This window comes from Caballeronia novacaledonica, assembly GCF_900258035.1.
Taxonomy (GTDB): Bacteria; Pseudomonadota; Gammaproteobacteria; order Burkholderiales; family Burkholderiaceae; genus Caballeronia; species Caballeronia novacaledonica.
In genome coordinates, this window is sequence record NZ_OGTP01000002.1 from 399,329 (window position 1) to 497,390 (window position 98,062).

87 protein-coding genes and 1 pseudogene (1 of these 88 only partly in view) are annotated in these 98,062 nt (G+C 62.0%); 40 read left to right on the forward strand and 48 right to left on the reverse strand.

All coding sequences use genetic code 11. From position 1 onward, the window contains the following. Nucleotides 1–391: the 3' portion of a LysE family translocator gene (locus NOV72_RS05625; RefSeq protein WP_106853599.1), read on the forward strand. Its footprint begins 257 nt before the window's first position; the window shows 391 of its 648 coding nt (coding positions 258–648); its start codon lies beyond the left edge, outside the window; it ends in the stop codon at nt 389–391. Nucleotides 392–520: 129 nt separating this feature from the next. On the opposite strand, the gene NOV72_RS05630 is transcribed toward NOV72_RS05625, so the two are convergent. Both NOV72_RS05630 and NOV72_RS05635 read right to left on the reverse strand, forming a co-directional pair. Next, the gene (locus NOV72_RS05630) at nt 521–715 is read right to left on the reverse strand and encodes a hypothetical protein (protein WP_106853711.1); all 195 of its coding nucleotides are present in this window, start codon (nt 713–715) and stop codon (nt 521–523) included. 253 nt (nt 716–968) lie between these two features. Further along, nucleotides 969–1,295 carry a hypothetical protein gene (locus tag NOV72_RS05635; RefSeq protein ID WP_106853600.1) on the reverse strand — a complete coding sequence of 109 codons (327 nt, stop codon included), beginning with the start codon at nt 1,293–1,295 and terminating at the stop codon, nt 969–971. 36 nt (nt 1,296–1,331) lie between these two features. Here NOV72_RS05635 and NOV72_RS05640 point away from each other — a divergent pair, with 36 nt between their 5' ends. Then, on the forward strand, nt 1,332–2,381 hold the full coding sequence (locus tag NOV72_RS05640; protein WP_106853601.1) for an FUSC family protein: 1,050 nt from the start codon (nt 1,332–1,334) through the stop codon (nt 2,379–2,381). On the opposite strand, the gene NOV72_RS05645 is transcribed toward NOV72_RS05640, so the two are convergent. From NOV72_RS05645 to NOV72_RS05670, 6 genes are all read right to left on the reverse strand, one after another. Beyond that, nucleotides 2,378–3,526 carry a DSD1 family PLP-dependent enzyme gene (locus NOV72_RS05645; protein ID WP_106853602.1) on the reverse strand — a complete coding sequence of 383 codons (1,149 nt, stop codon included), beginning with the start codon at nt 3,524–3,526 and terminating at the stop codon, nt 2,378–2,380. The genes NOV72_RS05640 and NOV72_RS05645 overlap by 4 nt on opposite strands. A 93-nt stretch (nt 3,527–3,619) precedes the next feature. Further along, nucleotides 3,620–4,858, reverse strand: coding sequence for a CaiB/BaiF CoA transferase family protein (locus tag NOV72_RS05650; protein ID WP_245932910.1), 1,239 nt, complete (start codon nt 4,856–4,858; stop codon nt 3,620–3,622). A gap of 1 nt (nt 4,859) precedes the next feature. Continuing rightward, entirely contained in the window at nt 4,860–5,642 is a 783-nt protein-coding gene (locus NOV72_RS05655; RefSeq protein ID WP_106853603.1) for an enoyl-CoA hydratase/isomerase family protein, read from the reverse strand. A gap of 92 nt (nt 5,643–5,734) precedes the next feature. Continuing rightward, nucleotides 5,735–7,024 (reverse strand): MFS transporter, encoded by a 1,290-nt coding sequence (locus tag NOV72_RS05660; protein WP_106853604.1) that lies wholly within the window; start codon nt 7,022–7,024, stop codon nt 5,735–5,737. A gap of 250 nt (nt 7,025–7,274) precedes the next feature. Further along, nucleotides 7,275–10,313, reverse strand: a complete 3,039-nt coding sequence (locus NOV72_RS05665) for an FAD-binding and (Fe-S)-binding domain-containing protein (RefSeq protein ID WP_106853605.1) — start codon at nt 10,311–10,313, stop codon at nt 7,275–7,277. Nucleotides 10,314–10,411: 98 nt separating this feature from the next. Next, on the reverse strand, nt 10,412–11,611 hold the full coding sequence (locus NOV72_RS05670; RefSeq protein WP_106853606.1) for a pyridoxal-phosphate-dependent aminotransferase family protein: 1,200 nt from the start codon (nt 11,609–11,611) through the stop codon (nt 10,412–10,414). Between the two features lie 164 nt (nt 11,612–11,775). Here NOV72_RS05670 and NOV72_RS05675 point away from each other — a divergent pair, with 164 nt between their 5' ends. Further along, entirely contained in the window at nt 11,776–12,531 is a 756-nt protein-coding gene (locus NOV72_RS05675; RefSeq protein WP_106853607.1) for a GntR family transcriptional regulator, read from the forward strand. An 83-nt stretch (nt 12,532–12,614) separates the two neighbouring features. Continuing rightward, nucleotides 12,615–12,977, forward strand: coding sequence for a hypothetical protein (locus NOV72_RS05680; RefSeq protein ID WP_106853608.1), 363 nt, complete (start codon nt 12,615–12,617; stop codon nt 12,975–12,977). Nucleotides 12,978–12,992: 15 nt separating this feature from the next. Here the strand turns inward: NOV72_RS05680 and NOV72_RS05685 are convergent, their stop codons facing one another. After that, on the reverse strand, nt 12,993–13,160 hold the full coding sequence (locus tag NOV72_RS05685) for a hypothetical protein (protein WP_245932911.1): 168 nt from the start codon (nt 13,158–13,160) through the stop codon (nt 12,993–12,995). Between the two features lie 163 nt (nt 13,161–13,323). Here NOV72_RS05685 and NOV72_RS05690 point away from each other — a divergent pair, with 163 nt between their 5' ends. Both NOV72_RS05690 and NOV72_RS05695 read left to right on the forward strand, forming a co-directional pair. After that, nucleotides 13,324–14,247, forward strand: a complete 924-nt coding sequence (locus NOV72_RS05690; RefSeq protein ID WP_106853714.1) for a DNA-3-methyladenine glycosylase family protein — start codon at nt 13,324–13,326, stop codon at nt 14,245–14,247. 135 nt (nt 14,248–14,382) lie between these two features. After that, a complete protein-coding gene (locus NOV72_RS05695) occupies nt 14,383–16,350 on the forward strand; it encodes an MFS transporter (RefSeq protein ID WP_106853609.1) in 1,968 nt (655 codons plus the stop codon). Nucleotides 16,351–16,358: 8 nt separating this feature from the next. Here NOV72_RS05695 and NOV72_RS05700 read toward each other — a convergent pair whose 3' ends face one another. Beyond that, nucleotides 16,359–17,507: a peptidyl-alpha-hydroxyglycine alpha-amidating lyase family protein gene (locus NOV72_RS05700; RefSeq protein ID WP_106853610.1), complete on the reverse strand. Its 1,149-nt coding sequence runs from the start codon at nt 17,505–17,507 to the stop codon at nt 16,359–16,361. Nucleotides 17,508–17,647: 140 nt separating this feature from the next. Here NOV72_RS05700 and NOV72_RS05705 point away from each other — a divergent pair, with 140 nt between their 5' ends. Together NOV72_RS05705 and NOV72_RS05710 are read left to right on the forward strand one after the other, a co-directional pair. Next, complete coding sequence (locus NOV72_RS05705; RefSeq protein ID WP_106853611.1) at nt 17,648–18,079, forward strand: hypothetical protein; 432 nt, start codon at nt 17,648–17,650, stop codon at nt 18,077–18,079. 56 nt (nt 18,080–18,135) lie between these two features. After that, complete coding sequence (locus tag NOV72_RS05710; protein ID WP_106853612.1) at nt 18,136–18,690, forward strand: TetR/AcrR family transcriptional regulator; 555 nt, start codon at nt 18,136–18,138, stop codon at nt 18,688–18,690. Here NOV72_RS05710 and NOV72_RS05715 read toward each other — a convergent pair. After that, nucleotides 18,685–19,056, reverse strand: a pseudogene (locus NOV72_RS05715) (NAD(P)-dependent oxidoreductase); the annotation flags it as partial. The gene NOV72_RS05710 and the pseudogene NOV72_RS05715 sit on opposite strands and share 6 nt — an antisense overlap. Nucleotides 19,057–19,315: 259 nt before the next feature. Between NOV72_RS05715 and NOV72_RS05720 the strand changes: the two are divergent. The 3 genes from NOV72_RS05720 to NOV72_RS05730 all read left to right on the forward strand — a co-directional run bounded on the left by NOV72_RS05720 (nt 19,316) and on the right by NOV72_RS05730 (nt 23,446). After that, nucleotides 19,316–20,350 carry a hypothetical protein gene (locus NOV72_RS05720; RefSeq protein WP_425428713.1) on the forward strand — a complete coding sequence of 345 codons (1,035 nt, stop codon included), beginning with the start codon at nt 19,316–19,318 and terminating at the stop codon, nt 20,348–20,350. A 169-nt stretch (nt 20,351–20,519) separates the two neighbouring features. Continuing rightward, complete coding sequence (locus NOV72_RS05725) at nt 20,520–21,875, forward strand: TAXI family TRAP transporter solute-binding subunit (RefSeq protein WP_245932912.1); 1,356 nt, start codon at nt 20,520–20,522, stop codon at nt 21,873–21,875. A 14-nt stretch (nt 21,876–21,889) separates the two neighbouring features. Continuing rightward, the gene (locus NOV72_RS05730; RefSeq protein WP_106853614.1) at nt 21,890–23,446 is read left to right on the forward strand and encodes a phospholipase D family protein; all 1,557 of its coding nucleotides are present in this window, start codon (nt 21,890–21,892) and stop codon (nt 23,444–23,446) included. Nucleotides 23,447–23,452: 6 nt separating this feature from the next. On the opposite strand, the gene NOV72_RS05735 is transcribed toward NOV72_RS05730, so the two are convergent. From NOV72_RS05735 to NOV72_RS05750, 4 genes are all read right to left on the reverse strand, one after another. Then, nucleotides 23,453–24,430, reverse strand: a complete 978-nt coding sequence (locus NOV72_RS05735) for an aldo/keto reductase (RefSeq protein WP_106853615.1) — start codon at nt 24,428–24,430, stop codon at nt 23,453–23,455. 120 nt (nt 24,431–24,550) lie between these two features. Further along, a complete protein-coding gene (locus NOV72_RS05740) occupies nt 24,551–25,447 on the reverse strand; it encodes a transglutaminase family protein (RefSeq protein ID WP_106853616.1) in 897 nt (298 codons plus the stop codon). Next, nucleotides 25,444–28,068 (reverse strand): circularly permuted type 2 ATP-grasp protein, encoded by a 2,625-nt coding sequence (locus NOV72_RS05745; protein ID WP_106853617.1) that lies wholly within the window; start codon nt 28,066–28,068, stop codon nt 25,444–25,446. Before NOV72_RS05745 ends, NOV72_RS05740 begins: the two co-directional genes overlap by 4 nt. Nucleotides 28,069–28,105: 37 nt before the next feature. Next, on the reverse strand, nt 28,106–31,567 hold the full coding sequence (locus NOV72_RS05750; protein WP_106853618.1) for a transglutaminase family protein: 3,462 nt from the start codon (nt 31,565–31,567) through the stop codon (nt 28,106–28,108). Between the two features lie 161 nt (nt 31,568–31,728). Here NOV72_RS05750 and NOV72_RS05755 point away from each other — a divergent pair, with 161 nt between their 5' ends. Next, the gene (locus NOV72_RS05755) at nt 31,729–32,808 is read left to right on the forward strand and encodes a zinc-binding metallopeptidase family protein (protein WP_106853619.1); all 1,080 of its coding nucleotides are present in this window, start codon (nt 31,729–31,731) and stop codon (nt 32,806–32,808) included. Nucleotides 32,809–32,818: 10 nt separating this feature from the next. Here the strand turns inward: NOV72_RS05755 and NOV72_RS05760 are convergent, their stop codons facing one another. Further along, a complete protein-coding gene (locus NOV72_RS05760; RefSeq protein WP_106853620.1) occupies nt 32,819–33,844 on the reverse strand; it encodes an alpha-E domain-containing protein in 1,026 nt (341 codons plus the stop codon). A 59-nt stretch (nt 33,845–33,903) separates the two neighbouring features. Continuing rightward, nucleotides 33,904–35,376: a circularly permuted type 2 ATP-grasp protein gene (locus NOV72_RS05765; protein WP_106853621.1), complete on the reverse strand. Its 1,473-nt coding sequence runs from the start codon at nt 35,374–35,376 to the stop codon at nt 33,904–33,906. 411 nt (nt 35,377–35,787) lie between these two features. Here NOV72_RS05765 and NOV72_RS05770 point away from each other — a divergent pair, with 411 nt between their 5' ends. The 6 genes from NOV72_RS05770 (at nt 35,788) to NOV72_RS05795 (ending at nt 41,643) form a co-directional block, all read left to right on the forward strand. Then, a complete protein-coding gene (locus NOV72_RS05770; protein ID WP_106853622.1) occupies nt 35,788–36,495 on the forward strand; it encodes a YceH family protein in 708 nt (235 codons plus the stop codon). 3 nt (nt 36,496–36,498) lie between these two features. Then, nucleotides 36,499–37,242 (forward strand): tRNA (5-methylaminomethyl-2-thiouridine)(34)-methyltransferase MnmC2, encoded by a 744-nt coding sequence (gene mnmC2 / locus NOV72_RS05775; RefSeq protein WP_106853623.1) that lies wholly within the window; start codon nt 36,499–36,501, stop codon nt 37,240–37,242. 171 nt (nt 37,243–37,413) lie between these two features. Beyond that, nucleotides 37,414–37,629: a DUF3311 domain-containing protein gene (locus NOV72_RS05780; RefSeq protein ID WP_106853624.1), complete on the forward strand. Its 216-nt coding sequence runs from the start codon at nt 37,414–37,416 to the stop codon at nt 37,627–37,629. After that, nucleotides 37,626–39,107 (forward strand): monocarboxylate uptake permease MctP, encoded by a 1,482-nt coding sequence (gene mctP, locus NOV72_RS05785; RefSeq protein WP_106853625.1) that lies wholly within the window; start codon nt 37,626–37,628, stop codon nt 39,105–39,107. Before NOV72_RS05780 ends, mctP begins: the two co-directional genes overlap by 4 nt. A gap of 104 nt (nt 39,108–39,211) precedes the next feature. Beyond that, a complete protein-coding gene (locus NOV72_RS05790) occupies nt 39,212–40,171 on the forward strand; it encodes an LLM class oxidoreductase (RefSeq protein ID WP_106853626.1) in 960 nt (319 codons plus the stop codon). 26 nt (nt 40,172–40,197) lie between these two features. Beyond that, a complete protein-coding gene (locus tag NOV72_RS05795; RefSeq protein ID WP_106853627.1) occupies nt 40,198–41,643 on the forward strand; it encodes an amidase in 1,446 nt (481 codons plus the stop codon). A 26-nt stretch (nt 41,644–41,669) separates the two neighbouring features. Here NOV72_RS05795 and NOV72_RS05800 read toward each other — a convergent pair whose 3' ends face one another. Both NOV72_RS05800 and NOV72_RS05805 read right to left on the reverse strand, forming a co-directional pair. Further along, entirely contained in the window at nt 41,670–42,035 is a 366-nt protein-coding gene (locus NOV72_RS05800; protein ID WP_106853628.1) for an H-NS histone family protein, read from the reverse strand. 292 nt (nt 42,036–42,327) lie between these two features. Next, nucleotides 42,328–42,945, reverse strand: coding sequence for a DUF3331 domain-containing protein (locus NOV72_RS05805; protein ID WP_245932913.1), 618 nt, complete (start codon nt 42,943–42,945; stop codon nt 42,328–42,330). A 170-nt stretch (nt 42,946–43,115) separates the two neighbouring features. Between NOV72_RS05805 and NOV72_RS05810 the strand changes: the two genes are divergently transcribed. Further along, nucleotides 43,116–43,490 (forward strand): DUF1488 family protein, encoded by a 375-nt coding sequence (locus NOV72_RS05810; protein ID WP_245932914.1) that lies wholly within the window; start codon nt 43,116–43,118, stop codon nt 43,488–43,490. Here NOV72_RS05810 and NOV72_RS05815 read toward each other — a convergent pair. The 4 genes from NOV72_RS05815 to NOV72_RS05830 all read right to left on the reverse strand — a co-directional run bounded on the left by NOV72_RS05815 (nt 43,487) and on the right by NOV72_RS05830 (nt 48,596). Continuing rightward, nucleotides 43,487–44,755 (reverse strand): cytochrome c, encoded by a 1,269-nt coding sequence (locus NOV72_RS05815; protein WP_106853630.1) that lies wholly within the window; start codon nt 44,753–44,755, stop codon nt 43,487–43,489. The genes NOV72_RS05810 and NOV72_RS05815 overlap by 4 nt on opposite strands. A 10-nt stretch (nt 44,756–44,765) precedes the next feature. Continuing rightward, nucleotides 44,766–47,000 (reverse strand): xanthine dehydrogenase family protein molybdopterin-binding subunit, encoded by a 2,235-nt coding sequence (locus NOV72_RS05820; protein WP_106853631.1) that lies wholly within the window; start codon nt 46,998–47,000, stop codon nt 44,766–44,768. Between the two features lies 1 nt (nt 47,001). Further along, complete coding sequence (locus tag NOV72_RS05825; protein ID WP_106853632.1) at nt 47,002–47,457, reverse strand: (2Fe-2S)-binding protein; 456 nt, start codon at nt 47,455–47,457, stop codon at nt 47,002–47,004. A 260-nt stretch (nt 47,458–47,717) separates the two neighbouring features. Then, the gene (locus NOV72_RS05830; RefSeq protein WP_106853633.1) at nt 47,718–48,596 is read right to left on the reverse strand and encodes a LysR family transcriptional regulator; all 879 of its coding nucleotides are present in this window, start codon (nt 48,594–48,596) and stop codon (nt 47,718–47,720) included. 101 nt (nt 48,597–48,697) lie between these two features. Here NOV72_RS05830 and NOV72_RS05835 point away from each other — a divergent pair, with 101 nt between their 5' ends. Next, nucleotides 48,698–49,702 carry a zinc-dependent alcohol dehydrogenase family protein gene (locus NOV72_RS05835; protein WP_106853634.1) on the forward strand — a complete coding sequence of 335 codons (1,005 nt, stop codon included), beginning with the start codon at nt 48,698–48,700 and terminating at the stop codon, nt 49,700–49,702. A 4-nt stretch (nt 49,703–49,706) separates the two neighbouring features. On the opposite strand, the gene NOV72_RS05840 is transcribed toward NOV72_RS05835, so the two are convergent. The 7 genes from NOV72_RS05840 to NOV72_RS05870 all read right to left on the reverse strand — a co-directional run bounded on the left by NOV72_RS05840 (nt 49,707) and on the right by NOV72_RS05870 (nt 57,596). Then, the gene (locus NOV72_RS05840) at nt 49,707–50,234 is read right to left on the reverse strand and encodes a chromate transporter (protein WP_106853635.1); all 528 of its coding nucleotides are present in this window, start codon (nt 50,232–50,234) and stop codon (nt 49,707–49,709) included. A 4-nt stretch (nt 50,235–50,238) separates the two neighbouring features. Further along, the gene (locus NOV72_RS05845) at nt 50,239–50,838 is read right to left on the reverse strand and encodes a chromate transporter (RefSeq protein ID WP_106853636.1); all 600 of its coding nucleotides are present in this window, start codon (nt 50,836–50,838) and stop codon (nt 50,239–50,241) included. 28 nt (nt 50,839–50,866) lie between these two features. Then, nucleotides 50,867–51,853 (reverse strand): ABC transporter substrate-binding protein, encoded by a 987-nt coding sequence (locus NOV72_RS05850; protein WP_106853717.1) that lies wholly within the window; start codon nt 51,851–51,853, stop codon nt 50,867–50,869. A gap of 64 nt (nt 51,854–51,917) precedes the next feature. Further along, a complete protein-coding gene (locus NOV72_RS05855; RefSeq protein WP_106853637.1) occupies nt 51,918–52,631 on the reverse strand; it encodes a class II aldolase/adducin family protein in 714 nt (237 codons plus the stop codon). A gap of 87 nt (nt 52,632–52,718) precedes the next feature. Further along, a complete protein-coding gene (locus NOV72_RS05860; protein WP_245932915.1) occupies nt 52,719–53,747 on the reverse strand; it encodes a Bug family tripartite tricarboxylate transporter substrate binding protein in 1,029 nt (342 codons plus the stop codon). Nucleotides 53,748–53,881: 134 nt separating this feature from the next. Beyond that, nucleotides 53,882–56,101, reverse strand: coding sequence for a tripartite tricarboxylate transporter permease (locus NOV72_RS05865; RefSeq protein ID WP_106853639.1), 2,220 nt, complete (start codon nt 56,099–56,101; stop codon nt 53,882–53,884). Between the two features lie 256 nt (nt 56,102–56,357). Next, nucleotides 56,358–57,596, reverse strand: a complete 1,239-nt coding sequence (locus NOV72_RS05870; RefSeq protein ID WP_106853640.1) for an aromatic ring-hydroxylating dioxygenase subunit alpha — start codon at nt 57,594–57,596, stop codon at nt 56,358–56,360. Nucleotides 57,597–57,883: 287 nt separating this feature from the next. On the opposite strand from NOV72_RS05870, the gene NOV72_RS05875 reads away from it, so the two are divergent. The 4 genes from NOV72_RS05875 to NOV72_RS05890 all read left to right on the forward strand — a co-directional run bounded on the left by NOV72_RS05875 (nt 57,884) and on the right by NOV72_RS05890 (nt 61,899). After that, nucleotides 57,884–58,429 (forward strand): MarR family winged helix-turn-helix transcriptional regulator, encoded by a 546-nt coding sequence (locus NOV72_RS05875; RefSeq protein WP_106853641.1) that lies wholly within the window; start codon nt 57,884–57,886, stop codon nt 58,427–58,429. A 2-nt stretch (nt 58,430–58,431) separates the two neighbouring features. Continuing rightward, complete coding sequence (locus tag NOV72_RS05880) at nt 58,432–59,622, forward strand: Gfo/Idh/MocA family protein (protein ID WP_106853642.1); 1,191 nt, start codon at nt 58,432–58,434, stop codon at nt 59,620–59,622. Between the two features lie 42 nt (nt 59,623–59,664). Next, complete coding sequence (locus NOV72_RS05885) at nt 59,665–60,639, forward strand: PDR/VanB family oxidoreductase (protein WP_245932916.1); 975 nt, start codon at nt 59,665–59,667, stop codon at nt 60,637–60,639. A 135-nt stretch (nt 60,640–60,774) separates the two neighbouring features. After that, nucleotides 60,775–61,899, forward strand: a complete 1,125-nt coding sequence (locus NOV72_RS05890; RefSeq protein WP_106853643.1) for a VIT1/CCC1 transporter family protein — start codon at nt 60,775–60,777, stop codon at nt 61,897–61,899. Nucleotides 61,900–61,943: 44 nt separating this feature from the next. Here the strand turns inward: NOV72_RS05890 and NOV72_RS05895 are convergent, their stop codons facing one another. The 3 genes from NOV72_RS05895 to NOV72_RS05905 are packed head-to-tail and all read right to left on the reverse strand — an operon-like array spanning nt 61,944 to nt 64,877. Continuing rightward, nucleotides 61,944–62,936 (reverse strand): 4,5-dihydroxyphthalate decarboxylase, encoded by a 993-nt coding sequence (locus tag NOV72_RS05895; protein ID WP_106853719.1) that lies wholly within the window; start codon nt 62,934–62,936, stop codon nt 61,944–61,946. A 55-nt stretch (nt 62,937–62,991) separates the two neighbouring features. Further along, a complete protein-coding gene (locus tag NOV72_RS05900; protein ID WP_106853644.1) occupies nt 62,992–64,032 on the reverse strand; it encodes a 2Fe-2S iron-sulfur cluster-binding protein in 1,041 nt (346 codons plus the stop codon). A gap of 26 nt (nt 64,033–64,058) precedes the next feature. After that, the gene (locus tag NOV72_RS05905) at nt 64,059–64,877 is read right to left on the reverse strand and encodes an IclR family transcriptional regulator (protein ID WP_106853645.1); all 819 of its coding nucleotides are present in this window, start codon (nt 64,875–64,877) and stop codon (nt 64,059–64,061) included. A 433-nt stretch (nt 64,878–65,310) separates the two neighbouring features. Here NOV72_RS05905 and NOV72_RS05910 point away from each other — a divergent pair, with 433 nt between their 5' ends. The 6 genes from NOV72_RS05910 (at nt 65,311) to NOV72_RS05935 (ending at nt 70,982) form a co-directional block, all read left to right on the forward strand. Beyond that, nucleotides 65,311–66,447 carry a porin gene (locus NOV72_RS05910; RefSeq protein WP_106853646.1) on the forward strand — a complete coding sequence of 379 codons (1,137 nt, stop codon included), beginning with the start codon at nt 65,311–65,313 and terminating at the stop codon, nt 66,445–66,447. Between the two features lie 125 nt (nt 66,448–66,572). Then, nucleotides 66,573–67,622, forward strand: a complete 1,050-nt coding sequence (locus NOV72_RS05915; protein WP_216858857.1) for an ABC transporter substrate-binding protein — start codon at nt 66,573–66,575, stop codon at nt 67,620–67,622. A 9-nt stretch (nt 67,623–67,631) separates the two neighbouring features. Further along, nucleotides 67,632–68,456, forward strand: coding sequence for an ABC transporter ATP-binding protein (locus tag NOV72_RS05920; RefSeq protein ID WP_106853648.1), 825 nt, complete (start codon nt 67,632–67,634; stop codon nt 68,454–68,456). After that, a complete protein-coding gene (locus NOV72_RS05925; RefSeq protein WP_216858858.1) occupies nt 68,453–69,286 on the forward strand; it encodes an ABC transporter permease in 834 nt (277 codons plus the stop codon). Before NOV72_RS05920 ends, NOV72_RS05925 begins: the two co-directional genes overlap by 4 nt. 25 nt (nt 69,287–69,311) lie before the next feature. Then, on the forward strand, nt 69,312–70,022 hold the full coding sequence (locus NOV72_RS05930) for a class II aldolase/adducin family protein (protein WP_106853649.1): 711 nt from the start codon (nt 69,312–69,314) through the stop codon (nt 70,020–70,022). Between the two features lie 12 nt (nt 70,023–70,034). After that, nucleotides 70,035–70,982, forward strand: coding sequence for a CobW family GTP-binding protein (locus NOV72_RS05935; RefSeq protein WP_106853650.1), 948 nt, complete (start codon nt 70,035–70,037; stop codon nt 70,980–70,982). A gap of 9 nt (nt 70,983–70,991) precedes the next feature. On the opposite strand, the gene NOV72_RS05940 is transcribed toward NOV72_RS05935, so the two are convergent. Next, nucleotides 70,992–71,318 (reverse strand): non-heme iron oxygenase ferredoxin subunit, encoded by a 327-nt coding sequence (locus NOV72_RS05940; RefSeq protein ID WP_106853651.1) that lies wholly within the window; start codon nt 71,316–71,318, stop codon nt 70,992–70,994. A 187-nt stretch (nt 71,319–71,505) separates the two neighbouring features. Here NOV72_RS05940 and NOV72_RS05945 point away from each other — a divergent pair, with 187 nt between their 5' ends. From NOV72_RS05945 to NOV72_RS05960, 4 genes are read left to right on the forward strand one after another with little or no spacing between them, the layout of a single operon-like run. Continuing rightward, on the forward strand, nt 71,506–72,792 hold the full coding sequence (locus NOV72_RS05945; RefSeq protein ID WP_106853652.1) for an aromatic ring-hydroxylating dioxygenase subunit alpha: 1,287 nt from the start codon (nt 71,506–71,508) through the stop codon (nt 72,790–72,792). A 45-nt stretch (nt 72,793–72,837) separates the two neighbouring features. Continuing rightward, entirely contained in the window at nt 72,838–73,974 is a 1,137-nt protein-coding gene (locus tag NOV72_RS05950; RefSeq protein ID WP_106853653.1) for a zinc-dependent alcohol dehydrogenase, read from the forward strand. Further along, nucleotides 73,965–74,450, forward strand: coding sequence for a hypothetical protein (locus NOV72_RS05955; RefSeq protein WP_106853654.1), 486 nt, complete (start codon nt 73,965–73,967; stop codon nt 74,448–74,450). The genes NOV72_RS05950 and NOV72_RS05955 overlap by 10 nt, the downstream gene beginning before the upstream one ends. A gap of 44 nt (nt 74,451–74,494) precedes the next feature. Then, nucleotides 74,495–75,778, forward strand: a complete 1,284-nt coding sequence (locus NOV72_RS05960) for an MFS transporter (protein WP_106853655.1) — start codon at nt 74,495–74,497, stop codon at nt 75,776–75,778. A gap of 885 nt (nt 75,779–76,663) precedes the next feature. Here the strand turns inward: NOV72_RS05960 and NOV72_RS05975 are convergent. Continuing rightward, nucleotides 76,664–77,626 carry a PDR/VanB family oxidoreductase gene (locus NOV72_RS05975; protein ID WP_106853658.1) on the reverse strand — a complete coding sequence of 321 codons (963 nt, stop codon included), beginning with the start codon at nt 77,624–77,626 and terminating at the stop codon, nt 76,664–76,666. Between the two features lie 42 nt (nt 77,627–77,668). Further along, entirely contained in the window at nt 77,669–78,466 is a 798-nt protein-coding gene (locus NOV72_RS05980) for an IclR family transcriptional regulator (protein ID WP_106853659.1), read from the reverse strand. 151 nt (nt 78,467–78,617) lie between these two features. Here NOV72_RS05980 and NOV72_RS05985 point away from each other — a divergent pair, with 151 nt between their 5' ends. Genes NOV72_RS05985 through NOV72_RS06000 form a run of 4 tightly spaced genes read left to right on the forward strand, consistent with a single transcriptional unit; the run spans nt 78,618 to nt 82,542 of the window. Further along, a complete protein-coding gene (locus NOV72_RS05985) occupies nt 78,618–79,946 on the forward strand; it encodes a Rieske 2Fe-2S domain-containing protein (RefSeq protein ID WP_245932917.1) in 1,329 nt (442 codons plus the stop codon). Nucleotides 79,947–79,967: 21 nt separating this feature from the next. Further along, the gene (locus NOV72_RS05990) at nt 79,968–80,990 is read left to right on the forward strand and encodes an aldo/keto reductase (protein ID WP_106853661.1); all 1,023 of its coding nucleotides are present in this window, start codon (nt 79,968–79,970) and stop codon (nt 80,988–80,990) included. 55 nt (nt 80,991–81,045) lie between these two features. Continuing rightward, nucleotides 81,046–82,125 (forward strand): ABC transporter substrate-binding protein, encoded by a 1,080-nt coding sequence (locus NOV72_RS05995; protein WP_106853662.1) that lies wholly within the window; start codon nt 81,046–81,048, stop codon nt 82,123–82,125. A gap of 51 nt (nt 82,126–82,176) precedes the next feature. Beyond that, a complete protein-coding gene (locus tag NOV72_RS06000) occupies nt 82,177–82,542 on the forward strand; it encodes a VOC family protein (protein WP_106853663.1) in 366 nt (121 codons plus the stop codon). 40 nt (nt 82,543–82,582) lie between these two features. Here the strand turns inward: NOV72_RS06000 and NOV72_RS06005 are convergent, their stop codons facing one another. The 7 genes from NOV72_RS06005 to NOV72_RS06035 are packed head-to-tail and all read right to left on the reverse strand — an operon-like array spanning nt 82,583 to nt 89,723. Beyond that, a complete protein-coding gene (locus tag NOV72_RS06005; protein ID WP_106853664.1) occupies nt 82,583–83,656 on the reverse strand; it encodes an alcohol dehydrogenase catalytic domain-containing protein in 1,074 nt (357 codons plus the stop codon). 33 nt (nt 83,657–83,689) lie between these two features. Next, nucleotides 83,690–84,727: an NAD(P)-dependent alcohol dehydrogenase gene (locus tag NOV72_RS06010; protein WP_106853665.1), complete on the reverse strand. Its 1,038-nt coding sequence runs from the start codon at nt 84,725–84,727 to the stop codon at nt 83,690–83,692. Nucleotides 84,728–84,758: 31 nt separating this feature from the next. Beyond that, entirely contained in the window at nt 84,759–85,505 is a 747-nt protein-coding gene (locus NOV72_RS06015) for an SDR family oxidoreductase (RefSeq protein ID WP_106853666.1), read from the reverse strand. A 10-nt stretch (nt 85,506–85,515) separates the two neighbouring features. Next, on the reverse strand, nt 85,516–86,496 hold the full coding sequence (locus NOV72_RS06020) for a sugar-binding transcriptional regulator (protein WP_106853667.1): 981 nt from the start codon (nt 86,494–86,496) through the stop codon (nt 85,516–85,518). 35 nt (nt 86,497–86,531) lie between these two features. Next, the gene (locus tag NOV72_RS06025) at nt 86,532–87,383 is read right to left on the reverse strand and encodes an ABC transporter permease subunit (RefSeq protein WP_106853721.1); all 852 of its coding nucleotides are present in this window, start codon (nt 87,381–87,383) and stop codon (nt 86,532–86,534) included. Nucleotides 87,384–87,394: 11 nt separating this feature from the next. Next, complete coding sequence (locus NOV72_RS06030; protein WP_245932919.1) at nt 87,395–88,324, reverse strand: carbohydrate ABC transporter permease; 930 nt, start codon at nt 88,322–88,324, stop codon at nt 87,395–87,397. 28 nt (nt 88,325–88,352) lie between these two features. Continuing rightward, nucleotides 88,353–89,723, reverse strand: a complete 1,371-nt coding sequence (locus NOV72_RS06035; RefSeq protein ID WP_106853669.1) for an ABC transporter substrate-binding protein — start codon at nt 89,721–89,723, stop codon at nt 88,353–88,355. Nucleotides 89,724–89,901: 178 nt separating this feature from the next. On the opposite strand from NOV72_RS06035, the gene NOV72_RS06040 reads away from it, so the two are divergent. Together NOV72_RS06040 and NOV72_RS06045 are read left to right on the forward strand one after the other, a co-directional pair. Next, a complete protein-coding gene (locus NOV72_RS06040; RefSeq protein ID WP_106853670.1) occupies nt 89,902–91,023 on the forward strand; it encodes an ABC transporter ATP-binding protein in 1,122 nt (373 codons plus the stop codon). A 329-nt stretch (nt 91,024–91,352) separates the two neighbouring features. Further along, nucleotides 91,353–92,237, forward strand: a complete 885-nt coding sequence (locus NOV72_RS06045; protein WP_106853671.1) for an EAL domain-containing protein — start codon at nt 91,353–91,355, stop codon at nt 92,235–92,237. Between the two features lie 120 nt (nt 92,238–92,357). On the opposite strand, the gene NOV72_RS06050 is transcribed toward NOV72_RS06045, so the two are convergent. Genes NOV72_RS06050 through NOV72_RS06070 form a run of 5 tightly spaced genes read right to left on the reverse strand, consistent with a single transcriptional unit; the run spans nt 92,358 to nt 97,468 of the window. Beyond that, nucleotides 92,358–93,746: a sigma 54-interacting transcriptional regulator gene (locus NOV72_RS06050; RefSeq protein ID WP_106853672.1), complete on the reverse strand. Its 1,389-nt coding sequence runs from the start codon at nt 93,744–93,746 to the stop codon at nt 92,358–92,360. A 5-nt stretch (nt 93,747–93,751) separates the two neighbouring features. After that, nucleotides 93,752–95,476 (reverse strand): TadG family pilus assembly protein, encoded by a 1,725-nt coding sequence (locus NOV72_RS06055; protein ID WP_106853673.1) that lies wholly within the window; start codon nt 95,474–95,476, stop codon nt 93,752–93,754. A 6-nt stretch (nt 95,477–95,482) separates the two neighbouring features. Continuing rightward, entirely contained in the window at nt 95,483–95,755 is a 273-nt protein-coding gene (locus NOV72_RS06060) for a DUF3613 domain-containing protein (RefSeq protein WP_245932921.1), read from the reverse strand. 38 nt (nt 95,756–95,793) lie between these two features. Beyond that, on the reverse strand, nt 95,794–96,513 hold the full coding sequence (locus tag NOV72_RS06065) for a tetratricopeptide repeat protein (RefSeq protein WP_181290860.1): 720 nt from the start codon (nt 96,511–96,513) through the stop codon (nt 95,794–95,796). A gap of 10 nt (nt 96,514–96,523) precedes the next feature. Continuing rightward, the gene (locus NOV72_RS06070; RefSeq protein ID WP_106853722.1) at nt 96,524–97,468 is read right to left on the reverse strand and encodes a type II secretion system F family protein; all 945 of its coding nucleotides are present in this window, start codon (nt 97,466–97,468) and stop codon (nt 96,524–96,526) included. Nucleotides 97,469–98,062: the final 594 nt, after the last annotated feature.

Consider the following 98,062-nt stretch of genomic DNA (forward strand, 5'->3'; position numbering starts at 1 on the left):
CATCGCGTCGAAGATCTGGCGCGGCGCCGCGCAGCCGCTGCAAATGCCGACGACGCAAGACGATGCGCCCCCGCTCACGACGAGCGTGCGCAAGTCGTTCTGGCTCGGCCTGACGACACAGTTGAGCAATCCGAAGACCGCCATCTGGTATGGCAGCATCTTCGCAGCGCTCCTGCCGCAACATCCTCCGCTGTGGTGCTACTTCGTGCTCCCGCCGATGGTCTTCGCGATCGAGACGGGCTGGTACACGGTCGTCGCTCTGGGATTCTCCAGCAAGCGCCCGCGCGAGATGTATCTGCACGCGAGGAAATGGATCGACCGAATCGCCGCGAGCGTGATCGCGATGCTCGGGCTGCGGCTCGTGCTCACCGCAGGTAGAACCGGTTTGTGATGTCGCATGCAAAAGACATAACGCAAACTGGTATCAAACATTTCGCATGCAAAAGACGAAAGGCAGAAGGCCGGGCGCGCCGCGAGGCACGTCCGGCCTTCGCTCACTGGCAGACTCGAAGCGTCCGCATCACAGCGGATGCAGCTTGCCGTCGAGGTCCATCGTCCACTGTGAGCCGTCCTTGAACGTCAGCACGCCGCTTTGAGCGTCGATGTGAATGGGCTTGCCGGCCGGCTCCTTCTTGTCGCCTCCGACGATCCGGGACATCTCGGCAGAGGACAGTTTCTGGGCGTGTTGCAGATCGTCGAGCTTCAGGTTCGCCATGGCGTTTCTCCTTGCGGTGCGTAAGCGGGTGTTCGTTGGAATCGAATCGAGCGCGAAAGCACTCGCTGCAGTCTTTTGCATTCGTTATGCCAACGCGCGATGCACAAGGCTTTGAAGCCCGTAGCGCCTTACTCCGTGGGCCCCTGGGATGTAGAGACGCACTGTTCATCGACGCGGCAAGTCAGACACGCACCAACACACTGTGCGCGGCAGTGTCGGCGTCACGACGACATCTCGCATCGTTTCGTTTCGCTTACGGTCGTTGACGCCGGACTTGCCTTTTACCGGCGCTCAAGCATCCGGCGAGACGACCGGCACTTGCACAAGAAGCGATGATTCCCAAGACGCACGAACGGTCGGAGACATCTGCAACGGCCGTCTTCTCTCCGCCAATCGCATTGCGCGGTTTCAGTTCGGCTTGCCGCTCGATAACCGCATCAAACTCGATCGTTAGCATCCGAAGCTCGTCAGCGCGGCAATCGGCCCGCATGGCCGGCATGCGTACCGCCTTCGTTCTTTTCACCCTTCTCCTCTTCCATCCCGCGCCGTACGCATTGGCATAATGCAGCAGCAAGTGCATGGCCGATCATTCCGCTTCATCACCGAACGAGACCGCATGACAGCGATCATCCGCACGCGACAACGCGTACGCGCCTTTTTCGGCGCACCGGAAGCCAGACGCCTCCTTCGCACGCTGATGAGTTGCGCGATCAGCTACGCCGCCGCGCGTCTCGCGGCGCTGCCCGAAGGGTATTGGGCGCTCATCACGACGCTCGTCATCGTGACGCAACCGAGCCTCACGCAAGCCGTCGATATTGCCCGCGATCAGATCATCGGCGCATTCATCGGCGCGGTGACGGGCGTGCTCGGTATCGTCGCGATGGAACGTGGCACGCCGCCGCTGGTGGTGTTCTCCGTCGCGCTCGTTCCGCTGGCCGCGTTGAGCGCCAAACGTCCCGCGTTCAGGCTTGCATGCGTGACGCTCGTGATCGTCGTGTTGATTCCGGCAGGACCCGGCTCGCCTTTCGAACGGCCGATGCATCGCGTGCTGGAGATCCTGATCGGCGCGGCATCGTCGTTCGTCGTGTCGGCGCTGTGGCCGAATCGCGCGCTCGCGGCCGCTCGTGCAAGCGTCGCCGATACGTTGAGAAGCCTCGGTCAGTTGATCGGACTGTATCTGTCGGGCGAACAGGACGAAGCGCGCGCGACGCGCCTCGAAACGCAGAGCACCGACGCGCAAAAAGCGTTCGACGATGCGTTGAAGGAAGCCGAGCGCGAACACATTATCGTGCTCGTGCAGAACCAGCGCTCGGATGCCATCGACAAGGCCGCGCCTTTTCTGCGTCGTCTGCATAGCGATGCGCTCTTTCTCGCGAAGGCGGTATCGCGCCTCGATAGCGAGACCTGCGCGGCGCGGCTCGGCACCACGGGCCGCGCGTTGCAGTCGTTGTTCGAGACGCTCGCGAGCGTGCTTGCATCGAATCGTCGGGACGATGCGAGACTCGCGCGCGCACGCTCCTGCGTGGATGAACTCAAGAGCATGCTCGCGCAGCAGGAAGCGACGCATGGCGCGCAGGAAGCGGCGCAGTTCGTCGTCGGCCTGATCGTCGCGGATCTCGATGCGCTGATCGGCACGATCTATCCGCTCAAGGAGTCATCGGCCTAGCGTGAAAGGCCGCGCGCATCGATCGGCCATATATCCGTCACGCGGCCGTTTCGATGACACACGTATTCATCGTAGAGATTGACGGTCGGATCGCAATGGCCGGGCGGCAATAGAACACGTTTGCCGACGCGTTCCGCGAAGTCGACTTCAGGCTCGCGCTGCGCCTTCAACATGCCGTGCTCGTCGTTCGCGCAGAGGTAGGTCAGCGCGGGCTCGCTGTTCGCATCGAGCCACTGCACGCTGCGCGGCAGGCCTGAATCCACTGCGAGCCCTTTCAGGCCGACATCGCATACGGCCATGCCGGGGCGCGTCGCGCTCATGATCATCGACAGCACGAAGAGGCTATGACGCCAGCGCAAGTCGCCACTCCAGCCGATGCCGCCGTAGTCGCCGTCCATGAACAGATACGAGCCGGGTTGCAACTCGGTGAAGACGCCGCTCGTTGCGTCGAACTCGACCGTGCCGGTGCCGCCTCCCGTCACGATAGCGCAAGCCACGCCGCGTGCATCGAGCGCGCGCACGTAGCGTGCGGCAACGTCGGCAGCGCGGCTTGCTTCGTCCTTGCGCGCGGTCCAGTCGATAACATGTTGTATGCCGCCGTGATACGCCTGAATGCCGGCGAAGCGCAACGCGCTCTGCGATGCGATGCCATCGACGATTGCGAGCAACGCGTCCTCGTTCGTCACGCCGCAGCGATGCTGCCCGGCATCGACTTCCGGCAGCACGTCGATCGTCACGCCCGCGCGCGCCGCCGCATCGCCGAGCGCCTGCACCTGCGGCAACGCATCCACGCAAACCGAAAGACGCACATGCGATGCCAGTTCGACCGCCATCGCGAGCTTGTCCACGCCAACGAATTCGTTGCTCACGTGAATGCTCTTCACGCCAGCCGCCGCGAACGGATAAGCCTCCGACAACTTCTGACAGCACACGCCGACCGCGCCCGCTTCGATCTGACGCCTCGCGATCTCGCTGGACTTGTGCGCCTTCGCATGTGGACGCAACGCGACGCCGTGGCGCATCGCGAACGCCGACATCGCCGCAAGATTGGCGTCGAAGGCATCGAGATCGATGGTCAAGGAAGGCGTGGCGACGGAGGCGAGTGAATCGCCCACGCGGGCGGCGGGTGGAGGTACGAGCGTCATGGCGGGTCGTGTCGATGGAATGCGATCAGGCATCGATCATAGCGCTGAATTTTGCATGTCGAATGCATAAAACCAGTTGCCCTGAAGTCGGCTTCATGCCGGGATTTCCGTTTCCAGGATCGCGCCTTCGTCCTTGAGCGCCTGAATGCGTGCGTCGTCGAAACCGTATTCGTTTAGCACTTCGCCGGTGTGCTGCCCGAGCAACGGCGCGGGCCGCGAAGCGTTCGTCGTTCCCTCGGAGAAATGGATCGGCAAGCCGATGCCGCGCATCGGCCCCGCGAGCGGATGCTCCGTCTCGACGATCATCCCGCGCGCGATCGCCTGTTCGTGCGACGACGCCTGCGGCACACCGAGCACCGCGCCGCTCGGCAAGCCGATTTCGTCGAACGTGACGAGCCACTCGTCGGTGGTCCGTTCGGCGAGGCGCGCGGTGATGATCTCGACGAGCGCCTCACGATGCCTCAGGCGTCCCGCGTTGCTCTGGAAACGCTCGTCGTCGGCGAGGCCGGGAATGTCGAGCACGCCGACGAGCCGCTCGTAGTTGCTCTGATTCGCCGCGCCGATGTTGATCCAGCCGTCGCGCGTGCGAAACGCCTGATACGGCGCGCTCGTCGGATTGGCGGAGCCTGCTTTCGGCAGCACCGTGCCGTCCGCGAAATAGTTGGCGAAGGCCCAGTACATCTGTTGCAGGCCGGCTTCGAAGAGCGACGTATCGACCATCTGGCCGAGGCCCGTCGTCTGCTTTCTGGCATAGGCCGCGCTGATGCCGAGCGCCGCGAGAATCCCCGCGTTGATATCGGTGACGGGCGAGCCCGCCTTGATCGGCGCCTGTCCCGGCTCGCCGGTCATGCTCATCAGGCCGCTCATGCCCTGCGCGATGAGATCGAAGCCGCCCTTGTCAGCCATCGGCCCGCTGCGGCCATAACCCGAAATCGCGCAATAAATGAGGCCGGGGTTCATCGACTTGAGCGTTTCGTAGCCCATGCCCAGCTTTTCCATCGTGCCGCGCCGGTAGTTCTCGGTCACCACATCCGCGCTTGCGAGCATCTTGCCGAGCACTTCCTTGCCGCCGTCCGTCTTCAGATTGAGGGCGATGCCGCGCTTGTTGCGGTTCACGATCATGAACGACGCGGACTCGCCGCTCGGAAGAATCGGCGCGAAACGCCGGCAATCGTCGCCATTTGGTATTTTTTCGACCTTGATGACATCGGCGCCCATGTCCGCGAGCATCATCCCGCAGATCGGCCCGGACATGATGTGCGCGAGCTCGATCACGCGCATGCCTGCAAGCGGCCCCGCGCCCGGTGCAACCGCCGGTTTCGTGTCTGTCATGTCAACGTCCTTCGAATTGGGGTTTGACCTTGTCGAGGAAGGCCTGATAGCCCGTGCGGAAATCCTCCGTGCCGAAGCATGCGAAGCCTTCGTCGCGCTCTTCGTCCGTGAGCGGCGCGGGGTCCATCACTCGGCGCACGAACTGCTTGTGCCAGCGCGCGACGAGCGGCGCGCCATCCGCGATGCGCCGCGCGGTTTCACGAGCGTGCGCGGTGACTTCATCATCCGCGACGACCCGCGTGACGAGTCCCTTCGCAAGCGCTTCTTTTGCATCAAAAATACGTCCTTCGAGCAGAATCTCGAGCGCGACGGAGGGCCCCGCGAGACGCACGAGCCCTTCCATTTCCGCATGCGCCATCACGAGGCCGAGATTCTTGATGGGCACGCCGAAGCGGCTCGATTCGCCGCAAATGCGCAGATCGCACATCGCCGCGATCTCGAGGCCGCCACCGACGCAGATGCCATGAATCATCGCGACAATCGGATGCCGGCACTCGCGCAATGCATGCAAAGTGCGATGCATGATCGCGCCGTACTCGCGCGCCTGCCCGACATTCGAGCGATCCGTGCGGAACTCGCCGATGTCGTTGCCGGGCGAAAACGCCTTCTCGCCCGCGCCACACAGCACGATGCAGCGCAGGGAATCGTCGCCGGAAAGCGTTTCGATGGTCTCGCCGAGCGCGCGCCACAACGGCTTCGTCATCGCGTTGAGTTTCTCGGGCCGGTCGATCACGACCGTCGCGATGTCGCCATCGCGCTCGATCAGGATGGATGGTTCAGCCACGTCGCCTCCTTGGATTGAATGCTGAATGCTAAATGCGTCATTCGATCCGGTTCAACGCATGCAAAATGCATTGAACCGCCGCGCCCGCCCGCTCACACGAATTTGCGCGCGTCCGCCGCGTCTTTCTTTTCCTCATCGACTTCGAGCGCGCGGTCCGGCCGCATCGTGAACGAGAGGATGATGCCGACGGCCATCAGGATCATCGATACGGTGAACGGCAGGTTCCAGTTGCCCGTTCGATCGATCAGCCAGCCGCCCACGACCGGGCTGATGATGGCCGCCAGCGCCGATCCGGAATTCATGATGCCGGACGCGGTGCCCGAGTGTTTCGGCGCGATGTCCATCGGCACGGACCACATCGGGCCGATCGTCATTTCGTTGAAGAAGAAGCCGGCCGAGAGACACACCGCCGCGAGCGTGATGGAGATGTCGGAGACCAGCATGATCGGCGCGAGCGACAGCAGCGTCAGCAGCATGCACACGCCCACCATCACGTTGCGCGCGAGGCGCACGTTGCCGCTCTTTCTCAGGATGCGGTCGGTGAGCGAGCCGCCGAGCCAGTCGCCGAGCACGCCGGCGAAGAACACCCCCGACGCGAACAGCGCCGACTTGCCGAGCTGCATGTGATAGCTATGCAGGAAGTATTGCGGAATCCAGCCAAGGAAGAGCCAAAGCACCCAGCCATAGCAGAAGTACACCGCCGTGACGGGCGCCATGCGGCCGAGCAGCGTGCGCCACGGCACCGGCGCGCGTTGTTTCACGCCCGAGTAGGACGCAAGCGTCGCGCATTCGGATTCCGTGATGCGCGGATGATCGCGCGGGTTGTCGCGGAAGTAGAAGACCCACGCCAGCGCCCACAGGAAACTGATGATCCCGGTGATGATGAACGCGCCGCGCCAGCTCGTCGCGACCATCAACCAGACGATGAGCGGCGGCGCGACGGCATTTCCGATGCGTGATGCTGCATGCGTAATACCTTGTGCAAAGCCGCGCTGGTCAGAGGGCATCCAGTTGGACATCGCGCGCGTCGCAGTCGGAAACGTCGCGCCTTCGCCGAGGCCGAGCAGCACGCGCGCCACGATCAGCGACGCGAAGCCGCCGGCGAGACCGGTCAGCACGGTGGCGCCAGCCCAGATGATCGCGCACAGCGTGAGCGTGCGGCGCGGCCCGAAGCGGTCGCCCACCCATCCGCCGATAATCTGGAATACAAGATACGGATACGCGAAGGCGGAAAACACAAAGCCCACCTGCGTGTGCGAGAGACCAAGCTCCGCGCCGAACTGGGCCGCCGCGGTGCTGACATTGACCCGGTCGATATAGGTGATGAAATACATCGCGCATAGCAGCAGCAAAACGCGCGTCGTGGCTCGACGGAACATCATCGTCTCCTTGTTGGCCGCGTGCGTGCGCGACGCCTTCGGATCCCGAAAGGCGCCCTATGTCACGGCATGCGGAACTTCGCGTGGGTACGTCGGATGAGGAATGCGGCTCGAGATGAGGCCGCTTATTGCGTTCTGCGGTGCAGCTTGCGAATGCGTGGCTTACGCGGTGATGTCATCGCTCGTCTCCTGATCGCGGCTCGTCGCTGTCCGCTGTTTTGCTTCGGTGAATGAAACTTTCGTCCAGCCGTCGTCAATCGTTTGCATCGAGTGCCATCGCGAGCACGCGCGCGACATGCAGCGCTTCTCGTTGCGCGCCATCCGCGATCTGATGACGGCAACTCGTGCCGTCCGCCACGATCAGCGCATCGAGGGCCGCACGCACCGTCGGCAGCAGCGACAGCTCCGCCATCGCCTGCGATGCGGCGTAATGTTCCGCTTCATAACCGAAGCTGCCCGCCATGCCGCAGCACGACGACTCGATCGTCTTTACGTCGAGGCCTGGAATCCAGCCGAGCACTTTTTCGATGGGGCGCACGGCATCGAATGCCTTCTGATGACAATGGCCATGCAGCAAAGCCTTCTGTCGATCCAGCGCATTCAGCTTCAGTCGCAGGCGCCCTGCCGCCTCTTCGCGCACGAGAAACTCCTCGAATAGAAACGAAGCACGTGCGAGGTCGCGAGCGCTGTCGCCGTAACCGTAGCCGAGAAACTCGTCGCGCAACGACAGCAGGCATGACGGCTCCAGTCCGACGATCGCCACGCCACGCTCGACGTAAGGCATGAGCGCATCGAGCGCGCGGCGCGCTTCGGCCTTCGCTTCATCGACGAGACCGGCCGAGAGGAACGTGCGTCCGCAACACAAGGGCCGCTCGCCCGCCTTGACGTTCAGATGAACCGTATAGCCGGCCGCTTCGAGCACGCGCTTTGCGGCGCGCGCGTTCTCGGGCTCCATGTAGTTGTTGAAGGTATCGACGAAGAGCAGGACTTCATTAGTTGCGGATGCAACTTGTTTGCGGGCGGCATCGGCGAGAAAGGGTTTCGCGAAGCGCGGAAACGTCCGCTGCGGCGCGAGGCCGAGCTTCGACTTGAGCCAGCGTGCAATGCCCGGCATGTTCGCTTCGAGCGCGTTCGACAGCGCCGGCACGCGGCTCGCATAAGGCGCATAGCGCGGCAGGAACGCGATCAATCGTTCGCGCAACGGCACGCCATGTCGCTCGGTCCAGGCGGCGCGCGCCTCGATCTTGATGCGCGCCATGTCCACGCCCGTCGGGCAATCGCGCTTGCAACCCTTGCATGAAACGCACAGGTCGAGCACATCCTTCACGTCCTGACTCGCGAGACCGTCATCGCCCAACTGTCCCGACAGCGCGAGCCGCAACGTGTTGGCGCGGCCGCGTGTGAGATGCTGCTCGTCCTTCGTGATGCGATAACTCGGACACATCGTGCCCGCATCGAACTTGCGGCAATGGCCGTTGTTGTTGCACATCTCGACCGCCTTCGCGAGTCCGCCCGACAGATCGCCGCCCGATCCCGCCGCACCCTCTTCTCCTGTCGACGGATCGCGCGTCACGTTCCATGCGGACCAGTCGAGCCGCGGCGTCATCGCGCGCTCACGATAAGACGGTGGAAAGCGGAAGTTGCGCGCATCGTCCATCTTCGGCGGAGCGACGATGCGATCCGGACTCAAACGATTCTCCGGATCGAAGAGCTGCTTGATGTCGCGAAAGGCCGTGTTGATGCGCGGGCCATACTGCCATGCGACCCATTCGCCACGGCACAAGCCATCGCCGTGTTCGCCCGAGAAGGCGCCCTTGTATTCGCGCACCATCGCCGCCGCTTCTTCCGCGATCGCCCGCATCTTGATGGCTCCGTCACGGCGCATGTCGAGAATCGGCCGCACATGCAGCGTGCCGACGCTCGCGTGCGCGTACCACGTACCCTCGGTTCCGTGCTGCCTGAAGACTTCGGTCAGCCGGCTCGTGTACTCCGCGAGATGTTCGAGCGGCACCGCACAATCCTCGATGAAGGACACCGGCTTGCCATCGCCCTTCATGCTCATCATGATGTTCAGGCCCGCCTTGCGCACCTCCCACAGCGCCTTTTGCGGACCGGCATCGGGCATCTGAACGACGGAGCCGAGCAAGCCGAGATCGCTCATCAACTCGACGAGTTGCGCGAGCTTCGCGACTTGCACATCGCGATCCGCGCCCGCGAACTCGACGAGCAGGATCGCTTGCGGTTCGCCGGCCAACGCCTGTTCGATGACAGGGCGGAACGCGGGATTCGACATCGCGAGATCGATCATCGTGCGATCGACGAGTTCCACCGCGACCGGTCCGAGCTTGACGATGTGCTGCGTCATCTCCATCGCATCGTAGAAGCTCGGGAAGTTCACCACGCCGAGCGTCTTGTGCGCAGGCAGCGGCGCAAGCTTCAACGTCAACTGGCGGCTGAACGCAAGCGTGCCTTCCGAGCCCACCAGCAGATTCGCGAGATTCGGCTCGCCGTCATTGCTGAAAGCGAGCGGGCTCTGGCAATCGAAGAGATCGAGGTTGTAACCCGCCACGCGTCGCAGCACCTTGGGGATGCGCTCGCGCATTTCGTGCTGCTCGCGCAACGCGATGCCACGCACACCATCGACGAGCGCGCGCGTACGTGCATCGTTCGTCATGGTCGAGAGCTTGCCGAAGCGCGCTTCGTGACCGTCGGCGAGGATCGTATCGATCGCGTCGACGTTATGCACCATGATCCCGTATTCCATCGAGCGCGAGCCGCACGAATTGTTGCCCGCCATGCCGCCGATCGTGCATTGCGCGCTCGTCGATACATCCACCGGAAACCACAGGCCGTGCGGCTTGAGCCACGCATTCAGATGATCGAGCACGACGCCCGGTTCGACCGTGACCGTGCGCGCATCTTTATCGAAATGAACGATGTTGTTGAGCCACTTCGTTGTATCGATGACGAGCGCCTCGCCAACCGTCTGCCCGCATTGGCTCGTGCCGGCGCCGCGTGCGAGCACGCTCGCGTGGCTCTCGCGAGCGATCTGCAATGCGAGGCGCAAATCCTCCTGATCCTTCGGCACGACGACGCCGAGGGGCATGATCTGATAGATCGACGCATCGGTGGCGTAGCGCCCGCGCGACGCGCGATCGAACAGCACATCGCCTTTCAGTTCGCGTTGCAGTCGCGCCTGCAGCGGCGTCGGCGTGGACCCGGGCCGCGCACGCGCGGAAGCGGGCATCAGATGGATCGGCTTGACGAGACGGTCTGTGGGGGAATTGAGCATCGTCGCTGTCGGTGAGTGCCAGAGCGCTGTGCGGTTCGTGGCCTTATGAATGCGTTATGCGAAATGCAATTCGACGGGAGGCAAACCCTCGATGCGGCCTATAGCCGCGCCGGGCGCGTCAAATAGTCCATCGCCGCCGCGACACCGCTGCCCTTCAGTTCGATGCCCGCGAGCCTCAATCCCATCTCGCAGCCGCTGAGCGCGGCCATCAGCGTGAGATCGTTGCAATCGCCAAGATGGCCGATGCGGAACATGCGCCCCTTCAACTTGCCCAGGCCCGTGCCGAGCGACATATCGAAGTGCTCGTAGATGAGCTTGCGCACCGCATCGGCATCGACGCCTTCGGGCGTCATCACGCCCGTGAGCACCGGCGAATACACGGCTGGATCGGCACATTGAATCTCGAGCCCCCATGCCGTGACGGCCGCGCGGCATGCGGCCGCGAGCCGTTGATGGCGAATGAACACGTTGTCGAGCCCTTCGCCGAGAATCATGTCGAGCGCTTCCGAGAGCCCGTACAGCAGGTTCGTGTTCGGCGTGTACGGCCAATAGCCCTGCTTGTTCATCTCGATGATCTCGTTCCACTCCCAGAACGCGCGCGGCAGCGTGGCGCGTTTCGACACCTCGCGCGCCTTCTCCGACACCGCGTTGAAGCTGATTCCCGGCGGCAGCATCAAGCCTTTTTGCGAGCCGGAGACCGTCACGTCCACGCCCCATTCGTCGTGGCGGTAATCCGCCGATGCAAGACCCGAGATCGTGTCGACCAGCAGCAGCGCGGGATGCTTCGCGGCATCGATGGCGCGTCGCACCGCGGCGATATCGGATGTCACGCCCGTCGACGTTTCGTTATGCACGACACAAACGGCCTTGATTGCATTTTGCATGTCGTCGCGCAAACGCTTTTCGATCATGTCGGCCTGCACGCCGCGCCGCCAGCCTTCGATACCTGGCAAACCCAGAAATTCCGGTTTGAGCCCGAGGTTCTCGGCCATCTTCTTCCATAACGTTGCGAAGTGGCCCGTCTCGTACATCAGCACCGTGTCGCCGGGACTCAGCGTATTGCACAACGCCGCTTCCCACGCGCCCGTGCCGGATGCCGGATAGATCACCACCGGCTGGTTCGTCTTGAAGATCTTCTTGATGCCGTCGAGCACTTTCAGCCCCAGCGCGCCGAACTCCGGGCCGCGATGATCGATCGTCGGATAGCTCATTGCACGCAGAATGCGATCCGGTACCGGACTCGGCCCCGGAATCTGCAGGAAGTGACGACCAGCAGGATGGAAATCGAGCTTTGGCATGAGTCCGCGTCCTCTTAAATGTAATTTTGCATGCAAAATACAATAACGCGGCGATCGACGCACGTAAAGGAATTCATAGGCCGAACGGCCTAGGGATAACCCGCTGGCGGTTTTTTCCGCTAGCGCCGGGTTAAAATTGCCGCAAATGAAATTAGAGGTATTGAATGCAAAATCCCGATTTACCTGAGATGCACATGTCCTCCTCGCTACCGAAGGTCGAGCGGCTGCGTCTGCACGACACCGTGGTCGATCATTTGCGCGGCTTCATCGTCGAGGGCTTGCTGGCGCCGGGCGTGAAGCTCAACGAACGCAAGCTATGCGAGACGCTGGGCATTTCCCGCACGCCGCTTCGCGAAGCGTTGAAAGTGCTGGCCGCCGAGGGCCTGATCGAGATTTCGCCGAATCGGGGCGCGTCGGTTTCGCAGATGAGCGAGTTCGAGATACGCGAGATGTTCGAGTTGATGAGCGGGCTTGAAGCGTTTTCGGGCGAACTGGCGTGCGAGCGGATCACACCGCTCGAGATCGCGGAGATCAAGGCGCTGCATTACGCGATGCTCGCGTGCCGCGCGCAAAACGATCTCTCCGGCTACTACAGCCGTAACCAGGCCATTCACGACAAGATCAACGAAGCCGCGCGCAACACGGCCTTGCGCCAGACCTATGTGTCGATCAACCGGCGTTTGATGGCGCTGCGTTTTCGCTCGAATTTCCAGACGCCGAAATGGGATAGCGCCATTCGCGATCACGAGGAGATGATCGAGGCGCTCGAGACGCGCGACGGGAGGCGCATGGGCGATATCCTGCGCAAGCATTTGCTGTCGAAGCGCGATGCGGTGCTCGCGGAGCGCACGTTGACGACAGTGAAGCCCGCAACGCAGAAAAAGCGCGCGACGGACAAGTCGACGTCGGATGAGCGCTAGCGAATAGAACGGCCGCGCGATTCCTCGGAAGGTAGGGCACGGTGCCGGCCAACGGCCGTCCGAGCCTTCAGGCGGGGGAGACAATGACCAGAACTCGAGGAGCAGGCATCGCGCTCGGCGCGGTGCTCGTCGTCACGGGCTTTACCTTCTATCACTCATCGGACTTCGACACCGCGCAGGCCGCAATGGACCGCGAGACCGTCGACTGCCTCACACGCGGACTCACGCGCGACGAGAAAGTCCGCATCGCCCAACTCACCGCGGGGCACGACCGCGAAGGGCTCCGCCCCATTTACAGCGATGTTCTCGCGCGTTGCGTGGTGCGTTCCGATCAATGGGATCGTCGTCCGCAACTCGTCACGAGCGCGCAACAGGCTCTTTCCCAGGATCCCGAATTCAGGCAGTTGCTCAACGCGAGCACGATAGAGCTGGCGCAGCGCCCCTGATCCGGCGCGCATCGATCACGCCGTCAGTCCGCTGCCTGCGCCGATTCGAACCTCGGCGCGCGTGCTCGCCGCATGCGCGCTCAGCACGGCGATTTCATGCTGCGTGTAACGCTTGACCGGCGCGATGGCCGCGAGCGCGGCGGTGATGACGATGGCGGCGATGCTGATCGAGAAGGCGTTCATGTTCGGCTCCTTTGAGTGGCTGATTTCGATGAATCGTTGCTGTCGATGTGAGGCATTGTCTTCGTCCAAAGTTAGCGAGGAATGAGCATCGCCACGGGGCGATCATTCAGGCCGCCGGGGTAAGATCGGCATGCAATCGACCATCGCGCAAACGGCATTCAATATGCATTCGACCATCGACATATCCACCGCCACGCTCGAGCTGGCGTTCAAGCGGCCGTTCGACTGGACGCGCATGCTGAAATTCATCGCCGGGCGCGCGTCCGCAGGCGTCGAGTCGGTCGAGGATGGCGTGTACCGGCGCGCGATCGAATGGCAAGGCGATGACGGCACCGTCGAAGTCAGGCGGCACGAGAGCAGGCATCGGCTCGTCGTGAATGTCGAGGGCGCGGTCGCGCGCCACGCCGACGCGCTCGCCGCGCCGCTCGCGCGCATGTTCGATCTGCATGCCGATCCACGCGAAATCGCCCGTTGTCTCGGCGATGACCCGGTGCTTGCGCCGCTTGTCGCGGCCGCGCCCGGCCTGCGCGTGCCCGGCGCGTGGTCAGGCTTCGAACTCGTGGTTCGGACGATCGTCGGACAGCAGGTGAGCGTGAAAGGCGCGTCGACGATCACGAACCGCATCGTGCAGCGCGCGGGAAAGAGAATCGCGGGCCATCCGCACGAAGGCACCGCGTGGCGCTTTCCCACGCCCGCCGAGCTCGCCGCCGCCGATCTGGACAAGATCGGCATGCCTACGAAGCGCATCGAGACCGTGCAACGCTTCGCCGAGGCGGTGGCGACGGGCGCGCTGCCGCTCGACGAACCGGGCGCCGACATCGAACTCCTGAAACGGGACATGCTTGCGATGCCGGGCATCGGGCCGTGGACCGTCGGCTATGTCGCGATGCGTGCGCTACGCGATCCCGACGCATGGCCGGACGCCGATCTCGTTCTCATGCAGGCGATCGCGCGGCGCGATCCGTCGCTTGCGAAGCCCGCCCAGCAGCGGGCGCGCACCGAACGCTGGCGTCCGTGGCGCGCCTATGCGGCGATGCACCTGTGGAACGGCGTGGCGATGGAAACGGGACTTGCGCGCGGCGGCTGATCTTGCATGCAGTTGGCCGCGATTGCATCTTGCGTGCGAAACGCTGCATGCAAAATCCCATCTTCTCTCGTCTGAAAAATAGACTAAGCTGCTTCGAGATACCCCGCGCCGACGAAACGCCATCGGGAGACGCTCATGAACGCATCGCCGGCGACGCCCGCGTCCGATATGCCCATCGCGCCGCGCGTGCAGAAGATCGTCGTCGCGATACACGGCATCGGCAATCAGTTGCACAGCGACACGGTGCGTTCCGTGGCAAGCCAGTTCGGCGCGCGCTATGACCCACCGCTGCCCGTCATGCCGCTCGGCTATTTCGACATCGCGGGCGTCGGTGAAGTGGATGTTCGTCAACTCGATCTTCCGCCAGGCGGTCCCTATACGGCGGAACAGCGCGACTTCTATTCCGCGCTCGGCTTCGCGGAAGTCTATTGGGCCGACATTCCGCGCGAAGTCGTGAAGCAGGACGACACGCTCGAGGAAAGCAAGGCGTGGGGACTTTCAATCGTGAGTCGCGCGCAAGCGGCCTACATGCTCAACGTCGACGAACGCAAGCTGGAGCCCGCCGATTTCTCGCTGGCGTCGGGTGTCGTCGAGGAGATCGTCGAGACGGTGGCCGTGATGCAGAGCCTGCTCGCCGTCACGGAAAAAGCCGGCATCTTCAAGTTCGATCTCGCGCCCATGCTGCGCGATTATGTCGGCGATGTTCAGCTCGTCGCGGATTTCAGGAAGCATCGCGAGACGATCGTCTTCCGGTTTCATCGCGTGATGGAGCGGCTCGTCGCGCTCGCCACCGCGCGCTGCCAATGCGCGCCCGAGGTGTACATCGTCGCGCATAGCGAAGGGACCGTCATCAGCTTTCTCGGCATCCTGCAGGCGCTGTCCGCATCGACCGTGTCGGACCCGAAGGACGGCAAGCAGATCATCAGCACGGAATGGGTGCAAAGTCTGCGCGGCTTCATGACCATCGGCTCGCCGATCGACAAGCACATTCTGCTATGGCCGAAGCTCTGGGAAGGCATGGCGCTGCGAAGCGACATGCAGGGCGATGCATTGACGCAAGTGGAACGTTCGGGCGGCCCGATCACGCTGCCCTCGCGTATCGAATGGCGCAACTATTACGACTTCGGCGATCCCGTCGGCTTCGCGCTCGATACGGCGCGCGCCTATCTCGATCATCATGGCTGTCGTGCATTCGAGTTCGAACCGGAGCACGACATCGGCTTCTCGCGCTATTGGCTGCCGGGCAAGGCGCATACGGACTACTGGACCGACGGCGATGTCTTCGGCCACTTCATCGAAAACGTGGTGCTCGACAGAAACACCGCAAAAGTCCCGCAAAACAGGCGTTTTCGCGGCATCGTGAGCACGGCGATTCCTTATCTGCTGAGCTTCGCGCTGCATCTTCTCGCGGTGTTCTTCATCTATAAAGCCGTCACGGCTTCGTCCGATTCGGGCGCCGGCGGCACGAGCACGGCGCCCGAGTTCATCTATCTCACACGCTCGGTGTTCGCGCTCGCATGCCTCTTGATGGGGACGACAGTCGCCGCGCGCCTTCCGCGTCTCGTCAAGGCGCGCGGCGCGAGACGCACGGAAGCGTGGCTGCGCTGGCGCATCGTCGCGCTGCTGGCGTTCATCGCGGGCGCGCTGTTGTTCTGGCTCGTGCTCGTGAGTGGCGTGGCCGCCTTTCTCGCGAGTCCGTTCGCGGACATCCTGCATCGCGATAACGCCGATCCTGTCGTCGGCAAGGCGGTCTTCGTGCTCGCGGGATTCGTGTGCGCGATCAGCGGCTGGCTCGCGCCGCGAAAACCCCATTGGGGACGGCGTATTCTCGTTGCGCTCGGCACGCTGATGATGGTGTTGATCGTCGGCGTGAGGCTATGGGGCGATCTGGCGGGCAAGCCTATATGGCCCGTCGTGCTCGGCGGTGCATTCTTCCTCTATGCATGGTGGCTCGCGATACTGATCTTCGATCTCGCGTTCGTGTGGCATCGCTATGTGCGCAATTCCGTCGCGCTCGATACGCTGCGCGCATGGCGCGAAAATCGATGCGATGCGCAGCCCAAGCCGATCATGTCGATGCGTGCGAAGGCCGCGAAAAAATGACGATCGCTTCATCCATGCAGAACGAGCTTCTGCACGCGCCAGTTCAGCAACTCCGCGACATACAGCGTATTCTCCGCCGGACACGCCATCTCGTGAATCCATCCGAACTGCTTCAGTTGCTTGCCCGATCGCCCGAGCACGCCGAGCAGTTTTCCATCGAGCGATAACTTGTAGATCCTGCCGGGAAACGCATCGGCGCAATACAACACCTGATTCGGCCCAGGCGAAATGCAAATGGCCCACGGCGATCCCGGCGCGAACGTGCCCGCCGCGATCGCCGCTTCATCGGGCATGTTGCCGATAGCCGGACGCGCATCGGAAGGCACGGGCACGTCGATCGTGAATTGCCGCTGAAAATTCCCTTCTCCGTCGAAGACCTGAATGCGGCGATTGCTGCGATCCGCGACATAGACCAGTCCGCTTCTATCGACGGCAATGCTATGAGGCGTATGAAACTGCCCCGGCTCCTTGCCGCGCTCGCCCCACGACTTAAGCCAGTTGCCGTCCTTATCGACCTTCGCTACGCGCGAATTGATATAGCCGTCGCTGATGTAGGTATTGCCGGCGGCATCCCACGCGACATCGGTCACCTGCCTGAAGCGGCCCGGCTCCGAAGGCAAAGGCGGATTCGGATGCTTGAGCGGCGCGGTTTCTTCATCCGACGCCTCCTGCTTGCGTCCGAACACCATCGCGACGCGGCTTTCGGGCGTGAACTTGATGATCATGTCCGAGCCTTTGTCCGTGACCCACACGTTGTCCTGCCGATCCACCTTGACCGTATGCGCGAACGACCAGGCATAAAGGTTATGGCCGATCTCGCGAACGAAACGTCCGTTGCGGTCGAACTCGAGCAATTGCGCCGCCGCCGCGCCGTATGCGGGCCCAATGCTGTTACCGCGCGAGAGCACGAAGATATGTCCCGCGGAATTGAGTGCAACGCCGGAGCATTCGCCCAAATAGATGTCGCGCGGCAAACGCACCGGATCGGGAACGGAGTCGTAGGCTATGGCCGGCACGTCGTCGGCGGCGAACGCGAGATGCGGAAAGAGCGCGAGCGCTGCGGCGCTTTGACCCGCGAGTGCGAGAAAGCGGCGACGGCTTGCAACGCCGGGCGTCATGTCGCAACATGGGCAGTACATCGAGTGTCGAAGACTCATTGTTACCCTCCTCTTGTTCGTCGCCTGCAATGATGAACATCGATGGTCGGCTTGCTTCGCGATGCGAGAGGAAGTGTAGTGCATGAACTGCACTCTTCACATGCGCGTGCTTTTATCGCTTTCAATGCTGAAAGGACATCATGACCGAATCCTGGCAATACCAAGTTCGAATCCGGCTCGCGCCCGATTACGCGCACCTCGCGCGTCAAGATCCGGCGCACGAAAAGCTCGCGCCGCTCAACGCGCTGCTCATCAGGCACGATACCCAAATGAAATGCCAGTACGACGCCTTCGCCGACTACGTGGCGCAAGCGGAACGCGATGGCATCGAGCACTATCCGCTTTATCGATGGACGCGTGAGACCATCGAAAATCCCGCTAAAAAAGCGAAATATCTCGAAGCGTTCACGCTCCATGTGCACGGCGACGAAGTCTACGACGAGGCGCTCGCCAACGCGCTGGAAGCCGATCTTCGTTCACTCGCAAGCGATGCGATCATCGATATCCGCAAGCTCGACACGAATCCCGCGAACAATCCGCAACCACCTTCGTATAAGGATTCACGAGGTTGACGCCGTGCATCGCTCACGCTAAGGTTTGGTAAATCAACCAAACCGGATCGCGCCCCGTGCAGGATCGTCGACAAACCATACTCGAAGCCGCCCTCGCCACGTTGCGCGAAGAAGGCTATTCGGGCTTCACGCAACCGCGCGTCGCTGCGCGCGCGGGCTTGCGTCAGAGTCATCTCACGTATTATTTTCCGACGCGTCTCGCATTGATCGAAGCCGTCGCGCGCACCGCGATCGAAGGCCAGCTCGCCGCCGTCGATGCCTTTGCGGGCGAAACATCGCGCAAAGTCACGGCTGCGTCGATCGCCAATGTCGCGATACGCCACGAGAACACGCGCGTATTGATGGCGCTCGCGCAGGCCGCCGACGAAGAGCCGACCATACGCAGCCTCTTTCGCGAGCTTGCGGAAGGCGTCGCGGTGCGCATCACGCGCATGCTCGAATCGATGGGCCTCGCCGTGACGAAAGAGCATGTGGCCATGGTGCATGCGCTCGTCGTCGGGCTTGCGGTCATCGACCTCGCGATGGGCCGCGCGGACGGCAAGCGCCGCGCGAGCAGCGCAATCGAAACCTTGTTCTCGCTGCTGCCGCCCGACGAATCGAAACAGTCATAGCGCGTCGAGCCATTCGACGATATTGCGCACCGTATCGCCATAAAACGTGCGATACAGCTCCTCCGATACATAGCCGATATGCGGCGTCGCGAGCACGTTCGGCAGCGCGCGCAGCGGGTCGTTGGCAGCGAGCGGCTCTTCGTCGTAGACATCGATGGCCGCGCCCGCGAGCGTGCCGGATTTCAGCGCATCGACGAGCGCCGCACGATCGACGATCGGCCCGCGCGACGTGTTCACGATACGGCTCGTCGGCTTCATCCGCGCCATTTCCTTCGCGCCGACGAGATGATGCGTGCGCTCGCTCAGGCGCACGTGAACCGAGAGCACATCGGAAGTCGTGAAGAGCGTGTCCTTGTCGACGAGTTGCTTCGTCGATTTGTTATGACGAATGAATCGGAAGGGAACCGCCAGTGTGACGCAATGCGCGGATTCATGTCGCGCGCATCCCTCGGCGAGCGCCGATGAAATCCCGCAGAGCCTTGCTACGTAAGCCCGAACACGATCTCCAAATGCATGACATCGCGTGAAATAAGTTGCCGCGGGACTTCACGCACGGCCTTCTCTATAGTCACTTCCGTCGCCACACGAAACGCAACGTGGCCTAAAGAACCGAGAAGGACATCCCGTGAAAAACAGATCGACTTTCGCTTCAGACGACCGCGTTGCGTTCGCTTCCGGCACGGCTTCCAACAAGCGCCGCGTGCGCCCGTTGCTCGTCGTCGCGGCGGCCGCCGCCCTCACGCTGTGCAGCAGTTCCGCCTTCGCGGGCTGGGCGCGCGGCGGCACGGCCTACACCGGCCGCGGCGAATATCAGGGCGCGCACGTCGGCTCCTGCGGCGGCGGCAGTTGCTCGCATGCGGGCGGCGTCGAGAATCCGTGGGGCCGCGTCGCCACCAACTCGGGCACCGTGACGCGCACCGCGCAGGGCCAGTTCTCCAACTCCGGCACCGCCTACGGCCCGAACGGCCGCCCGGTGCAGCACGCGGGCGACACGAGCTGCGCGGGCGGCAGTTGCACGCACACCGGCAGCGCGACCGGTCCGAACGGCAAGACCGCGACCGGCAGCGATACCGTGACGCGCAATGCGCCCGGACAATACTCGTCGTCGGGTTCGGTGACGGGACCGAACGGCAACACGTCGACGCACTCGGCATCGACGAACTGCGCGGGCTACACGTGCAACCGCTCCGGCACCGTCGACACGGCGAACGGCGGCACGGTGACGCATTCGGGCAGCGCGACGAGCGTCGCGCCGGGCGTGGTCACCACGTCGGGCACCGCGACGGTCACGAGCGGCTCGCATAGCACGACGGTCGTCGGTGGCGGCAGCACGGTCACGTCGGGCACGACGGTCGTCGCCACGGCGCCGGTCGTCACCGGAACGACGGTCGTCGCCGCGCCCGTGATCGTGCCGCCGCCCCCGGTGCCTTCGACGACCGTGGTGGTCGCACCGCCCCCGGCTTCATCGACGGTCGTAGTCACGCCGCCCCCGCCGCCGCCCGTCAAAGCCGTGGTCGTCGCGCCGGCTCCCGCTCCGGTCAAGACGGTGTATGTCGCACCGCCGCCGCCCGCGAAGGTGGTCTATGTCGTGCCGCACCGCGCGGTCCTGATTCCGGGACATTGGGTCGGCCGGTTCTGGATTCCTGCACACTGGGCTTGACCAGGCATCGATGAGAAACAAAGGCCGGCCGCATGCGCGCCGGCCTTCTCGTTTTATGCGCGCATCGCGTTACACTGCGAATCAACGCCGCTTCCAACACACACGACATGCTCCATGTCTTTCCCGGCACGCACGCGGTCACGAACGCACGCTCATGACGAGGCATCGCATGAAACGCCCGCATCTGCCTAGCGATCATGCGAAAGGGGTCCTGCACGACATCACGTGGACCGCCGGTCCCGTCGCGCTGGTCATTGCGATCGTCGTCGGGCTCGTCTACTGGCTCGTCGATCCCGCGCCGCCCAAAACCATCACGATGAGCGCGGGGCAGCCCGACAGCTCGTTCTACGTCATCTCTCAGGAATACGCGAAGCTCCTCGCGCGCAACGGCATCACGCTGAAAGTGCTGCCGTCTGATGGCTCGGTGCAGAACCTCGAACGTCTGCTCGATCCGAAACAGCATGTCGATCTCGCGCTCGTGCAAGGCGGCATCGCGACGAAGGAACAAGCGTCGAGTCTGATGTCGCTCGGCAGCGTGTCGTATGTGCCGCTCGTGGTGTTCTATCGTGGCAAGGGGCTCACGCTGCTTTCGCAACTGGAAGGCAAGCGCATTGCGATCGGGCGCGAGGGAAGCGGCACGCGCACGCTTTCGCTGAAGCTGCTGGAAGCCAACGGCATCTATCCGGGCGGCGACACGCCGCTTCTGCCGACGGACGGACTGCAAGCCGCCACGCAACTCGTCAGCAATGAAGCCGACGCGGTCTTTCTCTCCGGCGACTCCGCGACGCGCGCCCTCATGCTGCGTCTCTTGCGCGTGCCCGGCATCTCCGTGATGGACTTCAAGGAAGCCCGCGCATACACGCGTCTTTTCCCTTATCTCGACGAGATCGAGTTGCCGCCCGGCGTGCTCGACCTCGGCCGGCGCATCCCGCCCGAGACCGTGCACCTGATCAGTCCGACAGTCGAGTTGATCGCGCGGCCGACGCTGCATCCGGCGCTATCCGACTTGCTCATCGAAGCGGCGCAGGAAGTACACGGCGCGGCGGGTCTGCTGCAGCGTTCGGGGCAGTTTCCGAGTGCTGTCGCGCACGAGTTTCCCATCAGCGAAGATGCGAGCCGCTATTACCGTTCGGGCAAGAGCTTCCTGTATCGGATGCTGCCGTTCTGGCTCGCGAACATCGCGGACCGCGCGCTCGTGCTGCTGCTGCCCGTGGCGGTGCTGATCTTTCCCGCGCTGCGTCTCGTGCCCGCGTTATATCGATGGCGCGTGCGTTCGCGCATCTATCGCTATTACGGCGCGCTGATCGCGGTGGAGCGCAGCGCGATGCGCGTCGCCAACGAAGACGAGCGGCGCGCGTTGCTCGTCGAACTCGATTACATCGAGGAATCGCTCGATACGCTCAAGCTGCCGCTTGCTCATGCCGATGCGCTCTACGTGCTGCGCGAGCACGTCAGCTTCGTGCGCGCGCGTTTGACCGAAGCGCCGCGGCGCGACAAGAGCATGGCCTGGACGAGCACGACATAGCCCAAGGATGCGCGATGAAACTTCGTACATGGTTTGCCGTTGCGTCGATGCTGCTGATGACGGCCTGCGCGAGCCTGCCGCCGCAAACCGGACGCGAGGAAACACACGCACTCGCCGACACGACGAACACACGCCTCGGCACGACCTTCGCGCCGAGCGAGGCCGCGCATCCCGGCGACAACGCGTTTCACTTGCTATCGGATGGCACGGACGCGCTCGGCGCGCGCGTGATCCTGAGCGAGACCGCCGATCGCACGCTCGATCTCCAGTACTACATCTGGCACGACGATCTGACGGGCCGCGAAATGGCCGCATCGGTCATGCGTGCGGCGGATCGAGGCGTGCGCGTGCGCCTTCTGCTCGACGACCTCGGCACCAACGCCGACGATCAGTTCCTGCTCGCGCTCGCGTCGCATCCGAACGTACAGGTGCGGCTTTTCAATCCGGTGGCGAATCGCACGTTCAAGAAGCTCGGCTCCGCGGCCGAGTTCTTTCGCGTGAATCGTCGCATGCATAACAAGGCGCTCATTGCCGATAACCAGGCCGCGATTCTCGGTGGCCGCAATATTGGCGATGAATATTTCGGCGCATCGAGCACGGTCGCGTTCGGCGATCTCGACGTGCTCGTGCACGGGCCTGTCGTGCGCGAAGTGTCGAGCGCATTCGATCTGTACTGGAACTCCGATGCGGCCTATCCGATCGATAACCTGATGCGACGTCACGCCGATCCCGACGCGCTTGCGGCTTATCGCCAGAAGCTCGATGCCTATCTCTTGTCGGAGACGCATTCGCCTTATGTGGCGCAAGTGCGCGAGCGTCTCGCGAGCGTGATTCATCAGCGCGACACCGAATTCTCATGGGGCAAGGCAACGCTGCTCTACGACGATCCCGCGAAGATCACGCGCGCGCCGGGCGACAAGGAAGGCCATCTGATGTCGCAGATCAAGGCATTGAAGCTCGATCCCGACGAGGACATGCTGATCGTTTCGCCCTACTTCGTCCCGCGCGATGAAGGCGTGCGCTGGCTTCGATCGATGACAGCGCGCGGCGTGCACGTGACCGTGCTGACGAACTCGCTCGCGGCCACCGATGTCGCCGCCGTGCATGCGGGCTATCAACGCTATCGCAAGGACATGCTCGAAGCGGGCGTGCGGTTGTATGAGCTGAAGCCGGTCGCATCGACGGATGAAGGCAAGAGCACGAAGAAGTCGACGTTCGGATCGTCGAAGGCGTCGCTGCATGCGAAGACGTATGTGTTCGACCGCAAGCGCATTTTCATCGGCTCGATGAACCTCGATCCGCGTTCCGTGGAGTTGAATACGGAGATCGGCGTCTATTGCGAAAGCGCGGCGGCGGCCGAGCAAGTGGCGAATACCATCGGCACGAATATCGATCGCATCGCGTGGCGTGTCGAGTTGCAGGACGACGGAAACGGCGGCACGCGCATGGTGTGGATCGACACCGATGCCAATGGCAACACGACCCGCCTCGACAGCGAGCCGGACGTGTCTGCGTTCAGGCGCGCGAGCATCTGGATGCTGAGCATCCTGCCGATCGAATCGCAATTGTGAGGCGTTTTATTTGAAACCCGCAACCGCATGCGGAACGTATGGCGCTTCGAGTTGCGCGATCTCGTCCGCCGTGAGATTCAGCGTCAACGCAGCGACGGCATCGCTCACATGATTCGGCTTCGATGCACCGATGATCGGCGCGGTCACCGGCGCCTTCTGCGCGACCCAGGCGAGCGCCACTTGCGCACGCGGCACGCCACGGGCCTTCGCCACCGCGGCCACGGCTTCGACGACCGCGCGATCGGCATCGTCCGTGCGATAAAGCGTGCTGCCGAATGCATCCGATTCCTGACGTGCGCTCGTCGCGTCCCAATCGCGCGTGAGACGTCCGCGCGCGAGCGGGCTCCACGGCAACATGCCGATGCCCTGGTCCTTGCACAACGGCATCATCTCGCGCTCTTCCTCGCGATACAGCAGATTCAAATGATTCTGCATCGTCTTGAACTCGACCCACCCGTTCGCCCGCGACGTGTAGAGCGCCTTGCTGAACTGCCACGCATACATCGACGACGCGCCGATATAACGCGCCTTGCCCGCCTTCACCACATCGTTCAGCGCTTCGAGCGTTTCTTCGATCGGCGTCGTGTAATCCCATCGATGGATCTGATAAAGATCGACGTAGTCGGTGCCGAGGCGCGTCAGACTGTTATCGATTTCGTTGAAGATCGCCTTGCGTGACAGCCCCGCGCCATTCGGGCCGGGACGCATGCGATTGAAGACTTTCGTCGCGATCACGATGTCGTCGCGTTTCGTGAAATCGCGCAGCGCGCGTCCGACGATTTCTTCGGAAGTGCCGTCCGAATACGTGTTGGCCGTATCGAAGAAATTGATCCCCGCTTCGAGCGCCTGCTTGATGAGCGGGCGGCTCTTTTCCTCGTCGAGCGTCCACGGATGCGTGCCGCGATCGGCCACGCCGTAAGTCATGCAACCGAGACAAAGCCGCGAGATGTCGAGGCCGGTCGAACCCAGTTTCACGTAGTCCATCGTGCGAATCTCCTTGCAAAGCGAAAGGGATGTGCGAATGCTTGCGCATGGCGGCGAACGCCAGACATTAACTCACGTTGGCATGGCGTGCATTAATCAGTGGCGGCGAGCCGCTCGCCCTCACAGTGCCAGCACATTCACCGCCACATCCACATGATGCGCACCGCCGCCAAGAATCATCCCGCGCAATAGCGACACGTCGCTGTAATCGCGCCCCGTTGCAAGCGTGACATGATCGAGGTCCGCGAGCACATCGTTGGTCGGATCGAGATCGATCCATCCGCTTTGCGGACAATGCACCGACACCCACGCATGCGATGCATCCGCGCCGATCAACCGCGCATGCCCCGGCGGCGGATCGTTGCGCAAATAGCCGCTCACATAGCGCGCCGGCAGCCCGAGCGAACGCAGACAACCGATCATCACCTGCGAGAAGTCCTGGCATACGCCCTGACGCAATTCGAATGCGCGCAATGCCGGCGTATCGAACGCGGTGGCCGAGGGCTTGTAGTCGAAATCCTCGTGTATGCGATGCATCAGATCGATGGCGCCCGCGACGAGCGGCGTGCCCTCATCGAAACTCGCCTGCGCGTAGGCGCGCAATGCGTGATCGAGCGCGATATTGGGCGACGCATAACAAAACTCGCTCTCCGGAAAAAACGATTCGCCCGCGCGATAGCGCATCCGTTGCGCGACGGTTTCCCACGGCGGCGTGGCTTCTGCATCGAGCGCATTCCAGCGCGGCGTGAGCCGCACCGTGGTTTCGCTGGTCATCGAAAGACGTTCGTGCGGTGCGTCGAGCGAGAAATACAGCACGTCATTGCCGAATGCATCGACACGGCTATGCACATACGACGGCACGGGTTCGATGCGTTCCGTATGCGATATCACCTGCTGCCACGGACAATGCAACGGTCGAATGGTAGCGAGATGCTGCGCGATTTCGACGGGCGTCGAATAGCGATAGGTCGTGCGATGCGTCACCGCGAGCACGGTATCGTTCACACCGAGATTCATGACGACACCTGCGCGGAAAGGGTATTCGCGTGACTGAAGTAGCGCGCGCTCACTTCATTCGATGCCGCGAACACCGATGTCACGAGTCTTTCGCATAGCGCGATCAACGCATCATGCCGGCCGTTCTCGTGCGTATCGCACAGCGCGGCGAGATCCGGCAATGCATCGTCGTGAACGAGCAGGTCCGCGAAACGCGTCGCTTGTGCGCGGCGCGCGCCGCCCGCAGCGGCCGCGATCTCATCGAGCTTCGTGCGCAGACGCGCATACACGCCATAGAGTCCGCGCGGATTGGTTTGATCGACGACGATCAGGTCGATCAGCGCGGGCACTTCGAGCCTGCCTGGATAGAGCGAACGATAGGTGAGCGTGCTGTCGAAGAGTTGCAGAAGCAGATCGAAGCCCGCGGGCGATGCGAGCGTGCCGCGCTCGGCGACCACGCGCAGAATCGTCGCCATCGTCGAGACGCGTTCGATATGCCGCCCGATGAAGAGGAGCCGCCATGCTTCGTCGCGCGTCATGCGATCGCCCTGCGCGCCGCTGATTGCGGACAGTTGCGTCGCAAGTTGTTCGAGCGCGCTAGCAAGCATCAGGCGATCATAGTCGCGACCGATGCGCGCGGTGCTTTCGTCATCCGTATCGGTGAACACGAGGCGTGCGAGCGCATCGCGAAAGTCGTTGCGCGACGCGAGAATCGCGCGCCAGTGGTCCGTGGAAAGCCGGTCGCGTATCTCGCCGCATACACGCGCCTGATCCGCGAGATTGCTGCCGATGCCCGTCGCCCTGCCCGATTCCGGCAGGCCCGCAACGAGCACGCGCTCGAAGGCCTGTGGCGTGCTGCGCGCAAGCGTATCGGCCGATGGAATCAGTCCGCATTCCGATGCGAGTTCCGTGAGCGTCGGAAAGAGTTCTTCGGCGACGCTGCCGTCGAGCATTCCGAGCAAGAGACGGCACAAGCGCACATTGTTTTCCGCGCGCTCGCCATAGCGGCCCGCCCAAAAGAGATTCTCGGCAGCGCGGCTCGACACGATGCGATGCTTGCGCAAATCTCCCGGCTTCATCGGCGTGGGATGCAACGAAACCGCGCCGCCCGGCTGGCTCGACATCACCCAGGTATCGACACTGCTGCCGCCGAATTGCATGGATACCGTCGCGCGCTTGCCGGCCGCGAGCCGAGTGAAGCCGCCGGGCATCACGCTCCAGCTTCCGTCGATGTTCGCGATCGCGTAAGCGCGCAACACGCAAGGACGCGAACCGAGCGCGCCATCGTGAAAGCGTGGCGCGGTGGAAAATGGCAGATTCTGCTGTATCGTGAAAATATCCGGCGCACGTTCGATGCGTTCCTTCCACGCCGCGATGTCCTGCACGCCCGCATCGATTCCCGGCGCCTGGTCGGACTGCGAACCCGGCCATGTCGGCGCAATGAGCGCGCTTTCCACGTGCTCGAAGACTTCGCGGCGCGCGGCTTCCTCGCCGCACCACCATGTCGGCACGGTCGGCAATTCGAGTCCTTCGCCCAGCAACGCTTGTGCGATGCCCGGCAAAAATGCATTGAGCGCGGGTGATTCCGTGAAGCCCGCGCCCGGCATGTTCGACACCATCACGTTGCCCGCGCGCATCACCTGCAACAGGCCGGGCACGCCGATTGTCGAGTCGGCGCGCAATTCGACGGGATCGCAGAAGGCATCGTCGAGCCGCCGCACGACCGCGTGCACGCGCGACAAGCCGGCGAGCGTCTTGAGATAGAGCTTGTCGTGACGAACCGTGAGGTCCTTGCCTTCGACGAGCGTGACGCCGAGATAGCGCGCGAGAAACACATGCTCGAAATAAGTCTCGCTGAAAGGCCCCGGACTCAGCAATGCGATATGCGGCGCTTCGTTCGATGCATCGCTGCGGCCGTCTTCGTCATCGCGCATCGTCGCGCGCGCGGCCTGCGCGATGGTCGAAATGAGTTGCGAATAAGTCGCCGCGAGACGGCTCACGCGCATCGCACGAAACGGATCGGCGAACAGGCTCGCGACGATCAATCGATTTTCCAGCGCATAGCCGAGTCCCGAAGGCACTTCCGTCCGATGCGCGATGACCGTCCACGCACCCGATGGCGCACGCGCGAGATCCACCGCGACGATCTGCAGAAAGCGGCCAAGCGGCGGCACGAAGCCCTTCACCGCGCGCAGATAGCCGGGATGTCCGAACACGAGCGCACTCGGCAAGAGCCCGCGTTGCAGCAGTGCCTGCGGGCCATAGACATCGGCGACGATCGCTTCCATCAGCCGTGCGCGTTGCGCGACGCCGCGTTCGATCACCGCCCACTCTTGCTCGTCGATGATGAGCGGCAAGAGATCGAGCGACCACGCGCGCGGCTTGCCGTTATCGGCATAAACGTTGTACGTGATGTCGTTGTCGCGCACTTGCTGCGCAACGGCGCCGACACCGTCGTCGAGCCGCGCGATGCCCTGCTCGCCGAGCAACTCGAAGAAGTGTCGCCACGGCTCGCGCAACTGACCCGCGGCATCGCGCAATTCGTCCCAATGCCCTTCGCGCGCGGGCAGCGTACGCAGCAGCGCGAGCGCATCGATACGTGCCGCGGCGATATCGAAGGGCAAGGTCGATTGATAAGCCAATGTCGTCTCTGTTCTTTATTCGAATGATGATTGCACTTCAACGATAACGCAGGTCGAGCGTGAACGGAAATTCGAGGCTGCGTTTGCGGGCTTCGACATGCATGGCGCCGGGCGTATGGCCCGTTGCGAAGAAACGTGAGCGCCGGCGGCTCTCCGCCTCATATGCGTTGACGGGGAAGGTCTGATAGTTGCGTCCGCCCGGATGCGCGACGTGATACTGGCAGCCGCCGATCGCGCGTCCCGTCCATGTATCGACGATATCGAAAGTGAGCGGCGCATGCGCGTCGATCGTCGGATGCAGCGAGGCCGCTTGCGACCATGCGCGAAAGCGCACGCCCGCGACATATTCGCTGACGCGTCCCGTAGGTTGCAACGGCAAGGTCTCGCCGTTCACGGTCACGACATGCCGATTGCCATTCAGACCGAGCACGCGCACTTCGAGACGTTCGACGGACGAATCCACGAAACGCACCGTGCCGCCGATCGCGCCCTCTTCGCCCATCACATGCCACGGTTCGAGCGCATTGCGGATTGTGAGCGCGATGCCGTTCGTATCGTATGAACCAGCGAGCGGGAAGCGGAACTCGAAGTGCGGTGCGAACCAGCTCTGCTCGAATGCAAAGCCCGCTTCGCGCAGATCGGCGATCACATCGTCGAAGTCCATTTGCACGAAAGTGCCGAGCATGAAGCGGTCATGCAGTTCGGTGCCCCAGCGCGTGAGGCGCGCGGTATAAGGCGTGTTCCAGAAGCGCGCGACGAGCGCACGCAACAGCAGTTGCTGCACGAGACTCATGCGTGCGTGCGGGGGCATCTCGAAGCCGCGCAATTCCAGCAAGCCGAGCCGGCCAGTCGGACCATCGGGCGAATACAGCTTGTCGATGCAGAACTCCGCGCGATGCGTATTGCCCGTCACATCGATCAGAATGTTGCGCAATATGCGGTCGATGAGCCACGGCGGCACGGTCGCACTGTCGCGGCCGCCGAGCAGGTCGAGTTGACGCTGCAATTCGGCGAACGCGATTTCCAGTTCATACACCTGATCGTTGCGCGCTTCGTCGACGCGAGGCGCCTGACTCGTCGGACCGATGAACAGGCCGGAGAACAGCGTCGACAAGGAAGGATGGTTGTGCCAATAGCGGATCAGGCTCGCGGGCAGATCGGGACGGCGCAGGAAAGGACTGTCGGCGGGCGTCGCGCCGCCGAGCACGAAGTGATTGCCGCCGCCGGTGCCGGTATGACGACCGTCGAGCATGAACTTCTCCGGGCTCAGATAGGACTCGTGCGCCGCGTTGTAGAGAAACTCCGTGTGCTCGACGAGATCGTTCCAGTTCGCCGCAGGATGAATATTCACTTCGATCACGCCAGGATCGGGCGTCACCTGCAACATCTTGAGGCGCGCATCGCGCGGCGGCGGATAACCTTCGACGATGACCGGAATCCTCAGATCGGCGGCGGTCGCTTCGACGGCGGTCAGAAGATCGAGATAGTCATCCAGCGAGGTGAGCGGGGGCATGAAGACATGCATGAGCTTGTTGCCGTTGCCGAGTTTCTCCAAGGCATCGGCTTCCGCTTTGGGACCGGCCGCACGCGACGGATCGCGCGCTTCCACGCACAGCGCAATGCGCGCGATCCAGCCCGCCGACTCCCCTCGTTGCGGCTTGCGATCGCGTGCGTCACCCGATGCGCCCGGTTCACCCGGTTCGCCGGATGCTCCGGTGCGCCCCGTCACGCGCGCATCGGCATTTTGCATGCGTGATTCATTGTCCAAATCCGCATATTGCATGCGTAATTCAGTCGCCGTGCGCAACGGCGTCGACGGCGCGAACGGGTCGTGTGCGTGCTGCCACGGATAGTCGGCTTCCGACACCCACGGCAGGGAGTCGAGCGGCACGCGGTATCCCATCGGCGAATCGCCCGGAACCAGGTACATGCGCTCGTCGCGGAAGAACCACGGGCCGCTCACCCAGCGGCTCGGCTGCGCCTCTTTGCCATCTTCACGCGCGATGGGCAATGCGTAACCGGTGACGGACGGCAAACCCGCATCGAACACGCGGCGCAGGCGGGCGCGTTCCAGTTCGTCGCCGAGGCGCGAATCGAACGGATCGACATTCACCGGCAAGCGGCGCTCGCGCCACAGGTAGTACCACGTATCCTCGTATCCCGGTTGAATGTATTTTGCATCCAAGGAGAGCTTGCCTGCGAGATGTCGAATGAAGCGCGCGGCGTCATCCGACGTGTACGACGCCGGTTGCCGTTCATCCGCGAAGAGCGCCGGATCGTGCCAGCACGGTTCGTCGTCCGCGCGCCAGAACAGCGACAGCGCCCAGCGCGGCAACTGCTCGCCCGGATACCACTTGCCCTGTCCGATGTGCAGGAAGCCACGCGCACCGTACTGCGCGCGCAGCTTGTCCATCAGCGAAACAGCGTAGGCGCGCTTCGTCGGTCCGAGCGCGTCGGTGTTCCATTCCGGCTCGTCGCGGTCGCGCACGGCAACATAAGTCGGCTCGCCGCCCATCGTGAGGCGCACGTCCGATGCATTCAATTGCGCATCGACGTGCCCGCCCATGCGCAGCACCGCGTTCCAGTCGTCGTCGCTATACGGCTTCGTGACGCGCGGCGTTTCGAGTACGCGCTCGATCGACATCGCGTGATCGAATTCGACTTCGCATTCGTCCACTGCGCCGGAGACCGGCGCCGCGCTGTCCGGCTCCGGCGTGCATGCGACGGGAATATGTCCTTCACCCGCGAGCAAGCCGGAGGTCGGATCGAAACCGATCCAGCCCGCGCCCGGCAGAAACACTTCGCACCATGCATGCAGATCGGTGAAATCCACCTCTGTTCCGCTCGGGCCATCGAGCGATTTCGTATCGGGTGCGAGTTGCAGCAGATAACCCGACACGAAGCGCGCGGCGAGGCCGAGATGGCGCAGCGTTTCGACGAGCAGCCAGCCCGAATCGCGGCACGAGCCGGCCGCGCTTTCGAGCGTTTCCTCGGGCGTCTGCACACCCGGCTCCATGCGGATCAGATAACGAATCTCATGCGAAAGCCGTTGATTCAGCTCGACGAGAAAATCGATTGTGACGCGCGGCGAGAGATCGATACTTTCGACGAATGCGGAAAAGCGCGGCGTCGGCTCGCGCTTGACCATGTAGGGCGCGAGATCGTGCAGCAGCTCGGGCGCATACGCGAAAGGAAACTTTTCCGCGGCCGGTTCGAGAAAGAAATCGAACGGGTTATACACGGCCATTTCGGCGACGAGATCGACCGTCACCTTGAATTCGCGCGTTTTCTCGGGGAAAACGAGGCGCGCCTGATAGTTCGCGAACGCGTCCTGCTGCCAGTTGATGAAGTGATCCTCGGGCTCGACGCGCATCGAATACGACACGATCGGCGTACGGCAATGCGGCGCGGGCCGCAAACGAACGACCTGCGGCGAAAGTCCGACGAGCCGGTCATAACGATAGTGCGTGACATGATTCAATGCGACACGAATGGACACACCGGACTCCTTTGTTCGATTGACGCCCTGCACGCAAGGCGCGCTGCAACGCAATTTCTGTTTGTCATGGAAAAACGGCCTTTTCGCGGCATGATGTTTGCGACGACTTTGCCGACAACGCGCACGGCACTTCGCGCGATAACACTTCCACCGACCACACGATGAAGACCTTTCACTGCAATCGTTGCAATCAACTCGTGTTCTTCGAAAACACGTATTGCGAAAACTGCGGCGCGCAGCTCGGCTACGTGCCCGAGATCAATCAGATCAGCGCCTTCGAGCAAACCGATGACGGCCGCTGGCGCAGCCTGCATCCCCTCGCCAATGATCTTCTCTACCGGCCGTGCCATAACTACGCGGTCGAAAACGTCTGCAACTGGGTCGTCCCCGCGCCCGCCGTCGATACGCCCGATATGTCCGATGCGCTCTGCTGTTCGTGCGAGCTGACGAGCACCATTCCCAACCTCTCGAATCCGGAGAATCGCCTCTACTGGTATCGCATCGAAGCCGCGAAGCGCCGCCTGCTGTACACCTTCGCGGAACTGGGCCTGCCCGTTAAGTCGCGTCAGGAAGATCCGGAGCGCGGCCTCGAATTTCAGTTCCTCGAAGGCGATGCGCAAGGCCACGGCGTGATGACGGGTCATAACAACGGCATCATCACGCTGAACATCGCCGAAGCCGACGATGCGCATCGCGAGAAGATACGCTCTTCGCTTCACGAGCCGTATCGCACGTTGCTCGGTCACTTCCGTCATGAATCCGGGCACTATTTCTTCGATCGCCTGATTGCCGACACCGCGCGCATCGCGCCGTTTCGCACCGCATTCGGCGACGAACAAGCCGACTACGCCGCCGCGCTCGATCGCCACTACAAGGAAGGCCCGCCCGTTCGATGGGAGGACAACTTCATCAGCGCCTATGCCACGATGCATCCGTGGGAAGACTGGGCGGAAACGTGGGCGCATTACCTGCATATCGTCGATACGCTCGACACCGCCGTATCGTGCGGCCTCGTGCTCGTGCCCGATAGCCCGCACGAGCCCACGCTCACCGACCAGACGCCGGTCGAGGAAACGACCTTCGATAACCTGATGAAACGCTGGTTTCCGCTCACTTATGTCCTGAACAGTTTGAATCGCAGCCTCGGCATGCCGGACGGATATCCGTTCACGCTTGCGCCGGCCGTCATCGACAAGCTGCGCTTCGTGCATCGCGTCGTCGCGGCGGCGGCCAAGCGCTGATGACATGCGCTCAGCCGTTGCCTTGCGACTGCGTTTGAGTCTGCGTTTGCGTTTGTGACTGCGATTGCGTCTGTGTTTGCGCGGGCGGCTCCGGCGCAATCGGCAACAGGAACTCGCGGCTCACGCGGCCCGCGAGATCATTCACGCGTGCGAGAAAGTCCACGAGATAGGCATGCAATCCGCCTCTGAGAATGTCGCGGATGCGCCCGTTCTTCAGTTCCGCGCTCAGTTGCGCGGCGAGTCGCGTCGCTTCCGTATCGCGCCCTTTCGTCACCTGGCCGATCAGTTGTTCGACTTCGGCGATGCTTGCCGCAAGCGAACGCGGCCAGTCGCCATAAAGGATCAGAAGGCCCGCGACGCGTTCCGGCGTAATGACATCGCGATAAACCCGGCGATACACCTCGAAGCCAGACACCGAACCGAGCACAGCCACCCAATGGTGATAATCGAACGGTTGTGCGGAAGTATCGGCGCGCTGTTCCATCATTTCGAATTTGACGTCAAGAATGCGCGCCGTATTGTCCGCTCGTTCGATGAAAGTCCCGAGACGCATGAAATAAAACGCGTCGTCCTTGACGAGCGTGCCGAGCTGAACGCCACGCGAAAGATGCGAGCGGAATTTCACCCATTCGAAGAACGTATAGGGCTCGCGCTCCAGAATGCTGTCGGCGAGCATGCGCTGACAGTCGAGCCACGTCGTGTTGAGCGATTCCCATAACTCGCTATTCGTCGAACTGCGCACGGCTCGCGCATTCTCGCGCGCGGCCCGCAAACAACTGACGATCGATGAGGGATTCGACAGATCACGCGCCATGAAGTCGATCACGTCGCGGCTTTCCATGCCGTGGTGCGCGGCTGAGTAGATGCCGCTCAATTCCGATATCGACAACATTGCGCGCCAGCCGAGTTCCGCGTATTCGTCGGACTGAGGCAAGAGCGAAAGCTGATAGTTCGCATCGAGCATCCGGGCAGTGTTTTCAGCGCGCTCGGTATAGCGCGCCATCCAGAAGAGATGATCCGCGGTACGGCTCAGCATGGGTATTCCCGGTTGATTGTCGTTGTCTTTAGTCGCAGTGCTTTCTTCAGGACGTTTCCTCAGCGTTCGAGTACCCACGTATCCTTCGTGCCGCCGCCTTGCGATGAATTCACGACGAGCGAGCCTTCCCGCAACGCGACTCGCGTCAGGCCGCCCGGAACCATCCGCACTTCAGTGCCCGACAACACGAAGGGACGCAAGTCGATATGACGCGGTGCGATGCCCGCCTCGACATACGTCGGACATGTGGAAAGCGCGAGCGTCGGCTGCGCAATGTACTTCTCAGGATGAGCTTCGAGTACCGCCCGAAACTCCGCGATTTGCGCCGCCGTCGACGCAGGGCCGACCAGCATTCCATAACCGCCCGCGCCATGCGTTTCCTTGACGACGAGTTCAGGCAAATGATCGAGCACGTATGCGAGATCGTCGGGCTTGCGGCACATCCATGTCGGGACGTTGTTCAGAATCGGCTCTTCGCCGAGATAGAAGCGCACCATATCCGGTACGTAGGGATAGATCGATTTATCGTCTGCGATACCGGTGCCCACCGCATTGCACAACGACACATTGCCCGCGCGATACGCGCTGATCAGTCCCGGCACGCCGAGCGCGGAGTCCGGGCGAAACACGAGCGGATCGAGGAAATCATCGTCGACGCGGCGATAGATCACATCGACACGCTGCGGTCCCTGTGTCGTGCGCATATAAACACAGTCGTTCTCGACGAAAAGATCCTGCCCTTCGACGAGCTCGACGCCCATCTGCTGCGCGAGAAACGCGTGTTCGAAATAGGCCGAGTTATACATGCCCGGCGTCATGACGACGATGGTCGGATTCTCGGCGCCGGCCGGCGCGGCCGCACGCAAGGTATCGAGCAGCAAGTCCGGATAATGCGCGACGGGCGCAACGCGATTGCGCGCGAAGAGATCGGGGAAAAGCCGCATCATCATCTTGCGGTTTTCCAGCATGTACGACACGCCCGACGGAACGCGCAGGTTATCCTCGAGCACATAGAACTCGCCTTGCCCGGCTCGCACGATATCGATACCGGCGATATGCGCATAGATATCGCGCGCGACATCGACGCCACGCATCTCCGGACGATATTGCGAGTTTCCGACTATCTGCGCCTCGGGAATGATGCCCGCGCGAATGATGTCCTGCTCGTGGTAAATGTCGTGGATGAAGCGGTTGAGCGCATTCACGCGCTGTCGCAAGCCGCGCTCCAGTGCGCGCCATTCGTCTGCGGGAAAGATGCGCGGAATGACATCGAAAGGAATCGTGCGCTCCGGAATGATGCCCGGCAGATCGCTCGTTCCATAGACCGCGAAGGTAATGCCCACACGTCTGAAGTTGAGATCCGCTTCCGCGCGCTTGATATCGATCTGCTGCTCGCTTTGCGCAGAGAGCCAGGCCATGAAGTCACGGTAGTGCGTGCGTGGATTGGCCACGCCGCGAAACGCCACCGCCGTCACGCCGCGCGCCTCCAGATCGCTGCGCTCGAACATCTCGTTGAAGAATGCTTGCGTCATAGCCGGTCTTCCAAATGAAGTGCATGCCGGGGTGGCGGTTCCCGTCGCTCGTATTACTGGTTGCACTCGCGAAACGCTTGAAGAGCCCGAAAGACGCGGCGTATCCGAGTTCTGGATACGCCGATAGGCGACCTTGTAGCGCGATGCTCTTTTTGTCCTGCATCGATTGCGCGGGCAGCCCAGTGCCAAATGAGAAAAAGCAACTTCAATGCCAATGATATGAGCGCTTCACCTCCTCAAATAGAGCACGTCTAAATCGCGATTTGTTAATTATTTGCACCAAAACAGCGCACTTACAACATGCGTTGCACAGTCGAAGGTTGAATTTCATGCTGCATGACGGTGCGCAACATACGGCAACCTCGCGTGGCGCCGGTATCATAGGCGTCTCATTGCACGTCAATCACCCCTATGAACACGTCTTCCGAAGCCGCACCCCGTCCCACTCTGCGCGAACTGACGCCGCTCGAAGCGCGCGTGCTTGGCGTGCTTGTCGAGAAACAGCATACCGTGCCGGACACTTATCCTCTTTCGTTGAATTCCCTAACCTCGGGGTGCAATCAGAAGACCGCGCGCTCGCCCGTCATGAACGTGAGCGAGGACGAAGTGCTGACAACCATCGATGGCCTGAAGCGTTTGAGCCTCGTCTTTGAAGGTAGCAGCAGCCGGGTGCCGCGCTTCGAACATAACGTGAACCGCGTGCTGGGCGTGCCGAGCCAGTCGGTTGCGCTTCTTGCAACCTTGTTTCTGCGTGGGCCGCAGACGGCAGCGGAATTGCGCGCAAATAGCGCGAGGCTGCATTCGTTTGCGGACATATCATCGGTCGAAAGCTTTCTCGACGAACTCGCCGCAAACGATCCGCCACGCGTCGTCAAACTGTCACGCACGCCCGGAGAGCGCGAGAGCCGCTGGATGCATTTGCTATGCGGCGAAGTGAGTGTCAGCGACATGCCCCTGCGCGAGACGCAAGGCGCAGAGTCCTACTCGCTTTCCGAATTCGAAGCACTGAAGTCCGAGCAAAAGCGCCTTACGCATGAAGTCGCGCAATTGCGCGCCATGGTCCAGCAAATGGCGAGCGAATTGGGTATCACGCTGGATTCGCCATCGTCCGATGCCTGAACGATGGATGCGCCGCTGATTCGCGCGCCGCTCGTGTTTCGCGACGACGGAACACCGTATTCACCTCGTCACGACGACATCTATCACAGCGCGGCGGGCGCACTGGCGCAGGCGCGCCACGTCTTTCTCGATGGCAACGGCTTGCCCGCGCGTTGGCGCGAAAAGCCGCGCTTCACCGTGCTGGAAACCGGCTTCGGCATGGGCGTCAATTTCCTTGCGACATGGGCGGCATGGCGTGACGATCCGCAACGCCCGCCGCTGTTGGAATTCATGTCGATAGAGAAGCATCCATTTAGTGCGCACGATTTGCGCGCCGCGCATGCGGCGATCATCGACGACGCCGCTATTACGCCACTCGCCGCCGCGCTCATTTCCGCATGGCCACCGCTCGTTGCCGGCGTGCATCGGCTTTCATTCGGCGCTGGTGAAATCATGTTGACGCTCGCTTTCGGCGACGCAGGCGATCTCTTGCCGCGCCTCGCCGATCACGGACTCGCAGCGGACGCCATTTATCTCGACGGCTTTGCGCCAGCCAGAAACCCGGACATGTGGACAGCCGGCATATTCGCGTCGCTGGCACGCATCGCAAAAGGCGATGCGACTTTCGCAACCTATACCAGCGCGGGCCATGTGAAACGCGTGCTCGTCGATAACGGATTCGACTATCGCAAGGTCCGCGGCTTCGGCGGCAAGCGCGCGATGCTCGTTGGCAGGCGAGCGCAATCTCGATTGGTCATCGAATCGTAAGTGTCGCGAATGCTTTCGTGAAAGCAAGATAACTTTTGCGTCGCCCTGCCTCTCGGGCAACAAAACCAAATACGTTGGATAATGCGCAGCCGTTAGCGGCGCGGCTTTTGCTCGCATCAGCGAAATGCATGTCGAGGCTGCGCGCCGACACGTTCTTGTCAGCGCTGATTCATGAGGAGAGAAGCTTTGGAATCCAACAACGATGCGCCCGGCAACCCATGGCTCTGGGTCGCGCTATTGATACCCTACGTCGCCCTGTTGTGGTTGCCGTTTTATAACGATACACGTCCTTCGATCGCGGGATTCCCGTTCTTCTACTGGTATCAGTTCTTGTGGGTGCCGCTCACGTCGCTCCTGCTTTATGTCGTGTACAGGGGCCTGAAATGAACGATCTCACGCCGGTCGATCCGGTTGCGATGACAATCTTCATCGCGTTCTTTGTGCTCGTGACCGTAGTCGGTTTCTTTGCCGCGCGATGGAAACGTGGCGATCTCACGCAGCTTCACGAATGGGGGCTGGGTGGCCGCCAGTTCGGCGTGTTGATTTCATGGTTTCTCGTCGGCGGCGATTTCTATACCGCCTATACCGTGATTGCCGTTCCGGCTCTCGTCTATTCGGTTGGCGCGTATGGCTTCTTCGCATTGCCTTACACGATCATCGTCTATCCGTTCGTATTCGCGGTGATGCCAAAGTTATGGAAGATCGCGCATGCAAAGAATCACATAACCGGCGCCGACTACGTGCAGGGTGAATACGGCGGGAAGTGGTTCCCGGCGGCGGTGGCGATCACGGGTATCGTTGCGACGATGCCCTATATCGCGCTGCAACTGGTCGGCATGCAAGTGGTCATCAAAGGCCTCGGCGTGGCGGGCGAACTGCCGCTCATCGTCGCGTTCGTGATACTCGCGCTCTATACCTACACGAGCGGCCTGCGCGCGCCTGCAATGATTGCCTTCGTGAAGGACATCATGATCTATATCGTCGTGATCGCGGCAATATGGCTCATTCCTGCGAAACTCGGCGGTTATGCGCACGTGTTCGATTCGGCCGATCAATACTTCAAGGCGAAGGGCGGTCCGACGGGCATCATTCTCAAGCCGGGTCAATTCACGGCATATGCATCGCTTGCGTTAGGCTCGGCGCTTGCCGCGTTCATGTATCCGCATACGATGACCGCAGTACTGTCGTCGTCGTCCGCGACGACGGTACGCAAGAACGCCATCTTTCTGCCCGCCTATACGCTACTGCTCGGTCTCATTGCGCTGCTCGGCTATATGGCGATCGCGGCGGGCGTGCATGTGAAATCGGCATCGGATGTCGTACCGGCCTTGTTCGGCACACTGTTTCCGTCGTGGTTCGTGGGCTTTGCGGCCGCGGCGATTGCGATCAGTGCGCTCGTGCCGGCCGCGATCATGTCGATCGGCGCGGCGAATCTCTTCACGCGCAACTTGTGGCGTCCGCTCGTTTCGCCGGACATGTCGTCTTCGGCCGAAGCATCGACTGCAAAACTCGTGTCGCTGGTCGTAAAGTTCGGTGCGTTGCTGTTCATCGTGTTCCTGCCGACGCAGTATGCAATCGACCTCCAGTTGCTCGGCGGCGTTTGGATCCTGCAGATATTTCCGGCCATTGTGTTCACGCTTTTCACGCGCCGGCTCACGACGCCCGGCCTTTTTCTCGGCTGGCTGTTCGGCATCGTATTGGGCACGGGCCTCGCGATCTCGCAAGGACTGAAGCCGGTGTATGTCGTGCATCTCGGTGACGCGTCCTGGCCGATCTATATCGGCCTGATTGCACTCGTGGTGAATATCGTCGTGACATATGTCGTTTCGCTCGTCACGAGACGCAGCGTGGTGGCCGCTGCCTGAAGGCGAAAGCTCGACAATGCCCGGCGTTTCGCTTACGCCGGGCATTGTTTGCAAAGGCAGTGATACCATCGGCGTCAAGACCTTTCCTTGACGCAATGCGTGTTATGACCGCAAGTGAAAACACTCCGGCATTGTCTTCCATCGCGAAAGCAGTGTTTGCGCACGACAAGCTGTCCATCGGCATTACATTGCCGATCACGCGCGAAAATCAAAGCGCTGTCGACTTTACCGAGCAGATAGCACTCGCGCGACTCGCCGATCAACTCGGCTTTCGCGCCGTCTGGGTTCGCGACGTGCCGCTCAATAGCATCGACTATCCTGACCCGGTCGGACATCTCGACCCATGGGTTCTGCTCGGCGCGCTTGCATCGAATACCCAAAACATTGCGTTGATCAGCGGTGCGATCGTGCTGACGCTCAGACATCCGCTTCATGTCGCGAAGGGTGCGATCTCCGTCGATGCGCTCTCGCGAGGACGCTTCATTCTCGGCGTCGGTTCGGGAGATCGGCCACCGGAATATGCAGCTTTCGGCCGCGATCCTGATGGGCGGCGAGATTTGTACCGACAGCATTGGGCCACGCTCGCAGAAGCCGTCAACGTGCCGTCTCGCGTGATTCCCGACCGGGCACCCGAAGGCGCTCCGGAGTTCTATCTCTTACCTCGTCAGAACGCTTCCATTCCGATGCTCGCCGTGGGTTCCGGCGGACAGAGCGTCGACTGGATCGCGCGTCATTCGCTTGGCTGGATGACTTACCATCGCGAACCGCAAGCGCAGCGCGGTCGATATAGCATGTGGCGCGCGGCGGTCGATCGCGCGGCTGCCGGGGCCTTTCGTGCGTTCGGGGTCGCGATGCGGCTCGATCTCAGCGACAATGCCGACGAGCCCGCAACCGATGTCCCGCTCGGCTACCGCACGGGGCATCGCGCGCTCGTGGCGCTCTTGCATGATATGCGCGAGAGCGGTACACATCACGTGACGCTCAACATCACGTCGGAACGAAGGCCCGCGCGCGATATCATTGAAGAAGTCGCCGCGCATGTGCTTCCCGCGTTTCATCGTTGAATCCGTTTTTTGTTTGCGACAATACCATGCCCGCACCCGACGATATCGTTTCGCTCGACGCCATCGCTCTCTCCCGAGCGATTCACACGCGCGACGTCTCCTGCGTTGAAGTTATGAACGCATATCTTGCGCAAATCGATCGCCTCAATCCGGCGGTCAATGCAATCGTAGCGATGGAAAATCGCGATGCGCTGCACGCACTCGCCACCGAACGCGATGCGCAGTTATGCAAAGGCGAGAGCCTCGGACCTTTGCACGGCTTTCCGCAGGCGCCCAAAGATATCTTGCCCGTTGCCGGCATGGTCACGACAAAAGGCTCGCCGATATTTGCAGGCGAAATCACTCGCGTCGATGCAATCGTATTCGAACGCATGCGCAAAGCGGGCGCTATATTCATCGGCCGCACTAATTCGCCGGAATTCGGCCTGGGTGGACACACTTATAACCCTGTGTACGGCACCACGCGCAACGCGTTCGAGCCATCGCGTTCCGCCGGCGGCAGCAGCGGCGGCGCGGCTGTCTCGGTCGCGCTGCGTATGCTGCCGTTCGCGGATGGGTCCGACATGATGGGATCCTTGCGTACGCCCGCCGCATTCAATAACGTCTTCGGCTTTCGCACGACGCCGGGATGCGTACCCTATGCGCCCAGTGACGATGTGTTCTTTCAGCAGTTCAGCGTAGCGGGTCCGATCGCGCGAAACATTCCTGATCTCGGTTTGCTATTGTCGGTTCAGTCGGGCTTCGATGCGCGCGCTCCTCTGTCCCGCAGAAGCGACAAGCCCGCCGATTTCGCCAATGCGCTCGAACGCGACATGCGCGGCACACGCATCGGCTGGCTGGGCGATCTGAATGGACATCTTCCGATGGAAACAGGTCTGATGGACACATATGCAGCGGCATTGCGTCACTTCGAAACGGCGGGTTGCACAATCGAGGCGGCCAGTATCGACTTCGATCTCGATCGTCTATGGAACGCATGGATTGATCTGCGCAGTCTCACGTTCTCGGGTACCAACGCGCCGCTATATCGTGATAGCGTCAAGCGCAAGCTGCTCAAACCTGAAGCGGTATGGGAAATAGAACGAGGTCTGAAGTTATCGGGAGAAGATGTTTCGCGTGCGGTTCGCGACCGCGCGGCGTGGTATCAGGCGATCAACGCGTTGTTCGATCGCTTCGACTATCTGTTGATGCCATCGGCGCAGGTCTTTCCTTTCGATGCGGAACTCGACTGGCCAAAAGCTATCGCTGGCCGGGAGATGGATACTTACCATCGCTGGATGGAAGCCGTCGTTCCAGCAACAATGGCTTCGCTGCCCGCGTTGAGCGCACCGGCCGGATTTGGCCCCGGCGGTTTGCCCGCAGGACTGCAGATCATCGGCCCGACACAGCGCGATTTGGGCGTGTTGCAGCTTGGACTTGCCTACGATCGGGCAAGTGGATTGTCCCACGCGCGTAGTCCCTTGCTTGGCTAATGCAAGCAGCTTGACGCACATAACCTTTAGGCAGTGCTACGCCCACTCTTGCGCGAAGCTCTCTTCGTTGCGCCGTTCTTGCGGGATACGGCATCGATCAGATACACGCTGCGGTCTGGCGCATCCTTGATCCATGCCGGCGGGCGCGCATGACCGCTCCAGGTCGCGCCCGACAGCGGATCACGGTACTTCGGTGGAAGCTTGGGCCTCACTGCGCCATTCTTTGAACCCGCCCCTGCGCCTGCTTTGGCGAGATCCGCCGTGGTCAAACCATATTCATCCATCATTGCGCGTATTTTGGCGATCACCTCGACCGACTCTTTTCCTCGCAATACATCCGCGCGGCGCTGCAATTTCCGAATCTGATCTTCCAGTTGCGCCAATGTAGCCATGTCCCCTCCCGGATCGTCCTGTCGTGGGTCACGAGGCGTTCGTCCAAAGAGTAGTTCGACGCCCGTTTTCCGCCACAAGCAAATCTTATATTGTTAGTGGGATGTCAGCACGCTTGCGAAAAGATCGCTTTCGAGTACATCTATTTGCACGGCACATACGTATGCGCGTTCATATGCATGCTTGCAAGCTATGCAAGCTGGTCGATTTCTCTATCGCACGCTCATAAGACGATTAGTGAAATCGCGCAGGCTGTATAGCGCGGTGTGCTTGCGTCATGTGCAGATGATTCGATCACTCGGAAACGACGCTCGACTCTTGTTCCGCCGGTGTCAATGCAAGCGCCAGAATCATCGCGCCGCTATTGAGCGGTACCGAGCTGCCGACACGCCTCGGCCTGTAGACCGGTTGTCCTCGCCTGATCGCCTGCCCGCTCAATGCGCATGTGCCGCGCTTGCGGGCGGTGCAAAGCGCCCAGACTTGCTCCGAATAGTTGAACGATGTGGGATCGTGCCATGAGAGCGCCAGCGTCGATTCGCTCAGGCGCTCCAGCACGCGAATATTGACGCAATGCTCTTCATTGACTCCCATACACGCACTCTTGCCCGGCGCACTGCGCACGAGGGATCGTGTCATCAACGCCAGATTTTCCTTTGCTTCCGACGGGCGGCTCGGACGGTTGTCGAGCAATGCCAGGGTACGGCTCCAGGGATCCATCAATGATGGATGCTTCATGTTCCGCTCCTGCTGGCGACAACGCCCGCCGAGAAAGAAGTCGGGGACGTTGCCGGTGGAGTTCCGGGAAATGCGCCGCGCGACCCGCTCCCTGAGCCAGTCTGTCGCGCCGCTTCGGATGATCGTTCCTAGAGTAGTACACCTGAGCATGCTTTTCTTTTCATTTTTCTTGGACATAGTTCAAGATGCGCGCCAGATTTGACATTTTCGAGTCGCGCGCAGTGTAGCGCCGGGGAGGTGCAACCCGAACTGCTCGCGTGGCATTCAAGGCGCTTTGGCACGAACAAACGTTCTATTTAATCTTCTGATGATAATGCCAAATTTCTGCGCCGCATCCTCGCCGACGCTTGCTTCTGGCCGTTTGCGCACGTTTCCCCCCGATTGAAGGATGCGCGAACTCACGGATTTCTGACACAATAAAAACCAGCGAATCGCATTTCTCCTGTCGAAAGATGACAAGCAAGCTCTCGATCCATGCCACCATCTCGGCGGACCGCGCGTCCGTCAGCTTTGTCGCGTTTTCTCGCGAGCAGGCAATTCAATGCAACATCACGCGCAAGGCGCTGGAGCAGTGCTTCTGGGCGCCGGCCGGTGCGAGCGACGAGCGCCTGCTCAAAGCGCTGAGCGACGGCTATGAACGGATCAGCGCTCGCGTGCATCGGAAGTTTCTCGCGCATCCATCCAGTTCGGTTCATCTGGATGTCATCGATTTTTCTTCTTAGCGCGCGGCTTGTGTTGCCTTGCGCATCTTCGCCACATCTTCGGGCCGTACCGCCGGCGTATTGTTGTTCCAAGCGCCGCGAACGAACGTCAGCACATCGGCGATTTGCTGATCGTTCAGCACGGGCGCATAACGAGGCATCGGATAAGGTGCGGGTACGCCGTGTAGCACGATATCCTCGGTGCCGTTCAGCGTCACGTTGATGAGAGACGACGGATCCTTTTCCAGCACGTTCGGGTTACCCGCAAGCGGTGCGAGCATCGGCGCAAAACCGTGACCATCCACGCCGTGGCAGTGCATGCAATAAGCGGTATAGACGCGCGCGCCCGAGTCCGACGCGGCCGGGCGTGTCAATGACACTCTGGTCGCTTTCGGATCATATGAATAGGGCGCGCCGCCATTGCCGCCCGACGCAGGCAATGACTTCAGATAGCGCGCCATCGCGCCGATATCGGCGTCGCTCAACTCCTGTGTGCTGTTATTGATCACGCTCGTCATCGATCCGAATGCCGATGCATGGGCATTCGCGCCCGTCTTTAGAAAAGTCGCGACGTCCTGTTCGGACCAGCGTCCGAGTCCCGTGTTGTGTTCGCCAGTCAGATTGGAGGCGAACCAGTTGTCGAGCACGCCGCCCGTCAGATATGCGCTGCTGCTTTCATCCAGTCCTTTTTCCTGAAACGCGATGCCGCGCGGCGTATGACACGATCCGCAATGCCCGAGACCCTGAATCAGATAGGCGCCGCGATTCCAGGCGACATCCTGGCCGGCCTTGCTGCGATAAATCCCTTTGTCGAGAAACACCGCATTCCATAGCTTCAACGGCCAGCGCATAGTCAGCGGCCATTTGAAACCCGGCTCCCGATTGACCTGCCTGACAGGCGTAACGCCGTGCATGAAATACGCGTATAGCGCATGCATGTCCTCGTCGTTGATCTTTGCATAAGATGGATAAGGCATTGCCGGATAAAGATTGTGGCCGTCTTTCGCCACGCCTTCGCGCAATGCGCGCGCGAAATCTTCTTCCGTATAGCGGCCAATGCCCGTGTCCGGATCAGGCGTGATATTGGTCGTGTAGATCGCGCCCATCGGCGTCATCATCGGCAAGCCGCCCGCAAGTGGCTTGCCGCGCGGTGCCGAATGACACGCGACGCAATCGCCCGCCTTGGCAAGATACGCGCCGCGCGCGACGAGGGCATCATCGGCTGCATGAGCCGTGGACATGAAAGCGAACAGCACCGCAAAGAGAGGCTTGAATGCATTGTTCATCACGGCCTCCTCAAGCGCTACGCAGTTGATTGCCTACGGGTAACTGTCTTATCCGCTTGCCGGTCGCGGCATGAATCGCATTGGTGATAGCCGGCGCAAGCGCCGCCGTGCCCGGTTCGCCGATTCCGCCAGGCGCTTCCGTGCTCTTTACGATATGCACTTCGACCGGCGGCGTTTCGTGAATGCGCAAGATTCGATAGTCGGTGAAATTGCTTTGTTCGACGCGCCCGTCCTTGATCGTGATCTCGCTATAAAGCGCGGCCGTGATGCCGAATATGATGCCGCCCTGCACTTGCGCCTCGACTGTATTCGGATTCACGACCATGCCGCAATCGACCGCACACACGATACGGTTCACCGTCACCGCGCCATCCTTGTCGACCGCGACATCCGCGACGATCGAGAAGAAGCTGCCGAACGCATGCATGACCGAGACACCGCGTCCCTGTCCTTGCGGCACCGATTGCTTTCCCCAGCCTGCCGCCTGCGTCGCGACGTCGAGCACGTTACGCGCGCGCGGCGACTTGCCGAGTAGAGCGCGCCTGTACTCGACAGGATCGGCTTTCGCCTGAACCGCGAGCTCGTCGATGAAGCTTTCGACGACAAAGGTGCCGCGCGTCGGTCCCACGCCGCGCCAGAACGCGGTGGGCACGTCATGCGGTTCGAGCCGCACATAATCGACGAGCTGGTTGGGCAGATCATAGGGAAGATCGGATGCCACTTCGACCGCGTCGGGATCGACACCGTTCTTGACCGCGGGCGGCGCAAAGCGCGCGAGCACCGACGACCCGACGATGCGGTGCGTCCATGCAACCGGCTTTCCGTTCGCATCGAGCCCGGCGGACAACTTGTCGTAATAGCACGGTCGATACATGTCGTGCTGAATGTCTTCCTCACGTGACCATGTCACTTTGACGGGTACGCCGAGCGCCTTGCCGATCTTGAGCGCTTGCGTGGCCATGTCGAATTCGAGCCGCCGGCCGAAGCCGCCGCCAAGCAGATGGTTATGCACGAAGATCTTATCGGCAGGCAAGCCGGTCGCTTTCATTCCTGCATCGCGAACACGCGTGGGCACTTGCGTGCCGAGCCAGATATCGCAGCCATCGGGACGCACATGTACGGTGCAATTGATCGGCTCCATCGTCGCATGCGCGAGAAAAGGCTGAACATAGACTGCATCGACACGCGTTTTCGCCTTGGAAAACGCGTCGTTCACGTCGCCGTCCTTGCGCGCAATTGCGCCCGCGCCTTGCGATGCATTCGCCATGTCATCGACGATCTGCTTTGTCGAAACGCCCGCGCTCGGGCCTTCATTCCATTGAATCTGCAATGCGGCAGCGCCACGCTTGGCGGCCCATGTATGATCGCCAATCACCGCGACGCCATTGTCGAACTTCACGACCTGCCGCACGCCGGGAATTTTCTTCGCGTTGCTATCGTCGACGGATGCGAGCGTGCCGCCGAATACAGGGCAATTTACGATCGCCGCGTACACCATGTCGGGCAAGCGAACATCGAGGCCGAACATCGCGGTGCCGTCGACTTTCTCCGGCGAATCGAGACGTTTGACCGGCGTGCCGATTATCTTGAAGTTATTCGGATCTTTTAGTTTGATGTCTTGCGGCACGGGCAATTTCGCAGCCGCTTCGGCGAGATCGGCATAGCTTGCGCTGCGATCGCCCGATGCATGCATCACCTTGCCGCCCTGCGCCGTACAAGACGAAGGATCGCACTGCCATTGCTGCGCCGCCGCCGCGACAAGCATCATGCGCGCGGCCGCTCCCGCTTTACGTAACGGCTCCCATGCATAGCGCACTGAAGTCGAGCCGCCCGTCAACTGGCCGCCCAATAGCGGGTCCGTGAAGAGCTTTTCGTTGGGGGGCGCATGATCGATCGTGACGCTGTCGAGCGGCACGTCGAGTTCCTCGGCGATCAACATGGGAAGCGCCGTATAGACGCCCTGACCCATTTCGACCTTCGGCATGATGAGCACGATCTTGCCGCTCTTGTCGATCTGCACAAAGGCATTCGGCGCGAATACGCCGTCTTGCGGAGACTCGACGCCATCGCCGCCAATCACCGACTTTCCGGTGCGCTGATCCTGGCTCGCGGCCGGCAAGCTGAATCCGATCAGCAATCCGCCGCTTGCGGCAACACCTGCCGTCAAGCCGAACTTCAGAAACCCACGACGCGATAACCCCGCGCGACCTATATGACGTCCCGCTTCGATCAATCCCTGCGACATGTCATGCCTCCTTCGCGGCCTGCTTGATGGCAGCGCGGATGCGATGATAGGTGCCGCAGCGGCAGATATTCCCCGCCATTGCGGCGTCGATATCGGAATCGTTGGGATCGGGAACTGTCGTGAGCAATGCAGTCGCGGACATGATTTGTCCGGACTGACAATAACCGCATTGCACGACATCGAGCCGACGCCATGCTTCTTGCACTTTCCTGCCGGCAGGCGTTGCGCCGATAGCTTCGATCGTCGTCACCTTGCGATCGCCGACGGCCGCGATCGGCAACACGCATGAACGGACAGCGACGCCGTCGAGATGAACGGTGCACGCCCCGCATTGCGCGATACCGCAACCGAATTTGGTTCCTGTCAGTCCCACGATGTCGCGCAATACCCATAAAAGCGGCATGTCGGGTGGCGCATCGATCGTATGATCCTGGCCGTTGATGGAAAGCTTGGTCATGAGCGGCTCCGGCTTATAAGGTGTCGGCGGATATCGCATATGGCCGACTGCGTGGGGCGGCAGTCGGATTTCAGGCAACGGGATTGTAGCGCCGCTCAAAAAATCAGGCTTGGATGGTGGCGCGTTTATGCTTGATTTTGCGCTTGTGCTTCTCATTGGTGCGCATCGTTTCGAATTTCCTGATTGCCTGATTGTCCGATATCAGTCCGACGGGCCAACAATTCGCAGGTTCGAAAAAAACAAGACAGTTAGTTGCATCGCTAATCAATTGGCTTTCCCCCGAGTACTGCCATCGTTTCGTTGAGCAAGTGACGCAGTCGCGCGACGCGCTTGAGATCACGGTGATAACCCAGCCACACGTCCCTGCCGGGCGGCGCTTCCCCGAGATCGAAGCGCATGAGGCGCGCATCGGCATCGCCTAAAGGGCATGGCAAAACCGCGAAGCCCGTGCCTTGAGCGCACATATGCGCTTGCGCGTCGCGGTTATTGCTGCCGAACACGATCTTCCCGTTTGGCAACAAGCGCTTCAGCCATAACACGTCCGGCAATTGACCGAATGCGCTATCCATGCTGATCAGCGTCTGCCCTTTTCCATCGCCGACTTTCGGCGATTCCAGATCAACGCGACCATACAGCGCGTAATCGATATGCATGAGCCTGCGTTGTATGACATCCGGTTCGTCGAATGGCGTGATGCGAAACACGAGATCGGCCTCGCGTCGCGCAAGGCTATAACGCCGGGCATCGGTGATAAGTTCGATCGATACCTCGGGATGTTTCGCGAGAAAGCGCGCGAATATCGGCGTGAGTACGTGCACGCCGAACCAGTCCGACGACGACACCCGCAGCAAACCCGTGAGCTTCGCATCCTGACCCGCGAGCGCGCGCGTGAAGCCAAGCGCCTCTTCTTCCATGCGTTCGGCGAACGACAGCACCACTGCGCCCTCGTCGGTCAATACGAAACCGTCGCTCGTACGCTGGAAAAGCACGTGACCGAGCGATTCTTCAAGCGCGCGCAGTCGCCGTCCCATCGTCGGCTGCGTTTGACCGATCATTCTTGCGGCAGCGCCCAGCGTGCCGCTTCGCGCGATCGCGAGAAAGATGCGCACGTCACTCCACTCGAGATTCGGTCCATTCATTTTCGTTTGATCGCCGTGCAGTTATGTCGATTTACATGCGCGTATGCATGGCGGAGTATGAGCGCATTGCAATCAACCTTCAAACTTTACGGAAACCGACAATGTCCACCATGCAAGCACTCGTTCTCGATCGTCACAACGGCCCGCTCGAACTTGTCGAGATCGATCGTCCCGAGCCGGGACCGGGGCAAGTACTCGTGCGCATTGCCGCGAGCGGGCTCAATCCACTCGATACGAAGATTCGCGCGGGCGCCGCGGCGCATGCGAAACATCCGCTTCCGCTCGTGCTCGGCATCGATATGGCCGGTGTCGTCGCAGCAGTCGGTGCGGGCGTCGATGCATTCAAGCCGGGCGATGCGGTCTATGGCATGACCGGCGGTGTCGGCGGCATTCAGGGCTCGCTCGCGCAATACGCTTGCGTCGACGCCGCGCTTCTCGCGCATAAGCCCGCGAATCTTTCCATGCGTCAAGCGGCGGCGCTGCCGCTCGCTTTCATCACGTCTTATGCGGGTATCGTCGATCGCGCGCATTTGCAGGCTGGACAGACCGTGCTCGTGCAAGGCGGCGCCGGTGGCGTGGGGCACGTGTCCGTGCAACTTGCGCGCGCACTCGGCGGGCAAGTATTTGCAACCGCAAGCGAGCGCGATCACGCCTTCATTCATAGCCTCGATGCGACGCCGATCGATTACCGCAAGACGAGCGTCGAGCAATACGTCGCTACGCATACGAATGGCGCAGGCTTCGATCTTGTCGTCGATACGGTCGGCGGAGCATCACTCGATGCATCGTTTGCAGCGGTGAAGCATTTCGGCCATGTCGTCAGCGCGTTGGGATGGGGCACGCATGCACTCGCGCCGCTGTCGTTTCGTGAGGCGAGTTATTCGGGCGTGTTCACGCTGCATCCGCTATTGACAGGAGAGCATCGCGCGCATCATGGAGAGATGTCGTACGAGGCGAAGCAGCTCGCCGAAGCGGGCAAGCTATCGCCCCGCGTCGATGCAAGACGCTTCGATCTGAATAGTGCGGAGCGTGCTTATGAAGCGCTCTTGGATGGCACGGCGCGCGGCAAGATCGTCGTCGATGTCGATGCAACGCTCGCCGGATAGGCAATCAACCGAATACGCCCGCCAGTCCAAGGAGCGCGCTGGCCGCGACGAGATAGATCGGATTGAGCTTGCTTCGATAAGCGACCGCCGCGCATACGACCGTGCAAAGCGCGCGTGACACGTTCACATCCGTTTCACGCGCAAACACATAAGCGGCTGATACGAGCAGGCCCACGGTCACGGGTGCGAGGCCTTTGCGAATTGCGGTCACGATGCGCGAGTCTTGCCGGCGCTCGACCCATGCGCTCACGAAGTAAGCCATCAACGAAGAAGGCAAGATCTTCGCGACCGTCGAAACGAGCGCGCCGGCAAGCCCCGCCGCCTGAAAGCCGATCAACGCGACCGCCATGCCATTCGGACCCGGCGCGGCCTGCGTGATCGAGAAGAACGTGACGAACTGCTCGCCCGTGACCCAATGCCGCGTATCGACTGCATAGCGCTGGATATCGGCGAGCGTCGCATTCATGCCGCCCACGGCGAGCAACGACCAGATCGAGCCATGCACGAAAAGATCGGCGAGTGTGCGCCACATCGTGTCATTCTCCACGCGCGCGGCGCAGCATCGCGATCGTGCCGAGCGGACCGAGCACGGCTAGCACGATAAGAAGCGGGATCTTCATGAGCGCAACGCTGATGAATGTCGCCGCCACGAGCACGATGCTCGCCATGCTGCGCGGCAAGCTCGTCACGAGCTTGAGCACGGTCGCGATGACGAGTCCCGTCGCTGCGGGCATGAGCCCCGCGAAGAGATGCGCGGTGATTGCCGCATGTCCCCATCGCGCATAGGCATAGCCCACGCCGATCGTGATGATGGTCGGCGCGAGATAGAGCCCGAACACCGCGATCGCCGCGCCCTTCGCGCCGCGATACTGCCGTCCGAGCACGGTCGCGATGTTCGCGACGTTCGGCCCCGGCAGCAATTGCGCGAGCGGCAATAACTCCGCGAACTCGCGATTCGTGAGCCAGCCCAGACGCTCCACCAGCATGCGGCGCGCCCACGGCAACACGCCGCCAAAGCCCGTGAGGCCGATGAAAAAGAAAGCCTTGAAAAGCGCGAACGAAGTGGGCACGGGCGGCACGCCGGACGTGTTCACTTCGCTCAATGAAGTACCGGCGCGGATCGTATGGGCAGTCATCGTGATGCGTGTCGTCGGGAAGTGGCGCTTATATCCTGGCCGTTTCGAACGTAGCCGGGTGGAAGACATCTTCGACACTTAAACGGCGTTTCGACAGCCCTTGCGAATGATGATGGCGCAGGAACGTTTCGAGTGTAGCGCGATTCGCCTCGATGCCGTAGGACCAGTGATCGTCGCCCATCAATTCGCGCGCGGCTTTCAATTGCTCTTCGACGAAAGGTAATGTGACCTTCGTCGCCGATGTATCGGACAGTCGCGCGAGCGCCATGCGCTTCGCTTCGGTGAATGCCTTGAGCACGGCTGCAGGCAGCCACGGTTGCTGTTCGACTAGCGTCTTGCGAATGCCGACTACGTGCATGATCGGGAACACGCGCGTGCGACGAAAATAGTCCTTCGCCGCAGCGGTCGGATCGCGAAACAGCCAGCCGACATCCGAGTTCGTCGCGGCGCAGCCGGGCGGTCGAGGCGCCATGAAGCCGTCGATATCGCCGCGATCGAGCATCGCTGAAATCGTGTCGTTCTCGGGCGCAGCTTCGAGACGGATATCGGATGGCAGATCGAGCTTGATCTTCTCAGGCCGGCCCGGCTCGTCGATGCCGCCGCGAATCCACTTCACATCGCTTGGCTTCACGCCAAAGTCGTCTTCGAGCACGGCACGCGCCCACACGTTGGCCGTCAGTTGATATTCAGGCAGGCCGATGCGCTTGCCCTTCAGATCTTCGGGCCGCTCGATGCGATCCCTGCGCACGTAGATGGACGTGTGGCGAAACGCACGCGAAAGAAACACCGGGATGGCGACATAGGGACACGAACCGTCCGCGGTCTTCACCGCATAACTGGAGAACGACAGTTCGCTGATATCGAATTCCTCATGACGGAATGCGCGAAAGAACATCTCTTCGGGCGACAACGTCATGAACGTAGGCTCGGCGCCGTCGATCTGCACCTGACCGTCGAGCAGCGGGCGCGTTCTGTCGTAGTCGCCCATCGCGACGGAGAGTCTGAGTTTTCCGATCATCGTGTAAGTCTCCTGCGTTTTGTGTACATAAGGCCAAAATGTCGATTGCATGCAAAGTGCATCAAACCAGCGAATGCACGAGATTGCGGTTGACCTTGCGCCGCAGAAATTCGAAATTGACGGCGAACTGCTCGGCGCGCGTCACGGCGTCGTGCAGGCGATCGATGTCCTCGGGCGAGAAGGTCTCGCCGGCGCCGCCCGCCGCTTTCGTCAGCAATTGAATTCGGCATGCATTATCCAGAAGCAGCGAAAGCACGACCGATTCCTCGATCGAGCGCCCCACCACCGCGACGCCGTGATTGCGCATCAGCACGGCCTTGCTTTGTCCGAGCGCCCGCGCGACGCCCGCGCCCATATCCTGCGTGCGGATGAGATTCATCGTTTCGGTGTAGTACGGCAAGCCGTCCGCGAAATGCACGCTCGGCTGGCTGATCATTTCGAGCGGCTGACCAGTTGCGGAAAGCGCGACCGCGTGCGTCGGATGCGCGTGGATCACGCTCGTCACGTCGGGGCGCACCTTGAAAATCTCCGAGTGGATGAAGACCTCGCTATGACGGCGTCCGCCGCCGCTCACCTTCTCGCCTTCGAGATTGCAGACGACGATGTTGTCCTCGGTGATCTCGTCGAAGCCGTGACTATGCGGCTTCATCAGGAAATGCGTCGGATCGCCTGGCACGCGTACCGAGATGTGCCCGCGCGTAAGATCGCCCTGACCTTCCGCTTCGAGAATGCGCCCGGCGTCGATCAGTTTTTGCTTCGCTTCGTTGAGAGTCATGATGTCGTCCTGCGTTCGAGTGAAAACGTGCGACGACGGCCGAAGCCGTCTGCATGCCGCGTGATCGTGATGATCGTGATGAATCGGCTAGAAGCGCCCGCCTACCGCAGCCTTCGCTTTCGTCAGCACATCGGGCGGCGTCTTGTAGAGTTCGTCGAGCAACTGGTCCATGCGCTGCCACGAAACAGGGCGCACTTCGAGACCCATGCGCTTCGCTTCCGCGAGGAACTGCGGGTCCTTCACCGTCTGTTCGAATGCCTGTCGCAATGCGGCCGTGCGCTCCGGCGGGATGCCCGGCGGCGCCGCGAACGGGCGCGCGAACACCTGGCTCGCGACGATCACCTTCAGCACCTGGCGCGTTTGATCGTTGGGCGCGAGGTCGAGCAGCAGCGGTACATCGGGCAGTTCGGGATGCTTCTCCAGCGCAACCTGCACGAGAATGTTGATCTTCTTGCCCGTGATCCAGTCGGGATGACGCGTCTGGATCGTGCTCCACGACACGCCGCATTCGCCGTCGATCTCGCCGCGCTCCATCGCGAGCGCCGTTTCATTGCTACCCGGATAACCGGTCACGAGTTTCAGCTTCGAATTGAAGAGGTTCTTGATCGTCGACGCGATCACATCGGGGTCCGAGCCGGCGCCCTGCCCGCCCATGCGCGCTTCCTTGTCGACGAGATCCTTGAACGTCTTCACCGGCGACGTATTCCACGTCACACACAGGCTCACATCGCTCGTGATACTGCCGAGCCACGTGAGCTTGCGCGCGTCGAAACTCGCATCGCCGAGAAGGGGCTCTTCGGGCATCGTGCGACCGAAAGTGCCGAAGGTCGCGCCGTCTTTCGGCGCGATGCCATAGAGATAGTTCACCGCCTTCAGGCTGCCCGCGCCCGGCATGCTTTGCGGCGTGATAGTCGGCTTGCCCGGAAGAAAGTTGCCGATGTATTTGCCGAGCAGCCGCGCATAGGTATCGTAGCCGCCGCCGACGGAATAACCGATGGTCATCGTGACATTGCGGCCATTGTAAAAGTCCGCCACCGGTTCGGCCGCCGTGCGGCCCGCGAGCGGTGCGCACAGCAACACGGCCGCGACTGCGGAGATAGTTGCGTGCGCAACCATGCGCGGACCCCTTCTTTTAAGGCCTTTGCGCGATGAGGACTGCGAGAGTCGATCGTTCATGATGTTGTGTCCACCAGTTATGACAGGCTGGCCGATGTGGGCCGGCCGCCGGCCTCTTGTGATTGCATGCGAGATCAAACGAGTCCGCCGAGCTGACGCAGCCACGGCAACCAGTCGCCGATAAGTGATTGCGGCCACGGCGTCGAGAAAATGCGGCCGAATACGAGCCACAACGCGATGGTCATCGCTATCGACAACACAGCCGATGTGCGCCAGCGCTCGCCGAATTCGAACCGCGCAACGAGCAACATAAAGATCAGCAATGCGGGCAGGAGGCCGATGACCGCAGCCGTCGCGAGCGCGCCCGCGACCGATGCGAAGAAACGCACGCCGCGCAGATAGATGGTCCGCGTATCGAGCGACGATGCGAGACCGTCATGCAACGAAGGATCGCCATGCGCGCCGAAGCTCGCGCCAGCGCTTGCGTTTGCGTTTGCGTTTGCATTGGCCTTCGCGATGACGTTGGATTGCGGGTCCACGCTGGATTGCAGACCGCTGAAATGCGCGCTGGCGCCGGCCATCGCGAGATCGCCCATCGGGGCAGCCGCATCGAACGAAGGAGATACTGTCGTCTCGGTCGCGGGCACGTCGCGCGTGAACAACTGCTCGATCAACACGATGCAGCAGAACACGAGCGCGGCGCATGCGCTGGTCATCGGCATGAGGCGCGCGGCGAAGGCCCAGTCGCGTGCGACCATCATCGCGACGATCACGAGTGCGGTAAGCGCCAGCGTGAAGACAATCTGCCAGTCGAAACCGCGCAAACGCAGCTTGAAGGATGGCGCTGTACGACGAGAAGTCGAGTGCGAACGCATACGCAGCGTCTTGCGCAAGCCCTTGATCGTCGGGCCGAGCACGACCCACAACGCGGCAAGCAGAATCACGATCACGACGGGCCGCGCGAAAAGACCCATGCCGTAGATCTCGTGCGAAATGAAGTAATAGCGCTCGAAGATGCTGCCGAGCACGAGGCCGAGAATGAGCGGCGGACGCGGCCAGTTCAGGCGCTTCATGATCCAGCCCACCGCACCGAACAACACCAGCGAACACAGGTCGCCCCAGCTTTGACTCGCATTGAATGCGCCGAGATAGACGATGGCGATGACGAGCGGAATCAGAACGCCCACCCGCACCGTCGCGAGCCGCGAGAACATGCTGCTGCCCGAGAGACAGATCACGGCGCCCATGATGTGCGAGATCGTCAGCGTCCAGATGATCGTGTACGTGACGTCGAGATGCTTGGTCAGCATCTCGGGACCGGGCGTGAAGCCGTGCATGATGAATGCAGAAAGCAGCAGCGCCATCGATGCGCCGGCGGGCATGCCGAATGCCACCGTCGGAATCAGATGTCCGCCCTCCTTCGCGTTATTCGAGCTTTCCGACGCAATCACGCCGCGAATATCGCCCTTGCCGAAATTCTCCGGGTTCTTCTCGGTGCGAATGGCGTGACCATACGCCATCCAGTCGATCACGGCGGAGCCGATGCCGGGCACCGCGCCGAGCAACGCGCCCAGGCCGCTGCAACGCAAGATGAGCCACCAGTGGCGCGCGGCGTCCCGCACGCCATCCCATTGCGTGCTCGCACGTACGCCGGGTTGCGGACGCTCGCGCGCGATGCCGGTGCGCTCGATCGCCATGTCGGCGAGCTCGGGCAGCGCGAAGATGCCGAGCGTGACCGGCACGATCGGCAGATGGTCCCATAAATACAAAGTACCAAACGTCCAGCGCAACGTGCCCGTTTGCGGATCGGAGCCGATCAGCGAGAGCATCAGACCGAACGACGCGACGGCAAGTCCTTTCATCGGCGCCTTGCCCGACAGCGTCGCGACCATCGAAAGGCCGAAGATGCACATTGCAAGCAACTCGGCGGAACCGATGTAGAGGACGATCAGGCGCAATACCGGGATCGCGAGGGCGAGCAGCAGCGCGCCGAAGATGCCGCCCGCGAGCGACGACGCATAGCCCGCGCCGAACGCGCGCCGCGCATGACCCTGCTTCGCGAGCGGATGGCCGTCGAGCACCGTGGCCGCGGCGCCCACGGTGCCGGGCACGCCGAACAGCACGGCGGGGATGAAGTCGGACACGGTCGTCACGGCCGCCATGCCGAGCAGAAGCGCGAACGCCGTGTAGCCGTCGAGGTGATAGGTGAATGGAATGAGCAGCGCGAGCCCGACGATGCCGCCCAAGCCTGGCACGACGCCGAGCGCGAGTCCGAGCAGCACGCCGCCCAGCATGATCCCGAGACGCAGCGGATCAAGGATCAGGGTCAGCGCATGGAGGGCGGCGTCGAGCATCAGCACACCTCCCGGTGGACTTTGCCCGCGGCGGGACGGCCGTCGTGACAGCGCGATCGAGTGCATGGGGGTCGCATCTCAAGTCTCCGGTAGTTCGCCCGGTTACGTGACCGGGCGTTTATCGTCGAAAAGCAAGTCGAACCGCGAACCGCACTGCGTGTTTGCATGTTGTGTTTTGCATTACGCATTCACGATTGCCTTCTGAGTTATGCGTTTTGCATGCAACATGCAAGCGCGGCGGCGGCGGCGCGGGCGCCTATTCGAAGATGCGCACCAGATCCTGTGCGATCGGCGAATATTTCGCATGCGTGCGCAGCATGAAGCTCGAGAAGCCGTCGCTGTTGTGGTGCTTCTTGCGTTCGTTGGGCAGATCGATGCACTGATTGCGAACGGGATCGCGCACGAGGCCCATCGGGTCTTCGCCCGCTTCGACCTTCTTCATCTCGCGACGAAGCATGCGGCGGTAGATCGCGAGACCCTGGTCGGACGCACCGAGGTTTTCGCGCGTCCGGTCGGCGATCGCGCCCTGCGTGATCCACGCCATCATGTCCTGACCATCGACGTTATCGACGATGAACTCGCCGTCCTCGTCCTTGAACGGCACGTCGTAGGTATGCAGGCGATCCGTGAGACGCGTCGGCACGTCGATGCCCTTCGGCGGAAGGTATGCGTTGTACCAGAGATGCAGCGTGTGCTCGTCATCGACAGGCACGCGAATCTGAAACGAGTAGTAGCGCGACGCCTCGTCGCCATTGCCCACGGCCAGCATGTTCGGGAACACGATCGGATGGCCGATGCGCCAGTCGTCCGAGTCTTCCGGATGTCCCGCGAGCAGGCGGTGCTTCGTCACGCCGAACTCGAACTCGTTGAAGGCGATCTTCTCGTGCTTCGCGCTGATCGCGACCTTGATGCCTTCCTGTTCCTTCTGAAACTCGTAGTGGTGACCATGCAGCCACTCGGTGTGAATCGGATCTACCGAATTCTCCATGATCTGCAGCCAGTTCACCGGCAGCAGCGCACGGCCCATCATGCGGATCGCGCCGGGCGCGACGAAGCCGTCGAAGCGCGGCAGCAGCGGACGCGGCTCCGGCCCCATGTACGCGAACAGCACGCCGCCGAGTTCCTCGACCGGATACGCGTCGGTTGCCACCTTGTCGCGGAAAGCGCAATTGTCCGGCTCGTTCGGCTGATCGAGACACTTTCCCTCTGCGCTAAACTCCCAGCCGTGATAGGGACAGCGGATGCCCTGCTCCGTAGGGATGCCGTGCGCGAACGATGCGCGCCGGTGCGGACATTGCTCCGCGATCAAGCCGCGCCTTCCTTGCCGATCCCGAAAGAGCACGAGATCCTCGCCGAGCAGACGCACACGACGCGTCCACTTGTCGTCGAGTTCCGATGCCGCCGCGAAGGGTTGCCAATAGCGACGCAACAGGTTGCCCATCGGCGTGCCTGGACCGATGCGCGTCATGGTTTCGTTTTGTTCTGCCGTGAGCATGAGTCGATTCCCGTATGTTGGAAAAAGCGCGCCGGAGGCACTGTCATGCCGCCAGCCTTGAAACGATACTATTCTTAGGTACCTAACTTAAAAATAATGGAAAGTACTAGGTCGGCACCGGGAATTCCGCTGCGACGCGATGGGCCTACAAGAAGCGATGTTTTCGCCTCAAACATCACGAATCCCCGGATCGGGATTCACCCTGATACGCGAATCATTGACAAACTTATCTTAGTTAACTAAGTTTACGAAAAGGGCACGCGCTGATGCCGAAAACAGGTGAGAGGATGAACAAAAGCGAGAAGATTCCACGCGACCCGCAGCCGGGCACGCTCAAGCACTGGCGCGAAGCGCTGCCGGAAGAGCGCATGGCGCATCTCGTGAAGGACGCGGCGCGCGGCTTTTCGCGTTCGCTGCAGGCGCGCCTCAAGGAGCATTCGGTGCTCTATGGCCACTGGACGTTTCTGCGCATCCTCTGGCAGACGGACGGCCTCACGCAGCGGCAATTGAGCGAGCAGGCGGGTGTCGCCGAGCCGACCACGTTCTCCGCATTGAAGACGATGGAAACCCTCGGCTATCTCACGCGACAGAAGCTGCCCGACAATCGCAAACAGGTGCGCGTCTTTCTCACGCCAAAGGGCGTCGCGCTGCGCAGCGTGCTCGTGCCTTACGCGATCGATGTGAACCGCATCGCGCTCGCGGGCATCGCACCGGAAGACATCGCGGCGACGCGGCGCACGTTGCTGGCGATGATCGAGAATCTGGCCGGCGACGACGTCGCGGCTTCGAAGAACGGCCGCGATGCGGCCAACGGCGACGTCAGCGAGGATTGATTGTGACGACTCAAGGTGACGCGGCGAAGAGCGTGCGTATCGGCATCGTCGGCTTCGGCACGGCGGGGCGTGCGTTCGTGCCGGCGATCGAGAAGCATGACGGCTTCGTGTTCGCGGGCTTCGCCGATCCGTCGGCGTCGGTGCGCGAACGCGGTGCGCAGGAGTTCGGCGTCGCGGCTTACGACAGCATCGACGAGCTCATCGAACATGGCGCGCTCGATGCCGTGTACGTCGCATCGCCAACGACGCTTCATCGTGCGCATGTCGAGCTTGCCGCGCGCGCGGGCAAGCACGTGCTCGTCGAAAAGCCCATGGCCGCCAATCTCGACGATGCACACGCAATGGTCGCGTCCGCGGAGACGGCAGGCGTCGTGCTGCTCGTCGGACACTCCCACAGCTACGATTTGCCGATCCATGCGATGCGCGAGCTTGTCGCTTCGGGCGAACTCGGCCGCGTGCGCATGGTGCATACGTGGTGCTTCACGGACTGGATCTACCGCCCGCGCCGCCCCGACGAACTCGATGCATCGCAAGGCGGCGGCGTGACGCTGCGCCAGGGCTCGCATCAGTTCGACATCATTCGTCTGCTCGCGGGTGGCGCGGCGCGCAGCGTGCGCGCAAGGACCTTCGACTGGGATGCCGAGCGCCGCGCGATCGGCGCGCATACGGTGTTCATCGAATTCGAAAATGGCGCCGCGGCCACGGCGGTCTACAACGGCTATGGCCGGTTCGCGAGCGCGGAGTTGTGCTTCGACGTCGGCGAATGGGGCTTTCCCGCGCAGTCGCGCGCGATTGCAAAGCCTGCAAGCCTCGAAGACGAATTGCGCGCCAAGGCCGAACGCGCGCGCAATGCGATCCCAGCGAGCGCGCCGAATCAGCCGTTCTTCGGCCTTACCATCGTGAGTTGCGAGCGCGGCGAAATACGCCAGTCGCCGAAAGGCTTGCTCGTCTATACGCGTGACGGCAAGCGCGAAATCGAATTGCCGACCGATCTATCGCCGCGCGAACTCGTGATGCGCGAGTTCCACGATGCAATCAGCGGAAGCAAGCGCGCCATTCACGACGGTCGCTGGGGATTGGCCAATCTCGAAGTGTGCGCGGCGGCGATTGCATCGTCCGAACGTGGCGCGGAAGTATTTCTGGAACATCAGGTCGCGCTCGAGCCGTCGCGTGATAACTTGATCGAACTGTGAGGCGGTGAAAGAGTCCGCATGAGAATCATGAATACACTTAGCATGCCTGATCGAATTGAAGAGGCCGATGAAGTGCTTGCACTCACGGTCACGAATAAACGCGAGATCGCGGAAGACATCTTCCTGTTCGAATTGCGCGATGAAAACGGCGGCGCGCTGCCGCCCTTCACGGCCGGCGCGCATGTGCTGGTGCATACGCCCGCGGGCATTGCGCGACGCTATTCGCTTTGCAACGATCCCGCCGAACGCGATCGCTACGTGATCGCCGTGAAACGCGATGCGGCGGGCGGCGGCGGCTCGCTCAGCATGGCGCTCGATGTACACGTCGGCACTACACTTGATGTGTCGTCGCCGTTGAACTACTTCGCGCTCGCCAACGATGCATCGCGCTATTTGCTGATCGCGGGCGGCATCGGCATTACGCCGATGCGCGCGATGATGGCCGAAATCGCCGCACGCGGCGCGCATTTCGATGTGATCTATTGCACGCGTTCACCCGAATCGACCGCGTTTCTCGACGAGTTAAAAGCAGGCGAGCTTGCATCCCGCGTGCGTGTGCATCACGATTTCGGCGACCGCACGCGATCACTCGAAATCGCACCGCTCGTCGCCGATCGCACCGGCGATACGCACATCTATTGCTGCGGCCCTCGTCCATTGATGCAGGCCGTGCGCGACGCCGCCTCGCACTGGCCCTCTTCCGCCGTGCATTTCGAAGACTTCGGCACGAGCACGCGCGAGAACACATCAAGCGAAACGGCGTTCACTGTGAGACTCGCTCGCAGCGGCGGATGCGTGACTGTCGCGCCAGGCGAAACGATCCTCGATGCCTTGCGAGCAAACGGTATCGACACGCCCAGTTCGTGCGAGGCGGGCACATGTGGTTCGTGCAGAACCCGTTTGCTCGCGGGCGAAGCCGATCATCGCGACTTCGTGCTCGACGACGATGAACAGACTTCGGAGATCATGATCTGCGTATCGCGCGCGCGGTCGGATACATTGGTGCTCGATATCTGATGGCGCGCCGAAACAAGGAAGAGGATCAGACGCGATTCCATTCGCGTTCATCGCATAAATTAAGGTTATTCGCCACGAGACACCGCGTTCGTCTTTACTCTTGAAGCAACGAGACGAACGATAAAAGGTGACGTCATGGCGTCCCAGGCCGAACTCAAACGCTTCACCGCCAATCTCTCCGACGAACTCGACAGCGCCGCGCTCTACGACACCCTCGCACAAGCCGAAAAGCAGGACGACAAGCGGCGCGTGTACAGGGAACTGGCCGACGCGGAACGGCGTCACGCGGACATATGGGCCGCGAAATTGCGGGCGAACGGCGTATCCGTTCGAGCGCATCGCATCGGCGCGAAAACGCGAATCATGCGCACGCTCGCCCGCGCGTTCGGCCCGGACTTCGTGTTGCGCTCGGTCGCCGCCAACGAGATGGCCGATCGCGACAAATACGCAGGGCAACCCGATGCCGCGCAGATGTCGGCGGAAGAGCGGCATCACGCCGACATCGTGCAGGACGTGGCCAATCGCGGCAAAGGCCTGAGCAAAGGCGGCGCGATCGCAGCGGCGGAATCGTGGCATCGCGGCGTGACGTCGGGCAACGATTTGCGCGCGGCCGTGCTCGGTGCGAACGATGGTCTCGTGTCGAATTTCTGTCTCATCATGGGCATCGCGGGCGCGGGCACCGACAGCAGAACGGTGCTTCTCGCGGCGTTCGCGGGACTCATGGCGGGCGCGGCGTCGATGGCGCTCGGCGAATGGCTCTCCGTGACCAACGCCCGCGAACTGGCACGCACGCAGATCGCGAAAGAAAAGGACGAGCTCGATCACATGCCCGATGCGGAACGTCACGAGCTTGCGCTCATCTATCAGGCGAAAGGCATTGAAGCCGCCGAAGCGAAGCGCGTGGCCGCTCAGATCATGCGCGACAAGGACAAGGCGCTCGATACGCTCACGCGCGAAGAACTCGGCCTCGACCCGCGCGAACTCGGCGGCAATCCCTGGACCGCCGCGCTCGCATCGTTCACGTTGTTCGCGGTGGGCGCGATTATTCCTGCGATTGCGTTTCTGTGGGCGAGCGGCGCGCATGGCATCGCGCAATGCATCGTCTTGAGCGGGCTCGGGCTGGCGGGTATCGGCGTGTTCACGTCGCTGTTCAATGGACGCGGCGCGATGTTCTCAGCAACGAGGCAAGTGCTGATCGGCATGATCGCCGCGGGCTGCACGTTCGGCCTCGGCAAGTTGCTCGGCGTGTCGCTTTCGTGATCGATGCATCGCGCGACATGAAGCGCGATGCATCGATCACATCGTCAGATCTTGAACGACTCGAACGTCTCCGGTGCGAAGATTTCTTCCGGTTCGAGCAGTCGTTTCGACAAGCCCTGTTCATACGAATAGCGCAGGAACGTGCGCAGATTCTCGCGATTTTTGTCGAGACCGTAAGGCCAGAAATCGTCGCCCATTTCCTTGCGCGTCTGTTCGACATGCGCGTTCAGCCACGGCAACATCGACTTGAGCGCGGCCGTCTCATTGAGATCCGCATACGTGCGCCGCTGCGATTCGATCAACGCCTTGTAGAGCGATTGCGCGGCCCAACGATTCGCTTCGTAGACCTCGCGCCTGAGCACGACGGTATGCATGATCGGGAACATTTTCGTATCGCGATAGTACTGCCGCTCCACGTCGATATAGTTCTCGAAGAGACGCTTCACGCGCCCCTTTCCATTCACATACGACGACGGCATGCGCGCCGTATAGAGCGCATCGATCTCGCCGTCGAGCAACATCTGCGACAACGTCTTGTCCGGCCCGATCTGTTCGACGCGAATGTTCGAAGGCAGATCGAGCTTCAGCTTCTCAGGGCGATTCGGCTCTTCCTCGCCGCCGGTGTAATACGTGACGCTATCGACCGGCACGCCATAATGATCCGACAGAATGCCGCGAATCCACACGGGCGCGGTCATCTGATACTCCGGATTGCCAATGCGCTTGCCGATAAGATCCTGCGGCTTTTCGATGCCCGAATCCGCATTCACATAGATGCACGAGTGGCGAAAGAAGCGCGACGGAAACACCGGAATCGCGATGAACGGACGCGGCTCGCGAAAGCACGACATCGTGTAGGAAGACAGCGACATCTCCGATGCATCGAACTCGTGGTGCCGCAGCATGCGGAAAAACGTTTCTTCCACCGGCATGTTCAGATAGTTGAGATCGATGCCGTCCGGCTGCACGCTGCCGTCCATCAAGGCGCGCGTGCGGTCGTAATTCCAGCATCCGAAGGTGAGTCTAAGCTTGGACAAGGTCTGCTCCTGGCAGCGTGAGGGATTCATGCGGCGCACGCGAGCGTCATGCACATCAGTAGAACTGATCGAAGTGCACCTGCTCGAACGGCACCTTCAATGCGATGAGCGCGCGTTGAATCGCAGCGCCCATCGCGGGCGGACCGGCGAAGTAGATCTCCATATCGCGCAGCTTCTCGCCGAAGAGCGTTTCCGCGACCGTATGCACGAAGCCGACATGGCCGTCCCAAACGGTTTCGCTATCGGGCGCGACGTCCGACACGGCCGCCTGGAAATGCAGGCGCTCCGCCCATCCCGGCAATGCTTCGAGCATGTCGCGTCCGCAGACATCGCGTGGCGTGCGGCCGCCATAGAGGAAATGCAACTTCACGCCGTCGAGCGCGGGCTCGGCGGCGACACCGCGCGCGATCGAGATCATCGGCGCAAGACCGGAACCGCCCGCGATGCAGAGGATGTCGCGCTTCACGTCGCGGCGCAGATAGGCCATGCCATAAGGTCCGTCGATGTCGATACGCATGCCGATATCCAGCGTATCGAAGAGCACGCCCGTGCCTCGTCCATTCGGCACACGGCGAACCTGAAAGTGCAGTTCGCGCGGTTCGACGATGCCCTCGTCGATGTTGCTCATCGAATATGCGCGCTGGCCTTCGACGCCGGGCAGCGTCAGCAATGCATACTGGCCCGGTTCGAAGGGCATGTTATCGGAGAGCGTGAAGCGGAATTCCTCGATGTCGTGCGTGATCGCCCGACGCTCAGTCAACGTGCCGCTCACGCGGCGCGGCGCATGCTTCGGCGCGTAGTGCGCGGAAGGACGCATCTTGATCGTGCAATCTCCGCGCGGTGCGCTCTGACAACCGAGATAGCGGCGCCGCTCGCGATCCTTCGCGGTCCAGCCGGGCGCCTCGGGCCACACGACTTCGACATCACCCTCGATCAATTCGAACTTGCAGTTGCCGCACGCGCCCACGTTGCATTCGTATGGAAACGCGATGCCCGTTCGCAAGGCCGAGCGCAGCATCACATCGCCGGGTTCGCATACGAACGTTTGATCGGATGATGCGAGCGTGATGCGATGAGCGTGGCCGTCCGAATGCATGAATCCACCTTGTTTCAAGAGTTATTTCATAGCGACCTGTGGTATCCGAGGGTTGCGGAGATACCTTCGGCCGCGGTAAGCAAATGCGGCACCGCTGCGCGCAGCGCCTTCTTCGTGAGCCGTTGCGCCGGCCCGCCGATACCGACTGCCGCCACCACGTTGCCCGTGATATCGCGCACAGGCGCCGCGATGCCACGCATGCCGACTTCCGACTCTTCGTCGTCGATCGAATAACCTTCGCGGCGCGCCGCGTCCAGCGCCTTCAGGAAGACCTGCGTATCGGTGTTGGTCTTCGGCGTGCGCGCGACGAGTCCTTCTTTCAGCACACGCGAGATCACATCGGGCGTGCGCGATGCAAGCAGCACATGCCCTTCCGCTGTACAGAACGCAGGCTTGCGCACGCCGATGTACGAACGCATGCGGATCGCCTGATCGCTCTCGAGATTGAACAGGTACACGATGCTCGTTTCGTCCAGGACCGCAAGGTGCACCGTTTCGTCGGTGTGCTCGCGCAGCACGTGCAGAAACGGCACGGCCTGCTTCGCCACATCGAAACGCCGCCGCACGAGCGCGCCCAGCGTGAACAACTGAATGCCCAGCCGATAACGCCCGTTCTCCGCGTTCTGCTCCAGCATGCCTTCGGCCAGCAATGCGCTCGCGAGCCGGTGTGCCGTACTTTTCGCAATGCCCATGCGTTTCGCGAGCACGCTGATGCCCAACTCCGGCTCGTGCTCCGAAAACACCTTCAGCAACTGAAGCGCCGCCGTCACCGACGACAGCCGCTGCGGACCTTCCTCTTTCTCCTGCGCCGTGCCCGCATCGATCTGCGTTGCGTCTGACTTCATCGAAATATACTCCAGGAAAAACGAATATGGAATAGCGTTCCGCATAAAGGAACGATAGGAGCTACTTGTTTCTGTTTGCCGCGTCAGTTGCTTTTGACGAACATGCGGACTAACCCTGACTAGCTTTCGTTCCGCTTGACTTAGGGACCTAAACAAAGCGAAACTCAGATCGTCCCATTTTAGCAGACCAACGTTCTGTATAGAGGAACAAACTAGCAATCCCCAATTTATGTCGTCAAGCCGTGGACACCCACGGCGTCAGACACCAGAAGCGACCGAACATTCGTTCAGAAGAGAGCACTCGATGAAGTGCGAAACACGCGCGCACAGTTAGTCATCCAAAACACTTAAGCGTCGACGTTAAAGGTTCCGCAGCAAAGCATCCCGGTTCCAAGGCAACCGGCATCACTATGAAACAAGGGACGGAGACCCCATGAAGAAGACAGCATTGTTTCTCGCACTTCCCATGCTGGCGGGCGCCGGCGTGGCGCACGCGCAAAGCTCGGTGACGTTGTACGGCCTGCTCGACGCCGGTCTGGTCTACATCAACAACCAGTCGGGCCACTCGAACATCGAGACGGTGACGGGACAAACGAACGGCAGTCGCTGGGGTTTGCGCGGTTCCGAAGACCTCGGCGGCGGCATGAAGGCGATCTTCACGCTCGAAAACGGATTCGATACCTCCAACGGCAAGCTGCTGCAAGGCGGCCGCGAGTTCGGCCGCCAGGCGTTCGTCGGTTTATCGAGTCCTTACGGCACGGTCACGCTCGGCCGTCAATACGATCCGATGACGGAATGGATCGGCGAGATCGCGGCCACGTCGATCTGGGCATGGGTCGGCACGCACCCTGGCGACTTCGACAACCTCAACTCGAATTTCCGCGTCAACAATGCTGTGAAGTACATGTCTCCCAACCTGTACGGCCTGAGGTTGTCGGGCATCTTCGCGCCCGGCGGCGTCGCGGGCAACTTCGGGTCGAGCCGTATTTACACGCTCGCCGCGTCGTACGCGAACGGTCCGATCACCGCAGCGATCGCCTACGACAACGTGAACAATCCGTCCGTCTCCGCATACGACGGCACGGTCAGCCCCGGCCAGCCCGGCTACACGTCGCCGGGAAAGAGCCCTGTGTATAGCGGCTACGCATCGGCGAATTCGGTCGAAATCTTCGGTGCGGGCATTTCGTATAGCTTCGGCGCGGGCAAGGTCGGTTTCGTCTATACCAACACGCGCTTCAACGACATCCTGCGCACCCCGACCACGCCCAACACCGGCAAGGCCACCTTCAACAGCTACGAAATCAACGCGCGCTGGTTCGTCATTCCGACGCTGCAGCTCGCCGCTTCTTTCGACTATACGAAGGCGGAATCCGCGAAATACGAGCAAGTGGATTTCGGGCCCGACTACTTCATCTCGAAGCGCACGGACCTGAACCTGGTCGGTGTGTGGCAGCACGCATCCGGCATCGATTCGACCGGCAAGCCCGCCGTCGCGGCGATCGGCTCGCTCGGCCAGTCGTCGACGCCGAATCAGGTGGCGGTCAAGCTCTCGCTGCGTCATCGCTTTTAGACAATTTGAATTGACACCGCGATTTCGTCGATGCTAATGTCGTTCCATAAATAGCAACGTCGTTCCACATAAAGGAACCGCAGCAGAAACACCGCGCGACCGATGTTCGATCAAGGAGACAAGCAGTGAAAGGAGTCAGGGTATTGTGCGCGGCGCTCGTCGCGTGCGCCGTGTATGTTGGATCAGGATCGGGCGCCGCCCTCGCGGCCGATCTTACGACGGTGCGCATCGGCATCGCGAACGCGAGCAGCGACGTGGCGTTCTTCATCGCGGAGAAGAAGGGCTATTTCCGGCAGGAAGGGCTCGACGCGAAGTTCATCCCGTTCGACTCCGGAGCGAAAATGGTCGCGCCGCTCGGCGCGGGCCAACTCGACGTCGCGGGCGGGTCGCCTTCCGCCGGGTTGTATAACGCGGTGGTGCGCGGCATCGGCATCAAGATCGTCGCGGATAAAGGATCCACGCCGCCGGGTTATGGCTATCAGCCGCTGCTCGTGCGCGCCGATCTCGTTGCGAACGGCCGCTACAAGTCGCTCGCCGATCTGAAGGGCATGAAGGTGGCGGGCAGCGCGACCGGCAGCGCATCGACTTCGACGATGAACGAGGCGCTCAAGAAAGCCGGCCTCAAGACAAGCGATGTCGAGCGCATCTATCTTTCGTTTCCGCAGCATGTGATGGCGCTGCAAAACAAGGCCGTCGATGCCGCGCTGACGACCGAGCCTTCGGCCACCGAAGCCGTGAAACGCGGCGCGGCCGTGCGCGTCGCCGGTGACGATCAAATCTATCCGAATCATCAACTCGCGGTCGTGCTCTATTCGACCGGCTTCATCAAGGACCATCCGCAAGCGGCGAAAGCCTTCATGCGCGCGTATATCCGCGCGGTCCGCGACTATAACAATGCACTTCTGAACGGCAAGCTCGCCGGCCCGAATGCGCCCGAAGTAATCTCGATTCTCACCGAATACACGCCGATCAAGGACCCCGGCATCTATCGCACGATCGTGCCGCAAGGCACGAACCCGGACGGCAAGCTCAACGTCGCGAGCCTGGAGAACGATCTCGCCTTCTTCAAGAGCGAAGGTGTCGTGAAGGGCAACGTCACGGTCGCACAAGTGCTCGATACGTCGTTCGCGGAAAACGCCGTGAAGGAACTCGGCCCGTATAAACCGACCCGATAAGGAGCCTTCATGTCGATTCCCTCTCTTTCAGATGACGCGCCGGTCAAGATCCGTCTGCGCAATCTGACCAAGTCGTTTCAATCGGGCGGCGGCACCGTGACCGCGCTCGACAACATGTCGCTCGACATTCCGACGGGCTGCTTCTTCATGATCGTCGGCCCGAGCGGATGCGGCAAATCCACGTTGTTGCGCATGCTCGCGAATCTCGATGCGCCGACGAGCGGCACCGTCGAAATCAGCGCGCCGTCTGAAAAGCGCCCGAGCAATTCCATGGTGTTTCAGGGCGATTCCCTTTTCCCGTGGATGACGGTGTGGGACAACGCCGCCTATGGCCTCACGTTGCGCGGCGTGCCGAAAGCGCAGATCCGCGAAGTGGTCGGTCATTATCTGAGCCGCACGGGGCTCACGCGTTTCGCGAAGGCTTATCCGCATCAGCTATCGGGCGGCATGCGCCAGCGCGTATCGATCGCGCGCGCATTTGCGAATGATCCCGACATCCTGTTGATGGACGAACCCTTCTCCGCGCTCGACGAGCAGAACAAGGTGCTGTTGCAGGAAGAGTTGCTGCGCATCTGGGAAGAGACGCGCAAGACGGTGCTTTTCATCACGCACAGCGTCGACGAAGCCGTGACGCTCGGCGATCGCGTGATGATCATGACCGCGCAACCGGGCACGGCCAAGCAGATCGTCGATGTGCCATTCGAGCGTCCACGCTCGGTGCTCGAACTGCGTTCGCGGCCCGAGTACGGCGAGTTCGTCTATTCCATCTGGGGGCAATTGCGCGACGAAGTGCAGCGCGCCCGTTCACGCGACCTTGGCGAGATTCACGCATGAAAACCGCGCAAAAACTGACCGCACCCGCGATGCAATACAAGTCTTCCCCTTCCCGGCTCAAGCGCTGGTTCTCGGGCAACAATCGTGATCGCATGATCAGCATCGCGTCGCCGATCGTGCTTCTTATAGTCTGGCAGATACTTGCGGAAACGGGCGTGATCGACGAACGCTTCTTTCCTGCGCCGTCGAAAGTATTCGGCACGTTCATCGCGCTCGTGAACGACGGCTCGCTCTGGGACAACACCTGGGCTACGCTGCAACGCCTCTTCTGGGGTACGCTCGCGGGCGGCATTCCGGCGTTGATGCTCGGCGTCGCCATCGGTCTTTCACGTCCGCTGCGCGCCGTATTCGATCCTTTGATCGCGGCAACGTATCCCGTGCCGAAGAGCGCGATCTTTCCGCTCCTGCTGCTGATCTGCGGCCTCGGCGAAGCATCGAAGATCGTGATGGTCGCGATCGGCGTGTTCTTTCCGGTGCTCATCAATACCGCGACGGGCGTGCTCGAAATCAACAAGATCTATCTCGACGTGGGCCGCAACTTTCGCGCAAGCCGCTGGCAGGTGTTCCGCACCATCGCGCTGCCCGGCGCCGTGCCGCACATCATGAGCGGCATCAAGCTCGGCATCGGTCTCGGTCTGATGTTGATCGCGATCGCGGAAATGATCGGCTCCAAGAGCGGCCTCGGCTACATGATCTGGAACGCGTGGGAACTGCTGTCCGTCGAGCAGATGTATGTGGGCTTGCTCGTCATCGCCGCGCTCGGTTACCTCATCTCTGTCGTGCTGACCGAACTCGAACGCAAGCTGATTCCATGGAAGTCGTCGCGTTGAACCCGCTTCATCATCTCGTCACGTCATGAATTCGACCGCAACGATTCAAACGCAGAACCATACCGGCCAGAAGCGCATGCTGTCCGACGCGATCCTCATGCTGGAACGCGCCGAAGTGATCGACTTCAACGGGCACGCAAGCTGGCGCGTGCCCGGTCAGGAACGCATGCTGATCAACTCCGGCGCGTCGGTGCGCAGCGCGCTCACGGCGGCGGATATCGTCATCATCGACTTCGATGGCAATCTGATCGAAGGCGATGCCGTTCCCCCGATGGAGTTTCATATTCACTCGGAGATCTATCGCCGACGTCCGGACGTGGGATCCGTGATTCACGCGCATCCGTTGTGGTCGACGCTCTTCAGCATGACGGGCAAGCCGGTGCAGCCCGTCATCATGCAGGCGGCCGTGCTCGGCGAGATCCAGCGCTTTCCCAAGACGGCGTCGATCAATCGCAAGGAACTCGGCGAGGAGCTTGCCGAAGCGCTCGGGCCGCATCGCGTCGCCATGCTGAAGTCGCATGGTTCGGTGATCGCAGCGTCGAGCATTCTCGAAGCGTTCGTGCTCGCGTTCTATCTGGAAGAGAACGCGCATCGCCAGTATCTCGCGAGTCAGATCGGCGACCCCGCCGTGCTCGATGCCGATCAGATCGCAGTGATTCAACGCAATCTATGGAAGCCGAATCTGCTGCAAAAGGTCTGGGATTATCACGCGGGCAAGCTCGGCGCACGCGACTGACCGTCGTATCGCATGCATCGCGAACGCATACCGGTCTATGTCGTGACCGGCTTTCTCGGCAGCGGCAAATCCACGCTGCTCGCGCGCTGGCTGAAGGAAACGCCCTTCTGCAATGCGGCGCTCATCGTCAATGAGATCGGCGAGATAGGCATCGATCACGCGATGCTCGGATTCGCGGGCGACACATCGATGCTGCTCGCCGATGCGTGCGTCTGTTGCAGCGGCCTGCCCGCGCTCAACGAAGCGCTCGCGCAATTGTTCTGGGCGCGGCTGCATCGCAGCATCGCGCGCTTCGAAATGGTTGTCATCGAAACTACCGGGCTGGCGAATCCGGGGCCGCTCATCGCCTCGCTGAGTCTCGATGCGTTCGTGAAGGAACGCTATTGCATCGCGGGCACGTTCACGACGATCGCCGCGCCGACTGCGCGCGATACCCTCGCGCGCTTTGCCGAGGCGCGCGCGCAATTAGAAGGCGCGGATGTCGTGATCGTCACGAAGACGGATCTCGTCAGCTCGGAAGAACTCGCAGCCGTGGAAGCGCATTTGCCCGGCGCGCGTGTCGCGCATTCGGCGAATGCGAGCCTGGGCCTGCACGATGCGCTTTCGATGTTCGCGCTGCCCGCACCCGATATCGAACGCGCCGTTGCGCGCCCTCTCTCGCGGCCCCGATCACACGATGCGATTACGCACTTCATCGCCATCGACGACGCAATCGATCTCGATACATTGCACGCGCGCGTTCGATCGCTCATCGACCAATACGGCGATTCGCTGCTCAGACTGAAAGGCTTCGTGCGGATCAAGGAGCAAGACGCTCCCGCACTCGTGCAGTTCGCTCACGGCGATGCATTTGCGCATATCACGCGAGGCACCGCGAACACGGTGAGAAGCGGTCTGACGCTGATCGTGAAACCGGGCGCATCACGCCAGGCACGCGCGCAGGAAACGCACGCGCCATAGCGGATATGTTCATTCGCCGTCGATCTCTATGCTCACCTCGCCATCCTCCACGCGCGTCTTGTAGGTCTTGAGCGGAATCATGCAAGGCGGCGCGACGACTTCGCCCGTCTTGATGTTGAACGAGCCGTTGTGGAAGTCGCACTCGACCACGTCGCCTTCGATGTAGCCCTCCGACAACGAACCCGGCCCATGCGTGCATGTGTCGTTGGTGACGAAGTATTCGCCCTGAATGTTGAACACGGCCAGCGTGAGACCGTTTTTCTCGACCTTGATGGCCTGACCGTCGGCGACGTCGCCGGCTTTGCAAAGGCGGGCAAATGCGCAAGCTTGATGCATCGGGTATCTCCTTCTCCGTTTGACATGGCATGGGTCAAATGATAACTTTGTTCCTGTTTGATGAACAGCGTTCTTTTATACGGAACACGCGAACATCGGCGTGAAGAAGAATCGCGAGAAGCGGCACGCGCGCATGGCCCACACGAACACACGTCGAGAGACGGGAGCACACCCTGAGGCAAGCACTATGTTGAGAAAAGAGCAAAACGATCTGGTCACGCAAACCGGTCCCGGCACGCCGATGGGCGAACTGTTCCGCCGCTTCTGGCTCCCCGCGCTGCTGTCCGAAGAACTCGCGGAACCGGGCGGCGAACCGGTGCGTCTGCAACTGCTGTCGGAGCGCATGCTCGCGTTCCGCGATTCGGAAGGGAAGCTCGGTCTCATCGACGAGTTTTGCGCGCATCGCGGCGTCTCGCTCTGGTTTGGCCGCAACGAGGAAGGCGGTATCCGCTGCCCGTATCACGGCTGGAAATACGATGTGAGCGGCCAGTGCATCGACGTGCCTTCGGAGCCGGCTGCGAGCGGCTATTGCAACAAGATCAAGTTGAAGTCGTACCCGCTCGTCGAGCAAGGCGGCGTGATCTGGGTTTATATGGGTCCGAAGGACGAAGAGCCGCCGCTGCCCGCATTCGAATTCTCGACCGTGCCCGCGAGCCAGTCGTTCATGAGCAAGCGTCTTCAGGAATGCAACTGGCTGCAGGCGCTCGAAGGCGGCGTCGATTCGAGCCACGTGTCGTTCCTGCACAGCGGCAGCCTCAATACGGACCCGCTATTCAAGGGCGCGCGCGGCAATCAATACAACCTTGCCGACCTGAGTCCCGTGTTCGAAGTGGTGGAGTCGGATGGCGGCCTCTTCATCGGCGCGCGCCGCAATGCCGAGGACGAGCAGTATTACTGGCGCATCACGCCGTGGGTCATGCCCTGCTTCACGATGGTCCCGCCGCGCGGCGATCATCCTGTGCACGGTCATTTCTGGGTGCCCATCGACGATGAAAACTGCTGGGCGTGGAGCTTCGACTATCATCCGACACGCGATCTCACCGAAGCCGAAGTGCAGGCGATGAAAGACGGCATGGGCATTCACGTCCGCTACATTCCGGGCACCTACATTCCGCTGCAAAACAAGACCAACAACTATCTGATGGACCGCGCCGCGCAGAAGGCGGGCGTCACGTATAGCGGCGTGGAAGGCATCGCCATGCAGGACGCATCGTTGCAGGAGAGCATGGGGCCGATTCAGGACCGCACGCGCGAGAATCTCGTGTCGACGGACAACGGCATCATCATGGTGCGTCATCGGCTGATGAAGGCGGCGCGTGCGCTCGCGGAGAAGGGAATCGAGCCGCCGGGACGCGATCCGGAATCGCAGAAAGTGCGCTCCGTCGCGATTGTTCTGCATCGCGACAAGCCGTTCAAGGAAGGCGCGCACGATGCGCTTCACGCCGAAGCAGGCAAGGCCCACACCACCATCTGACGAGGACGCGCGCGCGAAACTCGGCGGTTTCGCGGGCCACGACGCATGAACGAAGCACATCGACATGACAAGGCCTCACGCACCTTCAAGGCGGCGGTTGCGGTCGAGCCATCGCGCACGGAGATTCAGACGTTCGAGCGGCCGGACATCACGTCATCGACGGGACTGTTGCGCGTCGCGATCACGGGCGTATGCGGCAGCGACGGCCCTTACTATCGTCAATTGCCGCAAAGCCGCGGGCCTTTGATTCTCGGGCATGAAACGGTCGGGCATATCGAGGAAACGGGCGAACTCGCGCGTGCGCGCTGGGGCCTGAAGGAAGGCGATTACGTCGCGCTCGAAGAGTATGTGCCATGCGGGCACTGCGAGTACTGTCTCTCGAACGAGTTCCGTCTTTGCGATGCAACCGACTGGCGTCTCAACGGCCTGCGTTATGGCGCGACCGGTTTGCGCACTGCGCCCCGTTTCTGGGGCGGCTTCAGCCAGTATCAATACTTGCAGTTGAACACGGTGTTCCATCGCGTACCTTCGAAGGTCGCGCCGAAACATGCTGCGCTTGCGCTACCGCTTGGCAATGGCGTCGAATGGGCCTATCTGCAAGGCGGCGCGGGGCCGGGTCAGGCGGTGGTGATTCAGGGACCGGGCCAGCAAGGACTTTCGTGCGTCGTCGCGGCGCGTGAAGCGGGCGCGGCGAAGATCATCGTGACGGGACTCTCGACGAAGACGGACCGCGAACGTCTCGCGCTCGCGAAACGTCTCGGCGCCGATCATACGATCGAAGTCGATCAGGAAGACGTGCTCGAACGCGTCGCCGATCTGACCGGCGGCGCGATGGCCGATCTCGTGATCGATTGCGCATCGGGCGGCCCGTCCACGGTCACGTCCGCGATCCGGCTTGCGCGCAAACGCGGGACCGTCGTGCTCGGCGGACAGAAGCGCGTGCCGATTCCCGAGTTCAACAGCGACATGATCATCGCGCGCTTTCTCACGGTGAAAGGCATGCGCGGGCACAGCTATCAGTCGGTCGAGCTCGCGCTGCAACTGATCGCCGCGAATCGCCACGATGTCACGCAAATGAGCACTCACACCTTCGGCCTCGACGACACCGATCTCGCGCTGCGTACCTTGCAGGGCGAAGGCGTCGAAGGCGCGATTCACATGACGATCGATCCATGGAAGTGACCACGCCTGCGGAAGTGCGCTTCAGGGTTCGATCGCCGAATTCCGTGCCGCGCCGCATCAGGGTCATCGCTCTGACGGATGACGATGCGGAAGTGAGAAGATGCATCGAGCGCGCGCACGCCGATGTGCAGTTCGTGCGCGCAAGCGAATTCGCCGCGCTGTTGCAGACCGAAGGCACCGATGCCGCGAGCATTCTGCGCAGCGTCGATACGAACACGTGCGCATTGAACGCATGGCTCGGCGCGCCGGATCTCGTCGTGATCGCAGGCCGGGAAGGCGACGATGCGCAAGCGGGCGCGGTCGCGGCGAAGGCGTATCGTAGCCGTGGCGTGACCGTGTCGAGCGTGATCGGTCCCGGTGACGTGTGCGGCAGGCGCGCCAGCACCGCCGATTTATTGCGCCCGCATTGCACGATGCTTATTCTTCCGGTGAGCGCAGGCTATCTCGAAGATTTGCTCGTCGCGCTCGGCGCATGAAAAACGAATTCGTTTGCGCGCGCATGCGCGAACGAGCAGGAGACATGGCTGTGAAGCAACAAGACATCAATCGATGGTGGACCGTCCTCGGCGGCGCGATCTGCCTTTCCGTCGGCGCGGGCGTGATATCGGCGTTCATGTTCGGCACGTTCATCAAGGCGATCGCCGCGGAAAACGGATGGAGCCGCGCGCAGGTATCGCTCGGCCTCACGATCTTCGAGTTCGCGATGGGACCGGGCACGATCGTGCTCGGCTCGCTGATCGACCGCTTCGGCGTACGACGTCCCACGATGCTGTTTCTGTTGTTGTTCGCGGGATCGATCGCGCTCGTCGGCGTCATTCCCGTTTCGCTCGCGCTCTTCTGTCTCGTGTTCGTGATGGTCGGCTTCTTTGCGCCGGGCAGCAACGCGTTGCCTTATGCGAAGGTCGTGTGCGCGCGCTTCGATCATCGGCGGGGACTGGCGCTTGGATTGACCGTCGGCGGCACGGCTATCGGCGCGATGTTGATGCCGCAATATGCGGGCTATCTGCTGCGTCATTTCGGCTGGCGCACGGGTTATCTCGGCGTGGCGGCGTTGATGACGGTGCTATCCATTCCCGCGCTCTACTTCCTCGTGAAGATGCCGCCGGGCGTCGATGAAGCGATCTCACGCCACGCGCGCGAAGCTCGTGCAGACCTGCCGTCGTTATGGACGATCTTTCGTCACGATCGCACGTTTCGTTTGTTGGGCGTCGCGATCTTCTGCATGTCGGGGGTGTTGCTCGCATTGCTGTCGCAACTCGTGCCGATGATGACCGACCGTGGCGAAACCGTGCGCGCTGCCGGAACGATGCTCTCGATCGCGGGACTCGCATCCGCTGTCGGCCGCCTGTTTGCGGGCTATCTGATGGATCGCGTTCACGCGCCTTATGTCGCGGCGATGTCGTTCGGACTCACGCTATGCGGCGTGCTGATTCTCGCGGCCGGCGCAACCGGCGATACGGCGATGGCCGCTTCCGCGATGATCGGCGTGAGCATCGGCGCGGAGGCCGACATCATCACGTTCATTGTGAGCCGTTACTTTGATTTGCGTTTGTTCGGACGTGTATGCGGGGGCATGTGGGCGTGCTGGGGCTGGGGCGCGGGGATCATGATTTTCCTTTCCGGACTGTGTTATGACCTCACGCATTCTTATCGGCTGGCGTTGTGGGTGTTTTCAGGGCTCGTAGCTTTGTCGGTGGTTTCGATCATTCGGCTCGGGCCTTATGGGTATCCGGAGCAGGGAGATCGGAGGAAGGCCCCTGTGCAGGGTTTGCCGCTTGATAAATCGGCGGAAGTGAATTCTTGAGTTTGTTTTCTTGTCGCCGGATGCCGTCTTGTTTTTGGTTTATTGGCGTTGCCCCTGCGCGGGGCGGCAGTTAAAGAAAGCGGCTTTTATCGCGCACGGCACAGGGGCTCTTTGCGTGAGTGAAACTTGCATTCGTGTCGGTTTATTGGCGTTGCCCCTGTGCGGGGCGGCAGTCACTTTCTTTGCTGCTGCAAAGAAAGTAACCAAAGAAACAGCTATCCCCAGCCTAAGCACTTCATGCCGGCCGCGGCACAGGCGATTGGCTGAATGGCCCGGCAGTAGCGAGTGCCCCCACAAAACTCACGCGCCTTGGCTCGCGCACGGTCTGCCGCACAACATGTTTTAGGGCGCTGGTTCAGCACGAAATCGCGCCGGCACAGCGCTGCGCGCTGCCGTTGGGTATGCCAGGGAAACCAGCGAGAAAGAAGCACACGCAGCCCCCGATTGACCCATCGGCCGCGTAGCGGGCCGGAGCTTGCAAGGGCTGAACCCGCAACTTGAGCGGTGCGCTGCGGCAGACCGTGCGCGATCCAAGCCGCGTGAGACCTTTGAGGGCACTCGCTACTGCCGGGCCATTCGGTCAATCGCCTGTGCCGCGGCCGGTGTGAGGCACTTTGGATGGGGATAGCTGTTTCTTTGGTTACTTTCTTTGCAGCAGCAAAGAAAGTGACTGCCGCCCCGCACAGGGGCAACGCCAATAAACCGACGCGAAAGCAAGTTTCCCTCAGACCCTCGAAGCCTCGAAAGGCCCCCGCGCCGTGCACGATAAGAGCTGCTTTCTTTTGGTCACTTTCTTTGCAGCATCAAAGAAAGTGACCGCCGCCCCGCACAGGGGCAACGCGAATAAACCAATAACAAACCGGGAACCAGCGACAAACAAAAAAATCAGAAATCAATAACCAACCGCTCACTCTTCGATCCCGAACAGCAAATCAACATAACATCCCCCGCAACTTGCTCGCGTTCGCTGAGAACGCTATCCCGATGATCCGGCGTCCCCTCGATCACATCCACCTGACAGGCCCCGCAAATGCCTTCTTCGCACGAATAAGGCGCCGACACACCCGCCTCGCGCAATACCTGCAAGATAGTCTTCCCCTGAGGCACTTCAAACTGCTGCCCCGTGCGATGCAACTGCACAACGAACCCACCTTCGCAAGCAGCGGCAGCCCGCGGCGCGAAATACTCGATATGCACGCGCTCCGAATCAACCGATGCCGTCGCAGCCTCATAGCCCGCCAGCATCGGCTGCGGCCCGCAGCAATAGAAATGCGCATCCGCAGGCGCATTGCCAACGATCGCCGCGATATCGAGCACGCGCCTCTCTTCGGAATCGAAATGCAAGTGCGCTTGCGGCAAAGCAGTCAACGTATCGAGAAACGCGGCCTCGCGCCGTTCCCTGCACGCGTAATGCAGCTCGAACGATCGATTCAATCGCATGAGACGTTGCGCCATGCACCAGATCGGCGTGATGCCGATACCGCCCGCGATCAGTACCGTATGCGAAGCCGTCTCGCACAACGGAAAGTTATTGCGCGGCCCGCCGATATCGAGCATCTGCCCGACGCGCAACTGCTCGTGCATGAAGCGCGACCCGCCACGGCTCATGCGATCGCGCTTGATGCCGATGAGATACGCGCGCTCGTCGCCATCGGCAGTCACGAGCGAATACTGGCGCATGAGCCCGCTCGGCATGTGCACGTCGATATGCGCGCCCGGTTCCACACGCGGCAACGCCGCGTTGTCGGGACGGCGGATTTCGTAGACGTTGATATCGTCGGCGGCATAGCGGATCGCCGTGACGCGCATGTTCACCGGCGCATCGGATGCATTCAACTGCGAAGACATGAAACCACTCCTCCATACGTGCGGCGTCGTCGCGCCGCGAGATCAATCGTGTCTGATTTGATGCGCCGCGCTCGTGAGCACGCTCTTCATCGGCAGACGCGGTTTGAGCGCGACAGCCGTATCGAGCAGCATCTTGCGAAAGACCTTCACCTGATCAGTCGTGAAACGCGTCAGCAAGCCCGACACCGTCAGCGCGCCGAGCAACTCGCCGCGCTCGTTCAAAAGCGGCACGGCAACCGCCGCAAGATCGGGATCGCGGTCGCCCTTCGATACCACCCAGCCGCGCGAACGCACCGGCATGCTCGCTTCCTCACCGCGCGATTGAGGATCGAATGCCCACAACACGCGCCCCGCCGCGCCGCCCTTGAGCGGGTGCCGCGAACCTTCGTCGAGATGATGCCGCGCCGAACGCGGCGAGTTCACGCGATAGAGACAGATGCGTTCGTCGCCGTCGCGCACGTAGAACGACGCCGTTTCGCGCGTGAACGTCGATAGCTTCTGCAGCGCGGGACGCACGAGGTCTTCAAGACTGACGTCGGCCTGGCTCAGCGCGCCGAGACGACGCAACTCCGGGCCCAGCGTGAAATGGCCGCTTGCGTCGCGATCGAGAAAACGCATATGAACAAGCGATGCGCACAAACGCAGAATCGTGCTTTTGTAGAAGCCCGAACGTTGCGCGAGCACCGCGAGCGAAAGCGCTTCACCGGGCAAACGAAAGCATTGCAGGAGCGCGAGCGAACGCTCGACCGCTTCGACACGCGGACGCTTGTCATCGATATCGTTTGCTTCGTCGAGTGACGTATCCGTGTCGGCGGCTTGCAGGGGGTGATCGAGGTTCATCGCTTCGTCTCCGCTACGTTTGGTTCATGACGGAATTTATAGCCGTCGCAGTTGGTTCTGTCCAACAGAATTTGTGCCGCTTGTCAGAACGCAATGCGAACCCTAATCTGCATTCACCTGAACACGGAGACGGAACATGCTGAGTGCGGCGATGAACGAAAGACTCACGCGCGTCGGCCCGGGCACGCCGGGCGGCGAACTGATGCGGCGCTACTGGATTCCCATTGCGCCCTATTCGCAAATCGATGATGAAGACCCCGTGCACAAGGTGCGCGTGCTCGGCGAAGACCTCGTGCTTTACAAGGACAAGAGCGGCACGCTCGGTCTGATCGGCGATCGCTGTCTGCATCGCAATGTCGATCTGAAGTTCGGCATCCCGGACAATTGCGGCCTGCGCTGCCCCTATCACGGCTGGCTCTTCAACGAAGACGGCAAGTGTGTCGAGCGTCCGATGGAAGCCACGCCGCGCGGCGAGATCAAGCAGAAGCTCAAGGCGTACCCGGTGCAGGAAATGGGCGGGCTCGTATTCGCTTATCTGGGGCCGTTGCCCGCGCCTGCGTTGCCGCGCTGGGACCTCTTCGTGTGGCCGAATGCGATTCGTCAGATCGCGATCATGAAGATCGACTGCAACTGGCTGCAATGTCACGAAAACACCGGCGATCCGACGCACAGCGCATGGGCGCACGGCCATATGTTCCAGTACGTGCTGGAAAAACAGGGACGCTATGACGAAGCGGCGGCGCGCGCCGAGCACACGTTGCATACGCGGCTGAAGACGGGCATCGGCATCAAGGAACTGTATGCGAACCCGAGCACGCACGGCATTTCGAAGGGCGTGCGCTACGCGAAGAATCTTGGCGCGGAAGAGGACTACACGCGCGAACATTCGACGGTGATCTTCCCGTTCTTCACGCAGACAGGCAAGACCGGCGCGCCGCGCAGCGAGTATCAGATTCGCGTGCCGATCGACGACGCGCACACGTACCACATCTGCTACCAGGTCTATGCAGCGCCGCCGGGCGTCGAAGCGCCGAAGCAAGACAGCGTGCCGTGGTACGAACCGCCTCGTCACGACGAGAACGGCAAGCCGATTCTCGATTACGTGCTCGCGCAAGACGCGCTCGTGTGGGACGCTCAAGGCGCGATCACCGATCGCTCGAAGGAATTGCTCGGCCGCACGGATATTCCCATCGTGCTGTTGCGCAAGCAGCTCGACGAGCAGATTCGTCGCGTCGAGGAAGGACTCGAGCCGATCAACTTCTGGCGCGAGCAATCGCCGGACATCATCTACGGCTCGGGCGAAGCGCCGGATTACAGCAAGCCGCTTCTCAAACATAACTTCCGCAAGCTCTATCATCGCGGCTTCTTCAACGACGATGCGGATCGCTATGGTCCGATCATCGAGGACGTGAAGGATCTGCATCGACGCATCGAGGAAGCGGAGATTGCGGCGCGCGAAGCCAGCGCGAGCGCGACCTGATCACGTGCGGAGAGCTTCGCGATGAAATACAGAAGCGTCGGGCGCACGGATCTGAAGGTGTCCGAGATCGGCTTCGGCTGCGGCGGCAATGCGGGACTCATGGTGCGCGGCAGCTTCGACGAGCAGTTGCGCATCGTCGCGGCTGCGCTCGAAGCGGGCATCAATTACTTCGACGTCGCGCCGGACTACATCGGCGCAGAAGCGAACCTGGGCCGCGTATTGCGCACGCTTCACGCGCGGCCCTTGCTCAATTCGAAGGTCGAGATACGCGCGGAGAATCTCGACGATATCGCCGCGCATGTCGTGCGTTCCGTCGAATCGAGCCTGAAAGAACTGGGCGTCGATCGACTCGATGTCGTGCAGATTCACAATGCGCCCGTGTGCGGATCGCACGCGCCTGCCGGACGCGACTATCACACACTGGGCGTGCGGCATTTTCTTGGGCCGCGCGGCGCGCTCGAAGGCCTCAGACGTCTCGTCGATGCGGGCAAGGTGGGCCATCTCGGCTTCGTCTGTCGCGGCAACGATGCGCCTTACGTGCGCGAACTGCTCGCCACCGGCATGTTCAGCCTGCTCAACGTGCCGTACACGCTGCTCAATCCGAGCGCGGGCATGGTGCTGCCCGCGAACCTGGCCGTCGATAAAGACGGCGGCGCCGTGCTCGACGACGCACGAGAATGCGGCGCGGGCACCGCGATCTACAGCGTGCTCGCGCGCGGCTTTCTGTCTGACCAAAGCGTCTCGGGCGAGGCGCATCATCCGCTTGCACGCGATATCTCCGGCAACGCCGCCGATGCCCACAAGATGCGCGAGCGAGCCGCACGCGTGAGCTTTCTCGCCCGCGAATCGGGCATTTCGCTCGCGCAAGCCGCGTTCCGATTCGTGCTCGCGCATCCCGGCGTAACCACTGCACTCGGCGGCTTCTCGTCGATGGCGCAACTGAAAGAGCTATGCGCGGTGTCCGGCATGGGCCCGTTCGACGATGAACTCAACGCGCGGCTCGAACGCGTATGGCGAAGCAATTTCGCAGAAACGGAGTCATGATGGCGAATGTAGTTGCGCATGCAATTATTCTGCAGCGAAGGAGGGTCGCGTCCCCATGACAATGACCAGAAGAGACGTGATGCGTCTTGCCGGCGCGACGTTCGCGCTTGGCGCCGCCGGCCTGCCATTCGCGGCTCGCGCGAAGGAATCGCAGCCGCAGCCGAACCTCGCGCTCGCGTCGTATGAAGGACCCGATCGCGCTGCGAGAATCCTCGCGGCGGCGGAGCAAGAAGGCGAGCTGAACTTCTATACGTCGATCGCGCAGCCGGATGTCGCGCCGCTCATCGAACCGTTCGAGGCGCGCTACGGCATCAAGGTCAACGTCTGGCGCGCGGGCGACGAACAAGTGGTGCAGCGTATCGTCGCGGAATCGCAGGGGCATCGCTATATCGTCGATGCGGTGCACACCGGTTCGTCGTATCTCGATGCGCTGCGCCGCGAGAAGCTGCTCACGGCCGTGTCGTCGCCGGTGCTTGCGGAGCTTGCGCCGAATGTCGTGCCCGAGCATCGGCAATGGGCGTCGACGATGCTTTCCGTGTGGGTTCAAGCCTACAACACGCGCCTCATCAAGCCCGCGGATTTGCCGAAGACCTACGACGATCTGCTTGCAACGCACTGGAAGGGCAAGCTCGGCATCGAAGCGAAGAGTTCCGACTGGTTCGCGACCGTCGCCACGCAAATGGGCCGCTCCAAGGGCATCGAATTCTTTCGCACGCTCGTCGATACGAACGGCGTGGCCGCGCGCACGGGCAACTCGCTGCTGAACAATCTCGTGGTAGCGGGCGAAGTGCCGCTCGCGCTCGAGCTTTATAACTACATGCCCGCGCAGGCGAAGCGCCGCGGTGCGCCGATCGACTGGTTCGTGCTGCAACCCGCCGCCGCGCGCGCGAACGGCGTCGCGCTGTTGACGCATGCGCCGCATCCGGCGGCCGCGCTGCTGCTCTACGACTACCTGTTATCCGTCGATGCGCAGCGCATTCTCGTGTCGCGCGATTACGTGCCGACGAACCGCAACGTCGCCTCGCCGATGCAAGGCGTGAACGTGGCGCTCGTCGATCCGGCGATGACGATGCACGAGCGTGGCCAATGGAACAGGACGTTCAATCAGATCTTCCTGCATGCATCGGAATCGTGAGGTCATCGGGCGACGGTACACTATGCCTTCCCCTCTCACTGATCCTTCCTCATGAGCCAACTCCTCGCGCTGCGCCCTTTCGTTCCCGCCAAAGACTTCGAGTTGTCCAAGCGCTTCTACGAAGCAATGGGCTTTCGCATCACGCTTCAGGACGACGACATCGCGATGCTGAAAGCCGAAGGCTTCAGCTTCATTCTGCAGAACTATTACGTGAAGGAGTTCGCGGAAAATTGCATGTTGCAAATGCTCGTCCGCGATGTCGATGCGTGGTGGCGCGACATGAACCCCGAAGGATTGAGCGAGCGCTTCGCGGTCAATCCTGCGCGCGCGCCCGCGATGCAAAGCTGGGGAATGAAAGTCGGCTTCGTGTTCGATCCTTCCGGCGTGCTGTGGCATGTGGCCGAAGCGCATTTCTGACGCGTCACGACGCCCTACTCCACGATAGTTGCGAACGCAATCACTTCGGCTTGAGCAGCACCTTGATCGAGTCGAGCGAGTTCGCGATCTTGATGGCTTCGTCCCACTCGTCCAGCGTGAAGCCATGCGTGACGATGCCCTTCGACGTGACGAGGCCGCGCGCGAGCAGATCGATTGCGATCGGATAGCAATACGGCCCGAGATGCGCGCCGCGCACGTCGAGTTCCTTGCGGTCGCCGATGATCGACCAGTCGACGGTCGCATCGGCGCCGAACACCGAGAACTCGACGAAGCGGCCGAGCTTGCGAATCAGTTCCAGTCCTTGCGACACGCCAGCCGGCACGCCGGTCGTTTCGATATACACGTCACAGCCGTAGCGATCGGTGATCGAGCGCACCGTTTCGAGCGCATCGTCGGTTTTCGGGTTGATCGTGATATCCGCGCCGTATTCGCGCGCCAACGCAAGACGCTCTTCGACGAGATCGATCACGACGAGCTTCTTCGGCGTCTTCAGATGCGCGACCTGCGTCATCATCAGGCCGAGCGGTCCCGCGCCCGCGATCACGACGACATCGCTCAACTGGATATCGCCGCGATTCACCGTATGAATCGCGCATGCAAGCGGCTCGATGATCGCGGCGTCTTCGAGCGAAATGCCATCGGGAATCTTGTGGACGATCGCCGTCGGCGGAAAGCGCATGAATTCGGCCATGCCGCCATCGGCGACTTCGCGTTGAAAGCCGAAGATGTTATGCACTTCGCACATCCAGTACTCGCCCGACTTGCAATAGCGGCATTTCGCGCAGGGCACGATCTGCTCGGCGATCACGCGGTCGCCTTTCTTCACGCCGAAGTGCTCCGCCGCGCCTTCGCCCAACTCCTCGACATAACCGAAGAACTCGTGTCCGGGGATAACCGGCGCCTTGACCCACGGATTCGGGCCGCCCCAGAACATCTTCGCGCCCGACCAGCATTTGCAATCGCTCGCGCAGATGCCGCATGCGGCGATGCGGATCACGAGCTCGTTGCTCGCGGCGCTCGGACGCTGTACGCGTTCTACGCGATAGTCTTTCGGTGCGCGGCATACGATCGCGGTCATCTCTGCATCGGCCATGACGTGTCTCCCGTCGTTATATGAATGGCGAACTCATTCTTCCAGTACGATCTGCACCTTCACGTCGGTCGGCACGCCGCTCGCCGCTTCCTCGAACGCCTTGATGCCTTCCGCGAACGGGAACGTGCGCGAGATGAACGGCTTCACATCGAGCTTGCCCGATGCGATCAACTGAATCGCGCGCGGGAAGATATTTGCATAGCGAAATACCGATTCAATGCGCGCTTCCTTGATCTGCACTGCAACCACATCGAGCGCGATTGCGCGCTGCGGCATGCCGACGAGCACGAGACAACCGCCGGGGCACAACAGATCGACGATGCCCTCGAACGCCTTTTCGTTGCCGCTCGCTTCGAACACGATGTCCGCGCCCCAGCCATCCGTCAACTCGTTGACAACATCGAGGACGCGCCTGTCGCGAATGTTCACGGCGGTCACGCCTTGCACGCCGCCGATCAGATCGAGCTTTTCCTGCACGAGATCGCAGACGATCGCGCGGCTGCATCCGCCCGCCAGCGCGGCGAGCGCGCACATCATGCCGATCGTGCCCGCGCCGAGCACGACGGCCACGTCGCCCGGCTTGATCGCGGCTTTCTTCGCGGCCTGCAAGCCGATCGATAGCGGCTCGACGATCGCCCCTTCCGCGAAGCTCACGTTATCCGGGAGCTTGTAGGTGAACGCGGCCGGATGCACGACATAAGGCGCGAGGCAGCCATGCACCGGCGGCGTCGCCCAGAAGCGCACTTTCGGATCGAGGTTGTAAAGACCTTCACGCGATGCGCGCGATTCCATGTCCGGCACGCCCGGCTCCATGCATACGCGATCACCCGCCTTCAAGTGCTTCACGTCCTCGCCCACTTCGACGACCGTGCCCGATGCCTCGTGCCCGAGCACCATCGGCTCGTTCACGACGAATGGCCCGATGCGGCCATGTTGATAGTAGTGAATGTCGCTGCCGCAAATGCCGACCGTATGAATCTTGATGCGCACGTCGCGCGGGCCCACGACCTGCGGCAGGCTGAACGGACGCAAGCTGATGCGTTTTGCTTCCTCGAGAACCAGTGCTTCCATCGTCGTTCCTTTGATAGAGATTGATGCGGGATCAGCAGGACTGGAATCCGCCATCGACCAACAGACTCACGCCGCTCACCATGCTCGAATCGTCGGAGAGCAGATACGCGATCGTTCGCGCCACTTCCACCGGCTGCACGAAGCGGTTCATCGGAATGCGCGCGAGCATCGGTGCGGACTTGGCGGGATCGCTCCAGGCGCGCTCGCCCATCGGCGTCATCGTGACGGTCGGCAGCACGGCGTTCACGCGAATGCCATGCGGACCGAGTTCGTTGGCCATCACGCGCGTCATCGCATCGAGTCCGCCTTTCGATGCGCAATATGCGGCGTGCAGCGCAAAGCCCACATTCGCCGACAAGCTCGACACGTTCACGATCGACCCGCCGACGCCGCGCGCGATCATGCTCTTCGCGCACTCCTGCGCGACGATCATCGTGGCGCGCAGATTCACGTTCATCGTCATGTCGAAGGCTTCGACGGTCGTGTCGAGAAACGGCTCCAGAATGGCGATACCCGCGTTGTTCACGAGAAGATCGACGGGCTGAGCGGCGCGCGCCGCTTCGCGCGCAGCGTGAGCATCGGCGAGATCGACGGAGATGGTTTCGCATCCCGTCTCTTGCTTCAGCGCATCGAGATCGGCGGCGCTGCGGCTCAATGCGATCACGCGCGCGCCGCGCTCGACCAAAAGATGCACCGTCGCATGACCGATGCCCTTGCCCGCGCCCGTGACGAGCACGGTCTTGCCCGCGAATTCGCGGTTTCTGTCGATGGCTGTCATGGTGTCGTCTTCAAGGCTCGTCGCAGAGACGTCTTGCGGTGTCTTCGTCGGTCACGAGCACCGACGGATAGCGCCCGCGCAACGCCGCGCGCGTCACATGGAATTTCTTCTTGCCGCCGCTCACGAGAATCACGCGCTTCACGCGGCGCAAATCGTCCAGCGTGATCGCGACGGTGCGGCGGTTCAGCGGATGATCGATCAGTTCGCCGTCTTCATCCATGAAATGACCGAGCATGTCGCCGACCGCGCCCGCCTTTTGCAGCGTGCGCAGTTGCTCGGGATTGTCGATGCCATAGGTCACGACGAGCGATTCCGTCAGATCGCCGCACGTGAGCAAGGCGAGGTCGGCGTTGCGCGCGAGTTCGTATGTCTCGCGCACGGTCTCTTCCTGAAGAATCACGTCGCGCGCCTTCTGGCTGCTCACGTAGATCGGCGCGGCGAAGAGATAGCCGTCGGCGCGGCAGATGTTCGCGAAGTCCGACACGATATCGAACGTATTGATGCTCGGGCAATGCGACAGCCCGCCCTGCAACGACACCGCCGACACCGCGCCATACGTGCGCTGCGGCATCGCGCGCAGCACGGCGTGAATCGTCCGGCCCCAGCCGAGACCGATAGTTTGCCCTGCAACTATCTGCTTCGCGAAGTACGACGCCGCACCGATGCCGAGCGCCGCGTTGTTCGCTTCGTTGTTCGCGCCGGTCGGCACGACGACCGCGCATTCGAGCCCGAAGCGTTTCGCGAGCGCTTCTTCCAGCGCCACGCACGGCGCGATCTTGCTGTTGATCGTGATCTGCACGAGGCCGGATTCGCGGCTCGCCGCAAGCAACCGGTTCACGCGCACGCGATTGCTGCCGATGCGCTGCGCAATCTCCTGTTGCGTCAGGTTGCCGACGTAGTAATGCCACGCGACGCGCGCCTGCAGTTCTTCTTCCGAATCGATGGAATCTTCGGCTTCCGCGATGGCGATGGGTGGTGCGCTCTTGCTCATAGTGTCCGGTGGTTCAATGAAAAGGCTGCGGGATTTTATTTCACCGCGCCCATCGTCAGGCCTTGCACCAGTCGGCCCGACACGAGCAGCGCGAACACCACCATCGGCAGTACGATCAGCGTGCCTGTCGCCATGATTTCGCCCCACGGCAACTCGTAGCCGCTCATGTAGCTCGTTGCGGCGACGGGCGACGTGATCGCGTCGCTGCGTGTCAGCACGAGCGCATAGAGCAGATCGTTCCACGAGAAGATGAACGCGAAGATCGCCGAGACGACGATGCCCGGCATCGCGAGCGGCAGATTGATGCGCCAGAACACGCGCCACGGCGACGCGCCATCGAGACGCGCGGCTTCGTCGAGCTCCACCGGAATGTTGCGGAACTGGTCGGTGCAGATCCATACGACGATCGGCAACGAGAACGTCAGATACAGCAAAATCAGCACGATGTGCGTATCGACGAGATCGAGCTTCGTCGCGATCAGGAAGAACGGCACCGCGAGCACGACGGGACTCACCATGCGGTTCGAGATGAACCAGAACCACAAGTCTTCCTTGCCGCGAAATTCGTAGCGCGCGAGCGCATACGCGGCGGGCGTGCCGAGCAAGATTGCGAGGACCGTCGTGCTGCTCGCGATGATGAGCGAGTTCAAGAGGCTGCCCGCCACGTCATGCTCGAAGAGCGCCGCGGAATAGTGATGGAACGTCGGCGAGAACAGCCATTTGGGCGGATACGCGAGCGCATCGGCCTGGCTTTTCAGGCTCGTCGTCACCATCCAGTAAAACGGAAACACCGACGACATGAACACGACGACGAGACCGAGAAAATGCCATACAGTGGCGCGTTTTCTTGCGGCGCGGGCGCGCTTCGCGCGTTGCGTGACTGGCATGTTGATCGAACTCACGCGGCCTCCCGATACACGAAACGGATATATAGACGCGACAGCACGATCGTCAGAATGAGCAGGATGATCGCCTGCGCGGACGCCATGCCCTGATCGAAGAGACGAAAGCCCACGCGCTGGATATAGACGCTGATGAATTCCGTCGCGGCGCCGGGTCCGCCGCGCGTCATCGTGAAGACGGCGTCGAACATCTTGAGCATGTCGGCGGAGCGAAGAATCAAAATGGCCGTGAGACCCGGAAGCAGATACGGACGCTGCAGGTGCCAGAGAATCATGCTCCACTTCGGCGTTTCGAGGCGCGCGGCTTCTTCGGCCTCTTTCGGCACCATCGAAAGTCCGGCGAGCAGGATCAGCGCGCAGAACGGCGTCCATTGCCAGATATCCATGATCATCACGGAAACGAACGCGAGCGTCGGATCCGCGAGCCAGTCCTGCGGCGGAATGCCGATGAGTCCCGTCAGATAGTTCGCGACGCCGAACTGACGGTTGAAGATCAAGCGGCCGATGAGGCCGACGACCGCATAGGTCGTCGCCATCGGAATGACGAGGCTCACGCGTGCGGCCGCGCGCATCCACGGCAATTCCGTGCGATGAAGCAGCAGCGCGGCGAAGAGTCCGAGCGCGATCTCGATCGGCAAGGTCACGCACAGAAACAACGCCGTGCGTCCGAGCGCTTCCCAGAAGCTCGGATCGGTCAGTGTCGCGACGTAGTTATCGACACCGATGAACGGCGTGCCCGAACCCAGATCCGCGAGCTTGTATTGATGAAACGAGTTATAGAGCGCAAGCAGCAGCGGATAGATGCCGATGATCGCGAGCGCCGCGATCGCCGGTATCAGGAACCAGAAGGCGGGCGAACGCGGCACGACGCCGAAATAGCGCGCGGGCTTGCGCGGCCCTCGCGCACGCATTGCAGGTGATGCCATTCGATCGCCTCCGGTTCCTTGAATGAAACTACTTCAGCAAAGGCTTCTTGCCGTCGTAATAGCCCGCTTTCTTCAGGATGTCCTCGGTCTTCTGACCGATGGTCTGCGCGCCTTCCTTCACCGTCACCTGACCGAGCATCATCTTGCTGCCCCATTCGCCGATGACTTCCGACACCGCAGGCCATTCCGGGAAGCGCGGACGATAATCCGGCACGCCGCCCTGCCACGATTCGACCATCGGCTTCACGAACGGATACTTGTCCTGCACGGCCTTGTCCTGATACACCGCCGTGCGCGCCGGCACGCCGCCCGCTTCGAGGTAAGGCTTCGCCATGGCTTCCGACGTGATCCATTGAATGAAGAGCCACGACGCCGCCTGCTTCTTCGCGTTCGACTTCGCGTTCACCGCGAGCGAGAAGCCGCCGAGCGCGGGCTTGAGACCGGCGGGCCCCTTCGGCTCGGTCGTGATCGCAAGACAGTTGCCGAGCTTCGATTTGCTCGGATCGGTCAGCGTCGGATAGAACGCGGACCATTCGGTGATCATCGCGACCTGACCTTGCGCGAGCGCGTTGACCGCTTCGGCATGATCGAAATCGACGATGCCCGGCGGCATGTACTTCATCAGCTTCTGCCGATATTCGAGGCCCGCCTGCGATTGCGGCGACATCAGATTCGACTTGAACTTCGCGTCGAGCAGCGAGCCGCCGTTGGGCCACAGCACGCGCATGAAGCTGTCCGCCGATTGCGTCTCGCCGCGCCGCGACTGCAATGCGAAGGCGAACTTGTCGCCCTTCGTGAGCTTCGGCGCATAGGTGTTGAGCAACTCGTCCCAGGTCTTCGGCGGCTCGTCGAAACCGGCGTCCTTCAACATGCATTTGTTGTAGAACATGAGGCCCGAGTAGTTATCGAACGGCAAGCCGTAGGTGACCTTGTCCCATGTGCCGAACGAATCGAGCAGGATCGGGAAGAAGCCCTTGAGATTCAGATTCGGATCGGCGAGCTTAGGGTCGTCGGTGAACTTCTTGATCGGCACGAGCCACTTGTTGCTCGCGAATTCGCCGATCCACACGACATCGACGAGCACGATGTCCTGATCGCCGCCGCCGACGAAGTTGAGCACTTCCTTCTCGCGCGTGTTCTCGTAGGGAACCACCTCCCAGCGCACCTTGATGCCCGTCTCTTTCTCGAACTGCGGGATCAGTTGCTGCGCGGCCTTGTAGCCGGGTCGATCGAGAAAGATGGCCTTGATGGTGGTGCCCGAGTATGGCTGCGCCGCTTCCTTCAAAGTCCAGGCGTGCGCGTTCGATGCGGCGAACGCCGCGCTCGCCGCCAGCAGCGCGACGGCCGCGACGTGTTTGATCGGCCCGAGCTGCGCGGCCGGAATGAAGCGCTTCTTCATGCCTGTCTCCTTGGTTTTTATCGAGCGGGTGTGACTTGCGGAATCGTCCTGCGCTTACCTCGTTTCACTTGTAATTTCGGTTTTACAATTGTATATTTGGGCGCGAACAGCTTGTCAAGAACAAATTCGACGATGCGTCCGATGCTGCATTGCCGCAGCAGCTAACGGGAGACAACGTATGAGCGCAGTTCATTTGCAGCAGATCCGCAAGGCCTTTGCCGGCGTCGATGTGTTGAAGGGCGTCGACATCGAAGTGACCGATCGCGAGTTCATGGTCTTCGTCGGTCCTTCGGGGTGCGGAAAATCCACCTTGCTGCGCACCATCGCCGGACTCGAACGCAGCGACTCGGGGCAAGTGCTGATCGGCGGCGAGGACGTCACCGATCTCGAACCATCGCAACGCGGCGTCGCGATGGTGTTTCAGTCGTATGCGCTCTATCCGCACATGTCGGTGTACGAGAACATCGCGTTCGGGCTGCGCATGCTCAAGCTGCCCGACGCGCAGATCAAGGAGCGCGTGCATCGCGCGGCGGAGATTTTGCAGATCGGCCAGTTGCTCGAACGGCGTCCGCGCGCGTTGTCGGGCGGGCAGCGTCAGCGCGTGGCCATTGGCCGCTCGATCGTGCGCGAACCGAAGGTCTTTCTCTTCGACGAACCCCTCTCCAATCTCGATGCCGCGTTGCGCGTGCAGATGCGCCTCGAACTCATCAAGCTGCACAAGCAGCTCAACGCGACGATGATCTACGTCACGCACGATCAGACCGAAGCCATGACGATGGCGGATCGCATCGTCGTGCTGAATCATGGGCGCGTCGAACAGATCGGCTCGCCGCTGGAGTTGTATCGCACGCCGCACAATCGCTTCGTGGCGGGCTTCATCGGCTCGCCGAAGATGAACTTCATGAACGTGCGCGTGATGAGCGTCGATGCCGCGGGCGTCACCATCGAACTGCCGGGCGGCGAACCGCTCACGCTGCCCTTCGCGGCCTCGACCGTGAGAGCGGGCGAAACGCTCACGCTCGGCATCCGGCCCGAGCATTTCATCGAAGCATGCGGCGGCGATATCGACAGCGGTCTCACCGGCGAAGTCATGGTGATCGAGCATCTCGGCGGCGAAACGCTGCTGCATGTGCGTCTGCCGAATGAACTCGTGATTCAGGTGAAAGGCTCGGGCGAATCGACGGCCGTCGAAGGACAGCGCCTGAACGCGGGCTTCAGCATTCGTCACGTGCATTTGTTTCGCGAGGACGGCAGCGCGCTCGAACGCATGCGGCCCGTTGCGGAGACCGCAACCGCGTAACGATCGAGGCAGGAGCCGCATGCACGCGTCGCTAGTCGGGATTACAAATGTTCCCGCATCATTAAGCACAAACTGCAAAACCGCATGTCGATGCCGTTCGACGCAACCGTGCCTTATGTGCGGAAGCCCACATAAGCCGTAACGTGTCACGCATTCGTTACGTAACCCTGAATGCGGCGTGATGCCAGTCACGATCGTCTGCAATCTGCCCGCAAACGTTGTCCCGCCTTGAAAGCCGGCATTGGACGCGCCGTAGGGCGCACGGACGCCCGCCTCTGGCACGAGTCGTGCAAGCGCTTGCTCGACCAACTGGGAGGGATGGCTCAAGCATGAACAGAACGACACACGGCTCGCCTGTTGCGAACGCCGCGCCGAACTCGGATCATGCATTCAGGCATCGCATACTCGACGGCCTCAAGGCCGGCGAATTCTGCATCGCCTATCAGGGAATCTACCGAGTCGACAACGGCGAACTCGCGCAAATGGAAGCGCTCATTCGCTGGCGTCATCCGGAGTACGGCGTATTGCTGCCAGGCGCATTCAGCGCGGCGTTCAAGGACGCCGACATCATGCGCGAACTCACGTGGTTCGTGCTGGACACGGTCGCATGCGAAATCGCGGCGTGGCGCGCGCGCGGCGGCGCGCATTATTCGGTCGCGGTGAACGTGCCGCCATCGGTGGCGGCGCTGCCCGGCTTCGCGGATCACATGGACGCGATTTGCCGCGCGCACGGCGTCACGCCCGATAGCATCGAACTCGAATTGCTGGAAAGCGAGGATATCGCGCGCATGCCGTCGATGCCGAAGGTGGTGAGGCATCTGAAGGACAAAGGCGTGAGCGTCGCGATGGACGATTTCGGCACCGGCTATTCGTGTCTCGCCGCGCTCGGCCCGATCGACTTCGGCACCGTGAAGATCGCAAAGGAACTGCTGGCCGAAGCGCCGCACTGCCCGAACGCGTGCGTGGTGTTTTCGTCTGTTGTCGCGCTGCTGACGCGCTTGAAGGTGTCGATCGTCGTCGAAGGCGTCGAGACGGCCGCGCAGGCGCAATGGATCGCGCAGTGGCCGCATGTGCTCGCGCAAGGCTTCTTTCTCGCGCGGCCCGCATTCGGCATCGATAACGTGCCCGGCGCGCGTATCGGCCGCGCAATGACGCGGCGCCGCCCGACGCGCCGCGACGGTCCTCGCACCATTCGGCTCGCCGATGCGGCATGACGTATTGAAGCGTTTCTGGCAGCCCTCGTAAAGCCAGAACTTCGCCGACGCCTCGTGCGTCGGCGTTTTTTTTGTCTACGTCCACGTCAGGCGCATCATGGCGCGATGCCGCGTGCGCAACTACACCGTCCGCGTCTCCGGCTCTTCGTCGAAGATCTGGAACTTGCGCATCTTCTCCCACAGCACCTTGCGGCTGATGCCCAGATGCTGCGCCGTATCCTGCCGTCGCCAGCCGTTCGCGTCGAGCGCCGCGATCACGCGATTGCGCTCGTTCATGTCCCACTTGCTTCGATCGATCAGCAGGTCCGACCCGCTTTCCGCAGGCGCGGTTCTCGCATTGCGCGCGAGCACGAGCAGGCGCTTCACGCGCGATTCGTCCCATGCGCCGAGCTGCCGCACCGTCACGCCGACGCGTTCCGCCAGATTGCGCAGCTCGCGCACGTTGCCGGGGAAATACACATCGGCGACGGCATCGGCGAGCCAGTACGGAAGTTCAGGCAACGTATCGAGTTTCTCCTTGCCGATGACCTCGCTGATGAACGTCTTGAAGAGCGCGATCTTGTCCACCGCGCCGCGTTCTTCGAGCGAAGGAATCTTCAGTTCGATCACCGCGAGCCGGTAATACAGGTCCGCGCGAAACGCGCCTTCCTTCACGAGTTGCGGCAGGCACTTGTTGCTCGCCGCGATGAGCCGGAATTCGAGCCGCACGGGCGTCGCCGAGCCGATGCGCGTGACCGCCTGATCCTCCAGCACGCGCAACAGCTTCACTTGCTGATAGAGCGGCAAGTCGCCGATCTCGTCGAGAAAGAGCGTGCCGCCGTTCGCCTGTTCGAAGTAGCCCTTGTGCGCGAGCACCGCGCCGGTGAACGATCCTTTCGCATGGCCGAAGAAGAGCGATTCGAAGAGGCCATCGGGAATCGCGCCGCAGTTCACCGGCACGAACGGACCTTCGCAATAGCGCGAGTGCTTCTCGTGCAGCAGTTGCGCGATGCGTTCCTTGCCGACGCCCGTCTCGCCGTGCAGCAGCACGCTGGTGTCGCAATCCGCGAAGGTATCGACTTCGCGCAGCAGCGCCTCCATGCATTCGGCATGCGCGATCAACGCATGCGACGCCTGCGTGTCCTCGCCGTGCGCGCGCAGTTGCCGCGCGAGCTTCGCGACCATCGCGCGCAGTTCCGCGCCGGTGAAATCGAGCGGCAGGATGTGCGAGTAGTCCGGCGGAAACATCGACGGATCGCGTTCGCGCGCCGCCGCGCCAACCCAGATGACCGGCATCGAATGACGCGCTTCCCAGTCGCGCAAGACGAACGCGCCGCCGTCGATCACGCTCACGCTGATGATCGCGAGCGCGGGACGGTCGGACTCGCGCGGCGCGCTGATCGACGTGCCGTCCGCGCGCAGCACGTCCACGTCCTGGCCGGACATCGCGCGCACCACGCGCTCGACGATATCGGCCTTGCCTTCCCACACGTGGATGTCGAGGCCATCGATTTTGCTGATCTGTCTCATGTCGTTCAGTAGGCCAGTTGCGACTCGCCGCACGTGAGCGACAGGTCGTGAATCATGCTCGTTCCCACTTGCGCGCCGAGCAGTTGCAGGACAGGCATCAGCGCCTGATCGAGACCCGCGAGCACGCTCGCGAGCGCCGGAACCAGCAGGCCGAGCAAGAGCGGCGCAACGGTATCGAGCAGCAGCGGCGGCAGGATCGGCGACCTGACCGAGAGGCCGCCCGGCGCCGACAGACTCGCGCCGAGGCCGGACAGCGCATTGGCGAGCGACGCGCCCGGCGCGGACGGCACCGGCTGATAATCGTCGCCGTCGCCGCTCACGCCGTTGAAGGAAAGCGTCGTGGCGGCGGACGCGGGCATGGTCGCCGGCAGGCTCGCCGCGAGACTCACGGTCAGCAGGTTCGGCACGTTGACGAGCGTGGCGGGCCGCGTGCAACTGAACGCGCCCATGTTCGCGGGCGTATCGCCGACGCAGACGTTCGCGATGCCCGTCTGCACGCCGATCATCGAGCGCCGCGCCGATGCCGCGCCCTGACATTGCGTCGACACGAGCCACGCGGCGCCGGGCGCGACGTCGATATAGAGCGGCAGATGCACCGTCGGCTGGCTGCCGCCGAGCCCCGCCGGCAAGGGCAGTTGCAGCACGCTGACATCGACGAACGCGCGCACCTGCGCCGTGCGCGCGAGCGTGCGCCAGTGGCCGCTCGCGTCCTTGCCCGCCTCGCCGACGGCGAGCACCGGCGGCTGCACGATCTGCACCTTGAGCGCGGCCGAAATCAGGCCCGGCAGCGCGAGCCCCGCGCCGACGGTCGCGGCGGCCTTGCCCGCCTGCGCGATCTCCGCCGCCACGAACAGCGCTTCGAGCGGGTTGATGGTCGCGTCGAGCGCGCTTTGCGTATTCGCGAGCCCGACCGACAGCAGCCCCGGCGCGCCGTCGATGCTGCCGAGTGGAATCGTCTGATTGCCGGGGATATTCGCGTCGACGATCGCGCCCATCGCGCCGAGCGCGGTCGAGAGATTCGCGTTCACGACGCTCGTCGTCTGCAACGCGGTCAGCATCAGCTTCGCGATCTGCGCGGCGGTGAGCTGCGTCGCGAGCAGTTGATCGACGGTCCCGGCGCCCGCCGCCGCGACGAGATCGCCGACGCGCACGCGCGCATCCGCGAGTCCCTGATACGACACCAGCGAGAGATTCAGATTCGTGCCGAGCAGCGCGTTGAGCAGGCTGTTCACCGTGCCCGCGCCGATGCTCGCGAGCGTCGTGCCGATCGAGAACGCGCCGACGCCCGTCGCCTTGGCGATGGCCGTCGCCGTCACCTGCCGCGCCGGTCCGAGAAAGAAGTAAGGCACCGTGCGCGAGGCCGTCACTTTCACGGCGTTCGCGGGCGCGCCGTTCGTCGAAAAGTAATCGGGCGCGGCGTTGGTCTGCGCGTCCCAGCGGCCGCACGCGACGTTCAGCCCGTTGCCCGCCGCCGACGGATCGAAGCCGTTGCTCGTCGCGCTGCCGTTCGCGCTGGCCTGCGCGCGCGCGCACGCGGCATCGACGACTTGCGCGCCCGCACTCGCCGCAAGATCGACCACGCTTTGCAGACTGCGCCGCGCGAAAAAGAGATTGCCGATATCGATCGCACCGAGCGCGGCGATGGCGACGACGAGCCAGATCGCCGCGAGCGTGCCCGCCGCGCCGCGCTCGCGCCGCCGAACCGATGCGATGTATCGATGCGTCGTCATGGATCGTCAGTTCATGTCGCGATAGTTCACGTCGAGCGAAGGCCGCCCGCCGTCTTCGAACGACGAGCCGTAGCGCGCCGGAATCGGCGTCTCGAACGACCTGAGATAGCGCTCGTAGGCCGCGCCCGCCTGCGCGCCGGGCATCGGCTGCGCGGGCGCCGCGGCCGCGTTGCCGGCCTGGAGCGTGAGCCACGCTTGCGTCGCGTGACCGATCTCGCTTGCGCTCTGCGCGCTCGCCGTCTGCTGCGCCGCGCCGAACGTCACGCACAGAACGAACATGCCGATTCGCGTCATCTGCCTCTCCTTCATCGTCGATATCAGCGCGACGCGACGCTCGCGCGCGCCGCATCGGCGACGCGCTTCGCATCGCCGCGAATCGCCTGCTGCACGTCCGCGGCAAACTTCTGCTGCGTCATCAAGCCTTGCGCGTTCGCCGCCTGTCCGCTCGCGAGCAGAAACAGCGCGACGTTGCTCATGATCTTCGGATTGTCCGGCGCGAGTTCGGCGGCCTTCATGAGCGGCACGCGCGCGCCCGCGACATCGCCCAAACGCAGTCTTGCGTAGCCGAGATCGGACAGCATGAGCGCGTCGGTCGGCGCACGTTTCGATGCGGCCTCGAAGCGTTGCGCCGCGCCCGCGAAATCGCCCGCCTCGCCCGCGAGCAGGCCGAGACCGCGCAGGCCGCGTGCGGCGAGCGGCGTGCCGGCGAGGCGCGCGTAGGCGGCGGCGCTCGCGTCGCGCTGGCCGGTCTGACGCAGCGCGTCGGCGCGCAGGAGAATCGTGTCGGGCGATTCGCCGTATTGCTGCTCGTATGCGTCGATATGCGCGAGCGACGCGAACCACAGCCCTTGCGCCTGCATGCGGTCGATGAGCGCGAGGTACATGCCGGGCGTATCGGGCGCGGCGTCCTTTTGCTGCGCCTGCGCGAGCGCGGCCTGACGCTCGGCCTGAATGCCGACGCCATAACCGTTTTCCTGCTTCGTCGCGCAGGCGGCGAGCGTCGCGCAGATCAGGGGCACGGCGAGTAATCGAATCATGAGCATCCCTTTATCGATGAAGCACCGACAGCGAACGCACCACCGCGATGAAGCCCGGCCCCGCCGTGACGATCAGCAGCGCCGGCAAGAGCGTGACGACCATCACGCCCGTCATCTTCACGGTGAGTTTGCCGATGCGCTCGCGCAGCATCGCGCGGCGCGTTTCACGCAGGCGGTCGCCGAATTGCCTGAGCGGCTCCTGCACCGCGCCGCCATGTTTTTCGACCTGAACGACGAGCCGCACGATCGCGGCGAGATCCTCGTTGTCGTAGCTCGTCGAGAGGCGTTTCATCGACTGCTCGCGCGTGCGGCCGGTGGCGAACTGCGCCTGCGCGAGCGCGAGTTCCGTCGAAAGCACGGGCAGCACGTTCCTGAAGTCCTGAATCATCACTTGCAGGCTCTGATCGAGCGACAGGCCGACGCCTTGCAGCAGGCGCAACAGATCGACGAACATCGGCAATTCGCCGTTCACCGCGCTCTGACGGGCGTTCGCGCGGCGGCGCACGAACCACTTCGGCGCCATGAATCCCGCCGACAGCGCCATGAACAGCAGCAGCACGAAACGCGCGCCGTGCGTCGCGCCGTGCCCGAGCACGAGCAGCGCGAGCGGCGCCGCGACCGCGCCCGCGATGCGCGCCGCGAGAAAATGGCCGCGCGCGCCGGCGTCGAGATAGCCGCAGCGTTCGAGCAGCCGCCGATCTTCCTCCGCGACCGCGACGCGCCCGAACGGCGTATCGAGCCACGCGGCGCTCGCACGGCCGATCGCGGCGACGAGCCCTTTTCGCGGCGCGGCGTCTTGCGCGGGCGGCGCCGTCGCGCGCTCCTTCAACGCGTGATCGAGCGTGCGCGCCGAGCGCTGCATGCGCGCGTATCGGCCCAGCGCGAGCACGCCGCACAGACCGGCCGCGAGCGCGGCGGCGGCGAGCGCGCACGCGCCGAGCAAGGCGGGCGTCATGTTCATGTCCTGAGCCTCGCGAGCCGGTACAAGAGCCACGCGCCGAGCATCTGCAGCGCGATGGCGACGTAGACGAGACGCTTGCCGAACGCGTCGCTCCACATTGCATCGAAATAGGCGGGGTTGGTCACGATCACCATCGCGCCGAGCAGGATCGGCAGGAGACCTAGCACCCACGACGACAGCCGCGTTTCCGTCGAGAGCGCGACGAGCTCGCGGCTCGCCTGCTCCAGATCGCGCATCATCGCGGCCATGCGGTCGAGCATCACGTCGGAGCGGCCGCCGTATTTCACCGATACGCGCAGCACCGAGCCGACCAGCTCCAGCTCGCGCACGCGATACATGCGCGCGACCGCGCCGAGCGCGTGATCGATTTCCGCGCCGGTGCGCAACATCGGCAGCGCGCGCTGGAGACAGTCGGAGAGCGGCGCTTCGGCGCTCGCGAGCGCGGCCTGAAACGCGGCCGGCACACTATGCCCGATGACGATCATGCGCACGATGCCGTCGAGATCGGAAGAGCGTCGTGTAGGGAAAGAGTGTACCGGTTCGTGTAGATCTCGGTGGTCGCCGTATCATTAAAAAAAAAAAAAAAAA

What these genes read in the sequence shown, in the direction of transcription:
- NOV72_RS05660 (WP_106853604.1), bottom strand. Translation starts at nt 7,024, where the DNA reads ATGATGTTCCGTCGAGCCACGACGCGCGTTTTGCTGCTGCTATGCGCG.
- NOV72_RS05635 (WP_106853600.1), bottom strand. Translation starts at nt 1,295, where the DNA reads ATGCACTTGCTGCTGCATTATGCCAATGCGTACGGCGCGGGATGGAAG.
- NOV72_RS05645 (WP_106853602.1), bottom strand. Translation starts at nt 3,526, where the DNA reads ATGACGCTCGTACCTCCACCCGCCGCCCGCGTGGGCGATTCACTCGCC.
- NOV72_RS05730 (WP_106853614.1), top strand. Translation starts at nt 21,890, where the DNA reads ATGAAACTTCGTACATGGTTTGCCGTTGCGTCGATGCTGCTGATGACG.
- mctP (WP_106853625.1), top strand. Translation starts at nt 37,626, where the DNA reads ATGAACGATCTCACGCCGGTCGATCCGGTTGCGATGACAATCTTCATC.
- NOV72_RS05640 (WP_106853601.1), top strand. Translation starts at nt 1,332, where the DNA reads ATGACAGCGATCATCCGCACGCGACAACGCGTACGCGCCTTTTTCGGC.
- NOV72_RS05760 (WP_106853620.1), bottom strand. Translation starts at nt 33,844, where the DNA reads ATGCTGAGCCGTACCGCGGATCATCTCTTCTGGATGGCGCGCTATACC.
- NOV72_RS05780 (WP_106853624.1), top strand. Translation starts at nt 37,414, where the DNA reads ATGAGGAGAGAAGCTTTGGAATCCAACAACGATGCGCCCGGCAACCCA.
- NOV72_RS05935 (WP_106853650.1), top strand. Translation starts at nt 70,035, where the DNA reads ATGCATCGCGAACGCATACCGGTCTATGTCGTGACCGGCTTTCTCGGC.
- NOV72_RS05630 (WP_106853711.1), bottom strand. Translation starts at nt 715, where the DNA reads ATGGCGAACCTGAAGCTCGACGATCTGCAACACGCCCAGAAACTGTCC.
- NOV72_RS05805 (WP_245932913.1), bottom strand. Translation starts at nt 42,945, where the DNA reads ATGTCCAAGAAAAATGAAAAGAAAAGCATGCTCAGGTGTACTACTCTA.
- NOV72_RS05685 (WP_245932911.1), bottom strand. Translation starts at nt 13,160, where the DNA reads ATGAACGCCTTCTCGATCAGCATCGCCGCCATCGTCATCACCGCCGCG.
- NOV72_RS06055 (WP_106853673.1), bottom strand. Translation starts at nt 95,476, where the DNA reads ATGACGACGCATCGATACATCGCATCGGTTCGGCGGCGCGAGCGCGGC.
- NOV72_RS06040 (WP_106853670.1), top strand. Translation starts at nt 89,902, where the DNA reads ATGAGCGCAGTTCATTTGCAGCAGATCCGCAAGGCCTTTGCCGGCGTC.
- NOV72_RS05950 (WP_106853653.1), top strand. Translation starts at nt 72,838, where the DNA reads ATGAACGAAGCACATCGACATGACAAGGCCTCACGCACCTTCAAGGCG.
- NOV72_RS06030 (WP_245932919.1), bottom strand. Translation starts at nt 88,324, where the DNA reads ATGGCATCACCTGCAATGCGTGCGCGAGGGCCGCGCAAGCCCGCGCGC.
- NOV72_RS06035 (WP_106853669.1), bottom strand. Translation starts at nt 89,723, where the DNA reads ATGAAGAAGCGCTTCATTCCGGCCGCGCAGCTCGGGCCGATCAAACAC.
- NOV72_RS05815 (WP_106853630.1), bottom strand. Translation starts at nt 44,755, where the DNA reads ATGAACAATGCATTCAAGCCTCTCTTTGCGGTGCTGTTCGCTTTCATG.
- NOV72_RS05930 (WP_106853649.1), top strand. Translation starts at nt 69,312, where the DNA reads ATGAATTCGACCGCAACGATTCAAACGCAGAACCATACCGGCCAGAAG.
- NOV72_RS05905 (WP_106853645.1), bottom strand. Translation starts at nt 64,877, where the DNA reads ATGAAGTCAGACGCAACGCAGATCGATGCGGGCACGGCGCAGGAGAAA.
- NOV72_RS05885 (WP_245932916.1), top strand. Translation starts at nt 59,665, where the DNA reads ATGCCTGATCGAATTGAAGAGGCCGATGAAGTGCTTGCACTCACGGTC.
- NOV72_RS06070 (WP_106853722.1), bottom strand. Translation starts at nt 97,468, where the DNA reads ATGACGCCCGCCTTGCTCGGCGCGTGCGCGCTCGCCGCCGCCGCGCTC.
- NOV72_RS05835 (WP_106853634.1), top strand. Translation starts at nt 48,698, where the DNA reads ATGTCCACCATGCAAGCACTCGTTCTCGATCGTCACAACGGCCCGCTC.
- NOV72_RS05975 (WP_106853658.1), bottom strand. Translation starts at nt 77,626, where the DNA reads ATGTCTTCGCAGTTGAATGCATCCGATGCGCCGGTGAACATGCGCGTC.
- NOV72_RS05945 (WP_106853652.1), top strand. Translation starts at nt 71,506, where the DNA reads ATGTTGAGAAAAGAGCAAAACGATCTGGTCACGCAAACCGGTCCCGGC.
- NOV72_RS05735 (WP_106853615.1), bottom strand. Translation starts at nt 24,430, where the DNA reads ATGGACTACGTGAAACTGGGTTCGACCGGCCTCGACATCTCGCGGCTT.
- NOV72_RS05740 (WP_106853616.1), bottom strand. Translation starts at nt 25,447, where the DNA reads ATGAATCTCGGTGTGAACGATACCGTGCTCGCGGTGACGCATCGCACG.
- NOV72_RS06060 (WP_245932921.1), bottom strand. Translation starts at nt 95,755, where the DNA reads ATGTTCGTTCTGTGCGTGACGTTCGGCGCGGCGCAGCAGACGGCGAGC.
- NOV72_RS05670 (WP_106853606.1), bottom strand. Translation starts at nt 11,611, where the DNA reads ATGCCAAAGCTCGATTTCCATCCTGCTGGTCGTCACTTCCTGCAGATT.
- NOV72_RS05960 (WP_106853655.1), top strand. Translation starts at nt 74,495, where the DNA reads ATGGCTGTGAAGCAACAAGACATCAATCGATGGTGGACCGTCCTCGGC.
- NOV72_RS06005 (WP_106853664.1), bottom strand. Translation starts at nt 83,656, where the DNA reads ATGGCCGATGCAGAGATGACCGCGATCGTATGCCGCGCACCGAAAGAC.
- NOV72_RS05705 (WP_106853611.1), top strand. Translation starts at nt 17,648, where the DNA reads ATGACCGAATCCTGGCAATACCAAGTTCGAATCCGGCTCGCGCCCGAT.
- NOV72_RS05875 (WP_106853641.1), top strand. Translation starts at nt 57,884, where the DNA reads ATGAACAAAAGCGAGAAGATTCCACGCGACCCGCAGCCGGGCACGCTC.
- NOV72_RS05825 (WP_106853632.1), bottom strand. Translation starts at nt 47,457, where the DNA reads ATGACCAAGCTTTCCATCAACGGCCAGGATCATACGATCGATGCGCCA.
- NOV72_RS05790 (WP_106853626.1), top strand. Translation starts at nt 39,212, where the DNA reads ATGACCGCAAGTGAAAACACTCCGGCATTGTCTTCCATCGCGAAAGCA.
- NOV72_RS06045 (WP_106853671.1), top strand. Translation starts at nt 91,353, where the DNA reads ATGAACAGAACGACACACGGCTCGCCTGTTGCGAACGCCGCGCCGAAC.
- NOV72_RS05985 (WP_245932917.1), top strand. Translation starts at nt 78,618, where the DNA reads ATGAACGAAAGACTCACGCGCGTCGGCCCGGGCACGCCGGGCGGCGAA.
- mnmC2 (WP_106853623.1), top strand. Translation starts at nt 36,499, where the DNA reads ATGGATGCGCCGCTGATTCGCGCGCCGCTCGTGTTTCGCGACGACGGA.
- NOV72_RS05955 (WP_106853654.1), top strand. Translation starts at nt 73,965, where the DNA reads ATGGAAGTGACCACGCCTGCGGAAGTGCGCTTCAGGGTTCGATCGCCG.
- NOV72_RS05855 (WP_106853637.1), bottom strand. Translation starts at nt 52,631, where the DNA reads ATGACTCTCAACGAAGCGAAGCAAAAACTGATCGACGCCGGGCGCATT.
- NOV72_RS05900 (WP_106853644.1), bottom strand. Translation starts at nt 64,032, where the DNA reads ATGCATTCGGACGGCCACGCTCATCGCATCACGCTCGCATCATCCGAT.
- NOV72_RS06050 (WP_106853672.1), bottom strand. Translation starts at nt 93,746, where the DNA reads ATGAGACAGATCAGCAAAATCGATGGCCTCGACATCCACGTGTGGGAA.
- NOV72_RS05800 (WP_106853628.1), bottom strand. Translation starts at nt 42,035, where the DNA reads ATGGCTACATTGGCGCAACTGGAAGATCAGATTCGGAAATTGCAGCGC.
- NOV72_RS05925 (WP_216858858.1), top strand. Translation starts at nt 68,453, where the DNA reads ATGAAAACCGCGCAAAAACTGACCGCACCCGCGATGCAATACAAGTCT.
- NOV72_RS05995 (WP_106853662.1), top strand. Translation starts at nt 81,046, where the DNA reads ATGACAATGACCAGAAGAGACGTGATGCGTCTTGCCGGCGCGACGTTC.
- NOV72_RS05820 (WP_106853631.1), bottom strand. Translation starts at nt 47,000, where the DNA reads ATGTCGCAGGGATTGATCGAAGCGGGACGTCATATAGGTCGCGCGGGG.
- NOV72_RS05725 (WP_245932912.1), top strand. Translation starts at nt 20,520, where the DNA reads ATGAAACGCCCGCATCTGCCTAGCGATCATGCGAAAGGGGTCCTGCAC.
- NOV72_RS05690 (WP_106853714.1), top strand. Translation starts at nt 13,324, where the DNA reads ATGCATTCGACCATCGACATATCCACCGCCACGCTCGAGCTGGCGTTC.
- NOV72_RS05865 (WP_106853639.1), bottom strand. Translation starts at nt 56,101, where the DNA reads ATGCTCGACGCCGCCCTCCATGCGCTGACCCTGATCCTTGATCCGCTG.
- NOV72_RS05680 (WP_106853608.1), top strand. Translation starts at nt 12,615, where the DNA reads ATGACCAGAACTCGAGGAGCAGGCATCGCGCTCGGCGCGGTGCTCGTC.
- NOV72_RS05830 (WP_106853633.1), bottom strand. Translation starts at nt 48,596, where the DNA reads ATGAATGGACCGAATCTCGAGTGGAGTGACGTGCGCATCTTTCTCGCG.
- NOV72_RS05795 (WP_106853627.1), top strand. Translation starts at nt 40,198, where the DNA reads ATGCCCGCACCCGACGATATCGTTTCGCTCGACGCCATCGCTCTCTCC.
- NOV72_RS05755 (WP_106853619.1), top strand. Translation starts at nt 31,729, where the DNA reads ATGAAGACCTTTCACTGCAATCGTTGCAATCAACTCGTGTTCTTCGAA.
- NOV72_RS05990 (WP_106853661.1), top strand. Translation starts at nt 79,968, where the DNA reads ATGAAATACAGAAGCGTCGGGCGCACGGATCTGAAGGTGTCCGAGATC.
- NOV72_RS05675 (WP_106853607.1), top strand. Translation starts at nt 11,776, where the DNA reads ATGCAAAATCCCGATTTACCTGAGATGCACATGTCCTCCTCGCTACCG.
- NOV72_RS05845 (WP_106853636.1), bottom strand. Translation starts at nt 50,838, where the DNA reads ATGACTGCCCATACGATCCGCGCCGGTACTTCATTGAGCGAAGTGAAC.
- NOV72_RS05665 (WP_106853605.1), bottom strand. Translation starts at nt 10,313, where the DNA reads ATGCTCAATTCCCCCACAGACCGTCTCGTCAAGCCGATCCATCTGATG.
- NOV72_RS05700 (WP_106853610.1), bottom strand. Translation starts at nt 17,507, where the DNA reads ATGAGTCTTCGACACTCGATGTACTGCCCATGTTGCGACATGACGCCC.
- NOV72_RS06000 (WP_106853663.1), top strand. Translation starts at nt 82,177, where the DNA reads ATGAGCCAACTCCTCGCGCTGCGCCCTTTCGTTCCCGCCAAAGACTTC.
- NOV72_RS05765 (WP_106853621.1), bottom strand. Translation starts at nt 35,376, where the DNA reads ATGACGCAAGCATTCTTCAACGAGATGTTCGAGCGCAGCGATCTGGAG.
- NOV72_RS05980 (WP_106853659.1), bottom strand. Translation starts at nt 78,466, where the DNA reads ATGAACCTCGATCACCCCCTGCAAGCCGCCGACACGGATACGTCACTC.
- NOV72_RS05860 (WP_245932915.1), bottom strand. Translation starts at nt 53,747, where the DNA reads ATGGTTGCGCACGCAACTATCTCCGCAGTCGCGGCCGTGTTGCTGTGC.
- NOV72_RS05770 (WP_106853622.1), top strand. Translation starts at nt 35,788, where the DNA reads ATGAACACGTCTTCCGAAGCCGCACCCCGTCCCACTCTGCGCGAACTG.
- NOV72_RS06020 (WP_106853667.1), bottom strand. Translation starts at nt 86,496, where the DNA reads ATGAGCAAGAGCGCACCACCCATCGCCATCGCGGAAGCCGAAGATTCC.
- NOV72_RS06010 (WP_106853665.1), bottom strand. Translation starts at nt 84,727, where the DNA reads ATGGAAGCACTGGTTCTCGAGGAAGCAAAACGCATCAGCTTGCGTCCG.
- NOV72_RS05910 (WP_106853646.1), top strand. Translation starts at nt 65,311, where the DNA reads ATGAAGAAGACAGCATTGTTTCTCGCACTTCCCATGCTGGCGGGCGCC.
- NOV72_RS05695 (WP_106853609.1), top strand. Translation starts at nt 14,383, where the DNA reads ATGAACGCATCGCCGGCGACGCCCGCGTCCGATATGCCCATCGCGCCG.
- NOV72_RS05890 (WP_106853643.1), top strand. Translation starts at nt 60,775, where the DNA reads ATGGCGTCCCAGGCCGAACTCAAACGCTTCACCGCCAATCTCTCCGAC.
- NOV72_RS06065 (WP_181290860.1), bottom strand. Translation starts at nt 96,513, where the DNA reads ATGATTCGATTACTCGCCGTGCCCCTGATCTGCGCGACGCTCGCCGCC.
- NOV72_RS05870 (WP_106853640.1), bottom strand. Translation starts at nt 57,596, where the DNA reads ATGCTCACGGCAGAACAAAACGAAACCATGACGCGCATCGGTCCAGGC.
- NOV72_RS05650 (WP_245932910.1), bottom strand. Translation starts at nt 4,858, where the DNA reads ATGACAGACACGAAACCGGCGGTTGCACCGGGCGCGGGGCCGCTTGCA.
- NOV72_RS06025 (WP_106853721.1), bottom strand. Translation starts at nt 87,383, where the DNA reads ATGCCAGTCACGCAACGCGCGAAGCGCGCCCGCGCCGCAAGAAAACGC.
- NOV72_RS05840 (WP_106853635.1), bottom strand. Translation starts at nt 50,234, where the DNA reads ATGTGGCGCACACTCGCCGATCTTTTCGTGCATGGCTCGATCTGGTCG.
- NOV72_RS06015 (WP_106853666.1), bottom strand. Translation starts at nt 85,505, where the DNA reads ATGACAGCCATCGACAGAAACCGCGAATTCGCGGGCAAGACCGTGCTC.
- NOV72_RS05920 (WP_106853648.1), top strand. Translation starts at nt 67,632, where the DNA reads ATGTCGATTCCCTCTCTTTCAGATGACGCGCCGGTCAAGATCCGTCTG.
- NOV72_RS05940 (WP_106853651.1), bottom strand. Translation starts at nt 71,318, where the DNA reads ATGCATCAAGCTTGCGCATTTGCCCGCCTTTGCAAAGCCGGCGACGTC.